This is a genomic window from Blastopirellula sp. SH421 (assembly GCF_057808535.1).
This window is the reverse complement of sequence record NZ_CM173712.1, coordinates 2,306,863-2,422,205: the sequence shown is the minus strand read 5'-3', so window position 1 is coordinate 2,422,205 and position 115,343 is coordinate 2,306,863. Positions and strand designations below refer to the sequence as shown.

At 56.6% G+C, this 115,343-nt stretch carries 98 protein-coding genes (2 of these 98 only partly in view); 46 read left to right on the top strand and 52 right to left on the bottom strand.

Going from position 1 to position 115,343, the window contains the following annotated elements; all coding sequences use genetic code 11:
* On the bottom strand, positions 1-404 hold the 5' portion of the coding sequence (hisD, locus tag SH421x_RS09985) for a histidinol dehydrogenase (RefSeq protein ID WP_488855344.1). It extends 958 nt beyond the left edge of the window; 404 of the gene's 1,362 nt are visible here — the first part of the coding sequence; its start codon is at positions 402-404; the stop codon falls past the left edge of the window.
* 354 nt (positions 405-758) lie between these two features.
* Positions 759-3,170, bottom strand: coding sequence for a bifunctional 23S rRNA (guanine(2069)-N(7))-methyltransferase RlmK/23S rRNA (guanine(2445)-N(2))-methyltransferase RlmL (rlmKL, locus tag SH421x_RS09980; protein ID WP_488855343.1), 2,412 nt, complete (start codon positions 3,168-3,170; stop codon positions 759-761).
* A 182-nt stretch (positions 3,171-3,352) separates the two neighbouring features.
* Between rlmKL and SH421x_RS09975 the strand changes: the two genes are divergently transcribed.
* Together SH421x_RS09975 and SH421x_RS09970 are read left to right on the top strand one after the other, a co-directional pair.
* Positions 3,353-4,381: a threonine aldolase family protein gene (locus SH421x_RS09975; protein ID WP_488855341.1), complete on the top strand. Its 1,029-nt coding sequence runs from the start codon at positions 3,353-3,355 to the stop codon at positions 4,379-4,381.
* A gap of 220 nt (positions 4,382-4,601) precedes the next feature.
* Positions 4,602-7,580, top strand: coding sequence for a serine/threonine protein kinase (locus SH421x_RS09970; RefSeq protein WP_488855340.1), 2,979 nt, complete (start codon positions 4,602-4,604; stop codon positions 7,578-7,580).
* 272 nt (positions 7,581-7,852) lie between these two features.
* Here SH421x_RS09970 and SH421x_RS09965 read toward each other — a convergent pair whose 3' ends face one another.
* Entirely contained in the window at positions 7,853-8,080 is a 228-nt protein-coding gene (locus SH421x_RS09965; protein ID WP_488855339.1) for a hypothetical protein, read from the bottom strand.
* 49 nt (positions 8,081-8,129) lie between these two features.
* Here SH421x_RS09965 and SH421x_RS09960 point away from each other — a divergent pair, with 49 nt between their 5' ends.
* Positions 8,130-9,914 carry a hypothetical protein gene (locus SH421x_RS09960; protein WP_488855338.1) on the top strand — a complete coding sequence of 595 codons (1,785 nt, stop codon included), beginning with the start codon at positions 8,130-8,132 and terminating at the stop codon, positions 9,912-9,914.
* Positions 9,915-9,991: 77 nt separating this feature from the next.
* Here SH421x_RS09960 and aroF read toward each other — a convergent pair whose 3' ends face one another.
* Together aroF and SH421x_RS09950 are read right to left on the bottom strand one after the other, a co-directional pair.
* Positions 9,992-11,005 (bottom strand): 3-deoxy-7-phosphoheptulonate synthase, encoded by a 1,014-nt coding sequence (gene aroF, locus SH421x_RS09955; RefSeq protein ID WP_488855336.1) that lies wholly within the window; start codon positions 11,003-11,005, stop codon positions 9,992-9,994.
* A 290-nt stretch (positions 11,006-11,295) separates the two neighbouring features.
* Entirely contained in the window at positions 11,296-12,132 is an 837-nt protein-coding gene (locus tag SH421x_RS09950) for a sensor histidine kinase (RefSeq protein ID WP_488855335.1), read from the bottom strand.
* Between the two features lie 211 nt (positions 12,133-12,343).
* Between SH421x_RS09950 and SH421x_RS09945 the strand changes: the two genes are divergently transcribed.
* Positions 12,344-12,607, top strand: a complete 264-nt coding sequence (locus SH421x_RS09945) for a hypothetical protein (RefSeq protein ID WP_488855333.1) — start codon at positions 12,344-12,346, stop codon at positions 12,605-12,607.
* A 468-nt stretch (positions 12,608-13,075) separates the two neighbouring features.
* On the opposite strand, the gene nadD is transcribed toward SH421x_RS09945, so the two are convergent.
* Complete coding sequence (nadD, locus tag SH421x_RS09940; RefSeq protein WP_488855332.1) at positions 13,076-13,711, bottom strand: nicotinate-nucleotide adenylyltransferase; 636 nt, start codon at positions 13,709-13,711, stop codon at positions 13,076-13,078.
* A 38-nt stretch (positions 13,712-13,749) separates the two neighbouring features.
* On the opposite strand from nadD, the gene priA reads away from it, so the two are divergent.
* The 5 genes from priA to SH421x_RS09915 all read left to right on the top strand — a co-directional run bounded on the left by priA (position 13,750) and on the right by SH421x_RS09915 (position 21,276).
* The gene (gene priA, locus SH421x_RS09935; RefSeq protein WP_488855331.1) at positions 13,750-16,107 is read left to right on the top strand and encodes a replication restart helicase PriA; all 2,358 of its coding nucleotides are present in this window, start codon (positions 13,750-13,752) and stop codon (positions 16,105-16,107) included.
* A gap of 111 nt (positions 16,108-16,218) precedes the next feature.
* On the top strand, positions 16,219-18,129 hold the full coding sequence (locus SH421x_RS09930) for a sensor histidine kinase (protein ID WP_488855330.1): 1,911 nt from the start codon (positions 16,219-16,221) through the stop codon (positions 18,127-18,129).
* 63 nt (positions 18,130-18,192) lie between these two features.
* Positions 18,193-18,651 carry a ribonuclease HI gene (rnhA, locus tag SH421x_RS09925; protein WP_488855328.1) on the top strand — a complete coding sequence of 153 codons (459 nt, stop codon included), beginning with the start codon at positions 18,193-18,195 and terminating at the stop codon, positions 18,649-18,651.
* Between the two features lie 174 nt (positions 18,652-18,825).
* Positions 18,826-20,919, top strand: a complete 2,094-nt coding sequence (gene recG, locus SH421x_RS09920; RefSeq protein WP_488855327.1) for an ATP-dependent DNA helicase RecG — start codon at positions 18,826-18,828, stop codon at positions 20,917-20,919.
* A gap of 90 nt (positions 20,920-21,009) precedes the next feature.
* The gene (locus tag SH421x_RS09915) at positions 21,010-21,276 is read left to right on the top strand and encodes a hypothetical protein (RefSeq protein WP_488855326.1); all 267 of its coding nucleotides are present in this window, start codon (positions 21,010-21,012) and stop codon (positions 21,274-21,276) included.
* Here the strand turns inward: SH421x_RS09915 and SH421x_RS09910 are convergent.
* From SH421x_RS09910 to rpmB, 9 genes are all read right to left on the bottom strand, one after another.
* Complete coding sequence (locus SH421x_RS09910; RefSeq protein WP_488855325.1) at positions 21,273-22,094, bottom strand: alpha/beta hydrolase; 822 nt, start codon at positions 22,092-22,094, stop codon at positions 21,273-21,275. The two genes, SH421x_RS09915 and SH421x_RS09910, sit on opposite strands and share 4 nt — an antisense overlap.
* A gap of 370 nt (positions 22,095-22,464) precedes the next feature.
* Positions 22,465-23,619 (bottom strand): aminofutalosine synthase MqnE, encoded by a 1,155-nt coding sequence (mqnE, locus tag SH421x_RS09905; protein WP_488855323.1) that lies wholly within the window; start codon positions 23,617-23,619, stop codon positions 22,465-22,467.
* Positions 23,620-23,720: 101 nt separating this feature from the next.
* Positions 23,721-25,082, bottom strand: coding sequence for an adenosylmethionine--8-amino-7-oxononanoate transaminase (gene bioA / locus SH421x_RS09900; protein WP_488855322.1), 1,362 nt, complete (start codon positions 25,080-25,082; stop codon positions 23,721-23,723).
* A 173-nt stretch (positions 25,083-25,255) separates the two neighbouring features.
* Positions 25,256-25,543 (bottom strand): SAM hydroxide adenosyltransferase, encoded by a 288-nt coding sequence (locus SH421x_RS09895; RefSeq protein ID WP_488855320.1) that lies wholly within the window; start codon positions 25,541-25,543, stop codon positions 25,256-25,258.
* Positions 25,544-25,658: 115 nt separating this feature from the next.
* Positions 25,659-26,447, bottom strand: coding sequence for an SAM hydrolase/SAM-dependent halogenase family protein (locus tag SH421x_RS09890; RefSeq protein WP_488855319.1), 789 nt, complete (start codon positions 26,445-26,447; stop codon positions 25,659-25,661).
* A gap of 9 nt (positions 26,448-26,456) precedes the next feature.
* A complete protein-coding gene (gene gatB, locus SH421x_RS09885; RefSeq protein ID WP_488855317.1) occupies positions 26,457-27,929 on the bottom strand; it encodes an Asp-tRNA(Asn)/Glu-tRNA(Gln) amidotransferase subunit GatB in 1,473 nt (490 codons plus the stop codon).
* Complete coding sequence (locus SH421x_RS09880) at positions 27,926-29,467, bottom strand: Asp-tRNA(Asn)/Glu-tRNA(Gln) amidotransferase subunit GatA (RefSeq protein WP_488855315.1); 1,542 nt, start codon at positions 29,465-29,467, stop codon at positions 27,926-27,928. Before SH421x_RS09880 ends, gatB begins: the two co-directional genes overlap by 4 nt.
* A gap of 122 nt (positions 29,468-29,589) precedes the next feature.
* The gene (gene gatC, locus SH421x_RS09875; protein ID WP_488855314.1) at positions 29,590-29,880 is read right to left on the bottom strand and encodes an Asp-tRNA(Asn)/Glu-tRNA(Gln) amidotransferase subunit GatC; all 291 of its coding nucleotides are present in this window, start codon (positions 29,878-29,880) and stop codon (positions 29,590-29,592) included.
* A 40-nt stretch (positions 29,881-29,920) separates the two neighbouring features.
* Complete coding sequence (rpmB, locus tag SH421x_RS09870; protein WP_002652394.1) at positions 29,921-30,199, bottom strand: 50S ribosomal protein L28; 279 nt, start codon at positions 30,197-30,199, stop codon at positions 29,921-29,923.
* A gap of 542 nt (positions 30,200-30,741) precedes the next feature.
* Between rpmB and SH421x_RS09865 the strand changes: the two genes are divergently transcribed.
* Complete coding sequence (locus SH421x_RS09865; protein ID WP_488855311.1) at positions 30,742-32,499, top strand: SulP family inorganic anion transporter; 1,758 nt, start codon at positions 30,742-30,744, stop codon at positions 32,497-32,499.
* 182 nt (positions 32,500-32,681) lie between these two features.
* On the opposite strand, the gene SH421x_RS09860 is transcribed toward SH421x_RS09865, so the two are convergent.
* The 7 genes from SH421x_RS09860 to SH421x_RS09830 all read right to left on the bottom strand — a co-directional run bounded on the left by SH421x_RS09860 (position 32,682) and on the right by SH421x_RS09830 (position 39,653).
* Positions 32,682-33,116: a hypothetical protein gene (locus SH421x_RS09860; RefSeq protein ID WP_488855309.1), complete on the bottom strand. Its 435-nt coding sequence runs from the start codon at positions 33,114-33,116 to the stop codon at positions 32,682-32,684.
* A gap of 17 nt (positions 33,117-33,133) precedes the next feature.
* Positions 33,134-34,075: a DUF1559 family PulG-like putative transporter gene (locus SH421x_RS09855; RefSeq protein ID WP_488855308.1), complete on the bottom strand. Its 942-nt coding sequence runs from the start codon at positions 34,073-34,075 to the stop codon at positions 33,134-33,136.
* Between the two features lie 231 nt (positions 34,076-34,306).
* Entirely contained in the window at positions 34,307-34,663 is a 357-nt protein-coding gene (locus SH421x_RS09850) for a hypothetical protein (protein WP_488855307.1), read from the bottom strand.
* Positions 34,664-34,805: 142 nt separating this feature from the next.
* Positions 34,806-35,741 (bottom strand): DUF1559 family PulG-like putative transporter, encoded by a 936-nt coding sequence (locus tag SH421x_RS09845; protein WP_488855306.1) that lies wholly within the window; start codon positions 35,739-35,741, stop codon positions 34,806-34,808.
* Between the two features lie 116 nt (positions 35,742-35,857).
* Entirely contained in the window at positions 35,858-37,303 is a 1,446-nt protein-coding gene (locus tag SH421x_RS09840; protein ID WP_488855305.1) for a Gfo/Idh/MocA family protein, read from the bottom strand.
* 89 nt (positions 37,304-37,392) lie between these two features.
* The gene (locus tag SH421x_RS09835) at positions 37,393-38,466 is read right to left on the bottom strand and encodes a dihydrodipicolinate synthase family protein (protein WP_488855304.1); all 1,074 of its coding nucleotides are present in this window, start codon (positions 38,464-38,466) and stop codon (positions 37,393-37,395) included.
* A gap of 449 nt (positions 38,467-38,915) precedes the next feature.
* Positions 38,916-39,653: a GntR family transcriptional regulator gene (locus SH421x_RS09830; protein WP_488855303.1), complete on the bottom strand. Its 738-nt coding sequence runs from the start codon at positions 39,651-39,653 to the stop codon at positions 38,916-38,918.
* Between the two features lie 240 nt (positions 39,654-39,893).
* Between SH421x_RS09830 and SH421x_RS09825 the strand changes: the two genes are divergently transcribed.
* Positions 39,894-41,672 (top strand): SGNH/GDSL hydrolase family protein, encoded by a 1,779-nt coding sequence (locus SH421x_RS09825; RefSeq protein ID WP_488855302.1) that lies wholly within the window; start codon positions 39,894-39,896, stop codon positions 41,670-41,672.
* Positions 41,673-41,681: 9 nt separating this feature from the next.
* Here SH421x_RS09825 and SH421x_RS09820 read toward each other — a convergent pair whose 3' ends face one another.
* From SH421x_RS09820 to SH421x_RS09810, 3 genes are all read right to left on the bottom strand, one after another.
* Positions 41,682-42,494: a sulfite exporter TauE/SafE family protein gene (locus SH421x_RS09820; RefSeq protein ID WP_488855301.1), complete on the bottom strand. Its 813-nt coding sequence runs from the start codon at positions 42,492-42,494 to the stop codon at positions 41,682-41,684.
* A 43-nt stretch (positions 42,495-42,537) separates the two neighbouring features.
* Complete coding sequence (locus SH421x_RS09815) at positions 42,538-43,941, bottom strand: MBL fold metallo-hydrolase (protein ID WP_488855300.1); 1,404 nt, start codon at positions 43,939-43,941, stop codon at positions 42,538-42,540.
* A gap of 77 nt (positions 43,942-44,018) precedes the next feature.
* Positions 44,019-44,336 (bottom strand): ArsR/SmtB family transcription factor, encoded by a 318-nt coding sequence (locus SH421x_RS09810; protein WP_488855299.1) that lies wholly within the window; start codon positions 44,334-44,336, stop codon positions 44,019-44,021.
* Between the two features lie 228 nt (positions 44,337-44,564).
* Between SH421x_RS09810 and SH421x_RS09805 the strand changes: the two genes are divergently transcribed.
* The 3 genes from SH421x_RS09805 to SH421x_RS09795 all read left to right on the top strand — a co-directional run bounded on the left by SH421x_RS09805 (position 44,565) and on the right by SH421x_RS09795 (position 48,918).
* The gene (locus SH421x_RS09805) at positions 44,565-45,827 is read left to right on the top strand and encodes an acyltransferase family protein (protein ID WP_488855298.1); all 1,263 of its coding nucleotides are present in this window, start codon (positions 44,565-44,567) and stop codon (positions 45,825-45,827) included.
* Between the two features lie 410 nt (positions 45,828-46,237).
* Positions 46,238-47,758 carry a vWA domain-containing protein gene (locus tag SH421x_RS09800; RefSeq protein ID WP_488855297.1) on the top strand — a complete coding sequence of 507 codons (1,521 nt, stop codon included), beginning with the start codon at positions 46,238-46,240 and terminating at the stop codon, positions 47,756-47,758.
* The gene (locus SH421x_RS09795) at positions 47,755-48,918 is read left to right on the top strand and encodes an ARPP-2 domain-containing protein (protein ID WP_488855296.1); all 1,164 of its coding nucleotides are present in this window, start codon (positions 47,755-47,757) and stop codon (positions 48,916-48,918) included. The genes SH421x_RS09800 and SH421x_RS09795 overlap by 4 nt, the downstream gene beginning before the upstream one ends.
* A gap of 46 nt (positions 48,919-48,964) precedes the next feature.
* On the opposite strand, the gene SH421x_RS09790 is transcribed toward SH421x_RS09795, so the two are convergent.
* From SH421x_RS09790 to SH421x_RS09780, 3 genes are all read right to left on the bottom strand, one after another.
* Positions 48,965-49,501: a GNAT family N-acetyltransferase gene (locus SH421x_RS09790; RefSeq protein ID WP_488855295.1), complete on the bottom strand. Its 537-nt coding sequence runs from the start codon at positions 49,499-49,501 to the stop codon at positions 48,965-48,967.
* A 556-nt stretch (positions 49,502-50,057) separates the two neighbouring features.
* Entirely contained in the window at positions 50,058-51,659 is a 1,602-nt protein-coding gene (locus SH421x_RS09785; RefSeq protein WP_488855294.1) for a peptide chain release factor 3, read from the bottom strand.
* Positions 51,660-52,392: 733 nt separating this feature from the next.
* The gene (locus tag SH421x_RS09780; protein ID WP_488855293.1) at positions 52,393-52,776 is read right to left on the bottom strand and encodes a hypothetical protein; all 384 of its coding nucleotides are present in this window, start codon (positions 52,774-52,776) and stop codon (positions 52,393-52,395) included.
* Between the two features lie 649 nt (positions 52,777-53,425).
* Between SH421x_RS09780 and SH421x_RS09775 the strand changes: the two genes are divergently transcribed.
* Positions 53,426-54,847, top strand: coding sequence for an AAA family ATPase (locus SH421x_RS09775; RefSeq protein ID WP_488855291.1), 1,422 nt, complete (start codon positions 53,426-53,428; stop codon positions 54,845-54,847).
* Positions 54,848-55,148: 301 nt separating this feature from the next.
* Here SH421x_RS09775 and SH421x_RS09770 read toward each other — a convergent pair whose 3' ends face one another.
* Positions 55,149-55,976 (bottom strand): inositol monophosphatase family protein, encoded by an 828-nt coding sequence (locus SH421x_RS09770; RefSeq protein WP_488855290.1) that lies wholly within the window; start codon positions 55,974-55,976, stop codon positions 55,149-55,151.
* Between the two features lie 114 nt (positions 55,977-56,090).
* The gene (gene hisN / locus SH421x_RS09765) at positions 56,091-56,900 is read right to left on the bottom strand and encodes a histidinol-phosphatase (protein WP_488855289.1); all 810 of its coding nucleotides are present in this window, start codon (positions 56,898-56,900) and stop codon (positions 56,091-56,093) included.
* Positions 56,901-57,009: 109 nt separating this feature from the next.
* Between hisN and SH421x_RS09760 the strand changes: the two genes are divergently transcribed.
* Positions 57,010-57,423, top strand: a complete 414-nt coding sequence (locus tag SH421x_RS09760) for a hypothetical protein (RefSeq protein ID WP_488855288.1) — start codon at positions 57,010-57,012, stop codon at positions 57,421-57,423.
* A gap of 206 nt (positions 57,424-57,629) precedes the next feature.
* On the top strand, positions 57,630-59,117 hold the full coding sequence (locus tag SH421x_RS09755; protein ID WP_488855286.1) for a porin: 1,488 nt from the start codon (positions 57,630-57,632) through the stop codon (positions 59,115-59,117).
* 106 nt (positions 59,118-59,223) lie between these two features.
* Here the strand turns inward: SH421x_RS09755 and SH421x_RS09750 are convergent, their stop codons facing one another.
* The gene (locus SH421x_RS09750) at positions 59,224-60,420 is read right to left on the bottom strand and encodes a baeRF7 domain-containing protein (protein ID WP_488855285.1); all 1,197 of its coding nucleotides are present in this window, start codon (positions 60,418-60,420) and stop codon (positions 59,224-59,226) included.
* Positions 60,421-60,738: 318 nt separating this feature from the next.
* On the opposite strand from SH421x_RS09750, the gene dps reads away from it, so the two are divergent.
* The 7 genes from dps to SH421x_RS09715 all read left to right on the top strand — a co-directional run bounded on the left by dps (position 60,739) and on the right by SH421x_RS09715 (position 66,407).
* Positions 60,739-61,233, top strand: coding sequence for a DNA starvation/stationary phase protection protein Dps (dps, locus tag SH421x_RS09745; RefSeq protein ID WP_488855284.1), 495 nt, complete (start codon positions 60,739-60,741; stop codon positions 61,231-61,233).
* A 46-nt stretch (positions 61,234-61,279) separates the two neighbouring features.
* Positions 61,280-61,423 (top strand): hypothetical protein, encoded by a 144-nt coding sequence (locus SH421x_RS09740; protein WP_488855282.1) that lies wholly within the window; start codon positions 61,280-61,282, stop codon positions 61,421-61,423.
* Positions 61,424-61,543: 120 nt separating this feature from the next.
* Positions 61,544-62,668, top strand: a complete 1,125-nt coding sequence (locus SH421x_RS09735; RefSeq protein WP_488855280.1) for a tetratricopeptide repeat protein — start codon at positions 61,544-61,546, stop codon at positions 62,666-62,668.
* A 121-nt stretch (positions 62,669-62,789) separates the two neighbouring features.
* Positions 62,790-63,335, top strand: coding sequence for a hypothetical protein (locus tag SH421x_RS09730; protein WP_488855279.1), 546 nt, complete (start codon positions 62,790-62,792; stop codon positions 63,333-63,335).
* Between the two features lie 101 nt (positions 63,336-63,436).
* Entirely contained in the window at positions 63,437-63,772 is a 336-nt protein-coding gene (locus SH421x_RS09725; protein ID WP_488855278.1) for a hypothetical protein, read from the top strand.
* A 183-nt stretch (positions 63,773-63,955) separates the two neighbouring features.
* A complete protein-coding gene (locus SH421x_RS09720) occupies positions 63,956-65,491 on the top strand; it encodes a glycosyltransferase family 39 protein (RefSeq protein ID WP_488855277.1) in 1,536 nt (511 codons plus the stop codon).
* A gap of 49 nt (positions 65,492-65,540) precedes the next feature.
* Complete coding sequence (locus tag SH421x_RS09715) at positions 65,541-66,407, top strand: dolichyl-phosphate beta-glucosyltransferase (protein ID WP_488855275.1); 867 nt, start codon at positions 65,541-65,543, stop codon at positions 66,405-66,407.
* Positions 66,408-66,498: 91 nt separating this feature from the next.
* On the opposite strand, the gene SH421x_RS09710 is transcribed toward SH421x_RS09715, so the two are convergent.
* From SH421x_RS09710 to SH421x_RS09700, 3 genes are all read right to left on the bottom strand, one after another.
* Entirely contained in the window at positions 66,499-68,406 is a 1,908-nt protein-coding gene (locus SH421x_RS09710; protein WP_488855273.1) for a c-type cytochrome domain-containing protein, read from the bottom strand.
* Positions 68,407-68,572: 166 nt separating this feature from the next.
* The gene (locus tag SH421x_RS09705; protein WP_488855272.1) at positions 68,573-69,283 is read right to left on the bottom strand and encodes an ImmA/IrrE family metallo-endopeptidase; all 711 of its coding nucleotides are present in this window, start codon (positions 69,281-69,283) and stop codon (positions 68,573-68,575) included.
* Between the two features lie 295 nt (positions 69,284-69,578).
* A complete protein-coding gene (locus tag SH421x_RS09700) occupies positions 69,579-71,282 on the bottom strand; it encodes a serine/threonine protein kinase (protein ID WP_488855271.1) in 1,704 nt (567 codons plus the stop codon).
* Positions 71,283-71,499: 217 nt separating this feature from the next.
* Between SH421x_RS09700 and SH421x_RS09695 the strand changes: the two genes are divergently transcribed.
* The 3 genes from SH421x_RS09695 to thiO are packed head-to-tail and all read left to right on the top strand — an operon-like array spanning position 71,500 to position 73,586.
* Entirely contained in the window at positions 71,500-71,739 is a 240-nt protein-coding gene (locus SH421x_RS09695; RefSeq protein WP_488855270.1) for a glutaredoxin family protein, read from the top strand.
* Positions 71,740-71,742: 3 nt separating this feature from the next.
* Positions 71,743-72,417 (top strand): TIGR04282 family arsenosugar biosynthesis glycosyltransferase, encoded by a 675-nt coding sequence (locus SH421x_RS09690; RefSeq protein ID WP_488855269.1) that lies wholly within the window; start codon positions 71,743-71,745, stop codon positions 72,415-72,417.
* Complete coding sequence (gene thiO, locus SH421x_RS09685; protein ID WP_488855268.1) at positions 72,402-73,586, top strand: glycine oxidase ThiO; 1,185 nt, start codon at positions 72,402-72,404, stop codon at positions 73,584-73,586. The genes SH421x_RS09690 and thiO overlap by 16 nt, the downstream gene beginning before the upstream one ends.
* 8 nt (positions 73,587-73,594) lie before the next feature.
* Here the strand turns inward: thiO and SH421x_RS09680 are convergent, their stop codons facing one another.
* On the bottom strand, positions 73,595-74,731 hold the full coding sequence (locus SH421x_RS09680) for a protein-glutamate methylesterase/protein-glutamine glutaminase (RefSeq protein WP_488855266.1): 1,137 nt from the start codon (positions 74,729-74,731) through the stop codon (positions 73,595-73,597).
* Between the two features lie 277 nt (positions 74,732-75,008).
* On the opposite strand from SH421x_RS09680, the gene SH421x_RS09675 reads away from it, so the two are divergent.
* The 4 genes from SH421x_RS09675 to SH421x_RS09660 all read left to right on the top strand — a co-directional run bounded on the left by SH421x_RS09675 (position 75,009) and on the right by SH421x_RS09660 (position 79,232).
* Positions 75,009-76,280 carry an NAD(P)/FAD-dependent oxidoreductase gene (locus SH421x_RS09675; protein WP_488855265.1) on the top strand — a complete coding sequence of 424 codons (1,272 nt, stop codon included), beginning with the start codon at positions 75,009-75,011 and terminating at the stop codon, positions 76,278-76,280.
* 7 nt (positions 76,281-76,287) lie between these two features.
* Positions 76,288-77,190, top strand: coding sequence for a radical SAM protein (locus SH421x_RS09670; RefSeq protein ID WP_488855264.1), 903 nt, complete (start codon positions 76,288-76,290; stop codon positions 77,188-77,190).
* A gap of 4 nt (positions 77,191-77,194) precedes the next feature.
* Positions 77,195-77,983: a metallophosphoesterase family protein gene (locus SH421x_RS09665; RefSeq protein ID WP_488855263.1), complete on the top strand. Its 789-nt coding sequence runs from the start codon at positions 77,195-77,197 to the stop codon at positions 77,981-77,983.
* Positions 77,984-78,104: 121 nt separating this feature from the next.
* On the top strand, positions 78,105-79,232 hold the full coding sequence (locus tag SH421x_RS09660; protein ID WP_488855262.1) for a hypothetical protein: 1,128 nt from the start codon (positions 78,105-78,107) through the stop codon (positions 79,230-79,232).
* 6 nt (positions 79,233-79,238) lie between these two features.
* On the opposite strand, the gene SH421x_RS09655 is transcribed toward SH421x_RS09660, so the two are convergent.
* From SH421x_RS09655 to SH421x_RS09640, 4 genes are read right to left on the bottom strand one after another with little or no spacing between them, the layout of a single operon-like run.
* Entirely contained in the window at positions 79,239-80,768 is a 1,530-nt protein-coding gene (locus SH421x_RS09655; RefSeq protein WP_488855261.1) for a hypothetical protein, read from the bottom strand.
* A 35-nt stretch (positions 80,769-80,803) separates the two neighbouring features.
* Positions 80,804-81,622, bottom strand: coding sequence for an ExeA family protein (locus SH421x_RS09650; protein WP_488855260.1), 819 nt, complete (start codon positions 81,620-81,622; stop codon positions 80,804-80,806).
* Between the two features lie 9 nt (positions 81,623-81,631).
* Positions 81,632-82,780 (bottom strand): tyrosine-protein kinase family protein, encoded by a 1,149-nt coding sequence (locus SH421x_RS09645; RefSeq protein ID WP_488855258.1) that lies wholly within the window; start codon positions 82,778-82,780, stop codon positions 81,632-81,634.
* The gene (locus SH421x_RS09640) at positions 82,780-84,105 is read right to left on the bottom strand and encodes a hypothetical protein (RefSeq protein ID WP_488855257.1); all 1,326 of its coding nucleotides are present in this window, start codon (positions 84,103-84,105) and stop codon (positions 82,780-82,782) included. The genes SH421x_RS09645 and SH421x_RS09640 overlap by 1 nt, the downstream gene beginning before the upstream one ends.
* Before the next feature lie 284 nt (positions 84,106-84,389).
* Here SH421x_RS09640 and metH point away from each other — a divergent pair, with 284 nt between their 5' ends.
* A complete protein-coding gene (metH, locus tag SH421x_RS09635; protein WP_488855256.1) occupies positions 84,390-88,112 on the top strand; it encodes a methionine synthase in 3,723 nt (1,240 codons plus the stop codon).
* Between the two features lie 75 nt (positions 88,113-88,187).
* Here the strand turns inward: metH and SH421x_RS09630 are convergent, their stop codons facing one another.
* From SH421x_RS09630 to SH421x_RS09615, 4 genes are all read right to left on the bottom strand, one after another.
* A complete protein-coding gene (locus SH421x_RS09630; RefSeq protein ID WP_488855254.1) occupies positions 88,188-88,976 on the bottom strand; it encodes a CBS domain-containing protein in 789 nt (262 codons plus the stop codon).
* Positions 88,977-89,251: 275 nt separating this feature from the next.
* The gene (locus SH421x_RS09625) at positions 89,252-90,325 is read right to left on the bottom strand and encodes a leucine-rich repeat domain-containing protein (protein WP_488855253.1); all 1,074 of its coding nucleotides are present in this window, start codon (positions 90,323-90,325) and stop codon (positions 89,252-89,254) included.
* A 254-nt stretch (positions 90,326-90,579) separates the two neighbouring features.
* On the bottom strand, positions 90,580-91,452 hold the full coding sequence (locus SH421x_RS09620; RefSeq protein ID WP_488855252.1) for an HDOD domain-containing protein: 873 nt from the start codon (positions 91,450-91,452) through the stop codon (positions 90,580-90,582).
* Positions 91,453-91,664: 212 nt separating this feature from the next.
* The gene (locus SH421x_RS09615; protein WP_488855251.1) at positions 91,665-92,891 is read right to left on the bottom strand and encodes a BaiN/RdsA family NAD(P)/FAD-dependent oxidoreductase; all 1,227 of its coding nucleotides are present in this window, start codon (positions 92,889-92,891) and stop codon (positions 91,665-91,667) included.
* A gap of 205 nt (positions 92,892-93,096) precedes the next feature.
* Between SH421x_RS09615 and SH421x_RS09610 the strand changes: the two genes are divergently transcribed.
* The 6 genes from SH421x_RS09610 (at position 93,097) to SH421x_RS09585 (ending at position 99,990) form a co-directional block, all read left to right on the top strand.
* On the top strand, positions 93,097-93,363 hold the full coding sequence (locus SH421x_RS09610) for a hypothetical protein (protein ID WP_488855249.1): 267 nt from the start codon (positions 93,097-93,099) through the stop codon (positions 93,361-93,363).
* Positions 93,364-94,057: 694 nt separating this feature from the next.
* Entirely contained in the window at positions 94,058-95,398 is a 1,341-nt protein-coding gene (locus SH421x_RS09605) for a c-type cytochrome (protein WP_488855248.1), read from the top strand.
* A 169-nt stretch (positions 95,399-95,567) separates the two neighbouring features.
* Positions 95,568-96,905, top strand: a complete 1,338-nt coding sequence (gene thiC / locus SH421x_RS09600) for a phosphomethylpyrimidine synthase ThiC (RefSeq protein WP_488855246.1) — start codon at positions 95,568-95,570, stop codon at positions 96,903-96,905.
* A gap of 112 nt (positions 96,906-97,017) precedes the next feature.
* On the top strand, positions 97,018-98,349 hold the full coding sequence (locus SH421x_RS09595) for an MFS transporter (protein ID WP_488855245.1): 1,332 nt from the start codon (positions 97,018-97,020) through the stop codon (positions 98,347-98,349).
* Positions 98,350-98,357: 8 nt separating this feature from the next.
* Positions 98,358-98,969 (top strand): D-sedoheptulose-7-phosphate isomerase, encoded by a 612-nt coding sequence (locus SH421x_RS09590; protein WP_488855244.1) that lies wholly within the window; start codon positions 98,358-98,360, stop codon positions 98,967-98,969.
* Between the two features lie 28 nt (positions 98,970-98,997).
* On the top strand, positions 98,998-99,990 hold the full coding sequence (locus SH421x_RS09585) for an ROK family protein (protein WP_488855243.1): 993 nt from the start codon (positions 98,998-99,000) through the stop codon (positions 99,988-99,990).
* Between the two features lie 147 nt (positions 99,991-100,137).
* Here the strand turns inward: SH421x_RS09585 and SH421x_RS09580 are convergent, their stop codons facing one another.
* From SH421x_RS09580 to thrC, 4 genes are all read right to left on the bottom strand, one after another.
* Complete coding sequence (locus tag SH421x_RS09580; protein WP_488855242.1) at positions 100,138-101,241, bottom strand: threonine aldolase family protein; 1,104 nt, start codon at positions 101,239-101,241, stop codon at positions 100,138-100,140.
* Positions 101,242-101,298: 57 nt separating this feature from the next.
* The gene (locus SH421x_RS09575) at positions 101,299-101,670 is read right to left on the bottom strand and encodes a hypothetical protein (RefSeq protein ID WP_488855240.1); all 372 of its coding nucleotides are present in this window, start codon (positions 101,668-101,670) and stop codon (positions 101,299-101,301) included.
* Entirely contained in the window at positions 101,671-102,468 is a 798-nt protein-coding gene (dapB, locus tag SH421x_RS09570) for a 4-hydroxy-tetrahydrodipicolinate reductase (protein WP_488855238.1), read from the bottom strand.
* Positions 102,469-102,532: 64 nt separating this feature from the next.
* On the bottom strand, positions 102,533-103,933 hold the full coding sequence (gene thrC, locus SH421x_RS09565; RefSeq protein ID WP_488855237.1) for a threonine synthase: 1,401 nt from the start codon (positions 103,931-103,933) through the stop codon (positions 102,533-102,535).
* Positions 103,934-104,132: 199 nt separating this feature from the next.
* On the opposite strand from thrC, the gene SH421x_RS09560 reads away from it, so the two are divergent.
* The 3 genes from SH421x_RS09560 to SH421x_RS09550 all read left to right on the top strand — a co-directional run bounded on the left by SH421x_RS09560 (position 104,133) and on the right by SH421x_RS09550 (position 105,804).
* Entirely contained in the window at positions 104,133-104,540 is a 408-nt protein-coding gene (locus SH421x_RS09560) for a TraR/DksA family transcriptional regulator (protein WP_488855235.1), read from the top strand.
* Entirely contained in the window at positions 104,515-105,159 is a 645-nt protein-coding gene (locus tag SH421x_RS09555; protein WP_488855233.1) for a signal peptidase II, read from the top strand. The genes SH421x_RS09560 and SH421x_RS09555 overlap by 26 nt, the downstream gene beginning before the upstream one ends.
* Before the next feature lie 162 nt (positions 105,160-105,321).
* Positions 105,322-105,804: an RrF2 family transcriptional regulator gene (locus tag SH421x_RS09550; protein WP_488855231.1), complete on the top strand. Its 483-nt coding sequence runs from the start codon at positions 105,322-105,324 to the stop codon at positions 105,802-105,804.
* Positions 105,805-105,890: 86 nt separating this feature from the next.
* Here the strand turns inward: SH421x_RS09550 and SH421x_RS09545 are convergent, their stop codons facing one another.
* Together SH421x_RS09545 and SH421x_RS09540 are read right to left on the bottom strand one after the other, a co-directional pair.
* Positions 105,891-107,495 (bottom strand): glycine--tRNA ligase, encoded by a 1,605-nt coding sequence (locus SH421x_RS09545; RefSeq protein ID WP_488856423.1) that lies wholly within the window; start codon positions 107,493-107,495, stop codon positions 105,891-105,893.
* A 108-nt stretch (positions 107,496-107,603) separates the two neighbouring features.
* Positions 107,604-108,338 (bottom strand): 2-phosphosulfolactate phosphatase, encoded by a 735-nt coding sequence (locus tag SH421x_RS09540; RefSeq protein ID WP_488855230.1) that lies wholly within the window; start codon positions 108,336-108,338, stop codon positions 107,604-107,606.
* A 192-nt stretch (positions 108,339-108,530) separates the two neighbouring features.
* On the opposite strand from SH421x_RS09540, the gene ubiE reads away from it, so the two are divergent.
* Genes ubiE through SH421x_RS09520 form a run of 4 tightly spaced genes read left to right on the top strand, consistent with a single transcriptional unit; the run spans position 108,531 to position 111,536 of the window.
* Positions 108,531-109,241, top strand: coding sequence for a bifunctional demethylmenaquinone methyltransferase/2-methoxy-6-polyprenyl-1,4-benzoquinol methylase UbiE (ubiE, locus tag SH421x_RS09535; protein ID WP_488855229.1), 711 nt, complete (start codon positions 108,531-108,533; stop codon positions 109,239-109,241).
* Positions 109,238-109,906 (top strand): UbiX family flavin prenyltransferase, encoded by a 669-nt coding sequence (locus SH421x_RS09530; RefSeq protein WP_488855228.1) that lies wholly within the window; start codon positions 109,238-109,240, stop codon positions 109,904-109,906. The genes ubiE and SH421x_RS09530 overlap by 4 nt, the downstream gene beginning before the upstream one ends.
* A complete protein-coding gene (locus SH421x_RS09525; RefSeq protein WP_488855227.1) occupies positions 109,890-110,798 on the top strand; it encodes a UbiA-like polyprenyltransferase in 909 nt (302 codons plus the stop codon). The genes SH421x_RS09530 and SH421x_RS09525 overlap by 17 nt, the downstream gene beginning before the upstream one ends.
* Positions 110,799-110,807: 9 nt before the next feature.
* A complete protein-coding gene (locus tag SH421x_RS09520) occupies positions 110,808-111,536 on the top strand; it encodes a type 1 glutamine amidotransferase (protein ID WP_488855226.1) in 729 nt (242 codons plus the stop codon).
* 29 nt (positions 111,537-111,565) lie between these two features.
* On the opposite strand, the gene SH421x_RS09515 is transcribed toward SH421x_RS09520, so the two are convergent.
* Positions 111,566-112,612, bottom strand: coding sequence for a hypothetical protein (locus SH421x_RS09515; RefSeq protein ID WP_488855225.1), 1,047 nt, complete (start codon positions 112,610-112,612; stop codon positions 111,566-111,568).
* A 203-nt stretch (positions 112,613-112,815) separates the two neighbouring features.
* Between SH421x_RS09515 and SH421x_RS09510 the strand changes: the two genes are divergently transcribed.
* Positions 112,816-113,640 carry a phosphatidylinositol-specific phospholipase C/glycerophosphodiester phosphodiesterase family protein gene (locus SH421x_RS09510; RefSeq protein WP_488855224.1) on the top strand — a complete coding sequence of 275 codons (825 nt, stop codon included), beginning with the start codon at positions 112,816-112,818 and terminating at the stop codon, positions 113,638-113,640.
* Positions 113,641-113,669: 29 nt separating this feature from the next.
* Here SH421x_RS09510 and SH421x_RS09505 read toward each other — a convergent pair whose 3' ends face one another.
* Together SH421x_RS09505 and SH421x_RS09500 are read right to left on the bottom strand one after the other, a co-directional pair.
* A complete protein-coding gene (locus SH421x_RS09505) occupies positions 113,670-114,089 on the bottom strand; it encodes a hypothetical protein (RefSeq protein WP_488855222.1) in 420 nt (139 codons plus the stop codon).
* 126 nt (positions 114,090-114,215) lie between these two features.
* Positions 114,216-115,343: the 3' portion of an ATP-dependent Clp protease ATP-binding subunit gene (locus SH421x_RS09500; RefSeq protein ID WP_488855221.1), read on the bottom strand. 1,422 nt of this gene lie beyond the right edge of the window; 1,128 of the gene's 2,550 nt are visible here — the last part of the coding sequence; its start codon lies beyond the right edge, outside the window; it ends in the stop codon at positions 114,216-114,218.

Genomic DNA, 115,343 nt, shown 5'->3' with positions numbered 1-115,343 from the left:
CGATCGACTTGCACATCTTGGTGCAAGATCGCCGTCTGAAACTGCCAAATGTTGTCGCGAATCTTACGGATCGTCTCCAAAAACTCTGGCGCCGCTGCAGCATGCGCCGCTTCCAGTTCGGCCTGCGGCACGCGAATCGTCTCAGACGTTAGCTGTTTGCCGTCCAGCTTTTCGCCATAACGCAGCACCGCGGCCAGTCCTTCGGTCTGGACCTCGTGGCAAATCCGCTCGACCACTTGCTGCGGCGAGAGCGCCTCGCCAAACGTTTCGATCGTGCGGCGTCGGCCCGCTTCGCTGACCACATTGCCGCGGGGGCTCAGCTTTTCGCGCAGCGCGGCAAGTTCGGCGACAACGTCATCGCGGCGAGCGTCAATGCGAGCTATTTTCAAAGCGATTTCGGCCATCGGGCTTTCAGGCGGCAGTTAGGTGGGGTGGTCGGTCCACAGGACAGGCAAGAGTCCCATTTTGTTCACTTGGGGACGATCACGAAAGACCAGTCCCCGCCTCCGCTTATTGAGGTTGCGCTATTTCGCGATTCATGAAGAATGGAACACGGGTGCCACGGAAGGGAACGGATTACACGGTAAGAAGGCAGAGCTGGAAACGAAAAGGATGCCGATGCGGCGAACTTTCGAGGTGATTTTAAATTGGAAGCGTAGCCCCTTGGAGCTGTTTTCTTCCCGCGTAATGCCGTGATTTATCCGTGTCCTCCGCGTTCTACTTCTTACGGTCCTGCAAATAACGCAACATCAAAACCTCTACTCGGAGCTGACGATCATCCGCCAGCAGCGATGGATTCGTTTGTTGCGGAAATCTTCGGGCACGGTCTTCTTCGAGATTTCTCGGATCGAGACCCCCTCAAAGAGCGAGTCGTCGAATTTAAACCGGCGAAAATTGGTCGAAAAATAGATCACGCCCCCCGGCGACATCCGCGAAATCAGCAGTTCGAGCGCCTCGACATAATCCAGCTGCACATCCCAAACCGTTTCGGTTCGCTTGCTATTGGAGAAGGTCGGAACGTCGATCACCGCCAGGTCGTACACCTGTTCAACCGGAGCACGCAGCCACTCCATCACATCCCCCTGAAGCAGGCGATGCTCGCTGCCTCGATACCCATTCCGCCGCAAGTTGCGATCAGCCCATGCGACATAGGTGGGCGAAAGGTCGACCGACGTCGTGCTGGCGGCGCCCCCCGACGCGGCGTAAACCGAGAACGCGCCGGTGTAACAGAAGAGATTGAGAAAGTGCTTCCCTTTCGCTTCGTCACGAACCATACCGCGGGCAATGCGATGGTCGAGGAAGAGCCCGGTGTCAACATAGTCAGACATGTTGACCTCAAACTGCAACCCGCCTTCTTCGGCATTGATCGTCAGCCGGCGGTCGTCTTGCCGTTGATGTTGTTGATCGCCGCGTTGCACAACGCGCGTCTTGCCGTAAACATTTTCGCGCGGCAGTTCTAACGAGTCAGCGGCGACGTCGCACATGTGATCTAACCACTCGGCATGTTGAGCCGGCGTCCGATCGTGCGGACGTTCGTACTCGCCGATATGCAGATAGTCGTGATAGCGATCAACGACCAGCGGGATTTCGGGAATGTCACGCTCATACAAGCGATAACAATGGATTCCCCGCTTCGGCCAGCGACGCAAGTGTCGCTGCAGCTTGACCAAACGATTGCGAAACAACTCAGCCTGCTCCGCCCCCTTGGCCGAGATGCCGCCAAAGGCCGGCTTGAAAACCGGTTCTACCGGAGTCTTCCGCGCTGTGCCTTCGCTGGGGGTGACTTCGCTGTCTGTGACTTCGCGGGGCAGCTTCTCAATCTCCGGCGCTTCCTTGGGCGGCGATTCAATCTCTGCTCTTGCAGGCGATGGTGATTCGCCAATCGGCAATCCCTTTGCCGGGGGCTCGCGATGCGGCGACGGCTTTACGACGGTCTGTGGGGTTTCCAGTGCGACATCGTCTTCGTCACTCCAAGCATCGGCCAGCGCAGGAACCGCTTTGGTCGGCGCGGCGGCAGCTTCCCCCGCTTCTTGCAATTTCGGCGGTCGCGGTCCATAGAACTGATACAGTTGGCATTCGATTCGGCCGTTGTAAATCTTGCGGCGCCGATCGGCGCGTTGGCCAATCAGATTCTCGAACTGTGACTCAGCGGTCAACACATAGTGGGACCAAGTCGGCAAACGTCGCAGCACATGCGGAAACGATCGGTAGAGCTCCGTCAATTCGCGGCGATCGCCAATTCGTTCACCGTACGGCGGGTTGGTGACGATACAGCCGTACTCGTCATCGCTGCGCAGATCGGCGAAATCGCGCTGCTCGAAACGAACATCATGCGCCACGCCGGCCGCGTTGGCATGCTGACGCGCGAGCCGCAACACATCGGCGTCAGCGTCAAAGCCCAGCAGCGGTTGCTCTAGTTTCTTCAACTTCGCTTTGCGTGCATCCGAGCGCAGATCCGAGATCAGCTCGGGCGGCGTGATCGGCCAGCTTTCAAAATCAAACTCGCGCGTTAAACCCGGCGCCACGTTCCGAGCTACCAGCGCCGCTTCGATCGGGATCGTGCCGCTGCCGCAAAAGGGATCGATCAACGGGCACCCCGGCTTCCAATAGCTGAGATCAATCATCGCGGCGGCCAGCGTTTCTTTCAGCGGCGCCGGACCAACCAACGTGCGATAGCCTCGCTTGTGCAAGCTAGAGCCGGTGGTATCGATCGTCAGGATCGCTTCGTCTTCTAGCATCGCCACTTCGACCGTGATGCGGGGGCCGGTCTCGGGCAATTCGGTGACGTTGTGTTCGGCCAATAGACGCTCGACGATCGCCTTTTTGACGATCTTCTGGCAAGCCGGAACGCTCGAGAGTTGCGACTTCAGCGAACGGCCATTGACCGGAAAGCAGCCGTCGGCCGGGATAAATTTTTCCCAGGGCAGGGCCCGCACACCGTCAAACAGCAGCCCAAAGTCATCGGCATGAAACGAACCGAGTCGGATCAGCACGCGGTCGGCGGTGCGCAGCCAGAGGTTGGTTTTGGCCACGTCGGCCATGGTTCCGCGAAAGAGGATCTTGCCAGAGCCGATGATTTTGGGCTCGTAGCCCAGTTGCTCGATCTGGCGCGCGGCGACCTTCTCGATGCCGAACGCGGCGGCGGCCAATAAGTCGTAAGCGTCGTCCAACGAACTCTCTCTGCGGTTAACGAAGGTCTGGGGGGAAACCGTTCATCCTACCCGATAGGGCCTGTTTGGCGAATGACTTGGGGGCTTCTTAGCTCGCGGCGGGTTGGCTCTTAGGGCAGAAAGCGGATAATTGAGGCACGCCGCTTCTTTTTTCGATAATTCCCCACTTGTTAGGAACCGCGATGATCGATCTCCGCAGCGATACCGTCACCCAACCCACCGCCGCGATGCGGCAAGCAATGGCCAACGCCGAAGTGGGGGATGCGGTAATTGACGTCGATCCGACCGTCGATCGGCTCGAGCGAATGACCGCCGAATTGCTGGGCAAAGAAGCGGCGGTCTACATGCCCTCGGGCAGCATGACCAATCAGATTGCGATCCGGATCCACTGCAAGCCGGGGGACGAGTTCCTCTGCGAAGTGGGCTGTCATGTTTACAACTACGAGCAAGCTGCGTTCGCCCAGTTAAGCGGCATCGCCACGCGCACCATCGAAGGAGAATATGGAGTCTTAAAGCCAGAACAATTCCATGAAGGACTTGTTCGCCCCCTCAATGATCACATGGTCCGCACGCGGCTGGTCTGTCTTGAAAACACGCACAACCGTGGCGCCGGCAAGGTGCAGCCGTACGAGTATGTCGAGCAGATTTGCCGTTGGGCCCATGCCGCAGGGCTGCAAACGCATTTGGATGGGGCGCGGCTGTTTAATGCCGTCGCGGCGACCGGCATTGCGTTGGCCGATTGGGCCCAGCACTTTGACACGGTCAGCGTCTGCTACAGCAAAGGGCTCGGCGCTCCGGTTGGTTCGTGCTTGGCGGGCCCCGCCGAGATGATGCGCGAGGCGCGGCGGCATCGCAAGCTATTTGGCGGCGGCATGCGTCAAGCCGGCATCATCGCGGCCGGCGCTTTGTATGGTCTACAGCACCATCGCGAGCGTTTGACCGAAGACCATGAACACGCCCAGATCCTGGCCAGCGCCATCCAGCAGACCGCGGGGCTGACGCTGACGCCTGAGACGGTCGATACCAATATTGTCATCTTCCGCGTCGATCCGCGGCTTGGCACGGCGGCCCAGTTTGTGGCTCAGTTGAGAGAAGCTGGCGTCGCGATGATGGCGATCAGCGCCCAAGCGGTGCGAGCCGTAACGCACTTGGACGCTTCTCGAGAGCAAATCACCGCAGCGGCGGCAGTCTTAAAGAAATTGGGAAGTTAACCCACCAGGCTCCCCCCGAAATAGCCGGAGGGGTGAATAATTGCTACAATCGTAGGCATACTGAGTGCTGTGGGAGTGATGCACGCAGTTAAGACCGATTTTTGCATTCTCTTTGCCGAGAAGCGACATAAGAATGTAAGCTAAAGAGTCCCACAGACTTAACTGCTGCTGACTCCCTAGTTCTGTCCCTCGACTTCTTTCCCGCAAGACTTCCTAGCGCATGGCCGTCGCCAATACTCATGACTTCTGGAAATTGTTGCTAAAAAGCAACCTGCTTCCCAAAGAGCGCTGTCAACAGCTTCACGAAAGCTACAAGCAGCACGCAGGCAGCGATAGCGATCCCAAGCAGCTCGCCAAATGGCTAATCGGCGAGTCGGCGATCACCTCCTACCAGGCGCGCGTGCTGTTGGGAGGCAAAAAAGGGCCGTTCCAGCTGGGCGCCTACAAGCTACTGGATCGGATCGAAGCAGGTCTGCTCGCTGGCGCTTACCGAGCCGAGCATCTCGCCACAGGTCAGCCAGTCTTGCTGCACAAAATCTCAAGTTCCACGATCGAGAACCCGCAGGCCTGGGCGATCGTCCAGCAACAAATTCGCAGTCGCTGCGCGGCGCCTCATCCCCATCTGTGGCGCTGCTTTGAACAGATCGAAGTCAACGGCAATCACTTTTTGGTGACCGAAGAACCAACCGGTAATCCGTTGCAAGAAAGTCGCCCTGGACCGGGTCAACCGGTTCCGCCGGCCGACTGCACGCGTCTGGTTCGCCAAGCGACCCAAGCGATTGAGCGGCTGCACAGTGCAGGAATGATTCAGGGTAATCTGACCTCGGACGTGTTGTGGTTAGAAGCCAACGGCAATTTGAAGGTGATGCATAACCCGCTGCATTTGCCCACGGCGGCCGATTGGAGCAAGAATGACGAAGCGACGCTTCGCCGCGCCGATTTTGCGGCCCCAGAGCTGTCGACGCCCGGCACGACGCCAACCCGACCCAGCGACATCTATGCGCTCGGCTGCATCCTGTTTGATTTGCTGACCGGCAATCCTCCCTTCGCTGGCGGCGACCTCACCCAAAAATTCAATCGGCATGCCGCCGAACCGATCGCCCAAGCGCCGTCGATTCCGCCGCAAGTCTTTCAATCGATCGCCTATATGATGGCGAAGAACCCGGCGGTTCGGTATCAATCGGCCGGCGATGTGGTCAATGCGCTGACGCCGCTGGTCGATCCTAATCAGCTCCATCCACCGGTGGCGCCAGCGCCGCCGGCGCTGGCCGCTTATCTGCAAACGCTGCCGCAACTGCCGCCGCAGCCGAGCGCAACTCCGCCGCCAGGAATGCCGCAACATTTTTCACCTCCGGCCGCCGCTCCTTTTCCTGGCGCTCCGGGCATGCCGTTTCCCGGTGCTCCCGGCATGCCCATGCCCGGCGGGCCTCCGCCGATGCCCGGCTATGGCGCACCTCCGACTGCGGCGCCGGTGGGCGCACCGGTCGCCACCGCCGTTGCCGGCGGCATTCAGGGAGAGAGCCGAGCCACCGGCTTGGCCGAACGGGTTCGCAAACGGAAACAGGCGAAACGTATTACGCAGCTGGTTCTGCTCGGATTTTTGGCGGTCGGCATGTTGGTCGCCGGATTTTATGTGCTGAACAACATGCCGGACGAAAACGACCAGCTCGCCAATAACGATCCTCAACCGGTAGCTGTCGATCCGCAAAATCCTGCCCCCGGCCCCGGAGACGACACCAACCCGATGCCGCAGCCGCCGGCCGGCGATAGTCCGGTGCAATTGATCGCCGATGATCAGCAAACGCTGTGGGAGTCGCCAACCCAGGGAGCGGAGATCTCACTGGCAGGTTTGCCTGTCGGCGTGAAAAGTTTACTCGCATTACGTGTCGCTGAACTGACCAGCAGCAGCGCCGGCCAACAAGCGCTCGAGGCGCTCGGACCTAACTTTGGCGCGATCTGGAAATCGTGGGAAACGACCAGTGGATTTGGCTGGCACGAAGTCGACACGGCGACGATCGCCTATGGTCCGACAACGCCGGTCGGTCAACCCACCATGGTGGTGCGTCTGAAAGGCCCGACTAACTTGATGTCCAAGTGGGACGGAGCAGAGACCATCGGTCAGGCTCCGAGCCAATACTTCAAGCGCGGCGCTTGGTCGTTTTATCCGCTGCCGACTGAAAGCGGCAGCGCCTTCGTCATGGGCGCCGATAGCGACATCGCCGCAATCGCCGCCACCGGTGGAGCAGCGCCGACCTTGCCGCTAGAGCTGGAACAACTGCGCCGCAGCTCAGATGATCAGCGCACGCTCAATTTGCTGTTTGACGCACGTTATTTGCAATCGCCGCAATCGCCGCTTAGTTCTGGCGATCTCGCCGGTTTCAAAGAACCGGTTGGCTGGTTCCTGGGTGACATGATCCAAGCAGGACTGGTCAGTTGTCAGCTCAATGACACGCAATGCTACACCGAAGGACGCTTTATCGGCTCACTAGCCGCCGAGCCGTTTGGCTTGGCCGAGTCGCTACGAGCTCGCATCTTGGGTGGATCCAAGTTGGTCGCCAATGCGATTACGCTGCTAGGCCCCACGCCGTACTGGCAATCGCTGGGAAGCAAATTTCCGACGATGCTAGAGTTTGCTCACAAATTTGCCCGCACCGGCGCCGACGGCAAACAGGCGATCATCAACATCGCGCTCCCCTCGTACGCCGCTCCCAACTTACTGGCGGCGGCCGAGTTAACCGTTTCGGCCTCGTCAAGCTCTGCGTCGGCGCCACCCACGGCGATGGCCGGCGGATCCAGCGGTGAGCCGCAAACGATCGAAGCGAAGCTAAAAAAGAAGATCAGCCTGGCGTTTCCTCAGAACTCGCTTGATTTTGCGATGCGTGATTTTGGGGACGAAGCAGGTATTACCGTCAAATTAGTCGGCGGTGACTTACAATTGGATGGAATCACCCAAAACCAGCAGATTCGGCAGTTCGACATGTCCGATCAACCTGCCGAAGAGGTGTTGATCGCACTGCTGATGAAGGCCAATCCCATCACCACAGTCAAGTCTCCCAACGAAGTCGACCAAAAACTTGTCTATGTAATTGGACCCGATCCAGAGAATCCGGACGGGGACAAGGTTATATTGATTACTACCAGAGCGGTATCGGCCAAAAAGGGTTACACCTTGCCGGCGCCGTTTCAACTGAAAAAATAAGACTGCCGGACGTTGACCCAAAGTTAAAACGACGTGGAACCTTTCTCGATCCAATGCACGACCTGCCGAGCGCCTCTCCGGGTGAAACATGCGGAGTTGATCGGACAGATTCTGCCCTGCCCAAAGTGCGGCAGCATGGTGCAGATTCTCGGTCCAGCAACAACGTCCGAATCTGCCGCGGCCGACGCCGAAAACGCGAAGACGGTCCAGTTGCCTTCTGCCCCAGCCCCGTCGAAACCGGCTCCATCAAAACCGGCTCAAGCAAAATCGGTTCAATCGTCGAAAAGCAGCACCCCCAAAAATAGTCCTTCAACCGCTGCTTCGGCCAAGTCTCGATCATCCTCAAGCAGCTCAACTCCGCAGTCAGCGACTCCGCGTCCAGCAGCCGCCGCCGCTGCATCGGTTGCCGAAAGCTCCGAAGAGATATTCGCCCACGCGGCCGAGATGCTCTCCAGCGATGCGCCGCCGGCAAGCCCAACGCCAATCGCCGCAACGCCCACCGAACCGCCTGGCGAAAACTCACCGGCCAGTGTATCTGCACCTACAGATATGCCGACTACTCTCCCCGCTGCGGCAAAGTTCGCCAACTATCGCCTAATTGCCCTCGTCACAGGCGGAGTGGTGATCGGTGGCCTCTTAATGGCGCTCGTCGTGCGAGCGATTTTGATTGACGACACGCCGGTCGCTCAGGTCGAACCTCCCGAGGCGAGAGCCCCGATCCAGCCAACGCCTGAACCGCTGGTCGAAGTGCCGGCAACCGATCCGACTACGCCTAACGATAAAAAACCGGCAGACCAATTGCCGGAAGACCAATTGCCGGAAGACGGAGTCGCCGCAAAGCCCCCGGCAGAAATTCCAACCCCCAACCCAGAAGCGCCGGCCAACCCCAAAGCGTCTGCCGATACAGATCCAGCGGCGATGCCGGCAGCAACCGCGGTCGACAACAAGCCGCGCGAAATGCCGCTCGACGAAACGAAGCCGCGCGAGAACCCGTTTCTATTTGACGATCCAGTTCGCGTAAAACCAGCGGCCCAAGATGTCGCCGCAGCCGAGGCGCCTGAGACGACCGACGAACAGCGGATGAAGTTCGCCAACGACCCGCTGACCGGTGTGCTGGGTGAAGCGTTTCCGCTGTTTGACGAATCGATGTTCGATCTGCCTGAATCGCAATCGATCGCAGCCGAGGCCGATCCGGCGATGCAGGTTCCCGACCCTGCAGCTCCCTTATCTCCCGAGCCGTTGGTCGAGAAACCGGCGCCGCGCCAGGTCGACATTGCAGCTCGCTTAAATGACCCGTTCATCAAAATCAATTTTCCGGGGATTCCTCTTCTCGATCATCTCCGTAATTTGACTCGCTGGAGCACGATCCCGATTTCGGTTGATCCGTTGGCTTTACAATCGGCCGATATTCAGGGTGACAAGCAGATCAGGGTCAGGCACGAAAGCTCCAACACCGAATATTTGCTTCGCAGCGCCGTCGAACCGCTACGGATGTCGGTCGACGTCGTCGGCGATCACATTCGGATCGTGCCGCTCAAATCGGCCGGCGATAAGCCGCCGACGATTCGCTTTCAAGTCGATGACCTGGCCAGCGATGACCAAGCGCTGGCCGAGCTTGCCTACACGCTGACGCACCTGGTCGAACCGACCTCCTGGCAAGGCGCTGGCGGTACAAACACCTGTCGTACCGGCAAGCGCGAGTTGCAACTTGCGGCCGACTCCAAAACAGTCTTTCAGGCGTTGGTCATGGTTGAAAAGTTGCGTGTCGCGCGGGGTAAATCGCCACGCAGCAGCTACCAGGCCGACCTCTTCAAACTAGAACCGCGCAGCGACCAAGCCGCGGCGATGCTCGACAAAAAAGTGCAGCTCAGTTTTGTCGAGCCGGCCGAGTTGACCGAAATTGTCGAACAGCTAGAAGACTCAACCGGATCGGTCATCTTGATCGATTGGGATTCGCTACTACCGGAAGGCTGGAATCCTGATACCAAAGGGACGATGCTCGCGATCGACGTCACCCTTCGCGAGGCGCTGCAGACGCTGCTAAAACCGTTGGAGATGGACTTTCGCGCGATCGATCAGCGGACGTTGCAGATCGCGATGAAATCTGATATCGCGCAGCATGGCTTCGTCGAGCTCTATCCTATTAGCGATCTTGCGGACGGCCCCACCCAAGCCGCCGCGCTGATCAATCGCTTGAAAACCGAACTCGCGATCGCCGACGATCCCGAGTTCGCACTCCTCTACGACAAGCCCAGCAAACACCTCCTGGTCCGTTTGCCGCAGCCAAAACAGTTAGAGTTGGCTGCAGCACTCACCAAATTACGAACGCCGTAGGATCCGCGATGCGGACCATTCGCCCTGTTCGATAACTTGCACGTTTTCTGGTGCTTCCTTGGTCTGCAGAGCGGACCCTACATGATGATCCCCAGCGCGTCGGCCACTTTGCGACATTTGGTCATCGTTTTGGCGAACTGCTGGAGCGTCAATGATTGGTATCCGTCGCTCATCGCTTCGTCGGGTTTCGGATGAACTTCGATGATCAATCCGTCGGCCCCGACGGCGACGCTCGCGGCGCACATATCTTCGACCAGGTAAGCGTGTCCTGTGCCATGGCTTGGATCGATCACCACCGGCAAGTGGGTCTTTTGGTGCAGGTACGGCACCGTCGCCAGCGGCAGAGTGAAGCGTGTGTGCGCCTCGAAGGTGCGAATGCCGCGTTCGCACAGCATGACGTTCTGGTTTCCTTCGTTCAGGATGTATTCGGCGGCCAGCAGCAGTTCGTCAATCGTCGCGGCGGGTCCACGTTTTAGCAGCACCGCGCGATCAACGCGGCCGCACGCTTCTAGCAAGCGATAGTTCTGCATGTTTCGAGCGCCGATTTGCAGCACGTCGGCGTATTTCGCGACCAGCTCGACATCCTCCGGCGACATCACTTCGGTCACAATCGCCAGGCCCGTTTCTTCCCGAGCGGCGGCCAAAAGTTTCAGCCCTTCTTCTTTCATCCCTTGGAAGGCGTACGGGCTGGTCCGCGGCTTGAATGCTCCGCCGCGCAGCGCCGTCGCTCCGGCCGCTTTGACGGCTCGCGCGGTTGTGATCAGTTGTTCTTCACTTTCGACCGAGCAAGGTCCAGCGATCACTCCCAACGAACCGGCGCCGACTTTCAAATCGCGAACAACCACTTGGGTTGATTCAGGCTTCACCTCTCGACTGGCAACTTTGTAAGGCGCCAAAATCGGCATCACCGCAGCTACGCCGGGGCCGCTTTCCAGCGACTCTTTCATCTCTTCACGCTTGTCGCCGATCGCCGCGATCACCGTTCGCTCTTGGCCGACGATCACGTGCGCTTTCAATCCTAAATTTTCGACTCGCTTTACCATGTTTTCGATATCCGCTTGTTCAGCTCCGCGCTGCATTACCACGATCATTGCCTGGGTGCTCCGATTAAAAAACGCTGTCGGTAAACGAAAAAGGCCCTGAACTTCTTTTGAAGTTCAGGGCCTGAAAGTGACTCGTATTGGCGATTGTGCTTCTACGTAGCTGCTCCAGGCCCACCGGTAAAGTAGGTAAAGAACTGCCAAAAGTAGCTGGTTTGCACGATCATGTTGGTCATTATGACTGGCCGAGCAGCGAACGCAAGACGTTCAGCGCGGCGTTGGAACATTCTTCACCAATCGTAGCGGAAACATCCAAACCAATTCCCGCTCGCTGGTTTTACCTAACGCGTTGCGGCCGACGGAGTCACGCTGACCGCAGGCTTAATGACCGTCGGCGGCACGATCAGGTTCGCCGCGGGAAGCCGTATCGTAAATGCCGTGCCGACGCCGACGGTGCTTTGCACGCGGATCTTTCCTTCGTGCGACTCGATGATGTCACGGCAAGTCGCAAGGCCCAGTCCTGTCCCTCCTTTGCCGCTTTCGTCCGGTCCGCTTTTGGTCGAGAAGAAAGGATCGAAAATCTTTGGCAACTGCTCGGCCGGGATGCCGGTTCCGCTATCGCGCACCATCAAGCTGACCACGCCTGCTTCGGCGTCATGCGACAACCGAACGACCAAGCGGCCCCCTTTGGGCATCGCCTGACGCGCATTGATCAGCAGATTGAGCAGCACTTGTTGGATCTGATTGCCGATCGCGAGCGCCGGCGGCGTCTCTTCGAGCTGCACATCCAGCTCAACGCGATACTTTTGCATCTCGCGTTCCAGCAGCATGATCGCGTCTTTGACCAACGGTGCTAGATCGGTCGGTTCGCGACGGTCGCTGCGGTTTTTGGCCAAACCAAGTACGCCGGTCGTAATCTTTGCGGCGCGCTCGCCGGCGGCCATGATTTTTTGAAAGCAACGATTGCGGGTCGCTTCGTCCTGATGGCGAAGCCCCATCTGGGCGTAGTTGATGACCGAGGTCAGAACGTTGTTAAATTCGTGCGTAGTAGAGCTCATCAATTCACCCAAAGCGGTGAACTTTTGTGCTTCGGCCAGCCGCCGTTTGAGCGTTTCGACTTGCTCTTCGAGTGATGGCTGGTTGGGAGATTCTGTGACCGCCGACGGCTTCGTTGACACGCGCGTCCTGCCTTTCCTTCTAGAAACTTCCCACCCTGCTGGACTTCTCAAAACTGCCGAAGCTGCCCTGTCGGCGTCGCTTAAAGTCATGGGAAATGGAGTTTTACCGCATACCAACGGTATCGTCGTTTTCCTCTTCGCGACTCAAACTGATCCCGCTACAATCCGTGCCTCCGATACAGATACCCCAATGTCGCAAAGGATTCTGCGCATGCATACGCTCGACCTGCTGGAACAAGCCGTTACCGCCGCTGAGCAACTCGGGTATCAAGTTCGCCGCGAATGGCTGGACGGCAGCGGCGGCGGATGCTGCGAAGTCGCTGGCAAAAAATGGATCTTCGTCGATCTCTCGCTCGACTCTCACGAACAACTGATGCAAGTCTTGGACGCGGTCACCCACGATGAAGCGCTCGCTACCATTCCGCTGCCGGCGTCACTGCAATCATTGACCAGCCGCACGAGACGAGCCGCCTAGTTTTTCGGCCAGACTTAGGCGCCGCGGCGCGCCTGAAAGCCTGGTTAGAAGCCGGGCTAAAAGATTGTCACTTGCCTGCCTGGCCGACTTTTCACTATAAATATGTACAGGCATAATTTGGCGTTTTCAAGCGGGTGGGGCAGGGTACGTCTGCACGCACCTTAGTCTGTTCAATCTACATTCCACCCAATAGCAGCTTTCTACTGCTTGGATTGCCCGCAGCGATGTCCAGCCGGAAGTCCCTCAAGCAGTCCATTCCAGCGATGGCCTTCAGCTACCGCCGGGATGGTAAATGGGAAGTCTATTAACAGGACAGCACTGCCATTCAAGCCAGACACCGGCAACCAGATAGCGGGGAAAATCCTTCGAGCTTCGTCCTTACTTTTCGTCTGTCCTGTCGCTCAGAAAAAAAACGGCGCCGAGTCCACTCGCATCCGCCGCCACTTACCCCCCGACAGGAGCCGCGTTTTAAGAATCGCTGCAGGTCGGCAGACTGGTAAACCCAAACAACCGCTTGGTTTGGATATACAGCTCGACCGAGCGGGGAAGTTGATAGCGGATCGTTTCGCCGGCGGCGCAGCGGCGACGGATTTCGGTACTGCTGAGCCCGATGCCTGGTACGTCAACCAGATTTCCGGCGAAAGAGGCCAAGCGCTCGGCACTACAATAAGGCGCCAAGACGTTCCAATCGGGCTCCGGCGCCCCAGGACGTCGCATCACTGCTGGCGCCGCTAGTTGGCAAATTTTTTCCGGACTACGCCACGTCGAAAAATCTGCCAGCGAGTCGCTGCCAATCAATAGGTACAACTCTGCTTGCGGCGCCAGCTTGCCGATTTCGATCAGCGTGTCGACGGTATAGCTGACGCCTCCACGTTGTAGCTCCAGCGGACAGACGCTGAACGCTGGGTTGCCGGCGATCGCCAACTGCAGCATCGCGACCCGATCAGCGTCGGCAGCCAATTTTTGAGCGAGCTTGTGGGGGGGAGTCGCCGCCGGCACAAACCAAACTTCGTCCAGCGAAAGCTGCTCGCGTGCATATTCGGCCAGTAACAAATGCCCCAGATGAACCGGCGAAAACGATCCTCCAAAGATTCCCAGTCGCATTGAACTCTTTCGCTTTTCCAAGATCGCCGCTGGGGGCCGTGCCGAAGTCGTTACAATTCAATGTAACTCCCGATTTCGTCGCCGACCATCCAAGCGCAGATCCGCACCCACTATCGCTCGTGAAGCAACAAGACTTATTCAACACCGCGCCGGCGCCTTGGGAAGTCGACGATCTGGTCTCGCATGTCGTCGCCAAGATCGTCTTCTCGACCGGGCCGCAGCAACCGTTCGACTATCTAGTGCCGGAGAAGCTGGTTCCCAGCGCTGTCGCCGGCCGTCGGATGCGCGTGCCGTTTGGTCGTGGTGATCGTCTCGTGCAAGGCTACTGCGTTGAAGTGGGCGCCAAACAAGTCCCACCCAACAAGCTGAAGTCGATCCATGATGTGGTGGACGACATCACGCTGCTGAGCCGCAGCATGTTAGGGCTAACCCGCTGGATGGCCGACTACTATCTTTGCCCCTGGGGGCAAGTACTAGAGGCCGTCGTCCCCGCCGCGGTCCGCGGCAATGCCGGCACGCGCGAAGTGACGCTTCTCTCAGTAACGCGTGAAACAGCAATGCAATTGGCGACGCTGAAGCTGCCTGCCAAGCAGCAGACAGCGCTAGCTATTCTGGCGGCGACCGGCAAATCGCTCACTCCGCCTGAGCTGGCGCAAGCCGCAGGCTGCACGCTAGCGCCGATCATGGCGCTGCGGAAGAAGAAGCTGGTCCATGCCGAAGTCCGCCGCGTCAGCTTCGCCCACTTTGACGATACGCCGGCCGCCGCCGAACCAGCCAAAGAACTGAACCCCGATCAATCCGCCGCTTTAAAAACGATTTTGCAGGCCGTGGACGAAGAACGTCATCAATCGGTATTGCTGCACGGCGTGACCGGCAGCGGCAAGACCGAAGTTTATTTGCAAGCGATTGATCGCGTTGTCGCCGCCGGCAAGCAGGCAATCGTGCTGGTGCCGGAGATCAGTTTGACGCCGCAAACCAAGCAGCGGTTTCGGGCTCGCTTTGGCCAGATCGCGCTGCTGCATAGCCACATGAACGACGTCGAGCGGCACTGGCAATGGAAGCGAATCGCCAGCGGACATATTCCGGTGGTGGTCGGCGCACGCAGCGCGATTTTTGCTCCGACTCCCCGGCTGGGCATGATCATTTTGGACGAAGAGCACGACTCGTCGTTCAAACAAGATACATCCCCCCGCTACCATGCCCGCGATGTCGCCGCTTGGCGAGCAGAAAGTGAAAACGCGCCGCTCATCTTAGGTTCGGCCACACCGTCGCTCGAAAGTTGGCGCCAGACGCAAACCGGCGCGATCACGCTGGTCTCGATGCCCAGGCGCGTCAACAACTATCCGCTGCCCGATGTGAAGACGGTCGATCTGCGGATCGATCGCAAAAGCCAAGGCAAAGGCGCGATCAGTCGCCCGTTGTATCAAGCGATGCGGCGCACGATTGAAGAAGAGGGCCAGATGATTTTGCTGCTGAATCGGCGCGGCTATGCAACCCATATTCAGTGTCCGGCGTGCGGCGAAAAAGTGGTCTGCCCAGAGTGTGAAATTGCGCTGACGCATCACTTGGCCGACAACATGGCGATCTGCCATTACTGCGATTATCGCCAGATGGCCCCCAAAAGCTGTCCCGCGTGCGGTTTCACCGGCATTCACTTTTTTGGCTATGGAACGCAGAAGCTAGAAGCGGAGGTAAAAGCTCGGTTTCCAGGTGTCGAGTGTCTGAGAATGGACAGCGACACGATGAAAAAGCCAGGTTCTCACGAAGCGGCGCTCGAGCGTTTCCGCTGCGGGGAGGCCAAGATTTTGGTCGGCACGCAGATGATCGCCAAGGGGCTCGACTTTCCCAACGTTACGCTGGTCGGCGTGATCAATGCCGATACGGCGTTGCACTTTCCGGATGTACGCGCCGGCGAACGCACCTTTCAGCTGATCACTCAGGTCGCAGGGCGAACTGGACGCGGTTACAAGGGTGGTCAGGTATTGGTGCAAACGCTCAGCCCTGATCACCCAGCGATTGAAGCGGCGGCGCGGCATGATTATTCGCTGTTTGCCGGGCGCGAGCTCCCTTTTCGGGAGAAATTCTGCTTTAGCCCCTACGCCAAAATGGTTCGCTTGGTCGCGCGAGCCGAGACCGCGGCGGCGCCGGAAGCGTTTCTGGATGAGTTCGCCAAACAAATTCTGAAAACTGCTGCCGAGCTATCGCTCCAACTCCATTTGCAAGGCCCAGCCGCCGCGCCAATCGAGAAACTGCGAGGCCAATATCGCTTCCATCTGCTGCTCAAAGCGATCGATGGCGAGAACTTGCGCAAAGCGGTGCGTTTGGTCGCCGCCAAGACAAGATCGCCGGACGAAGTGATCTGGACCATCGATGTCGACCCGGTCGATATGATGTAAACAAAGCTACTTCAGCACCTTTGGGGGTACGAATCTGTCTGGTTCCAAGCGGCGTAACCCTCTAGAATGCTTAGGAGTCCCTTCGATTTACCGTATCCTATTCGGCAGAGCATGTCCTACCGCTCGCTAAAACGCGTTCTCGGCGAAACCAATCTAGAGCGAAAGTGCCGCTTTCTGTTCGGGACGTGCTTGCTGCTGCTCATCATGGGAAGTTTCACCTGGTACGGCCAATCGACCGAACAGCTAGTGCATGAGAAGAACGAAGCGACCGGACGCTTGCTGGTCGATGCGGTCCTTCTGAAAATTCACTGGCAAAGCAACGAGAAGACGTCGCAGCCCGGCTACGACGCCTACGTCGCCGAGACCGGCTTAGATCTTGAGTACATCAACTACGACTGGGAAATCCTGGTCCGCGATCCCGAAGCACGCGCATTGGCGCGCACCCTGAACAAAGAAGAGCGGATCTCACTGCCAGCCAACGAAGAAGAATATCAAACCCTGGCCGAACTCCAGTACGAGCAAGAGACACGCGACAAAGAGATCCTGCAACGCTTCTTGGCGACCCCAGAGCTGGAGACCAAAGTGGTCGACGAAGAGTGGGTCAAGTTCAAGCCGCAAACCGATGACAAAAATCTAATCGAGTATTCTCCGGTCTCGCGATCTTCGTACAACGACAGCAGCAAGACCTACGTTTACTACCAACCAATCTACTGGAAATATTCGTGCACGCTCTGTCACAACAACGACGTCGCGGCGGCGTTTCCGGCCGGGCAACCGGCGACCGATGACCGGCTGCCGTTTACCGTGGTCAAGATCACCAAGCCAGACGATGTGACGCAGTTAGCGCTCAACAAAAACTTCGCCTTTCTCGTGGCGACCGGCATTATCACGGTGGCGCTGTCGATGGCGGCGCTCTACCTGATCGTCAAATATGTGATCGTCAAACCGCTCAATCACCTGCGTGAAGTCAGCGAACAGGTGACCAACGGCAATACGTCGGTTCGCGCTGACATCCGCACCAACGACGAGTTTGAAGATCTCGCGTCTTCGTTCAACAAAATGTTGCGGCACTTGATCGATGCGCAAAATCAATTGCACATGGCGAACTCGGACCTGGACAACAAAGTTGATGAATTGGCTCGGGTCAACGTGCAGTTGTACGAAATGAACCGCGTCAAAAGTGACTTTTTGGCGAACATGAGTCACGAGTTGCGGACGCCGCTCAACAGCATCCTCGGATTCTCGGACGTGCTCAGCGACATCGCGAGCCTCAACGACAAGCAAAAGCGGTACGTACAGAACATCCAAAAATCAGGGCGACTATTGCTCGACATGATCAACGACATTCTGGATCTGGCGAAGATCGAGAGCGGCCGTATGGAAGTTCGCCCCAGCGAGTTCTCAGTCGCCGCGGTCGTGCGGGCCAACTGCGACATGGTCCGTTCGCTGATCGAAGAAAAAAACCTCGACCTTGAATGCGAAGTGCAGGACGGGGGCGAGCCGATGTTCCAGGATCAAACCAAGCTGCAACAGATTTTGACCAATTTGCTGTCAAATGCGATCAAGTTTACGCCGGAAGGGGGCCGCATCCTGGTTCGCGTCTCACGCGATGCAGAGATGATGAAACTGGCGGTTGAGGATACCGGTGTTGGCATCGCCGAAGAAGATCGCGAAATCATTTTCGAGAAATTCCGCCAAGGCGCCGTCTCGCCGCGCAACGATTCGCTGACGCGTGAGTTCTCCGGCACTGGGCTGGGACTCTCGATTGTGATGGAAATCTGCAAGCTGCTGGATGGATCAGTCGAGATGGAAAGTCAACTCGGCTCTGGCAGCACCTTTACGATTCGCATTCCGTGGATCGCCGACGAAGGACCTGACCTTTCGCAATCGACATTTCGCAGTAAGCTTAACGATCTGAGTAAATCAAGCGGCGAACTCCCGCGGTTGAGCGGACCAATCTCGCCCAACGGCAGTTCGTCCGCCGATTCCGCCGCCGCTCCTTCTCAGCGAAGCATGTCGTAGCCGATCGCTCTCGCTGCGATTGTCGCCGTTCGTTTGTTCACCCCTCCGCCTAGCGATTGTCCCATGCCGTTCGAACCTGAAGTCTCTCTGTTTACTGACGGCGCCTGTAGCGGCAATCCCGGTCCCGGCGGCTGGGCGTTTATCTTGCGTCATCACGGCACCGGCAAAGAGCTAGAAGGCTCTGGCGGCGAAGAAGTCTCGACCAACAACCGAATGGAACTGCAAGCGGTGATCGAAGGACTCGGCACGCTCAATCGTCCGTGTCGCGTCGAACTATTTACCGACAGCGTCTACGTTGGCAAAGGGATGTCCGAGTGGATGCCCAAATGGAAGCAAAACGGCTGGCGACGCAAAGAAGGCAAAGCCTGGAAGCCAGTCAAAAACGAAGAACTGTGGCGCAGGCTTGATGAATTGCTGCTGAAACATCAGGTCAAATATACCCGCGTCGCCGGCCATAGCGGCCATCCCGAAAACGAACGCTGCGATGAGCTGGCGGTCGAAGCCTGCCAGAAGTTTAAGTAAGCATTTTCAGGCATGGCCCGCAGCGCCCGTTTTGATGTTGCGCTCGTTGGTAATTCATGAAGTGTGGAAACGTCCACGCTAGATGGTTTGAAATTGCGCAACTTCAAAGCGGGCCAAGAAATTGGAGATCAAATAGGCGTCGCATCGCCTGAATCTCTCGCTAAAATAGCGTGCATGTCGTCGCCCAGCGCTAATCCATCGCTTGAACGTCTTCGCACTCCCGTGCAGTTTCTGAAGGGAGTCGGACCGCAGCGCGCTGAGAAGTTGGCGAAGCTTAACGTGTTTACGGCGCTTGATCTCCTGTTTTTCTTTCCGCGTGACTATCAGGATGTACGTGATGTCGTCCCGATCTCGCAGCTAATCGAGGACGAACTGGCCAGCGTCATCGGCGTGATCGAAGAGATCACGCTGCGAAACACCGGCACCGGGCGATCGGTGCTGGGAGTCTTGATCCGCAGTGACGACCAATACCTGCGAGCGATATGGTTCAACCAACCATTTTTGCGGCGGCGTTTTAGCGAAGGTCGCCGAGTGTTGCTCTCTGGCAAGGCGACCCTGAATGGGCTCCGCTGGGAGATGAGCCATCCGATCGCCGAAGTGCTCGAAGACGATCAGGAGGAGATCGGCGGCAAACTGTTGCCGGTCTACTCGTTGACCGAAGGAATTCGCCAAGGCGCGATGCGCCGCCTAGTCCATCATGCGGTCGAAGACTATCGGAAAGAGATTGAAGAAGTCTTGCCACAAACATTTTTGGATGAGCATGGCCTGATGCCGGTGCATGAAGCGATCCGCCAGATCCATGCACCAGACGATCACGAGACCCGCGCCGCGGCGCAGCGCCGCTTCATTTATCAAGAACTACTGGTCCTGCAACTGGCGCTGGCGGTCCGGCGTTATCAGTTGACTTCCAGCCGGCACTCGATGTCGATCCCCGTCGATGGCCGGATTGACGAGCGGATTCGTCGCCTGATCCCGTTTGAGCTGACCGAAGCCCAAAATCAGGCTATCGCCGAAGTCACCAAAGACTTGGCGCTGGACGTGCCGATGAATCGGCTGCTGCAAGGCGATGTCGGCTCTGGCAAAACAATCGTGGCGCTCTACGCGATGTTGGCCGCGGTCGCAGCCGGCGCCCAAGCGGCGCTGATGGCGCCGACCGAAGTTTTGGCGCGGCAACATGTCCGCACGCTCGGCAATCTCTTGGCCAAAGCCAAAGTCAAAGTAGGTCTGCTGACCGGTACGCTGACCGAGAAACAGCGCCGCGAGCTACTGGCGCAAGTCGCCGCTGGCGAAGTCCAACTGTTGGTCGGCACCCAGGCGATGATCGCCAGCGAGATCGAATTCCAAAAATTAGGCCTAGTGGTCATTGACGAGCAGCACAAGTTTGGCGTCAAGCAACGCGGACTGCTGCGCGGCGCCGGTCTCGATCCCCATTACCTGGTGATGACGGCGACGCCGATTCCGCGGACGATCGCGATGTCGCTGTTTGGCGATCTGGATGTCTCGTCAATCCGCGAAGCTCCCCCGGGCCGACAGCCGGTTCACACTTATATCGGAACCGAAGAAGAACGAGAAAAGTGGTGGGAGTTCTTTCGCAAGAAATTGCGTGAAGGACGACAAGGCTACGTTGTTGCGCCGCTGGTCGATGAGTCTTCCGCCGCCGACAGCGCCAGTGCCGAACAACTTCTCGAGACGTTATCCAATGGTGAGCTCGAAGAGTTTCGACTGGGTCTGCTGCATGGGCGGATGAGCGCTGAAGAAAAAGAAGAAACGATGCGCAAGTTTCGTGACGGTCAGATTCAAGCGCTCGTCTCGACATCAGTTATTGAAGTCGGAGTTGACGTTCCCAATGCCATCGTCATGACGATCGAAGGAGGGGAGCGGTTTGGACTGGCTCAGTTGCATCAGCTGCGTGGCCGCATCAGTCGCGGCAGTCACGCTGGCTTCCTCTGCATTTTCGCTGACCCCAAGACCGAACAATCCAAAGAGCGACTCGAGGCGCTGGCTAAATCCAACGATGGCTTTGAATTGGCCGAGCTTGATTTTCGTCTTCGCGGGCCCGGAGACTTGTTTGGTTTCAAACAGCATGGGATGCCTCCGCTGCGGATCGCCGATCTGCAACGAGACGGTGAGCTACTAGGAAAGGCTCGCGCCGACGCGCGTTCGATCATCGCCTCGGATCCGGCGCTGGCCGACGCGAAGTGGGAGAAACTGCGGCGAATGGTCTTCATTCGTTACGGAAAATCGTTAGAAATCGGCGATTTGGCGTAAAACTCCCCACCCCAATTTTGCTCTCCATCGATTTTCAAGGTAGGTTTCCCCAAGTAGCCAACCTCCTGGTCACTTCGGAGCCAATCTACCATGGATCTTTCACTGCCTACCTTTTCGGTACTTGTATCGCTGCTGGGACTCTCCGCCGTCGCAGGCTTCGTGGCCGTAGTATGCCCTACTTGTTTTCAGCGACTCGCAGGCATCGGCGGCAGTTGGGTAGATACTGATCGTTGGTGGGCGGTGCTGGATCAACGTGTGGACATTGATCAATTTGTGCTGCGACGACCTCGCCTGTTTGGCGCGATCGTGCTCGCCGCTTCGGCCTATCTCGGCTACTTGGTTTACCTTAGCAGTTAGTCAGGGGCCGAGTACTTTTTGACAAACTTAACCACCAACTGGCAACCGGGATCGACCGTGCCGCCGTGGTCGAATCCACCCATTTCGTACAGTTCGGCCTCTTTGTTTCCCAAGCCTTTCAGCATCCGCCAGAGATAGGCGTTCTCTTCGTAGCGCCCCAGCATGTCAAGCTCGCGATCGCCGGTGACCAAGATGATCGGCGGAGCGTCTTGACGAGCATGATAGGCAGGGGCCAGATCATCGATGATCGCTTGGTTGTAGCCCAGCCCTCGTTCAGCACGAATCGTAAAGTGAGTGAACGCGTGCCCGCTCAGCGGAGCAAGCCCGGCGATCTGGTTGGCGTCAATCTGATGTGCGGCCAACCAACGTTTATCCATGCCAATCATGCTGGCAAGATACCCACCGGCCGATGAACCGCTGATAAAGATCTTGTTGACATCGCCGCCGTAGCGCTGAATGTTGTGGAAGGTCCATGCAACCGCCGCCGCCGCATCTTCGATGTAGGCTGGCGCTTTGACCTGGGGGCTTAGTCGATAGTTGACCGTGACCACGGCAAAGCCTTTGTCCTGTAAGCCCTTGGGAATGGACTTGCGGCCGCCGGTCAAACCGCCCCCATGAAACCAAACGACCGTCGCAAAGTTTTTGGTATCGGTCGGATAATATACGTCAAGCTTGCAACGTTCTTTCTCGTAGTCGGTCAGCGTATCTCCCTCACGATAAGCGAGATCCGTTTCGGTCTGATACTCGGCAGCGACGACTGACGATTGCCAAGCGGAAGAGAGTAACAGGGAAAGCACAACAGCGGCGACGATTCGCATGAGATAAGTCTTTCGGCAGGCGGGAACAACTTTTTGGGTTGCGTTGTATTCAACTCACGGCAGGAGCTCTGCTCTTCGTAGCCCGCTGCGCAAGCGAGGGAAATGCGGCATCTAGTTGAATGACGAATGTCTCAATGAAGACCATAGAACGTTGCGAACTATACCGTCATTAGACATTTGTGCTTAGAGATTCGTCATTTGCTTGCCGCCGCATTTCCCTCGCTTGCGCAGCGGGCTACGAAGAATCTGGCGACACTTAAACGCCCATTATCGGCTGCCGAGTAGCGCGATTCAAGACTGCGCAAAGCATCGCGTGCCACGGCTCTGTGAGCCGTGTGAAGCAAGTTGAAATCTCGGCACGCAGCTCGATCTAGCCGCCAACCGCGACTTGTTCGCCCACGGTCCAAGCCGAAGGGTTCGACGGATCGCGCTCGACACGACGATACAGCGTGTCGCGCTCGATCGGCTCGCGGCCGGTCTCCACAATCAATCGGCGGATGTCGTCGACCGACAGCACCTCGGGCGTGGTCGCGCCGGCGTCGTGATAGATCAACTCGTGCCGGACCGTGCCGTCGAGATCGTCAGCACCGTAGGCTAGTGCTGTCTGAGCGGTCTCGATCCCCAGCATGATCCAGTACGCTTTGATGTGGTCGAAGTTATCGAGCATCAACCGCGAGATCGCCATCGTCCGCAGGTCCATCACCACGGATGGCTTCTTCAAATTGCGGAGTGCGGCCAGCTCGGTATTGTCGGGGTGGAACGCCAGCGGGATGAAGGTCTGGAACCCGCCGGTCTGATCCTGCAGTTCGCGCAGCCGAATCAGATGGTCAATCCGGTGAAATGCGTTTTCGATGTGACCGTACAGCATGGTCGCATTGGTGCGAATGCCCATCTTGTGCGCGGTGCTGTGGACCTCGAACCATTTGCTCGAGTTCGCTTTGTGCTCACAAATTTGATCGCGGACTTCCCGATGGAAGATCTCGGCGCCGCCGCCAGGCATGCTGCCGAGTCCAGCGTCCAGCAGATCGGTCAGCACCTCTTCGACCGACTTCTTGGTTAGAAACTCAAACCAGTTGATCTCGACCGCGGTCCATCCCTTCAGGTGGATCGATGGAAACGCGTTGTGTAACAACCGCAACACGTTGACGTACCAATCGTACTTCTTCTGATGGTGCAAACCACCGACGATGTGCATCTCGGTGCAACCGTTGTCGACCGCTTCCTGGCCGCGTGCGATGATTTGCTCATCGCTCATCGCATAGCCGCGGGGATCGCGAAGATCAGCCCGAAACGCACAGAAATTGCACCGATAAACGCAGATGTTGGTCGCGTTCAGGTGGGTATTGATGTTGTAGTAAGCAAAATTGCCGTTCTTCCGCTCGCGAACCATATTGGCCAGCGCGGCGACATCGTTTAGCGGCACGTCGTCCTGATAAAGGTAAACCCCTTCGTCCAACGTGAGCCGATCACCGTTTTCGACTTTTTTAGCAATCGTATCAAGCGAAATGCGACCAGTTGCAGCCATAAGAATCAGCTTCCTACATCAAATCCAGAATCAAGATCCGCTATCGTCAGAACCGCACTGGCGCAAAGATTGCAACCAAGCCTGTCTATTCTATCGAACCGTCACTCCCCGCAAAGGGCGACAGCATGGTCAATCCCCGCTTTTGCGGCATCACAAATGCGGTCAATCTCGTCCAAGGTGATCGACAGCGGCGGCATAATCACGATGACATTCCCCAGCGGACGCAGCCAAACCCCGTTCTGCGTCGCATGCCGGCACGCTCGCCAGCCTCTCCGCTCGGTCCAGGGATAGGTCTCGCCGGTCGCCTTATCAGCGATTAGCTCAACCCCCACCATCAGCCCGCATTGGCGTACCGATGCGACATGCGGATGGTCGACCAACTCGGCCAACCGTTTTTCGAGGTGCGCGATCTTGGCCGGCAACTGTTCCAAGATTTTTTCTTCTTCAAAAACATCGAGCGTCGCCAGTGCTGTCGCGCACAACAAGGGGTTACCGCTGAACGTGTGCCCATGGAAGAAGGTCTTCCGTTCGGCGTAGGTTCCTAGAAATGCGTTCCAAATTTCGGTGGTCGCAACCGTGGCGCTCAACGGCAAATAGCCGGCGGTCAGCCCTTTACCCAAGCACAAAAAGTCAGGCGTCACCCCTTCTTGCTGACAGGCGAACATCGTCCCGGTTCGCCCCATTCCCACCGCGATCTCGTCAAAGATGAGCAGCACGTCGTATTTGGTAGTTAGCTCACGCAAGCCGCGGAGATAGCCGGCTGGCTGCATCAACATGCCGGCTGCGCCTTGCACCAGCGGCTCGATCACCAGTGCGGCGATCGTTTCATGGTGCTCTTTCAGCACCGCTTCTAGCTGATCCAGATAGTAGCGACACGCGGTTTCTGGCGTGACGCCTGCTGGCAGATGATCCCGATCGGGCGAAGGCAAGCGATGAACCGAGAAGAGCAGGGGACGGAACATGTCGTGGAACATCTCCACGCCGCCCACGCTGACGCTACCCAGCGTATCGCCGTGGTAAGCTTCATGAAACGCGATGTAGCCTGTCTTTTTCGGCCGCGGATCGTCGCGCTGGCGCCAATATTGAAACGCCATCTTCAGCGCCACTTCGACCGCCGATGAACCGTCGCACGCATAGAAGACGTGATTTAACTCGCCTGGCGCTAGATCGACGATTCGCTTGGTCAACTCAATCGCCGGTACGCTAGAGCAGCCGAGATTTGTAACGTGGGCAACTTTGTCTAACTGATCGCGAATTGCTTGATCAATCTTGGGATGCCGATGGCCGAAGGTGTTGCACCACAGACTGCTGACCCCGTCCAGGTAAGCTTTGCCGTCGATGTCATACAGCATGCAGCCCTCGCCGCGCTCAATGATCAGCGGCTCATATTCGGACATCTGCGTGAACGAATGCCAATGGGCGGAACGGTCCCAGTCGCGCAGTTGCTGATGTGTTAGATTCATCGGGGTTGCAGGCAAGTTGGAATCAAAGGTCTCAGTCGAAATGAATAATCCAAGGCGTGCCACGGCTCTGTGAGCCGTGCGGAAGCAAGTAGAGACGTCACTCGAACGCACACGGCTCACAGAGCCGTGGCACGCCTTGGATTCAATCTATTGCCGTCGAGAAACGGTTCAACCTACCAAGAAATCTCGACCTTCGCGCCGGGGCGTATCCCCAGAAACATCGCCGCACTTTCACCCACGATGCACAGTTCTAGAAAGCCGCTTTTGCCCAGCACCGCGACGTATGTCATCTCTGGCTGCTGATGATCGGCTGGGTAGATGCCCAGCGTCCTGTGTTCATCACAGGTAATGGTCGTCCCTTCGTTCCGCGGCGAATCGGCTAACTGTTCATGCGATATATCGCTGATCAGGTCGCCGGATTCCGAGATTGCGGTGATGCTGCCGACTAGTTTCGCCGCCACAGGTCGGGCCTCAGATGAAGGGAGCTAGGATTTCACAAGACGAGTGTTAGCGGCGATTCTAGCCAGATTGCGCTTTTTCGCCAAGCGCCTAGTACAAGCTTAAAGTGAAGACCAGTCAACTCTTAACTTCTATTGAGACCTTACCGGCACTAGATCCCCCCATCCAAGTGGCCGCGCTGCCGCCAACGATGGAGATCTCAAGTTGCCCGCTCGAGCCGAGCAGCGCGATGGGTGAACCTGGGCTTCGCTCGCTATAAGTAGCTGCCAGCGGTCCAACGTCTCGGCCATCCAACTGGACCGCAGTGATCGTCTCCGCCGCGAGATCGGATCGCGCCACATTGGTCACCAGATTTCCCAGCGAATCGGCATAAAGCACCTCTCCCCAGATCGTATCGCCGCGACGCGAAACTGGGGGCAAGTCAAAGCGAACCGAGGTCTCCACCGGGGGCCCGACTTCGTCCCAGAGTCCTCCGGCCGCCAAATAAGCGCCGACCGGCCCCATCACGTCGCGGCCATGGAAGGTCGCCGAAACGTCACTCCGCCACAGTCGGGTGTTAGAAACCTCACGCAACTGCGTCATCTCGCGCGATGCAGCGACGACCGACAATAGCCCATTGTCGGGCAACACAAAGATCTGCCCATCCAGCTCGGCCGAAAGGATCTTTCGCTGACTGCCAACGCCGGGATCGACCACGGCCACATGAACCGTCCCGTGCGGAAAGCTGCGAAAGGTCCGATCCAGTAGATACGCGCCGTGTCGAATGTCTTGCGGCGCGACGCTATGCGTGAGATCGACGATGGTCGCCTGGCGAAAGACAGCGAGGATAGCGCCCTTCATTTCGGCGACATAAGGACTATCGGCGCCAAAATCCGTGAGCAGCGTGAGAATCCCCGAAGCGGCCATCGCAGACTTCTACATTTTGGCGGACATGTCGATGCACATTTGACGGAATGTGCCGGGATCGATATTTGGATTCTTCTTTTTGGCCTGACCGATCAACGCGCCCACCGCTTTGTGCGTTCCCTCTTTCAGGTCGGCCAGCACTTTGGGATTCGCCTCCAGCAGTTCGCGGCAAAGGTTTTCGAGTTCAGAGTCGTCGACCTTCTCGATCCCCATCTCCTGCATCACTTCTGGCGCTGACTTGCCCGACTCTAGCATCTCGGCAAACACATCTTTGGCCCGCGTGCCGTCAATCTCTTTGCCGGCGACCGCTTTGACCAGCTCGGCCAACCGCTGTGTCGAAATCGGAAACTCGTCGATCGTCAGCGAGCGTTCTTTCAGCACACGCAAAACTTCTTGCTGCACCCAGTTGCTGGCCAACTTGCCGTCGCCTGAAAGCTTGGCGAGCGTCTCGTAGTAGTGGACCGTGGTCTGACCCTGGTTGACGATCACATCGGCGTCATAGGCCGGAATCTTGTAGTCGGCTTCCAAGCGATCCCGAATCTGACGCGGCAGTTCGCCCAGTTCCGCTTTCACCGCGGCGATCTCTTCGTCCGTGGTGGTGACCGGCGCCAGGTCAGGCTCGGGGAAGTAGCGATAGTCGCTTGATTCTTCTTTGTGCCGCTGACCACGGGTGACTTGAGCCTGATCGTCCCAGCCGCGCGTCTGCTTTGGCACATCGCCAATCTTTTGCTTGGTTTCAAGCCAAACTTCGTACTGGCGCTCGGCCTCGTAAGCGATCGCGCGTTCGACGGCGCGAAAGCTGTTCATGTTTTTGATTTCGACGATCGGCGTCGCAACTTTGCCCTCAGGCGTCTGCAGATGCAGATTGACGTTGGCGTCAACTCGCAGCGAACCTTCTTGCATGTTGCAGTCCGAAACGCCGAGATACTCCAAGATCAACTTCAACTCGGTCAGATAGGCCTTCGCTTCCAGCGGCGAACGCATGTCGGGCTCGCTGACGATCTCCAGTAGCGGCGTACCGGTCCGGTTTAGATCGATGCGGCTATCGGCTTTGCCGGCCGCTTCGTCGTGCATGCTCTTGCCGGCGTCTTCTTCGAGGTGAGCGCGAATGATGCCCACTTTACGCGGCTCAAACTGTCCCTTGGGATCGGTGATCAGCAGAAATCCATCTTGCGACATCGGCAAGTCGTACTGGCTGATCTGATATCCCTTCGGCAAGTCGGGATAGTAATAGTTCTTGCGATCCCATTTGGTGAAGTTGGGGATCTTCAAATTCAGTGCACAGGCAGTCTTCATCCCCAACTCAAACGCAGTCCGGTTCATCACCGGCAACGTGCCTGGCATCGCCAAGCAAACGGGGCAAGTCTGGGTATTCGGCGGCGCGCCGTACTTGGTGCTGCAGCGGCAGAACAGCTTGGTCTGCGTCGCGAGCTGTACGTGGACTTCGAGGCCGATGACAATTTCGTAAAGCGACTCGCTCATGACAGTTCCGGTCTCCGCTGATGCCAGTCGGTCGCAGTTTGAAACATGTGGGCCGCTTGCAGCAGACGCTCTTCAGCCAGCGGCGGACCTTGCAGTTGCAGGCCAATCGGCAAGCCAGCCTTCGAGAAGCCGCACGGAATCGAGATCCCGCCGATCCCCGCCAAGTTGGCGGTCACCGTGTACAAGTCGCCCAGGTACATCGCCAAAGGATCATCGGTCTTGGTTCCCGACTCAAACGAAGGGGTCGGCGCCGTGGGCCCGATCACCAGATCGACGTTCTTAAACGCCGCATCATAGTCTTGCCGAATCAAGCGACGAACTTTTAACGCTTTCAAATAATAGGCGTCGTAGTAACCGGCGCTCAGCGTGTAAGTGCCGAGCATGATCCGGCGTTTGACCTCGGGACCAAAACCCTCGGCGCGGCTTTGGCGATACATACGGACCAGAGACGTATCAAGCTTCTTTAGCCCCGCGTCGTCTTGGGCCGCTTCGAGCGCCGCTCGTTCTTTGGCCAGTTGATCGAGCATCGCCGCTTCGTTGGTCCGATGCCCATAATGGGCGCCGTCAAAGCGAGCCAGATTACTCGACGCTTCGCTCGGAGCGATAATGTAGTAGACCGCAATGCCGTACTTGCTGTGCGGCAATGAAACATCGGTCACCGTCGCGCCCAGCGATTTATAAACTTGGATCGCTTCGCGAGTCGCTTGTTCGACTTCGCTGTCGAGCCCTTCGCCGAAATGCTCTTTCACCACACCCAATCGCAAACCCTTGAGCGGTTGCTTGACCGATTGCGAGTAAGCCGGCGTCTTGACGTTGGCCGAGGTCGAATCGTGCGGGTCATAGCCGGCGATCGCTTCCAGCAAGATCGCCGCGTCTTCGGCCGTGCGGGCCATCGGACCAATCTGGTCAAGACTGCTGGCGAACGCGATTAGCCCGTATCGGCTGACCACGCCGTAGGTCGGTTTCAAACCAACCACGCCGCAAAACGAAGCAGGCTGGCGAATCGAACCGCCGGTATCAGTGCCGATTGAGAGCGGCGCCATCGACGCGGCTAAACAAGCGGCAGCACCGCCGCTGGAACCGCCGGGCACACATTTCAAATCCCACGGATTACGAGTCACGCCGAGCGCCGAGTTTTCGGTCGAGCCCCCCATCGCGAACTCGTCCATGTTGGTCTTACCGATCAACACGGCGTCGGCCGCTTTCAACTTGGTGATCACGGTCGCGTCATACGGAGGAACAAAGTTCTCCAGCATTTTCGACGCACAGGTGGTCGTCACCCCTTGAGTGCACAGCAGATCTTTGATCGCGACCGGCACTCCGGCTAGGCGACCCAGCTTTTCTCCCTTTTTGCGCCGCGCGTCAACGCTTTCGGCCTGCTCCAGGGCAGAGTCACCCATGACCTTCAGAAAGGCGCCAACTTGTTTGTCGGCGGCGTCAATCTGGGCCAAGCAGGCCTTGGTCAGCTCGACCGAGGTAATCTCGCCCGACTCAAGCTGCGTCAGCAGTTGTGCGGCGGAGGCGTGGATCAAAGACATCAGTTCCCCGGAGTCCGCGAGTTCGGTGTTGAAGCGTCAAGAACGTTGCCGAAACGATACTGCCGATGCAGCGCTCCGCCAAGTGTAGGCCGGTTGCTGCACAGTCATTCGCCCACTACCAGCTATTCGCCCAGTACGGCTGGAACGCGAAAACATTCGTCGTCCCGCTTAGGAGCGTTCGCCAGCGCCTCGTCGCGAGAGAGGGAAGGCGCAATCTCATCGGCGGCGAACACGTTAAATTGTTCGACCGCGTGGGCCATCGGCTCGACGCCGGTTGTGTCGAGCTCATTGAGCTGCTCGACATACCCGACGATATCACTCATCTGCCCGGTCATCGTCGTCAGCTCTTCCTCCGTGAGGAGCAGCCGCGCCAATAGCGACACCTTTTTGACGTCGTCTTGAGAAAGGCTCATCGCAAATCTCCAGCGTCCGAGCAAAGGAATGAGAACAAGCTTACTTCGCCGCTTTTTCTTCGGACGGCAACTTGAACGGTTTGTGACGAACGACCTTTTTCACACGACCGCTGCGGATGCACTGAGTGCAGACCTGCATCGACTTGTGTTCGCCGCTCGGCTTCACAGCTTTCACGATCTGCAAGTTCGGCTTGAACTTACGACGCGTGATGCCGGTGATTTTGGTACCAACGCCGCCGAGGTACTTTGCTTTACCACGGAGGGTCACTTGGTTGCCGACCTGCGGACCCTTACCGCAGATTTCACATGTTTTGGCCATAGCCGTTTCATCCTGACTACATAGATCTTGTACTGGCGCGGAAACCGCCAATATAGCGATTTGGGCGTAGACAGCAACCGGCGATAGCACTTAGCACGCCAGAAAATAGGGATGCAGCGGCAGTCAAAGGGAGTCAGGTCTTATTTTCGCCCCGATATTGGGACCTGACTTCCTTTGACTGCGGCCATCCACTGCTTCGTATTTCCGGAGAAATGATCGACAATTTACCCAATCGCGGCAGATAATACACCACTATCCAACCATTAACGATTTCAAAGGATATTAATTGCCCACACTCTTAATTTCCCGTCTTGCGGCTTCGCAATCAGCAAAGTAGCCTGACACCACTATGACGCCCAGACTTGCTGACCAAATTTTGATTTCCTCTACACGGCTCTCTCCGCCGTAGCGCCGGTCTTCGTCCCGATCCTCTTCTGGATGGGCCCCTGTTCTGCGCTCCCAGGTCCGCATGGACGAAAGTCGCCTGACTTTTCGACCGGCTCGATCTCTTTCTTCGACCAATAACCCATAAATAAATACCGATGCTTCATTTTTTCCAATCGCAGCAACAAAACTTTAAAAACGACATCCTCTCGGGGCTAACCGTCGCGCTGGCCTTGGTGCCGGAAGCGGTCGCGTTTGCCTTCGTCGCAGGGGTCTCGCCGGTGATCGGGCTTTACTCGGCCTTCTTTTTGGGACTGCTAACCGCAATTTTCGGCGGTCGGCCGGGGATGATCTCCGGCGCCACCGGAGCCATGGCGGTAATCGTCGTTTCGCTGGTCGCGGTGCATGGAATCGAATACATGTTTCCGGCTGTCATCTTGTGCGGGATTTTGCAAATCGCGTTTGGCCTGACCCGGCTCGGCGTCTTGATCCGAATGGTGCCGCATTCAGTGATGCTGGGGTTTGTAAACGGCCTGGCGATCGTGATCTTTATGGCCCAGTTCGGCAGCTTTCAAACGATCAATGACTTCGGGGTACTGACCTATCTGCGCGGTCCAGCTCTCTGGATCATGCTGGCGCTAACCGCCGTTACGATGGCGATCATTTGGCTTTTGCCAAAGTTTACCCGAGCCATACCCGCTTCGCTGGCCGCGCTGTTGGCCGTCACGGTCGCTTCGGTCGTGCTCAATCAAACGCTCGACAAGTCACTGACGGCGCCCAATCAAAAACATGTGGTGATGACCGTCGGCGACATGCTGGTCACCAACGCCAAATCCAAAGCGGCCGATACGGCTCGCGGAGACGTCGAAATCGACAGCCACGGAAAACCGGTTGTCGCCGCAGATGCAGAACTAACACCCGAAGTCGCCGCGGCGATCGCAAGCGTGACGCCAGAAACAACCGGTCTGTCAGGCGGATTGCCGGTTCCTTTTTTTCTGCAATACGTGATGCCGCCGCTGACCTGGGAAACGCTCTGGATCATTCTCCCTTACTCGTTTGTCTTGGGCGCCGTCGGCTTGATTGAATCACTGATGACCTTGACGCTGGTCGACGAAATCACCGAGACGCAAGGGAGCGGCAATCGTGAGTGCGTAGGGCAGGGGATCGCCAACGTTGTCTGCGGCCTGTTTGGCGGCATGGGCGGGTGTGCGATGATCGGACAGTCGCTGATCAACGTGAACTCCGGCGGTCGCGGTCGTCTGTCAGGCATCACGGCGGCCGTTTGCCTGTTAGCGTTTGTCCTGTTTTTGTCGCCGTGGATCGAAATGATCCCGATGGCCGCGCTGGTGGGCGTCATGTTCATGGTGGTGATCGGGACGTTCGAGTGGGCGTCGCTGCACATGTTTGGCAAAGTGCCGGTCAGCGACTACTTTGTCATGCTGGTTGTCGCCGGCTACACGGCGGTGATGCACGACCTGGCGACTGCGGTCATCTTGGGCGTGATTGTTTCGGCCTTGGTTTTCGCTTGGCAACATTCCAAAAACATCGGCGCCGACACCAAGATCAACGAGTTCGGCGTCAAAGTGTATCAGCTGCACGGCCCGCTCTTCTTCGCATCGGTCAGCAGCTTCAAAAAACTATTTGATCCCGAGAACGACCCCGACGATGTCGTGATCGACTTCTACTACACGCGGGTCTATGACCAATCGGGCATGGAAGCGATCACCGGCCTGACTGAGAAGTACGAGCAACTCGGCAAACGACTCGAGCTGACCCATCTCAGCCCCGAGTGCCGCAGCATGCTTGACCGCGCCCATACGATCGTAACGGTCAATCACGCCGAAGAACCACAGTTCCACGTCACGACCGAGCGGATCATGAAGATCGAAAAGAAGAAAGCAGACGCGCCGGCGTAACATCACTGCCTGCGCCATGGCTCTGTGAGCCGTGTCTGCAAAATCTCAACAACAGGGATTCGCGGCCAGTTCGTTCAGAACTGGCCGCGTTGCGTTGGTAACAAACTGCCGCCCCAACCAGTCTCCATCCCAGCGGGCCTGAGCAAGCCTAGTCGAGCAATTCAACGGGACAAGGATGCCGCCTAACGCCTCGCAGAGGTTAAGGCAAAGTCAAACGGTCCGTCTTCGTTGGATTTCACATCCACTTGCAATTTGCCTTGTTGGGCGAACTTCACTGGCGCGGTGGTCGCAATCGTTTGCCCAGAGCAAGGATCTTTGTAGGTTTCGCCAGTCTCTTTCCAGTATTGGATGGTAACGTCGTAAACGCCGGCTTTCAGTCCCTTGTCACGGGGGATGAAATACTTGCCCTGCTCGTCGACAACGCCGCCAGATGAGTTGCCTGGACTGCCGGCGACTGCCTGGAAGCTGATGATTGCTCCCACCGCTGGTTGGCCGTCCACGGTAACTTCGCCGCCGACTTCGCGCAATTCACTACTGCTGTAACAACCGCTCGTCAGGGTGAAGCTGATGGTCGACATAACGACGAACGAGATAGCTCTGCGATAGAAATCTAGCATGACGACTCTCGTACTTATTAAGGGGCTTCAAAGACTTCATTGCCGCTGGGAGTCCCCATGGCTTTCCAAGTCGCAAGCGAAACCGTGTCCGGTACGAATCGCACGCTGCCATCGCAATTGGCCGTGATGACGCCGCCGGTATGATAGCTACGAGCAGTGTTGACCACCATGTTTTGGGCCGAGAGCACGCCCGAACAGGGAGCCTTGGCCACGGGGCCTCCAATCGAATCGCAGCGATTGGTCCGCTGCAAATCAGGCGTCGCATTGTTAGGAACATAGGCCTGCATGAACACGGGGCCCTCGTCATTCCACCAGGCGCCGCGCGGACAGCAGACGGCGCCGGGGATAATCTCGGCAAACAGCAGCGTATTGGTCGTCCCATCCGTAATATTTCGCAAGGGACTTCCATAGTCTTTGGCAAACACGCCGCGAATGTGATTCGCATGCTCCAATTGAGCCGAGTTGGCTTGCGCCGGATCGTCCTGCCCAAAGTTGCCGGCAATCGATGAGCGAGAAAAACCTTTCGACGTCGCCCAAGTACCGCAGGCGTTTCCCTGGCTCCAGCTTACGGTGACCGTCGGATCAGAAGGGCACTGCATGGCCGTATATTGGGCAGTCAGGACCGGGATATAACTAGCCAAAGGAGAACCAGCAGCACTCTTGTCCCACTGAATGACATCCGCACCTGCTGACTGCTCTAGAAATGGCAGCAGACGCACCGTCCAGGTCCATTCAACACTATCGTACCCCGGGGGAAACTGCGAGAAGGTGTCATGGTACATATGGACGGCCAAGCCCATTTGCTTGAAGTTGTTACTACACTGCATCCGCCGCGCCGCTTCGCGTGCCTGCTGAACCGCCGGCAACAACAGTGCGATCAGCACGCCGATAATGGCGATGACCACCAACAGTTCCACCAGCGTAAATCCACGCCTGGGACGAGATTGACTATTTAACATAACAAGGGTCCTACTGAAGAGAAGAATGATCGAAGGACGAGCATAAAATAGAGACGTCAATAAGCGTCTTGAAAGACAAGAGAGTGATCCGTTGTGGGTTAAAACTCCAAAGCCGATAAGGAGCCATTCAAAACCGATTCTGTGAGTTTCAAGCAGTCGTTAATTCGCCTCGAAGGTTCCGCAATGCTGGAATCCATGCTCCTGGACAAGGGGATAAGTTATCGATCGCTATCACTTCTTCCGCTCGATCTCAAAATCAAGCACCGTCTCAGACTCGGTCCCCACATGCACCTTCTGCGTGTATCCCAGGATGATCGCTTTGCCATTTGGCAAAAGATCAGGGTTCACGTTCTGCATCGAGTAGGCGTCAATCGTGACGGTGATTGCGCCGCTCTTGACACCGCGACCATTGGTGGACGTGTCATACGCGCCGTCGCGGATCTCGGCAAAGCCTGCCGGTCCGCTGTTGCCGGCGGCAGAATCGGGGGTGAATTGGATCACTCCGACCGGTACAGGGTTACCCTGATAGGTCACTCGACCAGCAACATGGTTGAGCGAATTCGCTTCTTTGCTGCACCCTATTCCCATTACTACGCTTGCAAACAGAGCACAGGCGAACCACCCTCTTTGACCTCGAGTTGAATTCTGAACCGTCGGCATGGCCGCGCCCTCTACTGGGATGCTTTTTTCGGAAGTAATCGTCGTTGTACAAGCATGAAATGGCGGCCACTTAGGGTAGCGCGACAACTTCTTGACCGTTCCGACTTGCCAGACTGAAATAGTTACTCATATCAATCGTGTTGGGCAGAAACCGAATACTTCCATCCGCGAGAGCGAAATTGGTGCCGCCGGGATGATGACTGCCGAAGGGGCCCACATTGTTGAATGCCGAGTAGACCGTGCTGGTGCTTTGCAAGCCGATGTTGATTGGCCACTTCACGCTTTTGTAGGTAAACGCGCCCATTCCGGTAGAGCCGCCGTAGTCCACCATTCCCAGCGTGTATTCACGGTATCCGGTATAGTCATTCCAACAAATCTCGCCAAAGCCGAGCGTGTTGGAAGTCCCATCCGTAATTCCCGAAAATCCAATCGAAGTCCGCACATCATCCGTGGCCAGCGTAAACAGACCTTGTGTGGCGACTTCGCCGGGGATCTCATTCAAAAATTGATAGTTCTGACCGGGCGTCGTGGGATTCTCGCCGATGGGACCCAGAACTCCGTAGTAGTGCGAAGTGAAATATTGCTTACGAGTCGCGACGGTTCCTGAATAGGTTTCAGCGGAACCACTTGGACAACGAATTCCTTCCATGGGCGCTTGCAATAACAGCGCCAGATTGCTGGTTGAATTCCAATCTTCATTTTGGCGATAGCGATCGTAAAAGGCGCCTTGCTCTAGAAACGGAGCGAGGCGAGTCCACAGACTCATCCCACTGCCATTCGCCACACCGTAGGCCGCCGCCGGAAACTTGCGATGGGTATCCGCATAGTTGTGCAGTGCGAGTGTGGTCTGCTTAAGTTGATTGGTGCACTGCATTCGCCGCGCCGCTTCGCGCGCCTGCTGAACCGCCGGTAACAACAGTGCGATCAGCACGCCGATAATGGCGATCACCACCAACAGTTCCACTAGCGTGAATCCACGCGGTGGACGATTGTGACTTCTAAACATAACAACGGTCCTGCTGAAGAGAAGAATGATCGAATAGAAATGAGAAATTGGACACGCCAAAAACGTGCCTCGATGAGACAAGCGTATTAATACGTGGGGGCAACAACCCGACGGCCTTAACCGGTGACAACCGGCAATTCAAAGCCGGTTCGGTAAGTTCCGTGTAGTAATTGATTCGCCTCGGGGTGATCGGTAAACGTTTCTGTTTTCGCATTGAAATGGAGCGTAGGACCAAGCCGGTAGGATGCGTTCGCTAATTTCAAACCGGCGGCATCTATCAAATGTTGTTTGAGATCTTCAAAGGACTGCGACGCCAGCTGGTTCTCTGAAAATCCCGGGGGCTGCCCCTGAAAGGAAGTCTCCTCGCCTAGGCGATAAGAAATATTGCCCAGGTGCGCCACTACCGCCGTCCGATGACCATCCAGCACATCCGAGTTAAGCTCCGCGCTCTTTCGGCTGCGGACGCAATCAATGAAATTCTGAAAGTGCTCCCGAGCGTAGTTCTCGGGCAACCCACTCACGGGCGCTCCTGCGATCACTTCTCCCTGCGGATTGCCATGGGGATAGAACTTCCCCTCTTTGATCACGCCGGCGTCGGTGTAAAAATCGATCGCCATCTTCAGTGAATTGTCAGGGTGCAGCCCACGTTGCTGGCAAATCAACTTTGCTTCGCCAAAATCAAACAGCGTCAATTGCGTGTTGGGGGTCTGCCCCTGGTCTTCGTACCCAAACCGTCCGCCGAGGCTGACAACACTTTGCGGTTGTGCGTTTTCTGGCATGGCCCACCGCGCCATTTCAAATTCATGCGCGCCTAGGTTTCCGATCTCCCCATCGCCGTAGTCCCAAATCCAATGCCATTGGTAGTGAACCAGATTGGTCCGGTACGGATGCATCGGAGCCGGTCCGGCCCACAGCTCGTAGTCGAGTTCGCGCGGCGGCTTGACCGGCGTCTTACTGCCGATGCTCTTGCGAGAACGGAAGATTTGAATGTTGGCGGTCTGCAGCTTGCCGTATTTTCCGTTGCGAATATCGGCCGTATAGTCGCGCCATTGCGGATCCGATCGCCACTGCGTCCCGTGCTGGACGATGCGGCCGTATCGCTGAGCCGCTTCGACCATCCGCCGACCTTCGACCACATTGTGACTGCAAGGTTTTTCGACATAGACATCCTTGCCAGCCTGGCAAGCCCAGATGGTCATCAACGCATGCCAATGATTGGGGGTCGCAATCGAAACGGCGTCCAGCGAGGGATCCTCCAAGACCTTGCGGATATCTTGCACACACTTCGGTTTTTTGCCGGTGTGCTGCTCAACGACGGCGCTGCGCGTTTTAAAGAGCCGGCTATCTGGATCGACCAAGTAAGCGATCTCGACATTTTTCATGTCGCCAAAGACCCGCATATGAATTTGGCCACGTCCATTGATGCCGGCAATCGCGACCCGGACGCGCTCGTTGGCTCCGATGACTTGCCCCGAAGATTTGGTGCCGGAGATCGTGATCGAAGCGGCGACGCTGCTGGCCGCGATTTGCTGAAGTGCCTGACGGCGATTAGGACGATGCATAACAAACTCTCTGCTGCGGTCGTTTGAAGTTGTCCACGTTCGATCCGTGGAGTTCGCGAGTTCGAAACCGAGTTCTCTGAGAGAGACCTCTAGGCTGGCTGCGATAAATCGGGCGAAACCTGTTTCAGATAAGGGCCAAGCGCCGCAAATCTTTTTTCGACTTCAGCAATCTTTTCTTCATTCATTTTGAATTCAGAAAGGATCGGCGTCGTGGGAAAGGATTTGCCCGGTCCGTAGTTGCGAGAAAGCAGGTTCTTAAAGACGCCTCGCTTCTTCCAGATGTAAAGGTTGTGATCGCGCAGTCCAGCCGGTTTCACCTGGACCATCGCAAGGAACTTGCTGAAGATATCTTCCAGCGTTTTGGGATCTTCGCCGCTTTGCTGCAATTCCCAGATGCGGGTCAGCACGTCGGCATAGGCCGCTCGTTCGGTGATCACCCCTTCCGATCCCAGTCGTGACTCTTCAAGCCAATGAAATCCTCCCCGGGCGCTAAACACGCGGCGCACCGGCGGTCGCGCCGCGAGCGATGTTTTCATCCGGCCGATCACATCCCCCGCTTCTTCTTTGATATAGCCAAAGTGGGGAAACTCTTCTGCAAGTTCGATCATCAGCTGCGGCGAAGGGATCGGCCCTTTATAGACCACGCCGCCGGTGGTTTGCAGAATCACCGGGCGAGTCGTCACCGCGGCCAAAGCGCGCCAGTATTGACGCAAGTCCTCTTCGGTTTTTCCTGAGTCCGGCGGTCGCGAGATAATCGCTGTCGGCGCTAGTTTTTCGGCAAGCTCGGCAAACTCCAGCATCTCTGCGGTGTCTTTCCCTTGAACCCCCAGACAAAGGGCGGTCGACATTCCGCGCGTCGTCTCGGCTAGCACCTCCATCCCTTTTCGTTTTTCGTCAGTCGTCAACAAGTCGACGCTGTCGGCCGACTGGGGCCAAATCATCCCAGGCGTTCCCGCCCAAGCGACAAACCGGGCTTCTTGCGCCAAGACGTCGTAATCGACTTGGCCATCTTCATGGAACGGCGTCGACAAAATCGGAAAAGGGCCACGGACTCGGGGGTCTGCCGGAGTCCTATCAGTAGCGGAGTCAGCCCCTTGGACAACTTGCGGTAGAACCGATCCAGCGGCAAGTACGCCAGCTGCGCCAGCCGTTGCGGCTTTCAAAACAGCTCTTCTAGAGATGCATTTGTTCGTCATTAGGGGGCTCCTCGATCGCTCGAAATCATTTTGCATATTGCATATTACAGTAAACCCCACTAATCCATTGAACAAGTCCAAGTTTTCGTAAAATCCCCAGAATCTTCCATTCACCCCCACAGAGGCGCCAATCCCTGCCTTACTGGCTGTTCTTAGCTGCGCAAGGGAAGATGCAAAAAACAGGGTTCAGACAATTGCTGCCCTGGAATGGTGACTTGCATGGTGACTAGCACAGGAACTAGCAGGGTGACCCGAAGAGTCGTCGCGCCACTTCTACGGTAGTTGGCCAGTTTCCAATTCCAACCAACAAGCGGCAGCGAACACAAGATCGGCGAAGTGCAAGCGCCCGACGAGAGCAGGGGGGAAGCAGACTAAACAGCAGTGCTAAACAGCAGTGCTAAACGACCGAGCCAAGCTCAGCTAGCCTGCGATTCTGTAAAACGTTCTGAGATATAGTCTTCTAGCCAAGTATCCAGATGATTCACCAGCGCCTGCTGAGAGGCTTCGGGATCCTCCGATAACAATGCGTCGACAATGGCCAAATGCTCTCGGTTTTCTTCGACGCGAACGAATCGCTCGGAGGTTTGAAGAACCAGGTAATAGGCGTCGCTTAAAGCTTTGTAAATTGTCGAATAGCGACTGATCTCTTCTTTTAAACGACGATTTTGGCAATAGAAAGCGATGGTCGAATGCAGCCGCGCATCAATCTCGCGCGTTGCCCGACTAGAGACCATATCCAAGGGGGCCGCAATAACTTGCTTCAGTTCCCGTTGCAACGATTCAAGCTGCTCTCTGGGGATGTTTCCACAAGCACAGCGGATCGCTTCGCGTTCCAAGATCTTCCGGACCTCGCACAATTCCCGCGCCTCTTGCGGACCAAAGTCACGAACTCGCACCCCTTTGTGTGGCAGCACGTCGACCATGCCCAAGGATTCCAGCTCCATCAACGCTTCCCGAACCGGAGTTCGACTCACCCCAAATTGCTCGGCCAGCGGCTGGACCGTTAATTTCTCACCCGGCTTAAAATGATGCGCAAAGATGGCGATCGCTAATCGCTGGCTGACCTGCGAACGCAAGCCTCCTCGCTGAAGCGGTTTCGTAAGATCACTTGCGATCATCGGCGGCTGGGCCTGCATTTCATCGACGGTTTTCATCTTGGATATTATATGCAATATGACTGCACTTTTCTCATCTGTTCCCAAAAATTATTCCTCTGTGTGATTTAGGGGAATTTATCTTCCTTCGCTGCCCAAGATCAGCAGGATCGTTCAGACTTTGAAAGCCGGTTTAGTCCCTGACGGTTGTTGCGTGCCGCTGGTCCAGTGATAATGCAACTCCCTGCCAGTGCACTTCTGCTTGCACGGTGTACCGATCCAAACACCGGAATTCACGCCATGTCCTGCTTCCTTCGCTCTCTCTTCGTCCTCGCTCTGCTGGTTACCGCCGCGCAAGCTCAGACAACTCCGGCGACCACCGAACCGACCAACGCCGAAGAGGCCGCCGCCAAAAAGCTGCGTGAAGAGGCCGAGCTCGAAACCAAATATCAGGCCTGGTTCGCCCAACTGACGCCAGACCAACAAGCTTGGGAGAAAACGCTGCAAGCCGAGCTCGGCGGGTTCTATCTGCCGATTCACAAGCGTGAAAAAGTCGATGGCAAGTCGAACGCATGGGACTACGTCGCCGATGATCCCGCATTGCCGCGGGTCTTGCTGATCGGTGATTCGGTATCGCGGGCCTATACGCAAACCGTGCGCAAAGAACTGGCCGGGATCGCCAATGTGCATCGCGCGCCGGCCAACTGCGGGCCTACCTCGATGGGGCTGCAAAAGCTCGACATCTGGATGGGAGACGGCAAGTGGGATCTGATCCATTTCAATTTTGGAATCCACGATCGCGCCACACCGCTGGCTGATTACGCTCAGCGGTTAGAACAGTTGGTAAAGCGCATGCAAAAGACCGGCGCCAAGGTCGCCTGGGCCAGCTCGACGCCGATCCCGGACGTCCCCGCAAAAAAATTCAACGCTCAATCGATGATCGAGCGCAACGCGACTGCGGCCGAAGTGATGCTGAAACAGAACGTCGCGATCGACGACCTGTTTGCCGCGATCACGCCGCGTCTGGTCGAACTGCAAAATCCTGACGACGTGCACTTTACCGCCGCCGGCAACGAATTTTTGGGGCAGCAAGTCGCGACCTTCCTGAAAGCGAACCTGCCGCAAAAATATCATCTCACCGTGCGAGCCAGCGAGATTAACCCCGACGCCAAAGAGCACCCCGAGCTTGGCTTTGTCTTCAACGATGCCAAAGGAAAACCGCAGGACGTGCAGCATGCGATGGTCGATACCCGCGTTGCCCCCCGCGGACAATTGGTCATTTGGCTGATGGGCTACAACGGCGGTCTGTTCGATCGGATCAGCAGTTACGGTTTGCACGGCATTCAACCGCATTACGCCAATCGTTGGTTCGGCACGCTTAGCGCCAAGGATCGCGATGACGGAGTCAGTCTCGGCAAGATTCGCTTGGAAGCGGCGACCGGTCAAGACGTCAGCCCATTGGTCGATATTCCTGTGGCCGACAGCATGGCCCAGCGCAGCTTGCAAATGGTCAAATGGCTCGCCAAAGAAAACCCGGCCGGCAACTGGGGGCAGTTCCTCAACGCCGATCAGACTGACCTCTTGTGGGACAAGGTCATCATCTCCGGCAGCTCGCACGGCTCAACCACATCGGCCCGCTTCGCCAAGCATCAGAAGGTCGCCCGCGTTGTAATGCTGTGCGGTCCGCGTGATCAATTCGATTCGTGGCAAGCTCTGCCATCGGCGACGCCTGAGAATCGCTACTTCGGCTTTAGTCATGTGCTGGACGGGGGTTGGACCGGCGACCATTATTGCCGCTCTTGGCAAATGCTGGGACTGAACAAGTTTGGCCCGATCGTCAATGTCGACCAAGTCGCTTCGCCTTACGGATCAACACGTCGCCTGATCACTGACGCCGACGTGAAAAAAGATGCCGGCCGCGCTCACGGCAGCGTTACCCCCGGCGGATCCGCCGTCAAAGACGCCGATGGCAATTTCATCCATGAGGCGGTCTGGAAGTACCTGTTTACTCACCCCGTCGATCAAGTGGGGGAAGCGGTTCCGGCCGAGACCGATTGCAACTTGGACTTGAAGCGATAGCCAGCGTCACTAAGCTAACAACGTCTTAGCGATCACAAACATCGCCACCGCGACAATCGCCACGGCGAATCCTTTTTGCAGCGCAGGGCCTGACAACCGGCGGCCAATGGCCTGACCGGCGAACAGCCCCGCGACGCCGCCGATAATAAACAGGGTCATCAACAGCGGCTCGATCGTTCGCCCTGCGATCAAGTGCGACGCGACGCCGGAAGCGCTAATCACGGCGATCACCATTAGCGAAGCGCCGACCGCCTTGTGGATCGGCATGTTGGTGAAAAAAATCAGCGCCGGCACAATCACAAACCCGCCGCCGACGCCAAACATCCCAGCAAGGACGCCTGTCAAAACACCCACGACCGACAGCATGAGGGCACAGCGAGAATTCAGCACCAGGGCGCCGCTCTCGTCACGTCGGCATGTGGGTTGGCTGACGTCCTTACCTGTTTCGCAAGCAATCAACGGTGTCGCCGCTTTCCGCCACATGCGAACGGCGACAATTAACATCAACGCGGCGAACAGCGACAGCAATAATGTTTCGCTTATCTGGCCGGCCAACAGCGTTCCGAGCGGCGCCCCGATCATCCCAGCCACCGCAAACAGCAAGCCGGTCCGGACTTCCACTTCGCCCTGGCGCCAGCGCGTAATAAATCCCACCAGCGCCGTTGCACCAACTGCCGCTAGTGAAACGCCAACCGCGTCACGCATCGAGACGCCCAAGCCATAGACCAGCAGCGGGACGGCGAAGATGGCCCCACCGCCGCCGGTCAGTCCCAGCGAAAGCCCAACAATCGCTCCTAACAACAGCGTCATCGCTAACATCATGCTGTTCCGTTATGGAAGAGGAGACTAAATATCGACGCCAGCCTCACTCGTGCATCACCGGCAATTCTCCGGCGAGCCAAGCCTGAAACCCGCCGCTCATGTTGGTCACGTCGAAACCGCTTCGCTGCAACAAACTCGCGGCGATCGCCGAACGTCCGCCGCTTTGACACTGCACCACATAGGCGCGATCCCGCTCCAACTCGTCGATACTTCGCAACAGCTTGCCCAGAAAGCGATGCTTAGCGCCGGGGATATGTCCCTGCTGAAACTCGGCCGCCGACCGAACGTCCAGCAACGTCGCTTTGTGCAGTTGAAGCTCGGCTCGCAGTTGCTGCGGAGTTGCGCTGGCGTAGGACTCCGTTCGCAACCCCGACTTGTGCACGGCGCCAGCATCAAAATAACCGCCGATTTGATCGATGCCGATCGAACGAAGCAGCACCAAACTGGGCGACAACGAAGAACCCTCTGCGATCAAATAAATCGGCTGCTCATAGTTGACGAAAAAACCGGCCCACTGCGCCAGCATCTTGGTCGGAATATTGATCGTCCCCGGCACATGCGCGGCGCCAAATTCGGCCGACGGCGTCACGTCGATCACCAGTTGCCGCCGTGCGATCGACTGCAAGACCGCCGTATCGACTGGTGCGACCGCAGGCAGACTCGCCAACAATTCGGGTCCAAGTTTGTTGACCCGTTTCATCACGGCAAAATAGAACGGCGTCTCCGGCTGATCGGCGAGGATATAATCGACAAACGCTTGCTCGTCCGCGTACTGCAGCGCCGGGTTGAACTTCTTCTCGTAGCCGACGGTGCTTGAAGGAATCGCCCCCAGACCTTTGCCGCAAGCGCTGCCGGCGCCGTGCGCTGGCCAGACCTGCAGGTGATCCGGCAACGCGCGAAACCTCGCAACCGATTGAAACAACTGCCGTGCGCCTTGCTCGGCGCTGCCGACCACTCCCGCGGCGGTCTCCAGCAAGTCTGGTCGGCCAATCGAACCGACAAACACAAAGTCGCCAGTAAAAATCCCCATCGGTTCAGTCGCCCCACCACCTTCGTCGGTCAGCACCAACGAAATATGTTCCGGCGTATGCCCCGGCGTGTGCAACGTTTCTAGCTTTACCTTGCCGACATAGAATGTGTCGCCATCTTTCAGCAACTGCGCATCCACGTCCGCGGCATAACCATATTTCCAATCGGCCGGACCTTCGTCCGAAAGATAAAGCTTGGCGCCAACGCGATCCGCTAACTCGCGAGCGCCAGAGACAAAGTCAGCATGAATATGCGTTTCGGCCGCGCCGACAATCGCTAACCCCTCGGCTCGCGCGGCGTCAAGATAAGCCTGCACATTGCGGCCAGGATCAATCACGATTGCCTGACCACTCTTTTGACATCCGACCAAGTACGATGCGTGCGCAAGCGCCGGATCGTAGAAGTATTTGAGCAACATGACCTTGTTCCTTCCCCTCACAAAAAACTAGAAATATCGCGATACTACGATATTTATGCTCAAAAAAAGGGGCGACTCTAGGTCGCCGTCTGCACGCCAAAGCGACTCTCGATGCAGTGCAAGATGTCCTGCAGGTGAGGTTCGGCGACTTGGTAGTAAACTTTGCGACCCTCTTTTTGACTGCTCAGAAACCCGCACCGCTGCATCAATCGCAAATGTTCCGACGCCATTGGACTGGGGATCTCACACGCTTCAGCCAACTGGCCGACGGTGTATTCTCCTTGCAGCAGCATCTGCACCATGCGCAGGCGGTGGGGATGCGCCAAAATCCGCAGGCACTCCGCCGCTTGGGCCAGTGATTCTAATGTCGTCAGTTTCAGTTTGGTTGCAGCCATCTTCGCTTCCTCTCTCTCCCTTTAATATATCGGAACATTACGACATGTCAAGCGTTGAAATCCCAATCTTTGTCCCGATCCTCCGTGTGCGTCTCACCTCTTGGTCCGCCCGGCGGCCCCTTCGGTAGTTGCGCAAAAGAATGAAATGATTGACCAACTTGCGAATGATCTGCTACACTCCCGCCGGCATTTCGAGCCACTCCAGTTGTCACTTCTCCGCAGGCAGCAATGACAGACCACGAAACCGGGACGAGCCAAAGCATCCATGCTGCCGAGATTCCGCCCCCCAAGCCGCTGCGGTTCCGCTCGCTGGATGTCTTTCGCGGTGCGTCGGTCGCATTGATGATTTTGGTCAACAACCCCGGAACGTGGTCAGCGATGTACCCTCCGCTGCAGCACGCCGCCTGGCACGGCTGCACGCCGACCGATTTGGTCTTTCCCTTCTTTCTGTTCGCGGTCGGCAACGCGTTGGCGTTTGTGATGGATCGCCTGCGCGACGCTCCGCCGCTGCGAGTGATCCAGCGAATCTTGCAGCGAACGGTGATGATCTTTGCGATCGGCGTGCTGCTCAACTACTTTCCCTTTGTCTCCTGGAACGACTCCGGAGAGTTGGCCGCCAAGTCGCTAGAAAATCTCCGCATCTTTGGCGTCCTGCAACGCATCGCGCTTAGCTATGGCGGCGCCGCAATCTTGATCTGGCTACTCGCTCGCGACGGCAAGACCAGTCGCGTGCAAATCGCAATCGTCGCGATTTTGATCGGCTACTGGATCGCCTGCCTGTTGCTGGGAGATCCCGCCGATCCGTATAGCTTGGAAGGATACATCGGCACGACAATCGATCGAGCGCTGCTCGGCGCCAATCATCTCTATAAAGGAGAAGGGGTCCCGTTTGATCCCGAAGGATTATTCGGCGTGATTCCCGGCATCGCTCAGGTCATGATCGGCTGGTGGGTCGGGCAAGCGATGCTGCGCAGCGAAAAGAACCTCGCGCTGATCGGGCGTCTCGCACTGGTCGGCGTCCACTTGTTGTTTATCGCCTATTTATGGCAATTGATCTTCCCGCTGAACAAAAAGATCTGGACATCCACCTTTGTGCTCCATACCTGCGGGCTCGCCACGTTGGCCCTCGCATCGATCATTTATTGGTTGGATATGCCGGCCCCAGCAGAGCAGGGGAGTTTCCCTCGGCTCACGACCGCGGCACGCAAGCTACTGGGCGGCCTGTTTCGCTTCTTCGAGGTCTTTGGTAAGAACCCGCTCTTCATCTTCGTGTTCAGTGCCCTCGTGGTAAAAACCCTCAGCATGTTCCGCTGGCATCCTGCCGGCAGTGAGCGTTGGACCAGTCTGCTGCCATGGATCTACAATACGATCTTTCACTGGGAGAACGTCGATCCGCGTTTGGGGTCCTTCCTCTACAGCGTCTGCTTGCTGATCGTCTACTGGCTGATTGTCGCGTGGATGGATCGACAAAAGATTTATATCCGCGTGTAGGGCAGGCCATGACTGTCGACTTGACGATTCTCCAAAATCTTTGCAAGAGTTAAGAGGTGTCTAGAAGCAACAAAACTCCGCCGAACCAACGCACTTTCTATTCGCGTGGGAATGCAAACGACCGCTGCATTGGTGTTGCTCCACCCTGGTGAAATAGTCGATGGATTGCAAGGCTATTTCTGACGCATCCTCGAATTCGTTCGCCAATTCTGCAAAAGGAAATTTTCTGATCGAACCTTCTTGCAGTCGGTGTTCTCTAATTGGACGACGCGATATTGACGATATACTCACGCATGCCCGCCTGTGGGACTTCGGCGCAACTTCCGCATTAGCTTCTGCAGCTGAAAAGCTCGTTGTTCTGTATTCTTCCCCAGGCGGCATTTTTTTATCCTTTTTGCCTCGGTCTCATCGTGACGTCGCACGACTCGCTTGATCGCCATTACGCTCAGCTTCGCGAGAAAAGTGAACGCGAAGACTTGGTGATGTTTATCAATGCCTGCTTTGCTGCGACCGGGCAAAACGAATACTACTCGGATCGCTTCACCCAAGCGGTCTCGATCGATTTTCTGCATCGCTACGTCTTGGGAAACTATCGCAAGGTTTATGCGCGTTCCCTTGCGGCAGGCGTCAATCAATTTAATCAGCTGACCATCATCTTCAACTTACTTCGTGCCGGCGCACCGGCCGATCTGCTGCTGCGCCGCGAAGAAGGTCAGTTGATCGCCGCCGCGCTCCAGGCCCTGCCGGCCAACCGCGTTTATGGGCTGTTCCAACGCTTGCGACGCGAGCAAGTCAACAATCGTCGCAGCCGCGCCGTCGTGCGTGATTACCTGGCCGCTCGCCGCACTCCTGCGTTGGACGCCGTGAAATATCGGACCAAATTGCGTATCGTCGCGCGACATAGCCATTTGCGTCTGCCGGTCGAGACCAGCAAGTTTCTATTTGATCTAGAAAGTCAAAAGCGTTTTGAGACGCCGCTGTATGACTCCTTTCTACGTGCGCGCTATTCGCAGCAAGCGGTATTTGAACTACCGATGACCGTCGCCGAAGGTTTGGCCGAGCGGCATGGGATCAGCCGCAAAGATTTTCTGCGGCGGATCGAACCGCAAATGACCCTTGCCGAAAAGCGACGCCTGCAAAATACCGCTCTGCGTGAAACCGGCAAGCAAATCAAAATTGATTTTGCCCGCACTCCACTGACGCAACTTGCGTTGTACGTGTTGTCGCTCCCTTGGGAAGAACGCCTACAAAACGCCGAGACCTTGCACCAAGCGCTTACTCGCTCGGCCGCAAACGCGCTGCACAAATTTCCGTTGCGTTTGCCCAAGATCGCGTTAGTGCTCGATCGCAGTCGTTCCACGTGGGGCTCGCGTGAGAAACGCCGCCGTCCGTTGGCGGTCGCCGTCGCGGTCGACTATTTAGTGCAAGCAGCAGCTCTCCAAGCAAAATCGTTCTGGACTCCGACCACCAAAGATCGCAGCACAGCGACCGAGCAGCCGCTCTACTCGTTCCTGCGCGATAGCGGGGGTCAAACCGATTTGGCGACGCCGCTGCTCGCAGCAATTCGTTGGCAGCCTGATCAAATCATCTTGGTTTCTGACGGCTACGAAAATTCGCCGCCAGGCGCCGCTCAGCAAATCATCGTCGCTTATCGTCAGCGTCTGGCCCAACAACATCCCATCTCGTTCGTGCATGCCAATCCTGTATTTGATCCTGACCACTTTTCGCCGCACCGCCTGGGAGATTCGATCCTCACGATCGGCCTCCGCGATGCCGAAGACTTGGGCGCATCGCTCGGCTTCGCCAAGTTCGCCGCCGGTGAAGCTTCGCTGCTAGAGCTGGAAAATCAACTCAGCAAGCTCGTCGACGAGAAGCTTGCCCACGCCCAACCGGGCAACGGACCAGCGCCCACGCGAGGAATCCAGCCATGACTGTCGCCAAGACGCAATTGCCGCTGAACGGTCTCGAGTTTGCTCCGCCGCAAGTGCTGGGTGGGGTTCGTCTGGTTCCGCTGACTCGGCCGCAGGTGCGCGAAGACTTGCGTCTTAGTCGACGCGTTTATCCTGAGGATCTAACCGTCGTCTCGATCGATCGTCGCACCAGCTATATCGCCTATGTTCCGCATGGGCTGGTCGCAAACTGGACGCACGACGGAGGCGCGGTCTTTGGATCGCAGTTGACGCAGGTTACCAAAAAAGATGGCGAAATCTGGGGCGACTTCGTCACTGCCCGCGGACTCCGCAAGTTGGTGCAGCGCGAAGGCAAGTCGCAGCTTCGTTTTCTGCCGCTGCATGTCGCGATGGAAGGTTTTCTGGCGCTCCACTTTGGCGGCCCCAACATCGCCTGGACCGAGTACTCGACGCGAGCCAAGCGGTTTGGCCTTACTCCTCGCAGCGAGGCCGTCGTCTCCGGTCGACAGATCGCCGGCCTTGACGATGCGCTACGGCTGTTCGAGATCCATGAGAACCAATGCGGACTGCTAGTCTTTGTGGCCGATGCGCTGGCTTCCGCGTTCGTCGTGCCGCATCCCGCCGACTATCAAGCGCTGCACCACACGTTGCTCTCTGACTATTACGGCGAGCTATTATGGCAATACGGGCTGTACGCGACCGAAAACGAAATCACTCCGCCGCCGATCCGCGCAGCCGAAATTAACTGCTTCGCTGATCTGGCCGACCAGGTAGATCGTCTACGAGATCGCTGGTCCGACCAAAGCCAAGACATGGCCGCCGGGCTGTTTCAGCGCGATCAGACCCAAAAACGCGCTTATCGCTTCAAACCGTTTACGCTCAACCGGTTTATGACCGATCTTGATCCAGCCGCCGAAAACCATATCGGCGAAACGATCTACGCCGACGACGGGACGCTGCAATACCTCAAGAGCTACCGACTCTCGAGCGCACAAACGCGCCGCGCCTATCTCCTCAGCCGATTAGCGGCACACAACTGGGAGCTGGACGCACTGGCCAAAACCGAGAACTGCCGAACCAACGAACTAATCCTCCGACTCAACAACGCCGGCTTCGGCTACTTATTGCACCAACATGTGCTAGACGCAGCTCGGGCGCAGGAGCACCGGAAGGGGAAATGAGTTGGGCAGTTTACCAAACAATTGCAGCACAGATCTCCTGCCGCTGTTAAGCATCCGCAGTCTTTCGATACAGGACATGGCGGCGAAGCGGAGAATCACTCGGCAAGCTGGGATGCTCAAAGTCGTCTGCTGGGTGATGGGTCATCCCGATGCGTTCCATGACTCGACGAGACCGCCGGTTGGACTCGGCTGTCAACGAAACGATCTCACTCAGTCCGAGATTGACAAAGCCGAACGTTAATGCGGCCGCAGCCCCTTCTGTTGCAAACCCATGTCCCCAGAATTGCGGTCCAAGCCGCCAACCGATTTCGACGCAGGGAGTAAAGTGAGACTGAAACTTTGGCCGCGCCAATCCGATGAAACCCGCAAAGGAACCAGTCTCGCGAATCTCCACAGCCCACAGCCCCCATCCATGCTCAAGCAGGTGTGCCTGGATCCGTTCGCCCAGCGCGTTACTTTCGGCCGTGCTTAACGCCGCCGGGAAAAACTCCATCACCCGAGGGTCCGAATTATAGTCCGCAAACGGCGCCAAGTCGGTATCGCTCCATTGCCGAAGCAGTAATCGTGCGGTCTGCAGAGTCATTGTCAATCTCGGTATTTGGCATTGCACACGGCAGCGGGTCACCGGCCCTACTCAGCCAGTCTCTGCTCTTTCTACCACGCGCAGACTCAGAAGCAATGGAAGGACTTCGTCACCATTTCTAGACCCCGCCGCCTGATTGATTTAGCTTCCAATCTTGGGACTCCCAGCCACCGCTGCGAAAGTGAGTCCAGCACTGGGTCCAGCACTGGGGCCGTGGCCACGGACATGCGAGGTCATGAAGGCGCTCGGCAAACGCCTGTTCTAGTTGCCTGCGGATTCGGGTGGTCTCAGTACTCGCTTCACTCTGCTGTAAAATTGTTCATGGAATGACCAACGTAACAACAATAGGGGGCCAGGTTGTCCGAATAGGTCGCAGTCGTTCGATGACCGCAATACGCGTTCGTTCTTCCTGCGGAAACTCCGCGGTGAACCAACTTCTTTTAAATCTCAACGCCAAGTCACACAGGGGACGGAGAGATCTGCCAGGGGCGTCCTCATCAACCAATCCATTACTCAGGCTCAGAGTCTCTCCAGAAACTTGCTTTCCGGATAGGCTCTAAATCCGCATCTCGCTAAATTTAATCTCGGTGTTATCTCGCTGCGCGTATTCCGCTTCCCAGACCGATAAAAACAGAACGACCGGAAACCCTAGTTGGTCATAGACTAATTTCGCAGAGTAGGGCAATTTCAAAGCGGGGCGCTGCGATCCGGCTCCACTGCTCTGTTGCGGCCAGCGCGCCACCTTGTAAGGCAACCATTCAATATCCGTGGGCGTGTCATATTCATGCTCCAGCCGAAATCGAACGACATCAAACTGCAACTCGCCTACGGCCGCCAGTATCGGTTCGCTACGGATTGATTTGCGATCCTCAAACATCTGAATCGCCCCTTCTTCCAGCAATTGGCTTAGCCCTCGTTCAAATTGCTTGCGGCGCAACGTATCTTGACAGCGCAACACCGCGAAAAATTCTGGTGAAAATTGCGGCAGCGCCGCAAAGTGAAACGATCCGCTTTCGCAGATCGTATCGCCTAAGCGAAACTCACCCGGATTCACCAACCCCACGATGTCGCCGGCATAGGCTTCGTCCATCGTTTCTCGCTCTTGTCCGAACACGCGATGCGCGCGAGAAAGTCGAATGAGCTTGCCGCTACGTGGGTGCATGACGTCCATCCCGCGACGGAAACGCCCGGAGCAAACGCGCACGAACGCAATTCGATCACGATGTCGCGGATCCAGATTGGCCTGGATCTTAAACACAAAACCAGAGAAGCAATTCCCAGAGGCCGGAATCATGCCGTGATCGCTGAGTCGGTCACGCGGGGCAGGGCAGAGCCGCAAAAAGCCGTCGAGAAAATCCTGCACGCCGCGATTGGTTAGCGCACTTCCAAAAAAGACCGGCGTTTGCTTGCCCTGCATAAATTGCTGCTGGTCAAACTCGACGCCCGCGATCTGCAGCAGCCCAACATCTTCGATCGCGTTCTCCACCACATTACCCAAAATCTGCGTATGTTCGGCCAGGTTATGCATATCCACCGACTCATAAGCAACTCGCCGGTCATGGCTCTCCTCGGTAAACAAATGCGCGACGCCCGAAGCGATATCAATAATCCCCTTGAAATCGCGATCCGATCCCAGCGGCCAATTTTGCGGGACAACTTCAATCGCAAACTTCGCGCGGATCTCTTCTAACAGCTCAAAGGGAGTCTTGCCGGGGCGATCGACTTTGTTGACAAAAGTAATGACCGGGATGTTGCGCAGCGCACAAACGCGAAATAATTTTTCGGTCTGCGTTTCTACTCCCTTCGCAACATCAATCACCATCACCGCACAGTCGGCGGCGACCAAAGTGCGGTACGTATCTTCACTAAAGTCATGGTGCCCTGGTGTATCCAGCAGATTGATCTGGTGATCTTGATACTCGAAGGTCAACACGGTCGACGTAACCGAGATGCCGCGTTGTCTTTCTAATTCCATCCAATCCGAAGTCGCTTCGCGCGCCGATTTTCGACCGCGAACCATCCCGGCGACATCAATGCACCCGCCAAACAACAGCAACTTTTCAGTCAGCGTCGTTTTGCCAGAGTCGGGATGCGAGATGATTGCAAAAGTTCGCCGGCGCTTCACCTGCGCATCGATAGTAGCATCAATTGGGGTCATGAAATCCAAGCATTTCTCTTAGAGCATCCCGTACTTCGCCAAATCTGCCCCCTCCAGGCGACAAATTCCAAAGTCGGACAAAACATCGACTCTTAGGCGACATCAGCCGCCGAGATCGTCACAACAGTTCACGCATCGCAGGAACGTAGAAATCCGCGACTACGGCGGCGTGTCGCAACGGCGGACAGCAGCATCGCGAAGCGAGCTGACCAAAGATGCGATCGCAAGCTCAGGACGCACACAACGGACAATTGACGGCCAGTCTTTGCCGAACGTCGCTTGCCTTGAAGATTGTGTTCCTGCGATATACATCACTTGCCAATTGCGTAGGGTCACCGGTGAATGGGGGGTTTCGTCAACAATTCGAGCTTAGCGACTCTCCCTTTTCGTGACAACTCCGCCCAGTGCGCCCCGACCTCTGCAAACCCTACCTCTGCGACTCTGCCAGCAAGCCGCCGGTTCAAGTGGGGCCCGCCTTCCGCTCTATCTTTTGGCCCTGACTTCGCATGGATCGCAATAGGCGGAAGTCTCCAGGCAGAGCCACGCTTCCAACATGATGTCTCCCCCCCTAGTTTTGATCGAATCTTTATCGAAGATCCGCAACCTGCAAGCGAACACGCAGCTCGCCTGACGGATTAAAAAGCTACGGCAGCAACAAGATTAGGCAGGGCCAAGCTAGAGACGCCGTAACTATACCTGCAAAAAACAGCCCAATTCATGGGGTCCGCAGACTCTACGATGCTCTTCTAGGCTCGCGTGCGAAAGAAGCCTTGCAGCAGGCGTACACAATGAGTCCATACCCTGCTAGGACGCAGTTGAGCAGCAAGCCCTGTATGAGCGTCGTCATGAGCGTGGAAGTGAATTGCAGCCTAGCGTTGTCATTTGGAAAATCCAACGAGGTATTCTCCAAGAAAAAACCGGTTATTGAAAGCGCTAAGATGCCGCAAAAAAAATCGACCACAAAACCAACCGGAAGCAACAGTGAAATCGCGATTCTTGTTCCGTAAGTGATCGCCAGAGTCCACTTCACTTCAGGTTTCTGGCGTAGCGGATGATTCCGCGTCAGCACATCCAAAAAGGTATAGCCAACCGCGAACAGGAGTACGCCGGTCGCCATTCCGCTAATGACAGCCGTCGTCGATCGACTAGCGATCACCCAACTTGGAATAGCGCTGATCGCACAAATCAAAAACCACCGAATCGCTCCCTTAACGATTGCGAAGGTAAGATCGTCCGGTGCTTGCGGCCCGACATCATCGACATTTGAAATGTTCGCTGGCGATTGAAACGGGTTCTCAGGTTCTTGCGTTAACATTACCGCTTCGAGTATTGCTCGCTACGGCAAAGTGCCGGTGACGAGTCATCCCTAAAAGTGCGTTTCACTGGCCCGCAGCCAGTGGTCTTCTCTTCAGACTACCAAGAAGCACCAAGCATCCGAAAGTAACTGCAGCCCCATCGCTAATTCGCGGCTCTTTTCGCATGACGATCGTGCTGCCTCTTTGCCGCCAAAACCTTCCCGCCGCGGCCGCACTAATCTTCCCAAAACAAGGTTGACTTGCCGTCATCTTTTAGTATAAATATGTACAGGTAATCAAGCTGCGGTTTGATTCTGCCTATCTACAAAATATCGGGCGCCTGCGGGATGCGTTGGGGGCTGTTTTTGGGGCGTTTGGCCGGGGGATCGGGCTGGGCGTTTGCATCGGGTGATCGCTGGTTCGGCGAGGTTTTTCTGCTGCGCTGGGGTGAGCCATGGGGGAGAAATTTTCATGTCAACTGCCATGATAGAGTCTGCTTCTTTTGAGGCGATTGCTAATCCAATCCACCATGCGGAATCGGCCGCAGGGCTTTCGAGTTTGTTGCGTTCCGATTCTGCGAAGACAGCCGCTGTTTTTCAACGTTTCGACCTGGGACAGCAGCGGCCTGATGAACCCTTAGAGGGTCTAAGCACGGTCCAATTGTTGGCGCGGCAAACGCCGCAGGCTTGGCTCTTGCCGGGAGTATTAGCCCGGCATCAGGCGGCGGTGATTTTGGGGCCTTCGAAATGTCTGAAAACCTCGCTGGCGGTCGACTTGTGCGGAGCGCTGGCCAGCGGCGGCAAATTTTTGGGGCAGTTCGCGGCCGAGCGGGCATTTCGCGTCGGCTTTGTGGGCAGCGAAGAGGTTGAGCCAACAATCGCCGATATGGCGCCGCGCTGGAGCGCTGCGGCCGAGGTCGATCTGTTGACGCTCGATCGACTGATCTGGAGCCTGAACATGGGCGACCCTGGCAGTCCGGTCAACTTGCAGCGGCTGACCGCTTGGATCGAGCAGCATCAGTTAGAAGTCGTATTAATTGACGTCGCCGATTTATCAGATGCGACGCCGCGGGCCCAAGCCAAACAGTTGAGCGCGTTGGTTCGCTGCTGTCAGAAAGCCGGGGCCACGCCGATCATCTGTTGTCCAACGCGCAGAGAGTTGTCCCCGCGAGCCATGACCGCCGCTGATCTGGGCGGTTCGGCGTGTAGCGGCATTGCCCGCCAATGGCTCTTGGTGAATCGCCGCCAAACGTTCGAACCAGGAACCGGGCGCCATCAATTTTGGCTAACAGTCGGCGGCGGCGCGCGAAGAAGCAGCCAATGGGGCCTGGACATTGACGAAGGACAATACGAAGAGGACGCCGGCGGCAAATGGGAAGTGCAGCTGCGCGACGAGCCCTCCATCGTCGAAGAAAATGCCCAACTAGCGGCCAAATCACAGGCCGAACGCTTGCGCTGGAAGCTGCGCGGCGTGATCTCGCAGATCGACCCCGAGAAAGCGACCAAGCTGAAAATCCGCGAGCAAAGCGGGATGAGCGGAAGCAATTTTGGCCTGGCGTGGCAGCGCATGGTCGACGCCGGAGAAATTCGCCTGGTCTCGAAAACGGAAGCCTTCCGGGGCCAGGGCGAGGCCCGGTACCGCTTGGTCGATCTGGCGGAACTGAACGATCCGGATGCGCCCAAGTTCGACCCGCTCGACACCGTCTTCCCCACCTTCACCACCGCCGAACTGATCGCCTACGCCGAAAAAGAAACGCCTTCGAGTCCAGTCCAGCCGCCGGAAAAAATGTTCGGCGAGAGTCCACCCGAAAAAAATTCGCAGCCGAGTCCAGTCCAGCCGCCCCGCCAGTCACAAAAACGACGACCGAAAGCACGAAACAAGCGACGGAGATAACATAGCAATCGTAGGGTGGATGGAGCAAAACCGAAACCAATCCCACCATCACCAACCAACGCAACCGGTTTTGCGCAACCCACCGGCCCTGCCGAACGATCCGGCGGCAAAGGTGGGTTGCGCAAGCGGGGACGTTGTTTGAAATTGGATGCCGCTAATCGCTTGCTGCACCCACCCTACTAGACTGCAGCTCTTGCTGGCTGAAAAAAATGTTTGCCGCGAGTCCAGTCCAGCCGCCCCGCCAGTCACAAAAACGACGAGCGAAAGTGCGGAACAAGAGACGGCGAGGGAGAGCAGGGGGTTAGACTTCGGCCTGACCTGCAGGTTGGCGACGGTACTGCTTTAGAATTGCTAGAACCTCGTCATGAACTCGTTTGCTGCACCCAACCCCCTCGTGATGGTGGGCCGTGGGTTCACCATTCCAGTCGGTGAAGATGCCGCCAGCTTCTTCTAAGATCGGTTGGGCGGCCGAGGCGTCCCAAACGCTCATGATGGGATCGACCATCACCACGGCGCGGCCTGTGGCCACTAGGACGTATCCGTAGGCATCGGCCCAAGTTCGTGTGAGCCAGGCGGTCGATTCTAGACGATCGTATGCCTCTTTGGCGTTACGCGCATCAAATTTGCTGGCCTGGGAGGTCACAAACAGACCCTCCTCCAGCGGGGAACCATTGTTCACCTTGGCCGGTTTCGGAGCTCCTCCCTTGCGGACGTGCCAGGCTCCGTGGCCGGTTGCGGCATAGACCAGTTCGTCGAGGCCGGGAATGTAGATCGCGCCGATCGCCGCTTTGCCTTCGTACTCGACCCCGATCATCGTGCCGTACAGGGGAACGCCGGAGACGAACGCTTTGGTGCCGTCGACCGGGTCCACGATCCAGCGAAAGGGGCTGCTGCCGGTGGTTTCGCCATATTCTTCGCCCAAGACGCTGTCGTCGGGGAAGAGTTCCAAGACGCGTGCCCGGATCAGTTCTTCCGCTTCGCGATCGGCGATGGTGACCGGCGAATCGTCTGACTTGCGATCGACAACCAGATCATCGGTTTGAAAATGGACCAGCGTCCCTTTGCCGGCTTCGACGGCGAGGGTGCGAGCAAGTTCGAGACGATCGGCAAGCAGTTGGGGAGTGTTCATACGGGAGAGAATAAAGGAGGGAAATAAAACCTGACAACAGGGAGTTGCCGTTAAGTTGCCAAACAGAGCGAAGTTTTTGGCAACTTCTACAAAAAACGTCCGCAGCGCAACGTCTTATTGGAGGCGGGGATATTCACGACAGATCGCTAAGACTTCGTCCAGGACATGCGGATTGGCGCCGATTGCCTCGCCGCTGTAGATGGTCGGTTCGCCGCGCCAATCCACAAACGCGCCGCCAGCTTCTTCCAAAATCGGCAAAATCGCGGCGGCGTCCCAGACGCTGAGCATCGGATCAACCATCGCGACCGCACGCCCGGTCACGACCAGCAGATAGCCGTAACAGTCACCCCAAGTGCGAGTAATAAAAGCAGCTTCCTCCAACCGATTGAAGGCCTGCATCGCATCGCGACGGGCAAATGTGTTGACCTGCGAAGTGACAAAAACCCCCTCGCCCAGCGTTTTGGCGTCGTTGACTTTGGTCAACTGCGGCGCTTGGTCACCGCAGCGATACCAGGCTCCGCACCCTTTGGCGGCGTAGACCATCTCGTCGAGAGCCGGGATATAGATCACGCCGGCAACGCTTTGGCCGGCATGTTCGATACCGATCAACGTCCCATAAAGGGGGACGCCGGCGATGAAGCTTTTGGTGCCGTCGATCGGGTCGATGATCCAGCGGAAGTCGCCGGCGCCGGGGGTTTCGCCAAACTCCTCGCCGATGATGCCGTCAGTAGGAAACTGAGCGGCTAGCCGGTTGCGGATCAGGGTTTCGGCCTCGCGGTCGGCGACGGTGACCGGCGAATCGTCCGATTTTCGGTCGACGACCAGACCTGACTTTTGGAAGTGTTGGAGCGTGCCGCGACCCGCTTCGACGGCGAGTTGTTGGGCCAGTTGCAGACGAGCGGCGATTTCCGGCGAAGTATTCATAAATGGGAAGATACGGCAAGTAGATATAGTCCGACAACCGGGGGCGATGAATTGAAAGTGAACCTAGCCGCGTCGCTGGTATCTTTCTACACTTGCCTACAGATGTTTCATGGAAACGCGACTACTTTCTCCTCGACAAAAGGAATTGGCCATAGCCAAATCACGCAAACCCAGCCGCTCGTCCTCGTTCGACCCTCGCAACGACCGCAAAACGCTGCAGCTGTGCCGCCAGGTGCTAGAGACGCTAGAAATGGTGCTCTCTGGCGAAATTGATGACGATCGCCTGCCGATCTTGCATGTGGTCGAAGTCGTCCCGGCGCCTGACAGTTCGCGGATGCTGGTGACCTTATCCGCCGACATTGCGGCCAACGAATACGAGCCGGACGAAATCATTAGCACGCTTAGCGAATACGGGGATCTTTTACGGATGGAAGTTGCCGCAGCGATCAATCGCAAGAAAGCGCCGCAACTATTGTTTCATCTGGCGCCGCCGTACGTCTCTCCGCTTGACTCTGACAGTTAATCCGATGTTCGGGTTTGCCCCTTCCTGCTAGCAAAAGCGTTACCGACGAAACAGTTTTCCCAATCAGAATATCAGTCAGTCCACGCAGTGCGGACGCCCGCGATACGACAAAAGCCCTTGTGACTCGCATGGCGATTCGTCGATCCATGCAACATCAAAGCTATATGGCTTTATTAGTTGTCATAGGTTGCGGGGGGCGTTTAAAGATGAACTGGCTGTCACGGACGATGGCGATGGGACTGTTGTGGGGAACTGCTTTCACAGGCACATCGGCAGTTGCACAAAATCCGGATAACGAATTGGCCGAAATCCGTGCTCGGATGGAAGCTCAGGAGGCGGAGCTGCAAGCACTTCGGCAGCGTCTTGATACGCAGCCGGCGTATGGCTTTCATCATATGGATGAGGCTGATTGTGGCGGGGGCGCCGAGATTTATCGGTTGCCGATCTGCTATGACTATTCGTACGCACCTGAATGCGGTGACGACGAGGGACCGCCCAAACAGCATGTCCTGAAGTATTACACGACGTATGACAAGGGCTTTGTCATCCGTCCGTTCAATCCCGAGGAAAACCCGTTCGAGCTCAAGATCGGCGGTTGGGTGCAATTCCGCTACAACGGATTTGCTCGCAACACTGACAGCTGGACGGATAACGCCGGCGTGACGCGTCCGGTGCGCAACCGCGATGAGTTTGACGTCGAGCGAGCTCGTCTGCAAATTGGCGGCTATGCGATTGATCCACGGCTGAGCTACTTTATCCAGATGGATGGTGACACCGACGGCGGCGACAGTGTTGACTTCTTCGACTACTGGTGGGCTTGGGAATTCAGCGACAGACAACAAGTCTTCCTGGGCAAACGCAAGGTGCCCGGCAGTCGTCAATGGATACTAAGCGCCAAACATACCAGACTGGCGGATCGCCCGATGGCGGCCGACTTCTTCCGACCTAGTCGTACCGTGGGCATCTTTGGTGCGACTAAGCTAGGCGAGAACGGCTATCTCGAAGCGATGATCGGCGATGGCTATCGCACCGAGAACACCGCGCCGGAAGATCTGGATAACAAGCTGGCTTTCGCCGCGACCAACTACTGGGATCCGTGGGGCGACTTTGGTTCTAAACTGACCGACTATGACTACTCGGCCGATCCCTTGATGCGAATTGGTCACTCGTTCGTCTACGCTCCGAACGCGAGCATCACACCCGGCGAACCGATTGATGAGTCCGACTTCGTTCGCTTGACCGACGGCACCAAGTTGACGGCCAATGGAGCACTCGCACCCGGGGTTCGGTTGTCGGACTTCGACGTTTATCTCTATTCGATGGACTTCGCCTACATGTGGCGCGGTTGGAGCTTGGACGCCGAGTACTACATGCGTTGGATTCAGGACTTGCGAGCCAATGGAGCGTTGCCGGTCGAGAATCTCTATCAGCATGGCTACTTTGTCGAAGGGGGAAAATTCATCATCCCCAAGAGACTCGACTTCAACGTTCGCTACTCATACATCAGCGGCTATTACGGCAATCGTGACGAGTACGCGGCAGGCTTTAATTTCTACCCGTGCGAAACGCGTAACTTGAAGCTGACGGCTGACATCACCAAGGTCAACGGCAGCCCGCTGAACAATTCGTCGAGCGGCATCCTGGTAGGCGACGATGGATTGTTGTTCCGCGGTCAGTTCCAGGCAGAGTTTTAAGATCTTGCAGGCTTCAACTAATTTCTGCTGATCTAATCCAAGAGGGACGCGAGCAATCGCGTCCCTCTTTTGTGTTGCTGTCGATCACAACGATCGCGTCTGTGTCTTAGCGAGTTGATTCGATCAATACATCAGCATGATAGATCGCTTCGGGGATCGGGAAGCGGAACATCGCCGCGACCTTAGCGTCCTCGGGCATGTCATCTGCTTCTAGCGTATAGACCGAACCGCCAGAGGCCATTGTTCGGACAGCGGCGTAGTTCAACAGGTCCTCGTCCTCGGCCGAGTGCGTCAACAGGATCCGCTCGTTCTCTTCATCCACAGAGCCCTTCAATTGGGCGCCGCGAGTTAGAAACAGCACATCAATACTATCGAGCATGCCGGCGATCAAGATTTCTTTGGGATCGATTGACGCTCGTGATACGCCGCGGAGCGCGGTCATTTGATCCAGCGCCGACCGCCGGACGCAACTTGCGCGATCGTTGAGGAGCGGTTTGAGTTCTTGATGCAATTGCTGCGGCGACGCCTGATCAAAGTTTCCGGAGAGATGTTCTTCCCACAACGAATCGCCATGAAACGCGGTACGAAAAATCGGGTACAAATAGTCCACGCCGGCAAAGATCAGCGGCTTATCACTATCGTTCAAATGAGCTTCTAGAGGGCGCGCCACACGCTGGAAAAACGTCGCTAGTTCTGACTTCACGTCGGCGGCGCTCCCCGCGCCTTGACCATGAAACATGGTTTCGCCAGCGCCCGGTCCGTGACCATGAAATTGCAGCGTGTTGGTCCATTCGTCCACTTGCAGCGCACTGCGGAGGTCACTGGGGAGATCATTGAGATCAACATGACGCATCTCATATTGATCCCCTTCAAACAGGCGAATCTCGTTTTGACTCACGACCAGCAACGCAAAATCAAGCGGCTGACTCATCCAACAGGTCAACGGTCGGACATGAAAATGGTTGGAGACATGCACCGCCGGTTCGACAGAGAAGGGGAGTCGCAGCGCGCGGCTAAACGTCGGGCTCGCGAAGTAGGCGAAGCCTTCATCCATGTGCCGCCAGACGGCAGCCTGACGATCGCGCGTCATGCTCCAGGCGGGCTCTAACATTTTTTGAATCTGGTCGGACGAACAACCGGCTATCTTCAACTGCGCACACGTTTTTTTCAGTAGCGTCGCCAATTGAATTGGATCTTGTCTCGTTTCGCTCCCCGCAACATGGGCAGGCATAAAGAGGGATACGCAAGGTTGCGATTCGTTGTCGACCAACAGTCGAATGTCTGCTGCGTTAAAAGAGTCCATCACCTTTTCTCCATGTTCCGAGGGGGAATTGATTGCCCGTCCTCTTACACGGTGCAATCTCTATGCCATGCGGCGCAAGTACTGCAAGCGGTGCGACTTTACGCCCTAATTTGGCTGCGTTGCGGCCGCGATGGTCGGTTGGCAACCAGTCTTGCTGCGGTCAGATAAACAGCGGCAGGTCTCATTTTGCAACCTGGATGCCGATTTTTCTGATCCTAACGAGTCTCCGAGCATAATTTCTCGACGTTCGGCATGCGTGCTGCGTTGCTCTATCCGTATCCCCTCCAACAATCATTCACCCCATCTCTGAGCAAGACCATGGCCACCATTACAACGCAACGAGAAATTTTGCCCTCCAACACACGCGATCAAGTCGCCAAGCAGCTGCAAAGCTCCCTGGTCGATCAGATCGATTTGGCTTTGCAGGCCAAGCAGGCTCACTGGAATCTACGAGGGTTAGGTTTTCGCGCGGTCCACTTGCACCTGGATGAGATTATCGCCGCTGCCCGCGATGCGAGCGACGAAATTGCGGAGCGTATCGCCGCAATCGGCGTTGCGGCGGATGGTCGCGCCAACACGATCGTCCAATCGTCTGAGCTCGCAGCTTTTCCAGAGGGCATCGTCAACGTTCAGGAAGCAATTCGCCTAATCTCAGACCAAATGGCGACCTGCTCCACTTCGCTACGACTCAGAATCAAAACAATCGGCGACGACGATCTGATCAGTCAAGACTTGTTGATCGGGATCTGTCGAACCCTGGAAAAACAACTTTGGATGCTCGAATCGCAAGCGATCGACGCCGCTCCGCACTGATCAACTTTAAAACTCACCCCCTTAGTTTTTGCAAGGAACCCTAACGATGACCGTCATCGACCTAACCGAATTGGCCGCAGAAATCGCCGACGAATACGAGATCACCCAGCTGGAAGCTTATGGGCTCGTTTATGAATATGCGCTGGAACAAGAAGAAGGCGAAGCAGGTGCTGAAGCATCTCTGGAGTAGATCACCGTTCGATTAACCTGGATCGGACCAGCGATTTTACTTGTCGAGATCTTCCGTTGTTAAGATAATAGAGGAAGCGGGATTTACCGCTTCCTGATTTCCATGGCGGAAGGTAAGACGATGTTTAGTAACCCTGTACCCTGGCTGATGCTGGCCTTGATCGCGCTCATCAGCATGCCCAGCGATGCGACTGCGCAACATCGTGGAGGGTATAGCGGCCATCACCATGATTCTCATGGGCATCACTCCCATGGTTGGAATGGGGGCGGCTGGAGCGGGGGCGGCTCTCGCAATATCGGGTTCGGCAATTTCGGCTTCTACAGCCCTGGCTTTAGCTTCACCAGCTTTTCGGGCTATCCTGGGTTTGGCTATGGTTACGGCGGACTACAGCCGTATGGCGGTTGGGGCTACAGCGGATTTAATTCGGGGTGGACCCCCAACTATTACCAATCGACCGTTACGGCCAACAATTACTTCTCTCCCTACGGCGTCTACTATCAACCGAGCAGTAATTACACCGAGTACTTTCTTCCACCGCACGAACCTGCGGAGTTGCGGTGGGGACCGCAGGCGATCAAGCAGTTTTTAGGAGTTAGTCGCAACTTTGCGATGGGCCCGCTGCTTAACGAAAACCTAACCGACCTGCCCAATCCGACCTATCCAACACTCTCGCCAGAGTTAGTTCGCTTGGCGATGGGTGAGCGGCAAGACCCAGGCCTTCCCGAAGCTTCGCTACCGGCGGCCCGCGAAAGAGCAGCACGCTATGTCGGCTTTGGTGATCGCTTGTTCAAAGAGCAACGTATTCATGAAGCGATGGCGAAATATAGAGACGCCGTCGCTGCGGCGCCTGATCTGGCTGCCCCCCAATTTCGCCTAGGTCTCGGTTATCTGGCGACTGGTCGGATGGAAGAAGCGGCCGAAGCGTTCAAGCGGGGAATGCAGTTGGAGCCAGCTTACATCTTTACGACCAACTTCCATCTGGACGAACTATACGCCGGCGTACCACTGGCGAAGAACTCGATGTTGGAAGGAATCGCTCGTCGGACGCTGAATGATCCCAATAACGCCGACTATCTGTTTGATGTGGGGATCGTGCTGTATATGGATGGGCAAGTCGACACCGCCCGCAAATACTTTGCGACCTCGCGCAATCGGATCTCCGGGGCCGACGATTCGCACTTGCAGCCGTTTCTGGTCAAAGCAGGACCTGTCGCCGTCGCTCCGCAAGCGGGTCTCGATCTATAATCGTCAAGCGTCGGCAAGTGTCGGCTTTATTACCACGGCGAATTCGTTATCCTAGATGACATTGAATTGCACATAGCGTTTTCCCAGCGCTGATTTCACTTGCTCCAAGGAAATTCATCGAATGCGTATCTCCCTCACTGGGCTGCTGCTGGCTGCGGCGATTTGCGGCTTTAGCGCCACCATGTCGATCGGCTGCAACACGTCGAATCCTCCCGCCGCTGATGACCATGATCATGAGGATCACGACCACGACGACCATGATCATGACGAACATGCCGGACACGATCACGGCGAGATCGGCCCCAACGGCGGACACATCGTCGAACTAGATGGCGCCGCTTATCACCTGGAATGGGTCCATGACGAAGGCAAGCCGGCCGCGGACGCGGAAAAAGTAATCACCTTCTTCATTCTTGACGCCGACGCCAAGAAAGAAGCCCCGATCGCCGCCGAAGCGCTCACCATCAAGCTGACCACCGGTGGAGAGACCAAAGAAGTTTCGGCCAAAGCCGAGCGTGCCGAAGGCGCCGAGACTACCGCCAAATTTGTCTTGACCGACCCGCTGGCCGCGACCATCCTCACCTCGGAAGAAGTCGACGCGGTCGTCACGTTTGATGTCGACGGCAAAGAAGCCAAAGGCAAAATCGAAGATCACCATCACCACTAATCAGCCGTGATCTTCCGCAAATCCGAAAACGGCCCGATAAATCGCGGGCCGTTTTCTCTACCGGTCATTCTCCCGGCGACATCCCATGGTGATGAACGCTTATGAGTCGCCAGCGGCATGACATATTGACCGAAAACCCATTTCAGTCGCCGACGGATGCCCCTGAAGAATACGAAGTTCGCGGCCCCGGCATCTGTCCCTACTGCGGCGAGTCCGACTATCAGCGTCCCTATTTCACCCACTGGGGAGGCTACGTCGGCCCTTGGCTTTTGTCGCATGCCGTCTGCCAGCGTTGCCAACGCGGGTTCAATGTCCGCAGTGGAGCAAGCAACCTGCGCAACATCGCCCTCTACCAGATCGGCAGCATCGTACTGATGATTTTGGCGATCGCTTTCGCCATCTTCTACTTGTTGCCTGCGTGGGGCTTGCGACCGTAGCAGTCAATCTCGGACGCCAGAAAACGCTACTAGGCGACAGGCCATCGTCGCTAGCAGTTCAGCAACGCTAGCTTGCAGTCAAATTGCTCTGGCATCTTTTCTGATTTCGCTCTACAAGTTAGTGCAAATAAGAGATCTGCGCCCCTTTGGGGCCATGCCGCATTCTGATTCTGGCTCGACGCGATGAACGCCCCTCCAACAACCAATTCCACTGATCCAACCGTGCGTTGGTTCTGGGTCTTTGCGGTCGGGCACTTGCTTCTGTGGACTGCCGTCCCCTTTTTCACACAGGCCAATGGACCGCTCGACAACGTCGAAATGCTCAATTGGGGACATGAGTGGGAGTGGGGCTATCCCAAACATCCGCCGCTGCCCGCCTGGGCGGCCGAAGCAGCCTCGTATCTGCCCGGCGAACCTGTTTGGTCCACCTATTTGTTGAGCCAACTCTGCATCGTCGCTTGTTTCTGGGCAGCGTGGAAACTGGGACGCGAGATCCTTTCTCCCGGTTTGGCGCTGGCGGCAGTCGTCGTGCTGGAAGGAAGCATCTACTACAACTGCACGACGCCTGAGTTCAACAACAACATCATGGCCAAGGCCTGCTGGGCGTTGTTCATTCTGTTCGCCTACTACGGCATTGCACGAAATCGCCTAGTCGATTGGGGCGCCGCCGGCGTTTTTCTGGCTGCGGCGATCCTCTCTAAATATGACGCGGCGCTGCTGTTGGCGGCGACGCTGCTGTTTTCCGTCATCAATCAGCGTGCTCGGGCTTGCTGGCGAACGCCTGGTCCGTATCTCTTGACCGGCGTATCTCTACTGCTAGCGGCGCCGCATCTTTGGTGGTTAGTCTCGAACGACTTCGCCACGCTGCGCTACATTGCAACTCGCTCTTCGACGCAGGCTTCTTGGCTTTCGCATCTAGAACATCCGGCCGAATTTTTGGGCGCCCAGTTGGGTGCGGTCGCTGCTACGTTGTTGCTAGCGACTATCCTACTTGGCTGGCGTTGGAGAATCAAAACGGTCGATTCGTCAGCGCAATTCACGCGCACCTATCTGGCTTGGATTGTGCTGGGACCGCTCGGCTTGGCCCTGGGGTATTCGTTGCTTACCGGCGCTCACCTTCGCAGTATGTGGGGCGCGTCGATGTTCACGTACCTCGGCGTGCTGTTGTTCGCGTGGCTCGAGGTTCATCCGACTCCCGCTTTGATTCGTCGCACGATCTACGCCTCGGTACTGACCGGCGTACTCTTCGCCGCCGGATTAGGCGCACGAAACTTGATCGGCGATGGCCTAGTCAAGTCACCACTGCGGGTTGATTATCCCGGCGAACAACTGGCCACACTAGTCGAGGCTATCTGGAACGATCGCAGCACGGCGCCGCTAGAAAATCTGGGCGGCGATTGGTGGCTAGCCGCCAATATCAGCGTTTATCACCCGGGGCGACCATCGATCTCGGCCGAGCTTGATCATGATTTGCCGCCGTGGACCGACCTGGATGCCTGGGAGTCTGAAGGCGGAATCATCGTCTGGGAATCAGCGACCGCCGATGTGGATTACGAAATGCAAATCGAAGAATATTATCCCAACGCCGAAATCTTGCAACCGTTGGAGTTCGCTTGGTCCAAGAATCCCAATCGTCCTCCGCTGCGTATCGGCATCGCCATCATTCAACCGCAAACCCCGCTGCATATGGCGAAGCAATCCCAGACCGAAACCCACTGACTCTACCTTGCACCTTTGCGCCACCGTGCTCCTTTGATTGGCTGATCGCGTGCCGAAAACTTTGTTCGTCATCCCGTGCTACAACGAAGCGGATCGCATCGATCTGGCGGCCTTCGATGCTTTTGCCGTCGCCCACCAAGAGATCCACTTTCTGTTTGTCAACGACGGCAGTTCTGACGCTACCAGCGAGATCTTGCACCAGTTCGCCCAGCAGCAAGCCTCTCAGTTCACCGCGATTGATCTGCCGTTTAATCAAGGAAAAGCCGAAGCGGTGCGCGTCGGCATGCTGCACGCTATCGAGCAGGAAGCTGACTTCGTCGGTTTCCTAGACGCCGATCTCGCGACTCCTCTGCGTGAATGCCAGCGTCTGCTGGTTGCGCTCACCGAACATCCCCAGATTCAAATGGCGATCGGAGTTCGCTTGCCGTTGGCCGGCCATGCGATCCGCCGCAACCGGATTCGCCGCTTCCTCGGCAGCGGTTTCGCCAGCGTTGCGTCGGCCGTGCTTGGCATGTCAATTCGCGATACGCAATGCGGGGCCAAGCTGATCCGCAACAACCAACTTGCGCGGTTTCTGTTTACCGACCCGTTTTTGTCACGCTGGATTTTTGATGTCGAGGTCTTTGCGCGACTTCGGATCGCCAGCGATGCGGTGACAGCTCGCCAATCGATCTACGAACTACCGCTCGAGTCGTGGCAAGAGATCCCAGGCTCCAAGCTAAAACCGCAACACTTTCTAATGGCGATCGGCGATCTGGCGATGATTTATCGTCAGTACTTTCTCGCTTCGCACTGGAAGCGGCGTTTTCAGCAGTTGGGCGATAGCGCGGTCGACGCAAAGCTCTTACCGATCAAAACATCCACGGCTTCGCAACTGCCTAGCCATGTGCAGCACGACGACCAAGCGGCTGCTTAGTCGAGCGATCTTTCGCCAAGCGAATTGCTCTTACAGCGTCTGCGCCGCAAGAGCATGCCACCTGACTAGCGAACGATCAACAAGCGCCAGCCTACCGACCGCCAGCGGCGACCCAGGCGGTGGCGACTTCCGCAGGAGGTTTTCCGTAAGCACCGGCAAACGCCTGGTCGAACGGCATTCCTTTTCGCAGCGCCAGCATCAGCCCGTCAAACTGGGCGCTGCGTCCCATCAGCGACTTTAAAAAGGCGAAGCTGACGGCGCCGTTTTGATCCGGAGCCAGTTTCATCTCGACAAAGTCAGCCGGCTTTTTCATCGCTCCTGCCGCCGACGCCAACTCATTGGTCCAAGCGACGACGCGGGGATCCTTGCCAGAAATCCGTGAAGCGACAACGCGGCCCACGCCGTCAGAGAACCAATCAGGCGTATTGAGGCTCGCTATGTAGTTGCTGGCGATGATCTGACCGAACATTGCGTCCAGGTTGTACGCATCATTGACCGGCAACTGCACGACTCCGTAAGCATCGGTCACGTCATACCAGTAATGTCCTTGCCAAGTGGGTGGAACGTCGCGACGTTCGACCATCTTGCTGAACTCGTTGTAGTCGTATTTCGCTTTGACCAAGAAGAGGGTGACTCGGCCTTTGACCAGCGGCGTACCGGCAGGCGCCTTCAAGATGCGACGGACGTCGTCGGCTGCTTTCTCGGCTTGATCGGCGAACTCATCATTCGCTTCTTGCCCCAAGGTTCCCATGACGAATACTTCTTTGCGATCCGAGGTCGCCATCTCGACTCCCGGCAGTCCCAACTGCTTTTTGGCGATGCTGGTCGCTTCGCGTGCTTTCGCCAGCTCGTCATGCGTCGCATTTTTGGCGAAGCTATAGGCGGCCACGCGCTGCATCGAAGAGGTTGGCGCGTCACCGTCAAACTTGGCGCCTTCGGCGATCCAAGTTTCAAAATTTTTGATCTGCTGGTCGGTCAGCGGAGGACCATTACGCGGCATCCGATCCGCAGGGTCTGGCGCTTTGAAGAGCTGAATCATCAAGCTTTCGTTGGGCTTGCCGGGCGAAACCGGAGCACCGCTGTCGCCGCCGCGCAGCAGCGTTTGAAAGTTGGCCAAGCTAAAGTTGCCGGGAGGATTTCGCTGGTCGTGGCAACTGGTGCATCGTGCGACCAACACCGGCGCGATGTCGCGGCCAAAGCTGATCTTCTCGTTGCCGCTAGCGCTGGCTACCTCTAATCGAGTCATCGGCGCCGGAGCAGCCCCAGGAGTTGCCGTCGCCAGATTGGCTTTCGGGTCGGTACCGTCAAACTTGGCGCCTTCTTTGATCCAGGTCTTCAAAGCGGCAAATTCGTTGGCAGACACTTTTTGACCGCCGCGCGGCATGTCGCCTGATTCGATCACTTCCACCAAGCGGCCTCCATCTTGGCCAGGAAAAAGGACCACTCCTTCAGCAGGGCCTTTGATCAAGACTTCGTAACTGGAAGAGCTAAAACCGCCGCGGGCCTGATTCACATGACAATTGCCGCAGCGCGCGACCAAAATGGGTGCGATGTGTTTGGTAAAACTAACGTTGGTCGCCGGGAACGTCGTCGGCAACGAACTAGCCGCCGGAGCAGGCGTCCCCGGTGCGGCCGGGGCCATCATGGTGGGCTCGGCAACCGCGGCGTTACGCATTCGGGGCAGGGTCACCCCTTCTAATTCGAGAAACGCGTGAGCCGGCGCTAGGGACGCAAACAGTTGATCTACCGACTCTTGCAGTTCGGGATCTACCCCTTCTAGCCGCTGCAATCGCTCGACGATCAACTTGACCGTTTGGGTCGATTCGGCCACTTTGCCCTGTTTCAGAAAGTTCGACGCTTTGCGGATTTCGACTTTCAGATCGCGAACTTCGTTGCGTTGCTCATCCGTGGGTGCGGCGAAAGCCGCGTGAATCGGCAACAAGCAGGCCAGCACGGCGGCACAGGCCGCAAATCTCGCCAACAGGTGAACGGCTCTCATCTTGGCCCCTTAGGCAGCAATCTAAACTAGTTGAATCGGGTGGATGCACCGCGTTAGAAGCGCACTCTTCCGTAGCGTTGTCTGGCTTTAGTTGTACTCAGAAATCGCCCACGATGTACCTAGAAATTACGGTACAAGCAATTGTAGTACCCGAAAACCGGCCGCATCAGCTGGAATGATGGCGTCGGACAACCTTTTTCGCCGCTTGAGCCGCCAAGGATTCGCGGCGCGTCGGTTTGTACCCATATTCTATGGCGAACCACTCGGCATAACGCTCGCGATCGATATAGCTCGTATTGCGGTGGTCGAGCAGATGGCCCAACTCATGAATCAGCACGTTGTTCAAGTAAAAGTCGCGAATCGCTTCCTTCGTCCAGTTCAACCGCCATTCGGACTCACCCGCTTCTTCCCAAGTCGCTCCGTACATCTTGGCTTCCACCACCTGCGCAGGGCGCGGAGGCGAGAAGAAATACTCAACCAGTCCTTCGTCCATTGGGTAAAGATACAGCGCGGAGCCCCATTGCATGCCGTAACAGGGGAAGCTTAACTTCTTACGAGTTAAACGACTTAGCTGAATGACCTCTAACGGTTGAATCATCCAGGCCGGCAGTTGTGCGAGCCGATCGCGAATGTCTTGCTCGGTCACCACATGGACGAAACCTTCGCCGGGATCTTGCGTCACAACGCGATATCCGGTCCCGGTATCTCCCTGCGGTTCATGCCAATCTTCTGGCGGAGAGAAAAAGCCGGTTTCGTTAGAGCTTGCCGCTTCGCCGCGTCCGCGCTTGCCAAGTTGACCGACGGTACGAAAGTCGCGCGGAATCGCCACGCGTTTCGACTTCGCTCGAATCAGCTTGTTGTGGTTGGATCGCGCCATGCGTCTGACTTTTGGGAATCGGAAAAACGTCCGCAGCGAACTTGATGTACGAAAACGGGATTGCTTGGCGTGCTCGACCTTGAGGAGATCGCAGTAACGCTGACTTGGTCGTTAGCGTCCCTGCGGCTCGACTCACCTATGGTACGTGGACAGCGACCACGATTTCAAGCAATATGCGTAAGTTACTAAATAACAATAGCTTACGCCGTACAGGACAGCCAGAACGGCCGGTCGAAAGATGACAAATCGCCAAGTCCAGGCAAATGCAAGCCACCCACAAGTGCTACAAAATACCCTACCCAACAAGGCAGCTCGGTACGATCGGCGCAGCTGTACTCGTCGTCTGGAACCCATTCCTGCGCGGTTGGACTGGCGGAGGTTGCTCTGGAGGGGTTTGCATCATCACAGCAATGATTCCGGCGACGATCAGCAAAACCAGCAAGCCAATCGTGATCCAGATAGACATCGGGATCCAGATAGACATCGGGATCCCAGCAAAGTTATCGCGCCTACCACGTTGCGCACTGCCGGCTTTACGTGACTTCTTGTCGCGCGTCGTGGGTTTCTCATTCACGCGCAGTTGTAACCCGTCGCGTGAAATCAAAGTCCGACTGTTTTCATTGACCGCCGGCGTCGGTTCGTTAAACGAGATGTCCAAAACCCCGCTAGCGCCAGGATCAGACAGCGACGCAATCAAATCGTCGTCCAAGGCGCGGGCAACCGGCAAAGACGACTTACTGCGGTTCTTGCCAGAGAGGCCTGCATCGGTCTCGACTCGCTGGCCACGGACCGTTTCCGTGTTGTGCTCGTCCCCCTCTTCCAACAGTTCGGCGACGCGCGGCATCGAAGAGGGAATGATACTGGTCTTCTCGCCTTCGCTCCGCAGGCGGTTCTCTTCGTTCCGAGCCAGACGAAGCTCGATCTCGTCGCTGGCGGCAGTCGACTCTTCTTCCCCCCCGCTGCAGCGCTGCACTAGCCAGTTGCGTAACACTTCGCCCACTTCTTTGGCCGACTGATACCGCTGCTCCGGCTTTTTCATCATCAGCTTTTCGCAGATCTTCGCCAGAGACGCCGGAACACTGGGGCGGATCTTCCGGATCTTCTCTGGCATGATCGTCTGGTGCTTTGCGATCCGTTGAGCCAAGCTTCCCTCTGGAAACGGAGGGTGCCCCGCCAACAGATAATAGAGAGAACAGCCCAGGCTGTAGAGATCGGCGCGACCGTCGACCTTGTGACTGTTGACTGCTTGCTCGGGAGAAAGATAGTCGGCCGTTCCCAGCACGCTCTCTTGATTGGCGATCGTTAGGCTGGTCGCGTCATCGCGTGTGAAGCGGGCCAACCCCATGTCGAGCACTTTGACGATGCCGCTGGGGTCCAGCAACAAGTTCGCAGGCTTAATATCGCGATGAATAATCCCCCTCTGATGGGCATGCTCGAGCGCTTCGGCCGCTTGAGCGATGTACTCAGCCGCCAGTTCGATAGGGAGCGCACCTTTTTCGCGGACCAGAATCTGCAAATCACAACCGGGTACATATTCCATCACGATGTAATGGGTGTCCCCTTCGTTGTCGACGTCAAAAGCGCGCACAATATTGGGATGATCCAGTTGAGCGGCCGCTTGAGCTTCTAAATGAAAACGCCCTAGATAGGATGAATCTTTGACACGGTTGCGCGGCAGCACTTTGATGGCTACTTTGCGCTGCATGACTGTATGTTCGCCCAGATAGACGCTGCTCATACCGCCGGTCCCCAAATGGCCGAGCAGTTTGTACTTGGAGAGGAAAAAACCTTTGTATTTGCCTTGCAGGATTTTTTCTCGATGCCAAGTGGTAATGTAGTTTTTGTGGATGAAGAAATCGGCGACTTGATCCACATCCTCCGGTAATTCTCCGCCGTTCTCAGCGCGTAATTCGGCCACGGCCTGTTCAAACTGCGTGGGGTGGATCAGCTGCGATCGCCCAGCAAGTTCAATGAATTTTTCGGAGTCAACGTTACCCATAGCGAGCCCAGTTAATCATTACGAAGCGCTGCTTCCGGTGCTGAAGCGAATGCTGCTTGATTTACGCAGTATAAATAAATGCGTTTCGGCCTGACATCGTCAAAATTATACGGTTATTTTCCTGGCCGTCATTTCGTGTTCCAATTGAAAAGCCAAGGAAGGCCTCCCTTCGCACCCCTGTCGAATCTTAACATACCTTACTACTGCGAAGCGAATCATGACTGCTCCCCACACTCGATTGTATACACGACCCGGTTGTCATTTGTGCGAAGATGCCGAACAAATCTTGATCCGGCACGGCATCTCACCAGAGCTGGTCAACATCGACGATTTTCCAGAACTTACCCAAAAGTACGGTTGTTGCATCCCGGTTGTCGAAATGGATGGCAAAGTCCGCTTTCGCGGTCGAGTTAACGAAATGCTGCTTCGTCGACTACTTGCCGCGGTAGAAGCCTAGGCGATGGAAGTCCTCGGCATTTTCTCCAAGTATTGGCGCGCCGGCGATGTAAAAACGCGACTTGGCGCCACTATCGGGTTGCCAGCGGCAGCTGCGGTTCATCACCAATTTGTGCGCACCGCTGTCCAGCGTTTACAGTCACTCGGTGACCAGCGGGTCCTTAGCTATGCTCCATCGGACGCCGGCGATGCTTTTGCCGCGCTAGCTGGCGACGCCTGGAAAATAGAGCCGCAGACCTCGGGTTCGTTGGGGGACCGGATCGCCCACTTTTTCTCGACCACTCTGGGTGGTGGTGCGACTCGGGCGGTGTTGATTGGCTCGGACAGTCCCAATGTGCCGATCGATTTTCTGCAACAAGCATTCCGTCAACTGGATCAATGCGATGTGGTTCTGGGGCCGGCCGAAGATGGCGGATACTATGCGATCGGTTTAAAGTCTCCCTGTGCACTGCTTTTTACCGAGATTGCCTGGAGCACGGCGGATGTCCTGACCCAGACGCTACAGCGCTGTCACTCGCTGGGTCTGCGAACCCAGCAGACGCCAACTTGGTACGATGTCGATACCTGGGAAGACCTGCAGCGCTTGCAAGCGGACTTGGCGCAGACTAGTGCTGAGCCTGATTTATGCCGATTACACTCTGAACTGACTACGATTCTGACCGATTGTCCGCCGCTGTGAACTCTAACGCGATTCGCCACCACTGTTCGGCTGCTCACGTTGATTGCCTGATCATCGGCGGAGGTGCTATTGGACTTTCGCTCGCCTACGAATTAGCGACGCACGGCATGTCCGTCACGCTGCTTGAGAAAGCGACGGTCGGCAAAGCGGCCTCATGGGCCGGCGCTGGCCTCCTGCCGCCGGCGACACTTGGTCAAGCAGTCGAACCGCAAGAACAACTACGAGCCCTCAGTCACCAACTGCATGCCGAGTGGTCAATTCGTTTGCGGGAAGAGACCGGGATCGACAACCAATTTGAACGTTGCGGAGGCTACTATATTGCGCGCAAGGCCGGCGAGGCGGCCGCGCTAGCGACCACGATGAGCCAATGGGTTGAAGAGGGGATCGTTGTCGAACGAATCTCTGCCGAAGAACTCCATCGCCGCTTACCGCAGTTAGCGCCGGAGATTCAACCGCGCGCCGCCTATCATCTGCCGGATGAAGCGATTTTGCGCAACCCCCGGCATTTGCAAGCTCTGCACCAAGCGTGTCGACAACGCGGAGTCGTGTTTCACGAGAGCACCGAAGCGATCGAGTTTGAATTGCAGCAAGATCAAGTCGCCGCATTGGTCACCAATCAAGGTCGACTGACGGCCGACAACTACTGCATCGCCGCTGGAGCCTGGTCGCAACATTTGACCGATTCGCTGCTGGCGATGGTCGGCTTTTCGCATGCGGCGAAAACGCCTGAAATCGAACCGATCCGCGGGCAAATGGTGCTGCTGGATGGCGATGCCCGATTCTTGCCGACGCCGATCAACGAGGGTCCGCGTTATCTGGTTCCGCGTCAGGACGGATTGGTGCTGGTCGGATCGACGGTTGAGGAAGCAGGCTTCGACTGCACCGCGACTGCCGAGATCGCGCGTGAGTTGCACGACTTTGCCGCTACGCTTGTCCCGCAGCTACGCAATGCGGTCTGCCTGCAAACCTGGGCGGGGCTGCGGCCGGCGAGTATCGACGGGATACCTTATATAGGCGCGATGCCAGGGGTCACCAACGCCTACATCGCCGCCGGTCATTTTCGCAGCGGCTTGCATCTCTCTCCAGCGACCGCCGTGCTGCTGGGGCGCATGATCCGCAAGGTCGACGTCGATTTTGATCTGTCGCCATTTCGCGTCGATCGCAGCTGACCGCTCGGTTAGCGCGAAGCGACTTGGCCGCTGCGAATCTTTTTGCTCTCACGCGCAATCAGCTGCGCTGCTTCTTGCAGGTCGAACTGCTTGTCGACATTCCCTTCTAGAAACGCGACCCGGTTCATTCCATAAATATCGGAACTCGCTTCGTCTTGCCCCAGGACATACCCGCCGGCCGCGCGAATCGCTTTGCAGCCATCCGAGCCATCGCGTCCCATCCCAGTCATGACGACGCCCAGACAAGCTTCGCCAAACGCTTTGGACGCCGAGCGCATCATGACGTCGACCGAAGGACGATGCCCGCTGACAGGATCTCCATCGAAGACCTCAAGCCGAAACTGGTTGCGGGTGTGACGGAGGATTTCTAAATGTTTGCCCCCCCGAGCGACATAGGCATGTCCTGACTCCAAAATGTCGCCGGTGACCGCTTCTTTCACTTGAATTTCGGAGAGCGTATTTAGTCGGTTGGCGAACGCACGGGTGAATTGCTCGGGCATGTGCTGCACAATCACGATCGGCGGCAATCCGGCCGGCAAGGTTTCAAATAAAGAGGTCAGCGCAGGAGGTCCGCCGGTTGAAATTCCGATGGCGATACACTTATACCCACCTTCCTGCGGCGCGGCGACCTGAGCAAAACGCTTCGGCGGTGTCACCGCTTTGATGGGCTGGCCAGTGGCGCTGCGACGCTTGCGTCTGGTTTCGGCTCGGGCACGTCGGATTTCGATCACTTTTGAAATGTCGGTACCGACCACGGTCCGAATCTTCCGAACCAACTCGTCGCGCATCACCGTTTCGGCCTGAGCGATCCCCGCTGGCTTGGCGATATAGTCAAAGGCGCCGCGCTCGAGCGCGTCGAGCGTTATGTCACCGCCCAACTGAGTCATGGCGCTGACCATAATTACCGGAATCGGGCGAATGGCCAATAGCTTGTCGAGCGTTTCGAGACCATCCATGCCTGGCATTTGCACGTCCAACGTAATCACGTCGGGCTTCAATTGCTCAAGCAGCTTTAGCGCTTGATAGCCATCTTTGGCAGTCCCGCAGACTTCGATTTCATCTGCGTCGGCCAATTGATCCGCGATCAGAGTACGCATGAGCGCAGAATCATCCACGATCAGTACGCGAGCCGTTTTACCAGTCATTTTTCGCTCAATTGATTGCGTTCAGCCCCCATTGCATCGCAAGCGAAGCATCAGAGGGAACCTGCCCCATTTTCGAGAATTCCTTTACAAAAATAGGCCAAAAAAACGATGTCCCGTCTACGATCGCCGTTTGTTGCCCACATCCGCAAAATTCAAGCCCCTAAAACCGCTCGATCGTGTGCCGCAGCCGGCAGCATGTTCCCAATTATCGCGCTAACCGGTACGCTAGAGCTAACCGACCAGCTGTTCCGAATCCCCCATTTCGATTGCTTCCTTTATGTCTGTCGATGCTCCAGCAAAAATCACGATTCTGGGCGCGGGACCGATCGGTCTCGAAGCTGGTCTCTACGCTCGTTTTTTGGGCTACGAAGTCGCGATCTATGAGCAAGGACGTCCCGCCGAATCGATTCGGCGCTGGGGCAGCGTCCCGATGTTCAGCCCATTTGGCATGAACAGTTCTCCCTTGGCCCGCAGCGCTCTGGCCGCTCAGTCTGCGGATGATCTGCAGTTGCCTGGAGTGGACGAGTTGTTGACCGGCCAGGAGTACGTCGATCGCTATTTGCAGCCATTGGCCGAGTCGGACCTATTGTCCGACAGTCTCCACTGCGGCTGGACTGCAATCGCGGCCGGGCGTGCAGGACTTTCGAAGTCCGACATGGTCGACGAAGAGTCGCGCCGCGACGCCGATTTTGTCGTCGTGCTGCGCGACCAAGATGGACGCGAGCAAATCGATCGCAGCGATGTGCTGATTGACTGCACCGGCCTGTTTGGCCAGCCAGGTTGGATCGGCTGCGGCGGCGTTCCGGCCCTCGGCGAACAGTCGGCTCGCCCGCATATTGAGTTCGGACTGCCCGACATTTTGGGAGGCGAGCGTGACAAGTACGCTGGCCAACATACGCTGGTGATCGGCGCTGGCTACTCGGCGGCGACCAACGTCTGCGCCCTGGGGCAGTTGGCCCGAGAAGCGCTAGACACGCAGACCACTTGGATCACGCGAAAGGCGACGCGCGCTGCTGGCCCGTTGCGGCAATTTCCGGAAGACCCGTTGCCAGCACGCGATCGCTTGGCGTTGCAAGCCAACGAACTGGCCACCAATACCGAACCGCATGTCATGCACTGGCCGTCATCCACAGTGACAGCGATCCACTACGATGCGCACAGCGATCGCTTTCAGGTAACCCTGGCCGGTAAGCATCCAGGCGTGCACGAATTTGATCGGGTAATCGCCAACATCGGCTTTCTCCCCAACATCGAGTTGACCCGCTCTTTGCAGATGCATTACTGCTACGCAACCGAAGGTCCGCTGAAGCTGGCCGCCAAGCTGCTCGAAGCCGGTTCCGTCGATTGTCTCACCCAACCGGCAGGCGAAGCCGAGCTGCTGATCAATCCCGAGCCTGACTTTTATGTGTTGGGGGCGAAAAGCTACGGACGTAACTCGCAGTTTCTGATAAAAAATGGCCTCGATCAGATTCGGCAGTTGTTCACCATCATCGGAGATCGCGAGAATCTCGATCTCTACCGTCAATTTTTACCCGCTAACCAACCATAGAGTTCGCGTGCCAGCCGGTCTTCACCCGCAAGTCGCTCCGTCTCATCTTGATGCGCTTTGGTTTCAAGTGACCGGGCTGCGCTGCAATTTGGCTTGCCAGCATTGTTTTGTCAGTTGCCATCCCAAGAACGACAGTTTCGCGTTTCTCTCGCCCGCCGATGTGCAGTCACGCTTGCAAGAAGCGTCTGAGCTGGGCGTAAAAGAGTTCTATTTCACCGGGGGTGAACCGTTTCTGCATCCGCAAATTGTGCCGATGCTGATTGCGGCGCTCACTTACGGTCCGGTCACCGTGCTAACCAACGGCACCGTGTTAAAGGCAGACTGGCTTCGCCGGCTGCGTGATGCAGAAGAGCAGGGGATCTACTCGCTGGAATTCCGCGTTTCGATTGATGGATTTTCGCCAGAAACGAACGACCCGATCCGCGGCGAAGGGACCTTTGCTCGCGCGATGAGCGGCGTTCAATTGCTGGTAGAACATGATTTTCTCCCGATCATCACCGCAGTGAAAACCTGGCCAGACAGCGAAGAAGCGGCGACCGTCGATCAATTTGCTGCGGCGCTGCAAGCCATAGGGTACACGCGACCACGGATAAAACTGTTACCGACGCTGCAAATTGGCGCCGAAGCTTCGCGCTCGTGCGGCTACGCCGCCGATGATCGGATCACGCCTGAGATGTGGGACGGGTTTGATCAGCGCACCTTGGTTTGCGAAAACAGCCGCGTCGTCTCGGATCGCGGCGTGCATGTCTGCCCGATCTTGATCGAGTCGCACGACGCGCTGCTGGGGCAAACTCTTGCTGAGTCTTTAGTTCCGTTTGAAGTTTCGCACGGAGCCTGTTTTACGTGCTATCAATTTGGTTCGATCTGCGCCAACCCCGCTTCGGCCATCACGCGGGGAGCAGACCGCTAACGCTATGACGACGCGCATCGCCTGTTTTGGCGGAATCTATAATAACTATCTAGCGCTGGAAGCCGCGATCGTTGACGCTCAACAGCGTGGCGTGGAGCAGATGTTTTGCTTGGGGGATCTTGGCGCTTTCGGCCCGCACCCAGATCGCGTGTTCCCTCTGTTGCAACAGCACAACATCGCCGTCGTCCGAGGAAACTATGACGACTCGATCGGTCGCGGGCTGAACGATTGTCAGTGCGGGTACACCGATCCGCGCGACAATTACTTCGCCCAAATCAGTTATGACTATACGCTGCAAAACACGTCCAGCGTCAACCGCGCCTATCTACGCACGTTGCCGGCAGAAATCCGTTTGGAGATCGAAGGGCGCCAGATTTTGCTCTGTCATGGTAGCCCGCGACGCACTAACGAATTTTTATGGCAATCGACGACATCGACCTCCTTTTTAAACTGGCTTGCAGATCAACAGCAGGCCGATCTGATCTTGGCGACTCACACCGGCATCCACTGGGGACGAGAGCTATCGAACCGTCGAGCGTTCGTCAACGTAGGAGTCCTGGGGCGGCCCCCCAATGATGGCCGAACCGAAATCTGGTACACGATCATTACGATAGATAAGCAGGTTGGAATAAGCTGGCAGTTTGTACCGCTTGCGTATGATTTTCGCCGTTTAAGCCAAGAGATGGCCGCCGAACGACTTCCGCCAGAGTTTATCGAGACGATCCAAACCGGGTGGTGGACGACTTGTCTCGAAATTCTTCCGGCCAAAGAACGCCGATCTGGGCTTTATTAAGAGCCCGGCAATCGCATTCGTCGACGGCGGCAATTGCAGATAAATGTCTATCCATCCCGCCCGATAGCGTTATATTAATGAGATAGTCAATCAAATCGACGCAGATTGGGAGCGTTAAGATATGTCGCCGCGAAGCTTTGCTTGCTTGCTACTAGTGTTGGTAAGTTTGCCAATCGGGGCCACCGAACCAGAACAATCGGCGCCGCCCAAATTAGCACAACCTGGCGCTCCTTCAATTGCCACGGAAGCGTCGCAATCCGCAGCCGCACCAGCAACGGATCGAGCCGTGCGCAGCGCGATTCGCCAATTGGATAGTGACACCTTCGCCGAACGACGCGAAGCAGCCGAATTTTTACGGGATTCCGGCGCAGCGGCGATTGCTCCGCTTGCCGATGCCTGTCGCGACGGCGCCGGCGAACGTGTTGCGCAGTCGATTGAAATTCTGCAATCATTTGCCACCAGCGAAGACCGCGATGTCAGCAGCGCTGCACTTACAGCACTGCAAAAGATCGCCGCTGGCGAAAATGCAACTGCCGCCAAGCTGGCCGCAACTGCCGTCGAGTCGACGCAGGCGATTCCGGGTCGACAACCGGCGATGCCGCTCGGGAGAGGAACCAATCAGAGGGGACTGGATCCTTTCATGAATCCATTCGGAGGTCGCGGGCGCAACTTCAACATGTCGACCGTCCGCAACAACGGCCAAGAGAAAATCAAAATTACGGATGGCGATCGTCGCGTCGAAATCGACAAAGCCGCAAACGGTGCGCTGCGGATTGAATGGCAAGATGGCGAGCAAGCGGCGAAAGTCGCCAGTGCGGCGGATGCTGATGCGTTGCGCACTGCACATCCCCAAGCGGCCGCCGTTTACGACGAGTATCGGATGCTCATTGCGGCCGGTCCTGGAGTCGAAGGCCCTGGTCCAGGCTTGTTTAATCTGCCTATGCGTTTTGGCGGGCTCCCGTTTCCGCAGCCAATGCAACAGATGGACGAGCATTTTGAGCGCATGCGAGCCCAGCATCAGCAGATGATTGACCAGATGCGCGCCCAACATGAAATGCATCTGCAAGAGATGCGTCCGTTTGCTCCGCCGCGCCCGCTTTTGCCGCCGACGCAAGTGCGTCAGCTACAAGCAGAAGCCGAACGTCTTCACGAACGTGTGCAAAACGGAAACGTCGACGACACCACCAGAGAAGATATTGATCGGTTGCAAGATCTACTAGAAGAACTACAGCGTCAGGCCAACCAGTAGCCGACGCTACCTTGCAGGTGGCCCCGCTTGATTGGCGTCGGTAATCAACAGCAGTTGCATCCCTGGTTGCTGCTGCTCAGTCAAGACGCGTGCTGCGGATGCCCACGGCAGTGACTGCACCAGTTCTGCGGCGAGGTAATCGGCCATCTGACGAGTGCCGGAAGTAAGCACCACAATTGTCTGTGGCTTCGCCAACAGCTTCTGTTGCCAGGGCTTTAGAATGCCGGAACTGGTATAGGCAAGTGGGATCACTTGTTTGAATGGATGTTGGCTTCGATAGAGAGAAGCGACCGGCAAGCGACTGTAATCAGCCAACTTTCCTTCGTTCTGCTCTAGGTCGTCCGATTCGATCAAGCGTGAGCCGATCAACAACGTCGAATCAGGAGGAAGTTGCAGCTGGTTCAGTTGAGCGATAGCGCCGCGCCAATCTTGCCGCCGCTGCTGCGTCCAATGATCGGGCAAATGAAAACAACAGATGGAAATCACCAAGCTCGCGGCGATCACCGCTCTGGCTTCGATCCGCTGAATCCGCGCGACATTCAATCCGCACCAGACGAAGAGCAGTGCCTGGCTTCCCATCAAATAACGACGCAAAAACAACGGCGTGATTTGAAAATAGGTGAGTTTCCACGCAACAATAATCGGCGCCATGGTGGCGAAGATCGACCACATCCAAATGGCTGTCGCTGCGCCCCAGCCTTCCAAACGCTGACGATTTGGAAAGAGGCGATTCAAGCCCAATCCGATGATCCAAGGCAAAATCCCAAAGGGAATAATCGGCAAAATTTCTAGGATATGCAGGGGGTTATCGCTGTGTACGAAAATCGTCCAATTGCTGCGACGTGCATAGATCAGGCTCAACTGTGCAGCAAGCGGCAGCAGGGTCAGCCCCAGCCCGACCGACATCCACAACAAGCGTTTTCCGGCCGCATGTCCCCAAGCAGCCAGGATCAGCGGCGGCAGACAGGCAGCCACAAAAAGAGCTGCAATCAGATGCAAATGAATCGTCACCGCCGCCAGCAGCACCCACAGCAGAGCGTCGCGCAGCGCAAAGTCGCGCCATAAACGCATCGTGATCGCAAACAGCGCCAGACATCCCAGTTGAACCGCCGCGTAAGGTCGCACTTCGGTCGCGTAAAAGATCATATCGCGGTCGAGCGCGATTAGCGCCGCAGCGACGCAACCAGCCAAGCCTGACCCGCTCCAATCACGAACCAAAATCGCGGTTCCGATCAGCGTGATGCAACCGCAAATGACGGACGGCATCCGCAACGTCCATTCGTCTTCGCCAAAGAGGACGACCCATGTTTTCAGTCCCCAAAAATAGAGGGGACCATTGTTACCCTGCAGCGCTCGATCCGCGACATCGCTCCAGTCGCCGTCGATCGTCCAGGCCGAGTGCAGTTCGTCCAGCCACAGACTTTCAGCCAATGGCAGCATGCGCAGTCCTAACCCTAACACCGCAATCAATAACAGCGATCGCCAGAACAGGCGAGCGGTTAAGGGGATATCCAGCAGTGGCGGTGCGGCGTTCACTCGCTAGATTGTAGCGAATAGTCGATTGCTGACGACTAGTCCGCCGAGACCGCGACCAATTCTTCGTGGACCGCTTCGATTTGCTCCGCCGTGATGACCGATTGTTCTTCGGCGAACGCGATCAACAGCGCCAAGTCACATAGCCGATTGATCCGCCGTGGAGCACCGTTGGTGATCTGATGCAAGCGGTCCAGCGCCTCCGGCACAAAGATCTCGCGGCGAGCGCCGGCCGTCGTCAAGCGATGCAGCACGTACGAAGCGGTTTCGTCCGCCGTCAGCGGTTTGACCATGCATTTGACAGCCAACCGCGTTTCAAAAGCAGGAGTCCGGCGCAGCGCCGGCAAGATTTCGGTCTGGCCGACCAGCAGCAGCGTCAGGTCAAGCATCCCATCCGTTTCGAGATTAGTCAGCAGACGCAATGTTTCGAGTGCACTGAAATCGGCGACCAGGTGCGCTTCGTCAATCACCAGCACGGCATGTTTGCCGTCACGCGTGTTTTGACTTAAACCGCGACGAATCGCTTGCACGCTGTCAGCAATGGTTGACGTCGCCGATTGTTCGACTCCGACCAGTTCACGCACAATATAGGCCAACAGTTGATCGGCCGGCATGTACGGAAACACCACATGCACCTTCGGCGTAAACTCCTCCGGTAGTTGCTCTAACAGCAACTGGGCCAACAATGTTTTGCCCAGGCCTTCGCCACCGGTTAAGAGCGCCGCGCCACGACGATTTTCGACCGCATACCGCAACTTCAACAACGTTCCCTGAGCCGATTCGGCCGGGTAATAGAACGCCGGAATCGCCGTATTTTCAAACGGGCGAGCCTTCAGATTCCAATAGTCTTCATACATTCTGGTTTACTAACTGACGAAGTTTTCGGTGACGCCCAAAATGGAGACGTCCGCATTGCCTAAGCGCCGCACTACTTCCGCTACTTGAGAGTCTTCGGAGATCCGCTGATCCCGCACGATCATCGCCGCATCGACTTGATTAAAGCGGGTCGGAACTTCGTTGATCTGGCCGATATCGACCAAGATCATGTCGTAACTCCCCTTCATGCACTGCAGCAACTGGTCCAATTTGTCGGGCGATCCCTTCGACAAGCAAGGAGCCAGCGTCAGATTGTCAGCGACCGAATGGATCGCGGCGTCTTCGGCCGTTGGACCGCCGGCGGCGATCGCTTCCCAACCATGCTCGACACGCACTCCCAGTCGAGTCGCTAGTTCTGGGTTGGTGTCGCTGGCGTCCACAATTGCCGTTTTCATACCGCTATCGGCCAACAGCTTCGCCAGACACAACGTGAGGGTCGTACAACCTTCGCCAGTAGCAAAGCTATACACCGCAATCACCTTTTTTCCTTGGGCGCCCACGTCTACCAGGCGATCGCGCACTTCGGCAAAGCCTTCGACTCCCCGCTCTAGCAACATCTCGATCGTCGCCGGCCAGGCGAAACGAGGCGCTTCCCATTGCGGATGAAAGGTCGACGGCGCCGAACTGCTTTTGGTCAACATGCTTTCCCATTCCAACCGATCAGTCGTCTTACCGGTCGGCGGAGTAATCTTAGGGGCAGGCGACTTGTCGGCCTTTGGCGACTCGACTGCTGACATCGCTTTGGCGGCGGCAGGCTTTGCTATCGGCTCTGGCAGCTTTGTGGACGCAGGCTTGGCAGTTTGTCGGTCGGATCGCACGCGTTGCAAGATCCGATCAACAGCGGCAGCTACTGCGGCCGTATTTTGTGCTGAAGAAGCGAAAACCGAGGAATCGGCAAGCGGTTCTTCGGTCGGATGCTGTAGCTCAGAGGCTGGTTCCGATTGATTCAGGTCACCATCGCTGGAGGGCGATTCGGGTAAATCGATTCGCAGCCCCTTCTTTCGCCAATCGTACAATTGCTCGATTGTCGGGCCGCCGGGAAAGACAGGCACTCCGCGCGCATACTCAGAGGCCGGATCCTCCAAGACAGGCGATTCCGGTCCATAAGCACGAATGAAGGCTCGATCCAAAGAACTCATTAGCGAAACCTCGATTCAGTCGTCGGTTCAGAATTTCCATTTAGTCGGGCTTGCGCCGGACGATTCGCGGCCGGATCGCCCGGTGCGAAATAGGTTTGCTGAGGAACTGGAGCCGTTCCCCCAAACGGGTCGAACGATGCCTGGGCGGGTTGGCCATAACGACTACCATCTCGCCTAGGTTCCACCGCTACAGGCATTCCCAATTGTGCCGTATTCGGAGGCAAATCTTGACTCATGGCTCCCTCGAATCGTGGAGCAGCAGCAGGCGAACTTGAACCGGCGGCAGGGCCGCGAGGCTCATCTTTCCACCAATCGGCGTCGGCGTCACTGCGGCTATCGGCCGGTAGGGTTGCGCCATAGCGAGGTTGCGCCGGATTGTCGCCGGTCGGCATGCTTGCACTACTCGTATCGTAGCCTGATCCAGCAGGATACGAGCTTCGATTGGCTGCCTCGGGACGCGTAGCGATCAATTCTGGCGACGCAGAATTGCTCCCTTGCAACAGGTCGGCCGAACTGAGCGGTTGCGTGCGATCGCCGGCAGCCGGGCCAATTGCGGCTCGACCACTTACCTGCGACGTTCGGAAACTGGCCGAGTCCTGAGCGGCTGGCTCTTCAAACGGAGCAAATTCGCCGCTCGACTTATTGCGCCCACTGCTTTGCAGCGGAGGAGCGATATCGATCGCGGCGGTCGCTTCCGGCTTTACTTTTTCTAGGTCCAAATGCTCAGCGTGCGAGTGCTGGTCGATACTCGGAACGCTGCTAGCAGGCCCAAAGCCGGGGGCTGTTCCCAGTTCGCCCAGTTGGATATCCGTTTCAAACGGCGGAGCCTCATCCGCGTCAGCAGCCGGATACGGATTTTTGCCCCGTTGCCCCGACGAAATCTGCAGCGTTCCCCACAGCAGCACCGCGGCGATCATCGCCAAAAAGAGCCGGGTTCGCCAAACCGGCGCTTTCACGGCTTTCATGCGCTGACGGCGGCCTTCGACTCCGTCATACAGCGGCTTGCGGTGGGCGGGAGAGGTCGCATCGGCTTCGCTGGACGCCGGCGTTTTACCAATCGGAGGACGCGGGGATGTTGATCGGTGCGAACTGTGCGGAGACCGCGGCGGATGCGCTGCGTCGACGCGATAAGATCTTTTCGGCGGATCCACCGGCGGAGCGTCTGCAATCAGCGGTTGCTGATCGATGTCCGCTTCCACGGCCAGCGGAGCGGCTGACGACTTTGGCAGTACCGCCAAGTCAGGCATACGCAACAAAACCCGAGGCAAAGCAGGAACGAGCCGGGCTGCTTGCTCCGCAGTATTGGGGGTTGCTGTTTTTGTCATCGTCGTGGCTTCCTTGCCTATTTTCGCAATCTCGACGCCATCTTGGCGTATTTCTAGTCCATCATCACTTCGGATCGGGTACCGAGTCTGCAGATCTTGAGCGTTAGATAAGAAAAATTGACTTTGCCGGCTAGGCGAAGTTTTGCGGAAACTGCTTTTCAGATGAACCTTGTCGCATAAATGGCAATCTGGGATACTTAGAGGGCTACAAATCTTCCTTTGTTGACAGCATTGCTCTGACCAAGTCCGTACGGCAGCCGCCGGCGGCTGATAAAGATCCAAGAATGGCGATCGCGACACCGACTGATAGCAAGCATCTCGTTTACCAGGAACTCGACAAACGGATTCTCATCCTCGACGGAGCGATGGGGACGATGGTCCAGAAATATAAACTGGACGAAAACGCGGTGCGCGGTGCGCAGTTCCAAGGATTTACCAAAGACCTGAAGAACTTTACCGATATTCTTTGCCTGACGCGCCCCGACATCATCGAACAAATCCATCGCGAGTTTCTTGAAGCTGGCGCTGATATCATCGAAACGAATACTTTCGGCGCCACACCGGTCGCGATGGAAGAATTTGATCTTTCTCATCTTGCGACCGACGTCAACGTCGCAGCGATCCAGCTAGCACGCAAAGTTGTTGACGAGTTCAATCAGCGGACCCCGCACAAGCCGCGGTTTGTCGCCGGTTCGATCGGACCGACTAGCCGCACCGCGTCGATGTCTCCCAAGGTAGAAGACCCCGGCTTCCGCAATGTCACCTTCCAGCAGTTGGTCGATTCGTACCTAGTGCAGATCGCGGCGATGGTCGAAGCGGGCGCAGACCTGTTGTTTCCTGAAACCACCTTCGACACGCTCAATCTAAAAGCCTGCTTGTTTGCGATCGAGAAGTATTTCCGCGACAACAACGTGATCTTGCCGGTCATGGCCTCGGTGACGATCACCGACGAGAGTGGGCGCACGCTCAGCGGCCAAACGGTCGAAGCGTTTTGGAACTCGGTCGCTCACTTTCCGCTGCTCAGCGTCGGGGTCAACTGCGCCTTGGGCGCCGATAAGATGCGGCCCTATGTGCAAGAGCTCGCGTCGATCTCGCCCGCCTATATCAGTTGTCACCCCAACGCCGGCTTGCCGAACGAATTTGGGGAGTACGACGAAACGCCAGAACAGATGGCCGCCACGCTGGTCACCTTCGCCGATAACGGTTGGCTGAACATCGTCGGCGGTTGCTGCGGCACTTCGCCGGCTCACATCAAAGCGATCGCCGACGCGGTCGAGCACAAAGCGCCTCGCGTTCGCTCGACTCCGCCCGACTTCACGCGACTGTCAGGGCAGCAAGCGCTGACGATCCTGCCGACCTCGAACTTTACGATGATCGGCGAACGGACCAACGTCACCGGCTCACGCCGCTTTGCCCGCTTGATCCGCGAAGAACTGTACGAAGAAGCAATCGCTGTGGCGCTGGAGCAGGTCAACAGCGGCGCCAACGTGATCGACATCAACATGGACGACGCTTTGCTGGATGGCGAAGCGGCGATGGCTCGATTTTTAAATCTCATCGCCGCCGAGCCCGATATCTGCAAAGCGCCGATCATGATCGACAGCTCGAAATGGTCGGTGATCGAAGCGGGGCTTCGCTGCGTGCAAGGCAAACCGATCGTCAATTCGATCAGCCTCAAAGAGGGCGAAGCCGACTTTCTGGCTAAGGCGCGACTAGTCCGCAGCTATGGCGCCGCCGTCGTCGTGATGGCGTTTGACGAAACCGGTCAAGCCGTCGAAAAAGATCCCAAAGTCCAGATCTGCAAGCGAGCCTACGACCTGCTAGTCAATGAAGTCGGCTTTCTGCCGAGCGACATCATCTTTGACCCCAACATTTTGACCGTCGCCACCGGGATCGAAGAGCATAACAACTACGCGGTCAACTTTATCGAAGCTTGTCGCGAGATCAAACAAGTTTGCCCCGGCGCCAAGATCTCTGGCGGCGTCAGCAATGTTTCGTTCTCGTTCCGCGGCAATGACTTTGTGCGAGAAGCGATTCACGCCGTGTTCTTATACCACGCGATCAAAGCAGGCCTCGATATGGGCATCGTCAACGCCGGCCAATTGGCGGTCTATGACGATGTCGCGCCAGAACTTCGCGAACTGATTGAAGACGTCCTTTTCAACCGTCGCGCCGACTCGACCGAACGTTTGGTCGACTATGCCGAATCGGTCAAAGATCGCAAAGCAGGCGGCAGCGCAGCAGTCGAGGATCTCTCGTGGCGTGAATTATCGGTCCAAGAACGTCTAGCGCACGCATTGGTCAAAGGGATCGATAAGTTCGTCGTCGAAGATACCCAGGAAGCGCGCCAGCACTATGATCGCTGTTTGCGAATTATCGAAGGTCCGCTGATGGACGGGATGAACATTGTCGGCGACCTGTTTGGCGCCGGTAAAATGTTTTTGCCCCAGGTAGTTAAAAGCGCCCGCGTCATGAAAAAAGCGGTCGCCTATCTGCTGCCGATCATGGAAGAAGAGAAGATCGCGCTCGGCGAAGTAGCCCAAGATGTGCGCGGAACCATCTTGATGGCGACCGTCAAAGGAGACGTCCACGATATCGGCAAGAACATCGTCGGCGTGGTCCTGGGTTGCAATAATTACTCTGTGATCGACCTGGGCGTGATGGTCTCGTGCGACAAGATTTTGGCCGCCGCCAAAAAACATGGCGTCGACGCGATCGGCCTCTCGGGCCTAATTACGCCCAGCTTGGACGAAATGGTCCACGTCGCCAAAGAGATGGAAGCGGCCGGGTTTACCATTCCACTGCTGATCGGCGGCGCCACGACCAGCGCCAAGCATACCGCAGTTCGAATCGCTCCTGCTTACAGCGGAACGACGGTTCATGTGCTGGACGCGTCGCGGAGCGTCGGCGTTGTGGATCGCTTGTTGAGTGACGAAATGCGAGCCGAGTTTTTAGAGAAGAACAAAAAGCTGCAAGAAGACCTGGTCACTTCCTACAAGCGACGGCAAGAGGTGAAGCTGGTCTCAATGGACCACGCGCGCCGCAACAAGTTTGCTACGGACTGGGAGAGCGTCGATATTCGGACTCCCAGTTTCCTGGGCTTGCGGACGCTGCCCAAGGTCTCGCTGGCCGAACTGCGCGAGTACATCGACTGGTCCCCGTTTTTCATGTCGTGGGAGCTCAAAGGGAAGTTCCCCAAAATCTTTGACGATCCCTATGTCGGCGTTGAAGCGAAAAAACTGTACGACGACGCCAACACGCTGCTCGACAAGATCATTGCTGAGGAGTTGTTTACCGCCAACGGCGTTTACGCATTTTGGCCCGCCAATAGCGATGGCGATGACATCGTGCTGTATAGCGACGAGTCGCGTCAAACCGAGATCGGCCGGATGCACACGTTGCGACAACAATGGGAACGTCCGGGACAAAAAGACTTCCGCGCGTTGGCCGACTATATCGCGCCGATCGAATCAGGTCGCAAAGATTATCTCGGCGGATTCGCCGTTACGTCCGGAATCGGCTGTCAGGAGCTCGCATCCAAATTTGACGTGGATTACGACGACTACAACTCCATCATGACCAAGGCCTTGGCCGATCGACTGGCCGAAGCGTTCGCCGAATGGCTGCACGCCAAAGCTCGCTGCGACTGGGGATTTGGAGCAGACGAGAACCTCTCGAAAGAAGAGATGATCGCCGAGAAGTACCGCGGGATTCGCCCAGCCGCCGGCTATCCGGCTCAACCTGACCATACCGAAAAGAAGTTGCTGTTTGAATTGCTGCAAGCGCAAACCAACGCCGGCATTGAGTTGACCGAAAGCTTGGCGATGATGCCGGCGGCAAGCGTCTCGGGCCTTTTCTTTGGACATCCCCAGTCACGCTATTTTGCCGTCGACCGGATGACGCACGAACAAGTAGCCGACTACGCGCGGCGAAAAGGCTGCACCTTGGCCGAGATGGAACGTTGGCTCGCGCCAAACCTGGGTTACGATCCCGACGAGAAGTCGTAATTGATCGGCCACCGTGTCGAAGCTCGATGTCGAAGCTCGATGTCGAAGCTCGACCTCGAAGGTCCACACTGCGTGCTACGTGGAGCCAGCGGCCGGCGCGACATTATCGCCGGCCAGGCGCGGAGAAAGCACTAAAAACTTGCTGTCGTTGTGATCGGCCACGTCAAACGCCGCCGACTTGCCGATCAGGTCAAAGTGCCGCACGAATCCATGCGCCGGAATGACTAGGTTGTTATCGGCAATCTTCGTAGCAATGGCGTCTTCCACCGTACCGCGGACAAACTTGACCAAAATGCGTGAGCTGGGCGGATCGTATCCCAGCACGACGCGATCAAGCCGCGCCTTCCGATTTTTGATATTGTTCATCGGAATCACCAGGTCGCCGTTCACTTTGCGAATGTAGGCGGGGATCCGGACTTTCGCTTCGGTCAGCGGAGAGTACATGCGAAACGAGTTTTCGACTTCCCCTTCCTGCACGTCGGCCAAGTGCATGATCAAGTCAGAAGTGCTCAACACGCCACGCAGCTCTTGTCGAAGCCCCACCACCGGCAAGCAGCCGATTTTGTTGGTCGCCAAAACCAGCGCCGCTTTGGCCAGCGGCACATCCGGCGAGACGGTCACGGGGCGCTCGCGGGTGATCAACGATTGAATCTCTCGCGGCAGCTCGTCCGGCTCTTCTGGCTTCATCATGGATCGCACGACATCGCGCTGCGATACGACGCCGATCACCCGCTTCTTATCATCGACGATGATAATCCGGCGAAGGTTGTGGCGCGCCATCAAGCCGGCAACGATCTTTACATGCGTACCCACCGTGGCGGTATGCACTTTGACCGTCATCACATCGCGGACGGATCCGCTCAATTTTTCTGAAATTGTATCGAGTGATGGCATGGGCGAACGACGAGCTACTTTCCATGAGAAGCGATTTTGTCTCTGCCAGGCAATCTCTCTGGCATCACCGCAACTATAGCATGCAATTTTCGCAAATCGTTTTAGGCCAACGACTATCTCGATTTTGCGGTGAACCTCTGCTACTGGGGGTTCTCGTGAGAATCCTCAGGGGATTCTCACTGCGCAACACCGGCAGAAACAGGGCGATCGTAACGGTATTAACGATTCCGCTAAACGGCGCCCCGCTACTCTTGGACCTGATAGATATGTTGCAGCTTGATCTGGGGCGCGATCGCGGCAAACGCGGCGGCGCCTTTATCGGTTACTTTCGTGCGGGTCACAATCAAAGTCTCCAGCGATTTCGATTTCGCCAGTTCGAGGATTCCAGCGTCCGTAACCGCCGTTGAGCCCAAGTGAAGCCATCTTAGATTTGGCATTGCAGCCAACTCGGACAGATTGGCGTCGGTCAGATTGTTCGCATCCAGATTGAGCCGCTCCAGCGCTGTTAATCTGGCCAGTTCAGGCAGCGACTTGTCGGTGACCTTGCTCTTCCACAGATTCAGGCTGGTCAAATTTGACAGCTTTGCGATCTCGGCGGCGCCGGCGTCATCCACATCCGTTTCGCTGACATCCAGATCAACCAACGTCCCAATCTTCGCCAAGTCGGCCATCCCTTTGCCGCTGACCTTGGTACCGCGAAGCCGCAATTTTGCTAAAGCCGGAAATTTTGTCAAAACGGCCAGATCCTCGTCAATGGTCGGCGTTTTAAACAGGAACAGCTCTTTTAAGGCCGCGGAATCCTGCAAGTAACTGAGGCCAGCGGCCGAGACCTCGGTCTCATCTAGCCCTAACAGCTTCAGATTGGTCAACGGCGCAAGCTGCTCTAGATCGGCGTCTTGAATCGCTTGCCCGCGAAACAACAGCCGTTCGAGCTGGGTCAATTTTCCGATCGACTGCAGCGATTCGCGGGTGATCAAGACTCCCCGTAAATCCAACGACTGCAGATTTTTCAACTTCTCCAGTTCGACTGCGGAAGCATCGGTCAGTCCTACATCCTGCAGCGACAGCTTATGCAGCGTCACCGCTTCGCCCAAGCCACGAAAATCAACATCGGTCGCAATCACGCGACTCAAATCCATGCCGATCGGCTCACCTTTGCTGGAGCGAGAGACCTTTGCTCCCAGCTTCGTTAAGCGCTCGATCACCGGCGGATCCAAGGGAAACTCTTCGTGCTTCACAACCGGCGTTTCTTTTGGCATGCATCCAACCACCGACCATAGCAAAACGCTCCACAACAACAGACGAACAGAACAAATCATGAATCAGAGTCCGATGAAGGGAATAGAAAAACAGGCATTCTAACAAATGGGCAGCGTCAGCCATCACTGCAACCAAACTTCGCCGACCCAAATACGCAATATGTCATTTACGCTAGACAATATTCTATCACATCAGCCGGTCGCATAGATCCCATGCGATTGCGTCGAGAAATACCGAGTATCGTGCCTGTGATGCAGTTGCAATCACAAGCAGCAAAAATCAGTTTCGTCGCGAACGTTCCAAGAATCCCGGGCTACGGGACCAGCCAGTCGTGATACTTCACTAGTTCGACTTTCACTTCTTCGGCAAAGCGTGACAGATCGCCGATTGTCATGTCGAAGCTGTTAAGTGCGGCCATTGATAATCGATTGTACTTGCCGCCCAGCGAAGTAATTCCGACTTCGGTCATCGCCATGTTTCCCATCTCGACCGCTTTGATCATCTGAGAATAGGGGCCTCGATAGACGCCGGCCATATGATGGTATCGAATCGTGTCGATCACCAGTTCCGGAAACTTCCAGTGCCGCGCGATTCGCTCGCCGAACTGGGTATGATCAAAACCAAAGTATTGCTGTTCCCAGCGGACCTGCACTTGTTGCGACGAGATTGCGCTTAACATCATCGCAAATCGCGTATTCAGAAATTGATCCAGAACGACAATTCCCAGATCATGGAGAAGCCCGGCGATGAACGCATCTTCTGGATCGCCGATCCGATGCTTTTTGGCGAACATTCGGGCCGCAATGCCGACGGCGACCATATGTTCCCACAAACCCGATCGGCTATAGCTGCCGATCTGATCGCCTCCCAAAAATAGCTCGCTAACACTCGCCGTGATCGCCAGGTTGCGTACCTGCTTCATCCCCAAGTAGGCGATCGCCTGCTGCAGGTTGGTGACTTTGTTACGCAGTCCAAAGGCCGAAGAATTAACAAGCTTTACTACCCGCGCCGATAAAGCGACGTCGCATTCTACGATCTCGGTCAGATCCGAAGCGCTCGAGCTTTCGGCGCTGGCGATCTCCATCGCTTGGATGGCGATTTGGGGCAGGGAAGAGACCTCATCAATCCGCTGGATCAATATATCCAACGCCTCTTCATTCAATACTTTGAGCGTCGCCACCGACATGTTGGCTTACTCTCCTTTACCCCGATGAGTCACGATCCTCTCTTAGCGCATCAGCTGCTCGCCGTCATAACGCAAGCGACCTAAACGCAAAGAACCTAGTGCAATGATATGTCGTGTTTCGCCTCTGGCTTTCGCTTTCCCCTGGCATTTGCCGCTTAGTATCTGCCGCTCGCAACGGTTGTAACGGCTACGCTTCTTTGGCATTCGCTGCGTTAAGCCGAAACCCCCGCGATGTGCCCGCTTGACCACGCCCACTGGAAGTTAAAACCGCCGATCCGCCCATCGACATCACAGATTTCTCCGCACAAGAACAACCCCGGCGCGATGCGTGACTCCATCGTCTTCAACTGGATCTGATCCAGCGGCACGCCGCCGGCCGTCGCTTCGGCAACGGCGAATCCTCGATTTCCTACGATCGGCGTTTCCATCGCCGTCGTCAGTTTGACCAGCCGCTGCCGAGCCGCTCGATCCAGTTGATCGCCGGTTCGTTCAAAATCGATCTCCGCCAGCTCCAACAACAGATCGGCCAATCGCGCTGGCAGCTTCTCGCGCAGATATTTTCGCACGAAGGCCGCACCCAGCGATTGCAGCTGTGCATCGAGCATTTCACTCTGCTCGCCAGGCAGCCAATTGGCGCGCAACTGCGTCGCACCGTCCTCTTCAATCGCATTTAAATAGTGCCGACTAATGTCAAGCACCACCGGGCCCGAAAGTCCGCGATGCGTAAACAATAGATCGCCAGTCGCGCTTCTCAGCCGTTTGCCGGTGGCGCTATGCACCGAGAGCTCGGCCGGAAGGCTGACGCCTGACAATTCTTTCGGGCGCCATTCATCTGCTGCGACCAGCGGAACTAGCGCCGGAAAGATCCGCGGCGTCAGTGTATGCCCCAGCCGCTTGGCCAGTTCCCAGCCGTAACCGTCTGAGCCGGTCTTGGGAACGCTTTTGCCGCCGCTGGCAAGAATCACATGCGGGGCCATGACCTCGCCCCACTCGCCGCTGACGGCATACGACGCATCCGCTTGGCGGGCCAGTCGCGTGACGCGCCGTTTGGTTAAGATCGAAACGCCCAGCCGCCGCGTCTCGTTGATTAGCGCATCCAATACCGTTTGGGCGCGATCGGTGGTGGGGAACAGCTTGCCAGTCTCTTCGCGTTTTAGGCGAACGCCTAACTCGGCGAACAGCTCGACCGTTTGTTCAGCCGGAAACCGGGCCAACACTTTTTTGATCGCGTTGCGACTTCCTCCGCAAAAATCGTCGGCTGCTACCTGGTAATGAGTCACATTGCAGCGCCCGCCGCCGGCAATCAAGATTTTCGCTCCCAACCGCGCCGCGCCATCCAGCACCACAATCCGGCGATCGGCATTGGTCCGCGCGGCCCAGATCGCCGCCATCAGACCGGCAGCGCCGCCGCCGATGATGATTAGTTCCGCTTTGTCCACGAGCTTGTCACACCGCCCAAAAAGATGCAGTTTACCGCAACCAAGCGAGTCGCAAGGTGGGGTGGGTAAAGCAAGCGAATTCTACCTCGAATACCTCACTTGCTTGCGCTACCGATTGATTTTGCAGGCAGAACATCAGCGGCGCGATATAATAGTGACAACAGATCCGAAAATCCACCAATTCCACGAGCTACGGAGTCGACCAATGGCCTATGAACGAAGTTATGCTTCGACAAGCACGGCCATTGCGGGGTTGATTGTCTCGGTAATTTATCTCTCGAACATCACCATGGGCGTGTTCGAGCTTCCCGACAATCTCCCGATCGTCGGAAATCTAGACGAGGTCTTTTTCTCCGGCGTCCTGTTCGCCTCATTGGCCCACCTGGGCATCAATCTGCCGTTTGGCCAGCGCCCCATGCATCTTGATGCCAAAGCAAAAGGGGAAGTCTCGCCCAAACAAGCCCGCGATTAGATTCGTAAGGGCGCGAGAGCGAAATGGGTTGCAAGTCAGACGAATAAAATCAGACGCTTGCGCGACCTAGCGCTAGACCATAATTTTGCGGCCCGAGTAATTTTGCGGCCGAAGTTTGCTCCTGTTCACCTCGGCCAAAGATGGTTCCGTCTTCTCTGCCGCAAATGCCGAACAAGTGACAGTGACCGGTGTCCTCAACATGATGCAGGTCATGAGGATCGATCGCACAAATTCCTGTCAAAAGCGGAAACGGGGAGAGTGCGTTACCTACCGTTCCAGGACAACCGAACCCCAATTATCCGATCAACGGACCGAGACAGTCCATGCCTCGCAAACAACCCAAAACAACACAAGCAACTTCGTTTAGAAGACGAACGATAAACCGTCTGGCCCGTCGGTCCCCCCAAGAAAAATTTCAGCGCGATCCAGTCCACATTGTGAAACCATTCACGAAGTAGAGCGGGTAAGCCTAAAAACCCCCGGAGCAAGTCAAGCTGGGTAAGACACCGAAGCAGAGATCGGAGCGTCTTGACGAAAAAAAACCGCAGCCTGAGTCCACTCGGTCGCTGAGCAACAAACGCGGTGGTCCAGTCCAGCCTGCTTTCCGCTTTCCGCTTTTTTCCCCTGCTCGTTATAATTCAAGCCTCTTTGCGGTTCGGATCTGGGAGATCGTCTGCGCGTTATGGTCATCGGTATGAAGCTTCACTGGATTCCCCTGGTTCTACTTTTATGTAGCGGTACGCTGACTCACGCTGGTGATCCGGCCAAGGGGTATCAGTTTATTGTCGATACGCCGATGATCTCCCCTTATTGGGACCAGGAGACGTTTGAAAACACGTGGCGCGCGTGGCCCCAAGATCTGAAGGAGTTGGCCGAGAAAGCTTCGCCCTCAGAACGCCGAAAAATGGCCTATGAGCGCTACGGGCTCACACCGCGGCCTGACAATCCTGACAAGCCGCTACAGTATGTTGTGGGAGACGATGGCAACTGGACCCCCAATTGTTTTACTTGCCATGGGGGAGAAGTGGCCGGCCAGGTGATGCCTGGCGCCCCCAATCATCGTTATGCGATGCAAACGTTGGCCGATGACATTCGAACCGCAAAAATCCTGCTCGGTAAAAAACTGCTGACTTCTGACTATGGCTCGGCCCTGGTTCCGCTGGGGGGAACCAACGGGACGACCAATGCGGTCATGTTTGGCGTGATCTTGATGAGCTTTCGAGACGCCGACCTGAATGTCCACCGTGCCGCCGGATTTCCGCCGACCAAACACCACGATATGGATGCGCCAGCGTGGTGGAACTTTGCCGCCAAGGACTACATCTACTGCGATGCGTTTGCACCGAAAAGCAGCAAAGGGTTAATGCAGTTCGCTTTGGCCCGTGAAAATGGCCCCGAAAGGTTCCGCGGTTGGCAAGCAGATTTCGAGCATGTCTATGCTTACTTACAATCGCTAGAGCCCCCCAAGTATCCCTACGAAATCGATCGTCCCTTAGCAGAGCAGGGGCGCATCGCGTTTGAAAAAACATGTGCCCAGTGTCACGGGAAATATGAAGCAGGCGAGCAGTATCCCTCGGTTCTGATCGATATCGCAGAGATCGGCACCGATCCGGTTCGCTACGAAGCACTCTCGCCGACGGATCGCAAATTTTACGGCGATAGCTGGTTCAACGATTACAATCGCGGCGCCAAGACGGTGGACGATCCTGCTGGCTACGTCGCGCCCCACTTGGGAGGCGTCTGGGCCTCGCCGCCCTATCTGCACAACGGCGCAGTCCCCACGCTGTGGCACATGCTGAATCCGACCAAGCGGCCCATTGTTTGGCAGCGGACCAGCGGCGAGTATGACCAACAGCGTGGCGGCTTGACGGTCCAAGAGCTTGACTCGCTCCCGGCGAGCGTGAAACGGCGTGACGAGAAGCGTGACTATTTTGACACGCGACGGTACGGCAAAAGTGCCGCCGGTCACGACTATCCCGACGAGTTAACGTCGGAAGAAAAACGAGCGGTGCTCGAATACCTGAAAACTCTGTAAAATCGGCCAATTCGACGAGTTCGTTGCTATTACGCCAGATTGACACCTTCGGGCTAGGCCCGATACGATGGACTCTCAACCGAAGTCGAAACGCTGCTTCCGGTTACGACTCGACGAGTATAGCTTTTCATTTGGGCGCTAGGCGCGCCGCAGCAAGGATTGGGTAACGATGACCACGCAATTGCTTCAGGCCCGTGCAGGCAATATCACCCCCGAAATGGAGTTTGTCGCGAAGCGCGAAAATATCAGCGCCGAGCTGGTTCGCGACCAAGTCGCAGCTGGGCGACTGGTGATTCCTGCGAACAAAGTTCACTTGGCCGGCAAGCTCGAACCGATGGGAATCGGCTTGGCGACTACCTGCAAAATCAATGCGAACATCGGCAATTCGGCGGTCACTAGCGACAGCGATGGTGAGCTAACCAAGCTGCACACCGCGGTTCACTTTGGCGCCGACACCGTGATGGACCTGTCGACCGGCAAAGACATCGACAACATCCGCAAAAAAATCATCGACGCTAGTCCAGTCCCGATCGGCACCGTGCCGATCTACCAGATGCTCGAAGAGCTAGGCGGTACGATCGAAGATATGCGCCCGCAACACTTCTTGGACATGGTCGAGCACCAAGCCAAGCAAGGGGTCGACTATATGACCGTCCACTGCGGCATCAAGCTAGAGCATCTTCATCTGTCGACCCACCGCGTGACCGGTATCGTCAGCCGCGGCGGTTCGCTGATCGCCAAATGGATGATGGCTCACCGCAAGCAAAACCCGTTGCTGACGCATTTTGACGATCTGTGCGAAATCATGCGTCAGTACGACGTTACCTGGAGCCTGGGCGACGGCATGCGTCCCGGTTCGATCGCGGACGCTTCTGACGAAGCGCAGTTTGCCGAACTCGACGTGCTGGGCGAATGCACCATGCGAGGTCGTGAGCTGGGCACCCAAGTCATGGTCGAAGGACCAGGCCACATCCCGCTCGACCAAATCCAGATGAATATGGAACGTCAGCAGGAAATCTGCGACGGGGCTCCGTTCTACGTGCTAGGTCCGCTGGTGACCGACATTGCTCCCGGTTATGACCACATCACCAGCGCCATCGGCGCCGCGATGGCCGGTTGGCACGGCGCCGCGATGTTGTGCTATGTGACTCCCAAAGAGCACTTGGGCTTGCCCGAGAACGAAGACGTCAAGCAAGGGGTGATCGCCTACAAGATCTCGGCCCACGCTGCCGACGTCGCCCGCAAGCGACCAGGCGCCCAAGATCGCGACGACGCACTCAGCCGGGCTCGGTTTGGTTTTGACTGGAACGAGCAGTTCCGTCTTTCGCTGGATCCAGAGACGGCCAAAGCCTATCACGATCAAACGCTGCCGCAGGATACTTTCAAGAGCGCTCACTTTTGCAGCATGTGCGGTCCGAAGTATTGCTCGATGAAGATCACCGAAGAAATTCGCGTGATGGCGGCCGAACAAGGTGGCCTGATCCAACTGGCCGAGACCCCCGAATAGTCTCGCTTCGCCAGAGAGTAAACCACGAAAAAAGCGTCCCTCTTCTTGAGGAACGCTTTTTCCTTGCGCATTTCGCCTATCCCCACAAGGCCGGTTTTCGCATAATGCCCGCATGAATAAATCGCTGGAAGGCTTTGAACCACCGTTAACCGATCTTCAACAGGAAGTTTCCGCGCACCCAGATCCAACCGGCCTGCCGCCGCTCTCACGCGACGTCAGCTTTTGGGGGATGACGGTTACGCAGTTCTTTGGCGCATTTAACGACAACGTCTTCAAGCAGTTGTTGCTGCTGATGGGCGTCAGCCAAGTCATTGATGGCAAAGGGCAAGACCTGCAAGGGCCGGCGATGATCCTCTTCTCGCTCCCCTTCTTGCTGCTGGCAGGCCCCGCCGGCTTTCTGGCCGATAAATACTCAAAGACGACGGTCATTATCCTCTCGAAGGTGGCCGAGATCGCCGCAATGCTGTTGGGCGTGATCGGCTTTTGGTACTTCGACATGTTCGGCTTCGCCGGTTTGTTCGCAGTGCTGTTCTTGATGGGCGCCCAAAGTACGTTTTTCGGACCGGCCAAATATGGCATCTTGCCCGAGACGCTGCACGAACATGATTTGCCGAAAGCAAACGGCATCTTTTTGATGACCACCTTCCTGGCGATCATCTTTGGCACCGTCGCCGCCGGCATCTTGCGAGATCAACTTAGGGATCAGCTTTGGATTGGTTCGGCGATTTGCGTCGGGATCGCGATCGTCGGTACGTTGACGTCGCTGTTGGTGCGTAAGACCAAACCATCGAAGCCCAACGCCAAGCTAACCGTCGGCTCTTGCACCGTACCACCGAGCGCGATCAAACTGTTTCGCGCCCAACCGCGGATGCTGAAAGCGCTGTTGGCGTCCTGTATCTTTTGGCTCTGCGCCGGGGTGGTGCAACAGTCTGTTAACTCGCTGGGCAAGCTGCAACTGGATCTCTCGGATACGAAAACCAGCATCATGAATGGGCTGATCGGCGTCGGCATCGCGCTCGGCTGCATGATCGCCGGCTTGATGTCGAAAAACCGCATCGACTTCCGCATCGTGCAGATCGGAGCCTGGGGAATCAGCGCGTCTTTGGCGCTGTTGGCGCTGCCGGGTCAGCAGCATGGTCATCTGCTTGGTTTTTGGGGGAGCCTACCGGTGCTAGTTATCTTGGGCGCCTGTACCGGGATGTTCTCGGTGCCGATTCAGGTTTATTTGCAAGCCAAAGCCCCGCTGTCGCAAAAAGGGGAAGTGATCGCCGAGATGAGTCGGGCCAACTGGGTCGCGATCTTGCTCTCAGGCGTTCTCTATGGCCTGTTCGACAAAATCCTGATAAATTTCGATTGGCCGCGCTGCTATTTGTTCGCATTTACCGTGCTGATCATGCTGCCGGTCGCAATTTTTTATCATCCTCCCAGCGAAGATTTAGAGTAAACGCTCTCATGCTTGGCGCCCATTTAGATACGTCCGCATACGTCACCCGATTGCAAACCGAGATCGCCAAAGTCGATCAGGCCGCGCTGCAAAACTGGGCCGATCTTATTTATCAAGCCTGGGAAAACGGCAAGTGGGTCTACATCTTTGGCAACGGCGGATCTGGCACAACTGCCAGTCACATGGCCGAAGATCTGGGTAAAAGCACGCTGCACGAAAAAGACCTGAGCGATGAATCACGCAAACGTTTAAAAGTCCTCAGCCTGACTGACAACGCCGGTTGGTTGATGGCGGTCGGCAACGACCTGCATTATGACCAAATCTTTTTGCAGCAGCTAATGAACTATGGCGGCGAAGGGGACGTGGTCATTGCGATCAGCGGATCGGGCAACAGCGGCAACGTGCTAAACGCCGTCGACTGGGCCAATCGTCACGGCCTGCAAACCATCGGCCTCACTGGCTATAGCGGCGGCAAACTAAAAGAGCTAGCGCAACACAGTCTGCATGTGCCGACCGACGACATGGGAATGGTCGAGAGCATTCACCTCTGCTTGTTCCACTGGGTGTTGAACGACGTCTTCGCTCGCATCAATCACGTCGGAAGATACGCCGCTTCGTAATTTTGCAGCCCGAGGAGACGAGGTTTTCATGTTCCTCGGAATCGAGATCGGCGGAACCAAACTGCAAGTCGCCCTCGGCGAGCGGGGCCAAGATCTGATCGCGCTAGAGCGAATGGACGTGCAGCCTGAGCGCGGTGCGATCGGTATTCTGGATCAGATCGAAACCGCCGGGCATCGCCTATTGCAAAAGAACGCTGCACAGGGGATTGGAGTCGGTTTCGGCGGCCCAGTCGATCCGCAAACCGGCGTCATCGCCAAGAGCCATCAGATCGAAGGCTGGGACCGCTTTCCGCTGAAAGATTGGTGCCAGAAGACGTTCAACCTACCGACTTCGATTTGCAATGACTGCGACGCCGCCGCGTTGGCCGAAGCTTCGCACGGAGCAGGGCAGGGCGCAGGCAGCGTCTTTTATGTCACCGTCGGCACCGGTGTCGGCGGAGGCTTCGTCTATCAAGGGCAACCGTTTGGCGCTGATCGGCCTGCGATCGCTGAAATCGGTCACTTGCGACCCGGCATCCACGCCGATCGTCCAGAGATCACCGTCGAGTCGATCGCCAGTGGTTGGGGCCTGGCCGCCGAAGCACGCTCGCGACTGATGGGAGACGTGTCTCGTTCGCTCTCGCTCGCCCGTAACCGCAATCCCACCACCGATCAAACCAGTGACGAGTTTGCCCGCGACTTGCTGCTCCGTTGCGATCACGATCTCGATCAGCTCACTGCCAAGCTTATCGGCCAAGCAGCCGCCGACGGCAACGAACTAGCTCGTGACATCTTGGAACACGGCACGCAGGCATTAGGCTGGGCGATCGCCCAAGTAATCACCCTGATCGCGCCGCAAATCATCGTGATCGGCGGGGGAGTTTCGCTGATGGGAGATCAGCTGTTCTTCGCGCCCCTACGCGCGCAAGTGCGACGATTCGTCTTTCCGCCGCTGGCCGATAGCTATGCGATTGTACCAGCGGCATTGGGAGAGTTAGTCGTGGTGCATGGAGCGATTGCGCTGGCGGCAAAGAACTCATAAGCTCCGGCGTTTTCTCTTCGTAGCCCGTTGCACAAGCGAGGGAAATGCAGCCGGCTACTTCAAACCGCATTCGAATAGCCAAGCGTATTTCCCTCGCTTGCGCAACGGGCTACGAAGAAAAGAAATTGGCTTGCCGATTTTATGGTGTTATGACAGCTCGCGAAGATCCTCCACCAGCGCGTTGACATCTTCCATCGACGTATCCCACGAGCACATAAATCTTGCTCCGCCGTTGCCGATGAACGTGTAGAACTTCCAGCCTCGATTACGCAACCCGGTTGCGACGTTCTCTGGCATTTGCACGAAACATGCGTTGGCTTCGACCGGCGCGATCAGCGAAAGACCTGCGATTGACTCAACCCCTTTGGCCAGCGCCGCCGCACAAGCGTTGGCGTTTTGCGCGTGCTTGAGCCAGGCGCCGGTTTCCAGCAAACCGATCCAGGCAGCGGAAAGGAACCGCATTTTCGACGCGAGTTGTCCTGACTGCTTGCAGCGATATTCAAACTCATGAGCCAGCGCTTTGTTGAAGAAGACGACTGCTTCGCCGACCGGCATGCCGATTTTGGTCCCCCCGAAGCAAAGCACGTCGATCCCCAATCGCCAAGTGCAATCGGCCGGCGAACCGCCGAGACTTGCCAATGCGTTAGAAAGCCGCGAGCCATCCAAGTGCAGTCGCAGACTATGTCGCTTCGCCGTGTCGCACAGCGTGGCCATTTCGTCGGGCTGATAAACGGTTCCCATTTCGGTCGATTGAGTGACGCTCAGGACGCGCGGTTTGGGATAATGAATGTCTTTGCGACGATTCACGATGTTCTCGACCGAAGCCGGATCAATCTTGCCGTTGGCGCCTTCGGCGAGCAGCACTTTGGTCCCGTTCGAGAAGAACTCAGGGGCGCCGCATTCGTCGGTTTCGACGTGAGCCAAAGCGTGACAAATGACGCTGTGGTACGAGTTGCAAAGCGCAGCCAGCGCCAGCGAATTGGCGGCGGTGCCGTTGAAGACAAAGTAAACTTCGCAATCGGTCTCAAAGAATTCGCGTAACAGGTCCGACGCGCGAGCCGTCCAAGGATCTTCACCGTATGCCGTCGCATGTCCAAACCGGGCATGTTCCAGCGCTTCCCAGACTTCGGGGATGACGCCTGCATAGTTGTCACTGGCAAATTGACGGCGCGGCAATGGACTGGGGGCGTTCAAGCGACCCTCCGGCGAAGCTGAAGATGAAGATGTGAAAGACCAAATGCGATCTTTCATTATGCCTGATCCTTCGCTTCGCTGCTTGTAGATTCTGTGCGCTAAATACAGAGCATTTTACTCGCCGCGGTCCTCCGCATGCTTGGCGCGCACTTCGGGCAAAGGATAGTCGACAATTGGCAAATTTACTTGCACCAGCTCCAACAATCGCTCGTATCCGCGAGTCGCCAGTTCTTCGCGCTGGGCGACAAACTCTGGATCAAGATTTGCTTTGGCGAAGTCGCCGTCAGCGGTAACCGGAGCAAAGTTGGAATGCACAATAAACTGGGCCAAGACAGGATTGCAGCGAACATGGCGTTCTGGCGTTGTGTGCAATACTTCTGGATCCAGCATCCCGATGACGTATCGCAGATAGAGGTCGCTCTCGGTCAGCTTCTCGACCGGTCGACCGCATACTTCGCAGTTGTAGCCTTCGTCGCACTTCGCCATTTAAAGTCCCAGGACGTCGGCCATGGTATAAAGCCCGGCCGGTTTGCCGGCGGCGAATTGCGCCGCTTTGAGTGCTCCGTTGGCATAGCAATCACGGTTGCTGGCCCGAACGGTCAGCTCGATCGTTTCGCCCATCAGGCCAAAGATGATCGTATGCTCGCCGGGATTGTCACCGACGCGGATTGCGTGATAGCCAATCTCGTCATGCGGCCGCTCGCCGGGACGGCCTTCACGCCCATGAGCTGCTTTGGTTTGCCCCATTTGCGATGCAACGATCTCGCCAAACTTGAGCGCCGTCCCGCTGGGTGAATCTTCTTTGAAGCGATGATGTCGCTCCACAATTTCGACGTCGGCGCCAGAGGGATAATCTTTGAGCGCGGCGGCGGCGATCTCGGTCAGCTTCATCGTCAGGTTGACGGCCAGGCTCATGCTGGGCGCCCAGACGACGGCGATTTTTTCCGACGCGGCTTGCAGCATCGCTTTGTGGTCATCGGTCAAACCAGTGGTCGCCATCACGAGGGCGATCTTGTGTTCGACGCACTGATTGATCGCGCGCTCGGCGCCGGCCGGGACCGAAAAATCGATCAACGCATCGGCGGCGACATCCAGCTTAGAAGAGAGCGGCAAACCGATCGGACCGACGCCGGCGATTGCGCCAGCATCTTCGCCCAGCCGGGGTTGGCCTGCATGCTCCAAAGCGGCGACAAGTTGAATGCCGGGGTTCTGATGCCCCAGCGCGATCAAACGCTGTCCCATTCGACCAGCGGCGCCGCTGATCACCACACGCGGTGCGCTCATTGCTTTTAAACTCCACTGGAGCGGAAAGATCTCCAGACCCCAGAATGATGGCTGACCAGAATGTTTAACCGTAAAGCTGAATCGCTCGGACGATATCTTCAAGCTCGTTTTTAACCGCGACCGCGCGATTGGCGTGCGCCGCTCGTTTCACCCCGCGACTACCGAGCACTTCATTGAAGTAATCTTGGTCGGTCGTGTGATAGGCGACCGTTGCGTTGGGATCTTTCAGCAGATGCCCTGTCAGAATACAGACGACACGATCGCTCGGAGCGATGATTCCTTCTTCACGCAACATCTTGGCGCCGGCTACACTTGCGGCGCTGGCCGGTTCGCATCCCATGCCGCCTGATCCGACTTGGCTTTTGGCGTCCATGATCTCTTGATCGTTCACCTGACGGACCACTCCATCGCAGTCGTGCAGCGCTCGCAGGCACTTCGTCAGATTGACCGGACGATTGATCTCAATCGCACTGGCCAACGTCGACGCTTTGGCGCCGGTTTGGTCCATGTTGCGGTAGTAACCGTCGATCAGGTCCTGATCAAAATGTCCGTCGTTCCAGCGGAGCCCGTGATGATTGTAAAGCTGGTCGAGCGTGTCCGCGCCAGAAGCGTTAATGACAGCCAATCGCGGAATTCTCGAGATCAGGCCCAGTTCTTTAAGTTCGGCGAACGCTTTACCAAAGGCGCTGGAGTTTCCCAGATTTCCGCCCGGCACGACGATCCAATCAGGCGGTTCCCAGTTCAATGCTTCGAGCACGCGGAACATCACCGACTTCTGACCTTCCAAGCGAAAGGGATTGACGCTGTTGACCAGGTAGATCCCCAGGTCTTTGGTCACTTCACGCACCCGCGCCATCGCGTCATCAAAGTCACCCACGATCTGCAACGTGAGCGCACCATAGTCGAGTGCTTGCGACAGCTTACCGTACGAGATCTTACCCGACCCGATAAAGATGACTGCTTTCATCAACTGCGTGACCGAGCAGTACATCGCGAGCGAGGCGCTGGTGTTGCCGGTTGAAGCGCACGCAGCCCGTTTGGCGCCAACGATATGAGCATGCGTAAACGCCGCGGTCATACCGTTGTCTTTGAAACTGCCGGAAGGATTCATCCCTTCGTACTGAAGATGAAGTTTGCCCGAGTCGAGTCCGACGTACTGGCCGACTTTATCGGTCTGCTGTAGCAACGTTTGCCCTTCGCCCAGCGTCACGATCTGCTCGTCAGTCGCGTAAGGGAAGAGACTGCGAAAGCGCCAGACGCCGCTAAAGTTGAGCCGGTTGTTGCGGCGTGCCCAGTTGGCTTCGATATCTTTCCAACTACTTGGGGGCTTTACCTGATCCCAGTCGTACTTGACGTCAAGCAGCTCGCCGCATGCGGGACAAGCGACCAGCACCTGGCCGAGGTCGTAGGTTTTCCCACAGTCGGGCGAGAGGCATTTTTGAAATGCGGAGGGAGCGTCGGCCACGTGGCTAATTACTTACTATGAAAGGCTTTTTGTGCAGTAAACAGTACGCCCAGTCTATTGGAGCAAACGATGCCTATCAAGGCGAGATCCCACTGCCGCAAGGCCCAGAAAATACGAAGTTGAAGCAAAAATTGACGCGGTGAAATCAGTCCCGTTAGAATAAGGGGGCTTTCAACCACATCGACGGAGTTCCACGGCAATGCCCACGAGCCCTTCGGAAGCGAAAAAAAACTCGCTCAAACCAGCCGACGCCGAGCCTTTTCGCCTTGTATTACAAGCGTTACGCGCTCGCCTGCGGGGCGACGTCTCACAACTGACCGAATCGGCGCTTCGCAAAACCCGGAGCGAGGCCTCTGGCGACCTCTCCAGTATGCCGATCCACATGGCCGACATCGGTAGCGACAATTACGAGCAAGAATTTACGCTCAACATGCTGGCGGCCGAGGAAGGGACGCTGCACCTGATCCAAGACGCACTGGCCAGAATCGAGTCCGGCGTGTATGGTGCTTGCGTCGAATGCGGCGGACGAATCAAAAAGCCGCGACTTCACGCGATTCCTTACACCCCGCTTTGCATTGACTGTGCCAACCAGCGAGAACGCATTTGACGCCCCGAAAGTCCCTTCGCAGCAGCAAGTGACTGTCGGACGCAACCGCTACGTCATCTTTTTCACCCTCGCGATCGCCGGGTGCTTGCTGGATCTGTGGTCCAAACATGCTGTTTTTCAGGCCGCCGCCAATTTTCCGCTGATCGAGCGTGAAGAGTCTGGACCGCTGCGGATCTATTGGCTGATCGAAAACTACGTTGGATTTGAAACCTCGCTCAACCACGGTGCATTGTTCGGGCTAGGGCAGGGCGGAACGCCGATTTTTGCCGGTTTTTCAGTCCTTGCGGCGATAGGGATCATCTACTGGCTCTTCATCGGCAGAGCGGCGAGCGATCTCTGGCTGACAATCGCCCTGGGAAGCGTCACCGCAGGCATCTTCGGTAATTTATATGACCGACTTGGCCTGTATCACGGCTTCGGCCACTGGGACCAAGGGGCGGTTCGCGACTGGATTTTGCTGACAGCCGGCTCTTACAATTATCGGTGGCCAAATTTTAATATCGCCGATAGCTTTTTAGTTTGTGGGGCCGCATTGCTGCTTATTCACGCATTTCTTCAGCCAGCGGCGGATAAAACCACGCAATCCCCAAGTAAGGGCGATCCCCAGCAAGTAGTGTAAGCATAATTTATTGACATTGTGATAATTTCCAGTAAATTATCAGCTGTCCCGTAGAAGTTCTGGTCAATGCCCTCACTTTGGCCAGTCATGACATCGGACCATTGTCAATTTCTTCTCATCATGCGCACGGGAGTCTTCACCTCCCAACAAAGGGGCGATCCCATGAAACTTTCGCGAACCGTCGCTTACGCACTGCAAGCGACCCTCCAGCTAGCGGAAACCGACTCTTCCAGCCCAGTTCCCTGCAGCAAACTTGCCGCCAAGGGAGATATGCCAGAACGTTTTTTATTGCAGGTTTTGCGCAACCTCGTCACCCACGGCATTTTGCGTAGCACACGCGGAGTCGACGGCGGGTACACGCTGGTGCGTCCGGCCGAGCAGATTTCGCTGCTAGAAATCATCGAAGCGATCGATGGTCCGATGGACTCCCGCTTGCCGATCGAGAGCGAAGTCGATTCATCTTTCCAAGAAAATCTGAAAGAAGCGTTGGCCAGCGTCACGATCGCAATGCGTCAGCAACTGGCCGACATCAAGATCTCGAAGCTGGTGACAAAGGCCTCGAATGGACGCCCAGCCATCGCGCCGCATCCCCACATTAGCACCACCTTGGCGGAAAGCGGCGTAGCGGTGCGGCAAGGATCGTAGGCAACGATCCTGATCCAACGTCACAAGCTAAGTTTTCTGCGTCATGCTCTTAACAGTCTTTTCGATCCAAGAGCATGGCGCCGAAACTAGCCGCTGATTAATTTGTCGATCTCAGCGACAACATCATCCTGTTTCACGCGCCATTGTTCGAGCGTGTCCCGGTGACGAATCGTCACTGTTCCGTCGGTGATCGACTGCCCGTCCACGGTGATGCAAAACGGCGTTCCAGCTTCATCCTGGCGCCGGTAGCGGCGACCGACCGCCCCTTTTTCGTCGTAAAAGACGTTGAACTTCTTCTTCAATGCACGATAGATGTCTTGAGACATCTCGGGCATGCCATCTTTCTTCACCAGCGGGAAGACCGCCGCTTTGATCGGTGCGATCCGCGGGTGCAGTTTCATCACCACCCGCGATTGCATTTTCCCGTTTTCGTCGGGGGCTTCGTCTTCGGTGTAGGCTTCGCACAAAAAGGCGAGCGTCGCCCGATCGGCTCCGGCCGACGGCTCCACCACATGCGGCGTAAAGCGTTCGTTGGTCAGATCGTCACGGTAGGTCAGGTCCTTGCCGCTGCCGCGATGCTTGGGCTTGCCGTTCGCATCCAGTTCTAGCGTCAACGGATTGCTGTTGGGATCGAGCTTACCTTCCATGTGGCTGCGGAGATCAAAATCTCCCCGATGCGCAATTCCCTCTAGTTCTCCATATTCACCGGCTGGCAAAAACGGAAATGCATACTCAATGTCGGCCGTTCCGGTCGAATAGTGACTTAGCTCGTCGTGATGATGCTCGCGTAGACGCAGCTTGTCGCCGGCCAATCCCATGTCCAGATACCACTGAAAACGACGATTGCGCCAATAGGTGTACCAATCAGCCGACGAACTTGGATGGCAGAAGAACTCGATCTCCATCTGCTCGAATTCGCGCGAACGGAATGTAAAGTTCCGCGGCGTGATCTCGTTGCGGAAGCTTTTGCCGACCTGGGCGATCCCAAACGGAATGCGGACCCGCGAGCTATCGACCACGTTCTTAAAATTGACAAAGATCCCTTGAGCCGTTTCTGGTCGCAGGTAAGCCGAGTTTTCTTCTCCTCCCAGCGCGCCAACCGTCGTCTTGAACATCAGGTTGTATTCGCGCGGCTCAGTCAGCGTTCCCAACTCTTTCGCGTCAGGCCCTAACACTTGAGCAAAGTCGTCGACCGTAGTCAGCGAAACCATCGCTCCGTCCCACGATAGCTGTTCGGCCTGCTTGGTTCGCAGTCCAAAGAACTTCAGCGCGTTCCGCTCGATGTCGGCTTCCGGCTGATCCGAGTCCGATCCCGCGGTCGCGAAGATCTTTTGTCCCTTTGCTTCAACCCAGCGGCCGACCACCTGGTCATGCCGGTAACGCTTTTTCGAGGCGCGACAATCGACCATATAGTCATGAAACAGGTCGTAGTGGCCAGAGCACTTCCAGACCTGAGGGTGCATGATGATCGTACAGTCGAGACCGGTCATCTCGTACGGTTGGGGGGCTCCGGGCATGGTCGATAGATCGTCGTGCCCGCTGACCATGTCGCGCCACCAAGCATCTTTGACGTTCCGCTTTAGCTCGACCCCCAACGGGCCGTAGTCCCAAAAGCCGTTGATTCCTCCATAGATTTCGGAGGATTGAAAGAGAAATCCGCGTCGCTTGCAAAGCGACACTAGCTTTTCCATTTCCATGAGAGGGCTCGGCTTCGAGATAAAGGGGTTTACGGCGATCCAATCGTCACCAAAAGTTGGGGACGAAAAGGACCTAGTTTAGCTGGCCATCGGGAGTTACGTCTACCGGAGACGAATTTCCCAGCTCACCGCGTCCAGTTCCGGAACCAGGTCAAACTTGTCGAGGGTCGCGGCGATCTGAATATCGTTTTCTAGGCCGATCGCCAGGACGTTGCGGCCGCCGCGGCTCTTTTGGAGTCGCTCGACTAGCGGAATCGCGACCAAGTTCTCTTGGGCGGTTCGCCAGGCGTCGGCGGCGATCTGGGCGGCGTCATTCACTTCCCACTGGCCGGTCGAGGTCATCAGCTCAACGATGGCGCCTGCCAGGAGGACATCTTCTCGGGTTACTTCTCCGGCGGTGCCAGCGCAGATTAGATGGACATTTTTGGCATCCGAAAGTTCGCGGCAAAGGGCCGTAAGATTGACGAACGCGCCGATCAAAATGCGGTGAGCCCGCTGACAACGCTGCATCGCCTTGGTGCCGTTAGTGGTGGTAAAGATAACCGCATGGCCGGCGACTAGCTCTGGCGTGTATTCAGTGGGCGAATTGCCGAGATCAAATCCGTCAATCCGCACGCCGCCGCGTTCACCGCCCAGCAGTGCTCCATCCAGCAGCGACGCTTTCTCTTTGGCGTCTTCGATCGAAATGCACGGCACGACGTGATCCGCGCCGGCGGCCAGCATGTGCACGATGGTGGTCGTCGCACGCAGCACATCGATCACCACAGCGGTCGAGCCAGCCAGCGCTTCTTCTGAGGCGAGTTCCGGCAGCAGATGAACATAGATCGTAGGCGACATGAGATTCCTCTTGATAAGTTGGTCGCCATGATAATGCGCTGAAGCGCTCGAAGGAATGCGACACCTTGGCGCATATTCGCGAAGTGGCTCGTTTTTTGGTCGGCCTCAACGCCGTGTTACGAAAATGCTTGGCTTGCGGTAAATTAGGAGGTTTCACCACTTCGATTCGCCCGCCCTGGGAAAACGCTACGTATGGTCGTCGACAAATCGGAAACGCGCGTTAGGCGAATGTTCGCCGAAATTGCCGGAAAATACGACCGGATGAACCATCTGCTGTCGATGAACGTCGATCGCTATTGGCGCTGGCGAACGGTCCGAATTGTCCCCCCAACCGGTGAAGCGCCGATTCTAGACGTTTGCACCGGCACCGGTGATCTAGCGCTGGCCTACTATCGTGCGGCGAAGGGAAAAGTGCAGATCGAAGCGACCGACTTCTGCCCTGAGATGCTGGCGGTAGGAGAAGTCAAAAAAAATCGCAGCAATATCGGCAATATGATCCGCTTTCAGGAAGCCGACACGCAAGCGCTGCCGTTTAAGGACGACACGTTTCAAATCGTCTCGGTCGCGTTTGGACTGCGGAACGTGACCAATACCGATCTAGGGCTCCGCGAAATGACCCGCGTATGTCGCCCTGGCGGCAAGATCGCGGTGCTCGAGTTTTCGATTCCTACTTGGCAACCGTTCAAAGCGTTTTACCTTTGGTACTTCCGTAACATCCTGCCGATCCTGGGGCGGATGTTCGCCAAAAATCGTGAAGACGCCTACAAGTACTTGCCAGATAGCGTGGGAGAGTTTCCCTATGGTGAGGCGCTCGCCGTGCGGATGCGGGCCGCTGGCCTGCATGACGTCTACTTCAAGTCGCTGACGTTTGGCATCGCGACGCTGTACGTGGGGACCAAATGAACAACGCGTCTCCGATCGTGCTGGGGATCACCGGCGCCAGCGGCGCGGTTTACGCGCGACGTTTGCTGAATGTCTTGATTCATGCCGGGTATGACGTCGATCTGTCGATCAGCGTCTCGGGACGCGCCGTTTGGCTGCAAGAGCTGAACGTAACGCTGGATCTGAAGAATTTCGATCCCAGCCAGATCTTGGCCGAGCAGCCGTCTGCTGATGACCGACGTCTAGCTGCAACCATCGAAAAAAATCAGCCGCTGCGAACCGGCAACTTACGTTACTTCCACTACAGCGATTTCATGGCGCCGATCGCCAGCGGATCAGCCAGATCGCACGGGATGGTGATCTGCCCTTGCTCTGGCGGCACCCTGAGCGGCGTCGTCCATGGGGCCAGTGACAACTTGATCCAACGCGCTGCGGACGTCCATTTGAAGGAACGCCGTCGCCTGGTGTTGGTTCCGCGCGAAACGCCGCTGTCGTTGATCTATTTAGATAATCTACGCAAAGCGGCCGAAGCCGGCGCCATCGTCTTGCCGGCGATGCCTGGTTGGTATCACGGCGTTGAATCGTTGGATGACTTGATCGATTTTATCGTGGCGCGAATCTTGGATCAGCTCGATATTCCGCACGCGTTGATGCGACGATGGGGGAGCGATGATTCAGCGAATTAGCGACATCCTGGCGATGATTCGCTTTAGCCATACGGTCTTTGCGATGCCGTTTGCGCTGTTGGCCGCAGTGATGGCCTGGAACGCCCCGGCGCCGGCAGGCGTCGAGATTCGTTTCTCATGGCGCGAACTACTGGGGATCGTGCTGTGCATGGTCTTTGCTCGCAGCGCGGCGATGGCCGTTAATCGTCTGGCTGATCGCAAGATCGACGGCGAAAACCCCCGGACGGCGGCGCGACATATCCCGGCCGGCATTTTGTCAGTCAGCGAAGTGACGTTGTTCACCGTCGTTTGTTCGATCGGCTTTGTCGCATCGACTCTTTTGTTCTGGCCCAACTGGTTGCCATTGGCGCTGTCGCTGCCGGTGTTGCTCTTTTTGTTTGGGTACAGCTATACGAAGCGCTGGACATCGCTGGCCCATTTTTGGTTGGGCGCATCCTTGATGCTGGCGCCGATCGCCGCTTGGATTGCGATTCGCGGCGAGGCGATCTTGGCCGATCCGTTGGATCTGCTGCCGGCGGTTACGCTAGGCGCTGCGGTACTGTTGTGGGTCGCAGGCTTCGACATCATCTATGCGTGTCAGGACGCGCAGTTTGATCGAGACGCGAAGCTGCACAGCGTACCATCCACCTTTGGCGTTGCTGGGGCGCTGCGTATCGCAGCGGTTTGTCATGCGTTGATGATCGGGGCGCTAGCGCTGTTGCCGGTCGTTTATCCGTCGCTGGGGCTGATCTATTGGCTGGGGATCGCGGCGGTGGCGATCTTACTGATTTACGAACATGCGATCGTTCGCCCTGACGATCTGTCGCGGGTGAATCTCGCTTTCTTTCATATCAACACGATCGTTGGCATCGGCCTGTTTGTGGTGACGACGATCGATCTGCTGCTTTGGTAGAATAGCGGCATGAAAAAACGCCGAAACTATCTGCTGGTGCAGATCCGAAACGCAGATGACCCGATTCGCAGCCAAGAGATAGCCTGCTTTGCGCATGCACTGCAGTGCGACGCCGCGCAAATCGAACCGTTTGATCTATTGGCCGGCGCGCCCAGCGAGCGACATTTGGCCGAGATCGACATGGTCCTGATCGGCGGCAGCGGGCACTACTCAGTCGCATCGGACGACGTGTGGCTAGAACGCGCGATGGTCGGCTTGCGCAAGCTGGTCAAGCTAGAGATTCCGCTGTTTGGCTCTTGCTGGGGATTTCAGGCATTGGCCAAAGCCTTGGGGGGCGAAGTGATCCACGATTTGGAACATGCCGAACTCGGCACGCACGAACTGTTTCTCACCGACGCCGGCCGAGCCGATCCACTTTTCAAAGCGCTCGGCGAGCGATTCCAGGCCTACATGGGTCACGAAGATCGCGTGATCCAATTGCCCCCCGGCGTCGATCTGCTCGCATCCAGCGATCTAGTCCCTCAGCAAGCGTTCCGCGTCAGCGGCAAGCCGATCTACTGCACGCAGTTTCATCCCGAACTGACGGTCGACACGCTGCTGGAACGAGTGCGAGCCTATCCCGAGTACTGCGAAAAGATCGCTGGCGTCCCGTATGAAGAGTTTGAAGCGACGTGCATTGCAGCGCCGGAAACGGAAGGGTTATTGATGGCGTTCCAGCGCGAGTATCTAGGCGGCTGATTGCAGACGGCAAGCGACGCCGATTACTTCTACTGCTGGTTCAGTTCCTCCGAGACCGCCTTCACCGTTTTGCGGGTGATGTCAAAAATTGGCGCCTTCACCCAACGGTAATATCTTTCTTGCTCGGCTTGGTAACGCTCTTTTGCCGGCACATTCACGACAAATCGATCCAGCGGAAATGTGGCATCAAAATCGGCTTTCTCCAGCCAATAGACATCGCAGCGCCAAGTGCTGTCGACGCCGCGCTGCCTGTCAAATCGCACCGTGACGGTCGGAACTTGATGCGGCTGTGGCGACTCTTGCGACTTCATCTGCAGATGTAGTGTAAAGGAATCAATTCGGTCGCCATGGTTCCAGCGCAATGCTCGAATCAACACAGCGTCTTGCTCTTTATCGACGAGCAGAAGTTCATCTCGTCCCCCGTAATCGTACATCGTGGTGAGGCACTCGAAATCACCAACCGGGCGGACCGAATATTTGTTGCGAAACAAAAACGCTTCGCGCGAAAGAAGCCGCTCGCACTGGATTTTATGCCAAGGGGAAGTGCTTACGTAGTTGAAGTGCCGATAGGTCCACTGCCCGCCGGCTTTCTCCAATTCGACACATGATCCAGGCCCCACCGTGACCTCCGACCGAAGTCGCTGGTCGAGAGATTCGCTAGAAAAGCTACGTAGCGAACCGTCGAAATCAAGCACCACGTTTCGCCAATCAGAACCGCGAATGATTTGGTTGGCCGCAACGTTGGGCGGCAGAGGCGGGAATTCCCGTTCGACAATTTTCAAATCGGCTCGCTCGAGAAACTTCCACGACGTCACCGATTCTTCGTCCAAAGGTCCGTTGTTCAATTTGTCGCGCAACGCCAAGACGTCTTCAAACGTTCGCACATCGACGCCGATGAGTTCCCTACCGATGGCCGATTTCATCTCGATATGGCCTGACTGCGGTAGGAACATTCCCGACAGATTCTCGGCATACGCCGCAGCCGGGCCACCAACCACTGCGGCCCACAACAACGCTAAGCAAATTGCGCCCAAGCGAGCATGGGCAATCCTGGCCGGCTTCAGCGTTCCACGCATCCTACACCTCGTTCGTCGAGCGAAGATTGAGTCCCCCACGCCGCCGGGCGTGCACTCTCCAGCGCTTCAACTTTACTGCAAAGCGGCGTGCGGCGTCAAAGTTTTTGCTGGGCTGAATACTGACTGGTCCTTGTTACCGCATGTTACAATCGAAAGGAACCAACATTCATTTCCACTAGGCCCTGTTCAACGGAATCGCCGCTTTGAGACGCTCTCACGCTTTGCTTGCTGCCGTTGTAATTCTGCTCTCGACGACGCAAATCACGCCTACCTATGCCGACAACCAGAAACTCATACCGCTGGCGCAAGCCCATGCGCACAACGACTACCTGCACGATCGACCGCTGCAAGATGCGCTCGATCACGGCTTTAATAGCGTAGAAGCTGACATCTATTTGGTAGGTGACAAGCTGCTGGTCGCGCACACGCTGAAAGAAACGACGCCAGAGCGGACGCTGGAAGCTCTTTATTTGGATCCACTAAGGCAGCGCGTTCGTAGCAGCGGTGGCCAAGTGCATCCTGGCGACGCACAATTTCACCTGTTTATCGACATCAAAAGCGACGCCGAGCCAACCTACGCTGCGCTCTCCCAGGTGTTGGCCCAATACGCAGACATCATCTCGCTGATTCACGACGGCAAGGTCCAGCCGAAAGCGGTGAACGTCACCATTTCTGGCAATCGCCCAATCGAGACCATGACGGCCCAGACCGATCGTTACGCCGGGATCGACGGCCGGTTAACGGATCTGAACAGCGAAGCGCCCCGACATCTGCTGCCGGTAATCAGTGACAACTGGAAGACGCATTTTGCGTGGAGAGGGGAGGGGAGCATCTCGCCAGCCGAAGAGCAAAAGCTGGCCAACATCATCCAGCAGGCGCATGCCAAAGGTCGACGCGTTCGCTTTTGGGGCACGGCAGACAACCGGGCGATGTGGGAAGTCTTACGCGCCAGCGGCGTTGACATGATCAATACCGATGATCTGGCGGGGCTAGAGAAGTTCTTGCGCGACAAAAGCGGTGAGCAATAAGCATCATCTGGATTCAAACAAGCAGGCGGTTAACGCAAGAAAACCAGAACGGCGATTGATGCCTGCAGCAGTAACAGGTTCTTCAGACTCCAGCGAAGTCTTAACAACGGCAGCGAGGTCACAACGCAACAGCCGATAGCCGTCCACCAAGTGATGACAATCAGCAGGCTCTTAACGTCGATGGCAGTAACGTCGATCTCCGTTCTTTTCTCCAAACGCCACGTCCTTTCTGCTAGAACAAACCTTTCGTCCAGGGGCGGATCGCTAACCATCTCTTCGACCACCGCCCAATAAAAAAACTCCCTCGGCCATCCGAGATGATAAATTGTGTCCGATCGCCTTGCGTTACCAATATAGTAGGGAGAAGGATTGTTATTCCAAACTTGAGCAAGGATCGCGACAACGATCACCAGCGCGATGGCCCCGATTGTCAAGCGACTCGTCTTCATCGGATCCGTCCTCTTTAACGACGCACAGAAAATAAGAAAGGGGTGCTTTCTTATTAACATGATCCCATAAAAAAAGCCCGACCAAATTGGCCGGGCTTTCTAATTATCGTTATTAAGAGGCAGTCGTTACTTCGACTCTTCGGTAGGGCCGGCGGTGACCGGTTCGGCTTCTTTTTCGCTTAGCGCGCCTTTGAAGTCGAGTCGGGTCATCTTGCCTTCGTCGTTTTCAACGGCGTCGACGATGATCTGATCCATCCCTTGGAACTCCCCTTTGAGCAGTTCTTCGGACAACGGATCTTCGATCGAATTTTCGATCGTGCGACGCAGCGGTCGGGCGCCAAAGTCGTTGCCTTTGTCGCTTTGATTGCTGCGTTTAATAATCAACTCTTTCGCCTTGTCGGTCAGGATGAGGTCGTAACCCCGTTCGGCCAGACGTTCGCGAACCTTGCTCAGTTCCAGGTCGATGACCAGCTTCAGATCTTCCCGTGTCAGGTGATGGAAGATGATCGTCTTGTCGACGCGGTTGATGAACTCAGGACGGAAGACCTTGCCGATTTCTTCCTCGACGCGATGCTTCATGCTGTCGTATTCGGCGCCTTCTTCCGGAGCTTGGAAGCCGAAAGCCGATTCGTTCTTGATCGCGCCTGCACCTGCGTTGGTGGTCATGATCAAGATGACGTTGCGGAAGTCGACGTTACGACCGAAGCTGTCGGTCAAACGGCCTTCTTCCATCACTTGCAGCAGCATGTTGAAGACGTCAGGGTGAGCCTTCTCGATTTCGTCGAGCAACACCACAGCGTACGGACGACGACGAATCTTTTCGGTCAATTGACCGCCTTCTTCGTATCCGACGTATCCGGGAGGAGCACCGATCAAACGACTGACGTTGTGCTTCTCCATGTACTCGCTCATGTCAATCTGAATGAGCGCGTCGGCGTCACCGAACATGAATTCGGCCAACGCTTTGGCGAGCAACGTCTTACCAACGCCGGTCGGACCTGCGAAGACAAAGCAACCGGTCGGACGCTTTGGATCTTTCAAACCGCTGCGACTGCGGCGAACCGCCTTCGACACCGCTTTGATCGCGTCATCTTGGCTGATGACCTTGCGATGGAGTTCGTCTTCCATCTGCATCAGGCGCATCGTGTCTTCGGTCGTCATCCGGGTCAGCGGGATGCCGGTCATTTTCGAGACAACTTCGGCGATGACTTCTTCATCGACGACGCCATCCTTCTGACGCGACTTCTCTTGCCA

Bases quoted from the DNA above. Each gene is read 5' to 3' on its own strand.
- SH421x_RS09845 (WP_488855306.1), bottom strand. From the start codon at position 35,741: ATGTTTAGAAGTCACAATCGTCCACCGCGTGGATTCACGCTAGTGGAA.
- SH421x_RS09620 (WP_488855252.1), bottom strand. From the start codon at position 91,452: ATGTCGGTGGCGACGCTCAAAGTATTGAATGAAGAGGCGTTGGATATA.
- gatB (WP_488855317.1), bottom strand. From the start codon at position 27,929: ATGAGCGAGTCGCTTTACGAAATTGTCATCGGCCTCGAAGTCCACGTA.
- SH421x_RS09820 (WP_488855301.1), bottom strand. From the start codon at position 42,494: ATGATGTTAGCGATGACGCTGTTGTTAGGAGCGATTGTTGGGCTTTCG.
- recG (WP_488855327.1), top strand. From the start codon at position 18,826: ATGTCGTCGCCCAGCGCTAATCCATCGCTTGAACGTCTTCGCACTCCC.
- SH421x_RS09780 (WP_488855293.1), bottom strand. From the start codon at position 52,776: ATGGCGACCGGCGTACTCCTGTTCGCGGTTGGCTATACCTTTTTGGAT.
- SH421x_RS09785 (WP_488855294.1), bottom strand. From the start codon at position 51,659: ATGACCCCAATTGATGCTACTATCGATGCGCAGGTGAAGCGCCGGCGA.
- SH421x_RS09775 (WP_488855291.1), top strand. From the start codon at position 53,426: ATGTCAACTGCCATGATAGAGTCTGCTTCTTTTGAGGCGATTGCTAAT.
- SH421x_RS09505 (WP_488855222.1), bottom strand. From the start codon at position 114,089: ATGAAGACGAGTCGCTTGACAATCGGGGCCATCGCGCTGGTGATCGTT.
- SH421x_RS09545 (WP_488856423.1), bottom strand. From the start codon at position 107,495: ATGGAAAAGCTAGTGTCGCTTTGCAAGCGACGCGGATTTCTCTTTCAA.
- SH421x_RS09530 (WP_488855228.1), top strand. From the start codon at position 109,238: ATGAACAACGCGTCTCCGATCGTGCTGGGGATCACCGGCGCCAGCGGC.
- SH421x_RS09605 (WP_488855248.1), top strand. From the start codon at position 94,058: ATGAAGCTTCACTGGATTCCCCTGGTTCTACTTTTATGTAGCGGTACG.
- SH421x_RS09645 (WP_488855258.1), bottom strand. From the start codon at position 82,780: ATGAGTTCTTTGGATCGAGCCTTCATTCGTGCTTATGGACCGGAATCG.
- SH421x_RS09790 (WP_488855295.1), bottom strand. From the start codon at position 49,501: ATGACTCTGCAGACCGCACGATTACTGCTTCGGCAATGGAGCGATACC.
- aroF (WP_488855336.1), bottom strand. From the start codon at position 11,005: ATGATCGTGGTAATGCAGCGCGGAGCTGAACAAGCGGATATCGAAAAC.
- SH421x_RS09580 (WP_488855242.1), bottom strand. From the start codon at position 101,241: ATGAAAGATCGCATTTGGTCTTTCACATCTTCATCTTCAGCTTCGCCG.
- SH421x_RS09910 (WP_488855325.1), bottom strand. From the start codon at position 22,094: ATGCGAATCGTCGCCGCTGTTGTGCTTTCCCTGTTACTCTCTTCCGCT.
- SH421x_RS09590 (WP_488855244.1), top strand. From the start codon at position 98,358: ATGCTTGGCGCCCATTTAGATACGTCCGCATACGTCACCCGATTGCAA.
- SH421x_RS09880 (WP_488855315.1), bottom strand. From the start codon at position 29,467: ATGTCTTTGATCCACGCCTCCGCCGCACAACTGCTGACGCAGCTTGAG.
- hisN (WP_488855289.1), bottom strand. From the start codon at position 56,900: ATGAATACTTCGCCGGAAATCGCCGCTCGTCTGCAACTGGCCCAACAA.
- SH421x_RS09610 (WP_488855249.1), top strand. From the start codon at position 93,097: ATGGCCTATGAACGAAGTTATGCTTCGACAAGCACGGCCATTGCGGGG.
- SH421x_RS09640 (WP_488855257.1), bottom strand. From the start codon at position 84,105: ATGACAAAAACAGCAACCCCCAATACTGCGGAGCAAGCAGCCCGGCTC.
- SH421x_RS09515 (WP_488855225.1), bottom strand. From the start codon at position 112,612: ATGCGTGGAACGCTGAAGCCGGCCAGGATTGCCCATGCTCGCTTGGGC.
- gatC (WP_488855314.1), bottom strand. From the start codon at position 29,880: ATGAGCCTTTCTCAAGACGACGTCAAAAAGGTGTCGCTATTGGCGCGG.
- SH421x_RS09540 (WP_488855230.1), bottom strand. From the start codon at position 108,338: ATGTCGCCTACGATCTATGTTCATCTGCTGCCGGAACTCGCCTCAGAA.
- SH421x_RS09520 (WP_488855226.1), top strand. From the start codon at position 110,808: ATGAAAAAACGCCGAAACTATCTGCTGGTGCAGATCCGAAACGCAGAT.
- SH421x_RS09855 (WP_488855308.1), bottom strand. From the start codon at position 34,075: ATGTTAAATAGTCAATCTCGTCCCAGGCGTGGATTTACGCTGGTGGAA.
- thiC (WP_488855246.1), top strand. From the start codon at position 95,568: ATGACCACGCAATTGCTTCAGGCCCGTGCAGGCAATATCACCCCCGAA.
- SH421x_RS09550 (WP_488855231.1), top strand. From the start codon at position 105,322: ATGAAACTTTCGCGAACCGTCGCTTACGCACTGCAAGCGACCCTCCAG.
- SH421x_RS09700 (WP_488855271.1), bottom strand. From the start codon at position 71,282: ATGGGTAACGTTGACTCCGAAAAATTCATTGAACTTGCTGGGCGATCG.
- SH421x_RS09625 (WP_488855253.1), bottom strand. From the start codon at position 90,325: ATGATTTGTTCTGTTCGTCTGTTGTTGTGGAGCGTTTTGCTATGGTCG.
- SH421x_RS09890 (WP_488855319.1), bottom strand. From the start codon at position 26,447: ATGGCCGCTTCGGGGATTCTCACGCTGCTCACGGATTTTGGCGCCGAT.
- SH421x_RS09720 (WP_488855277.1), top strand. From the start codon at position 63,956: ATGAACGCCCCTCCAACAACCAATTCCACTGATCCAACCGTGCGTTGG.
- SH421x_RS09865 (WP_488855311.1), top strand. From the start codon at position 30,742: ATGCTTCATTTTTTCCAATCGCAGCAACAAAACTTTAAAAACGACATC.
- SH421x_RS09665 (WP_488855263.1), top strand. From the start codon at position 77,195: ATGACGACGCGCATCGCCTGTTTTGGCGGAATCTATAATAACTATCTA.
- SH421x_RS09840 (WP_488855305.1), bottom strand. From the start codon at position 37,303: ATGCATCGTCCTAATCGCCGTCAGGCACTTCAGCAAATCGCGGCCAGC.
- SH421x_RS09750 (WP_488855285.1), bottom strand. From the start codon at position 60,420: ATGGACTCTTTTAACGCAGCAGACATTCGACTGTTGGTCGACAACGAA.
- SH421x_RS09730 (WP_488855279.1), top strand. From the start codon at position 62,790: ATGCGTATCTCCCTCACTGGGCTGCTGCTGGCTGCGGCGATTTGCGGC.
- SH421x_RS09710 (WP_488855273.1), bottom strand. From the start codon at position 68,406: ATGAGAGCCGTTCACCTGTTGGCGAGATTTGCGGCCTGTGCCGCCGTG.
- SH421x_RS09975 (WP_488855341.1), top strand. From the start codon at position 3,353: ATGATCGATCTCCGCAGCGATACCGTCACCCAACCCACCGCCGCGATG.
- SH421x_RS09740 (WP_488855282.1), top strand. From the start codon at position 61,280: ATGACCGTCATCGACCTAACCGAATTGGCCGCAGAAATCGCCGACGAA.
- mqnE (WP_488855323.1), bottom strand. From the start codon at position 23,619: ATGGCTGCAACTGGTCGCATTTCGCTTGATACGATTGCTAAAAAAGTC.
- SH421x_RS09695 (WP_488855270.1), top strand. From the start codon at position 71,500: ATGACTGCTCCCCACACTCGATTGTATACACGACCCGGTTGTCATTTG.
- SH421x_RS09755 (WP_488855286.1), top strand. From the start codon at position 57,630: ATGAACTGGCTGTCACGGACGATGGCGATGGGACTGTTGTGGGGAACT.
- SH421x_RS09945 (WP_488855333.1), top strand. From the start codon at position 12,344: ATGCATACGCTCGACCTGCTGGAACAAGCCGTTACCGCCGCTGAGCAA.
- ubiE (WP_488855229.1), top strand. From the start codon at position 108,531: ATGGTCGTCGACAAATCGGAAACGCGCGTTAGGCGAATGTTCGCCGAA.
- SH421x_RS09850 (WP_488855307.1), bottom strand. From the start codon at position 34,663: ATGGGAATAGGGTGCAGCAAAGAAGCGAATTCGCTCAACCATGTTGCT.
- SH421x_RS09915 (WP_488855326.1), top strand. From the start codon at position 21,010: ATGGATCTTTCACTGCCTACCTTTTCGGTACTTGTATCGCTGCTGGGA.
- SH421x_RS09585 (WP_488855243.1), top strand. From the start codon at position 98,998: ATGTTCCTCGGAATCGAGATCGGCGGAACCAAACTGCAAGTCGCCCTC.
- SH421x_RS09805 (WP_488855298.1), top strand. From the start codon at position 44,565: ATGACAGACCACGAAACCGGGACGAGCCAAAGCATCCATGCTGCCGAG.
- SH421x_RS09660 (WP_488855262.1), top strand. From the start codon at position 78,105: ATGTCGCCGCGAAGCTTTGCTTGCTTGCTACTAGTGTTGGTAAGTTTG.
- rpmB (WP_002652394.1), bottom strand. From the start codon at position 30,199: ATGGCCAAAACATGTGAAATCTGCGGTAAGGGTCCGCAGGTCGGCAAC.
- SH421x_RS09680 (WP_488855266.1), bottom strand. From the start codon at position 74,731: ATGACTGGTAAAACGGCTCGCGTACTGATCGTGGATGATTCTGCGCTC.
- SH421x_RS09560 (WP_488855235.1), top strand. From the start codon at position 104,133: ATGCCCACGAGCCCTTCGGAAGCGAAAAAAAACTCGCTCAAACCAGCC.
- SH421x_RS09705 (WP_488855272.1), bottom strand. From the start codon at position 69,283: ATGGCGCGATCCAACCACAACAAGCTGATTCGAGCGAAGTCGAAACGC.
- SH421x_RS09795 (WP_488855296.1), top strand. From the start codon at position 47,755: ATGACTGTCGCCAAGACGCAATTGCCGCTGAACGGTCTCGAGTTTGCT.
- SH421x_RS09760 (WP_488855288.1), top strand. From the start codon at position 57,010: ATGGAAACGCGACTACTTTCTCCTCGACAAAAGGAATTGGCCATAGCC.
- SH421x_RS09810 (WP_488855299.1), bottom strand. From the start codon at position 44,336: ATGGCTGCAACCAAACTGAAACTGACGACATTAGAATCACTGGCCCAA.
- SH421x_RS09825 (WP_488855302.1), top strand. From the start codon at position 39,894: ATGTCCTGCTTCCTTCGCTCTCTCTTCGTCCTCGCTCTGCTGGTTACC.
- metH (WP_488855256.1), top strand. From the start codon at position 84,390: ATGGCGATCGCGACACCGACTGATAGCAAGCATCTCGTTTACCAGGAA.
- rnhA (WP_488855328.1), top strand. From the start codon at position 18,193: ATGCCGTTCGAACCTGAAGTCTCTCTGTTTACTGACGGCGCCTGTAGC.
- SH421x_RS09650 (WP_488855260.1), bottom strand. From the start codon at position 81,622: ATGTATGAAGACTATTGGAATCTGAAGGCTCGCCCGTTTGAAAATACG.
- SH421x_RS09595 (WP_488855245.1), top strand. From the start codon at position 97,018: ATGAATAAATCGCTGGAAGGCTTTGAACCACCGTTAACCGATCTTCAA.
- SH421x_RS09675 (WP_488855265.1), top strand. From the start codon at position 75,009: ATGTCTGTCGATGCTCCAGCAAAAATCACGATTCTGGGCGCGGGACCG.
- SH421x_RS09860 (WP_488855309.1), bottom strand. From the start codon at position 33,116: ATGCTAGATTTCTATCGCAGAGCTATCTCGTTCGTCGTTATGTCGACC.
- SH421x_RS09690 (WP_488855269.1), top strand. From the start codon at position 71,743: ATGGAAGTCCTCGGCATTTTCTCCAAGTATTGGCGCGCCGGCGATGTA.
- dps (WP_488855284.1), top strand. From the start codon at position 60,739: ATGGCCACCATTACAACGCAACGAGAAATTTTGCCCTCCAACACACGC.
- SH421x_RS09575 (WP_488855240.1), bottom strand. From the start codon at position 101,670: ATGGCGAAGTGCGACGAAGGCTACAACTGCGAAGTATGCGGTCGACCG.
- SH421x_RS09960 (WP_488855338.1), top strand. From the start codon at position 8,130: ATGCCGACTACTCTCCCCGCTGCGGCAAAGTTCGCCAACTATCGCCTA.
- bioA (WP_488855322.1), bottom strand. From the start codon at position 25,082: ATGAATCTAACACATCAGCAACTGCGCGACTGGGACCGTTCCGCCCAT.
- SH421x_RS09830 (WP_488855303.1), bottom strand. From the start codon at position 39,653: ATGAAAACCGTCGATGAAATGCAGGCCCAGCCGCCGATGATCGCAAGT.
- SH421x_RS09770 (WP_488855290.1), bottom strand. From the start codon at position 55,976: ATGAACACTCCCCAACTGCTTGCCGATCGTCTCGAACTTGCTCGCACC.
- SH421x_RS09735 (WP_488855280.1), top strand. From the start codon at position 61,544: ATGTTTAGTAACCCTGTACCCTGGCTGATGCTGGCCTTGATCGCGCTC.
- SH421x_RS09525 (WP_488855227.1), top strand. From the start codon at position 109,890: ATGATTCAGCGAATTAGCGACATCCTGGCGATGATTCGCTTTAGCCAT.
- nadD (WP_488855332.1), bottom strand. From the start codon at position 13,711: ATGCGACTGGGAATCTTTGGAGGATCGTTTTCGCCGGTTCATCTGGGG.
- SH421x_RS09725 (WP_488855278.1), top strand. From the start codon at position 63,437: ATGAGTCGCCAGCGGCATGACATATTGACCGAAAACCCATTTCAGTCG.
- dapB (WP_488855238.1), bottom strand. From the start codon at position 102,468: ATGAGCGCACCGCGTGTGGTGATCAGCGGCGCCGCTGGTCGAATGGGA.
- SH421x_RS09815 (WP_488855300.1), bottom strand. From the start codon at position 43,941: ATGTTGCTCAAATACTTCTACGATCCGGCGCTTGCGCACGCATCGTAC.
- SH421x_RS09970 (WP_488855340.1), top strand. From the start codon at position 4,602: ATGGCCGTCGCCAATACTCATGACTTCTGGAAATTGTTGCTAAAAAGC.
- SH421x_RS09930 (WP_488855330.1), top strand. From the start codon at position 16,219: ATGTCCTACCGCTCGCTAAAACGCGTTCTCGGCGAAACCAATCTAGAG.